Annotated in this window: 97 protein-coding genes (1 of these 97 only partly in view); 61 read left to right on the top strand and 36 right to left on the bottom strand. The window is 74.9% G+C overall.

Translation table 11 applies throughout. The features are described from left to right. The 3 genes from ACFQ8Y_RS00850 to ACFQ8Y_RS00840 form a co-directional block, all read right to left on the bottom strand. Window positions 1-1,323: the 5' portion of a hypothetical protein gene (locus ACFQ8Y_RS00850; protein WP_430584291.1), read on the bottom strand. The gene continues 981 nt to the left of window position 1, outside the view; only the first 1,323 of its 2,304 coding nucleotides appear in the window; it begins with the start codon at window positions 1,321-1,323; its stop codon lies beyond the left edge, outside the window. 162 nt (window positions 1,324-1,485) lie between these two features. Continuing rightward, entirely contained in the window at window positions 1,486-2,427 is a 942-nt protein-coding gene (locus ACFQ8Y_RS00845) for a hypothetical protein (protein WP_430584290.1), read from the bottom strand. 1 nt (window position 2,428) lies between these two features. After that, window positions 2,429-2,887, bottom strand: a complete 459-nt coding sequence (locus ACFQ8Y_RS00840; RefSeq protein WP_430549148.1) for an Lrp/AsnC family transcriptional regulator — start codon at window positions 2,885-2,887, stop codon at window positions 2,429-2,431. Window positions 2,888-3,024: 137 nt separating this feature from the next. Between ACFQ8Y_RS00840 and ddaH the strand changes: the two genes are divergently transcribed. The 4 genes from ddaH to ACFQ8Y_RS00820 all read left to right on the top strand — a co-directional run bounded on the left by ddaH (window position 3,025) and on the right by ACFQ8Y_RS00820 (window position 8,364). Next, window positions 3,025-3,969, top strand: coding sequence for a dimethylargininase (gene ddaH / locus ACFQ8Y_RS00835; protein WP_430584289.1), 945 nt, complete (start codon window positions 3,025-3,027; stop codon window positions 3,967-3,969). Continuing rightward, window positions 3,966-5,156 carry an ornithine cyclodeaminase gene (locus tag ACFQ8Y_RS00830; protein WP_430549146.1) on the top strand — a complete coding sequence of 397 codons (1,191 nt, stop codon included), beginning with the start codon at window positions 3,966-3,968 and terminating at the stop codon, window positions 5,154-5,156. Before ddaH ends, ACFQ8Y_RS00830 begins: the two co-directional genes overlap by 4 nt. 202 nt (window positions 5,157-5,358) lie before the next feature. After that, window positions 5,359-6,633 carry a hypothetical protein gene (locus ACFQ8Y_RS00825; protein ID WP_430584288.1) on the top strand — a complete coding sequence of 425 codons (1,275 nt, stop codon included), beginning with the start codon at window positions 5,359-5,361 and terminating at the stop codon, window positions 6,631-6,633. Between the two features lie 249 nt (window positions 6,634-6,882). After that, complete coding sequence (locus tag ACFQ8Y_RS00820) at window positions 6,883-8,364, top strand: zf-HC2 domain-containing protein (protein ID WP_430584287.1); 1,482 nt, start codon at window positions 6,883-6,885, stop codon at window positions 8,362-8,364. A gap of 101 nt (window positions 8,365-8,465) precedes the next feature. Here ACFQ8Y_RS00820 and ACFQ8Y_RS00815 read toward each other — a convergent pair whose 3' ends face one another. The 4 genes from ACFQ8Y_RS00815 to ACFQ8Y_RS00800 form a co-directional block, all read right to left on the bottom strand. Then, on the bottom strand, window positions 8,466-10,091 hold the full coding sequence (locus ACFQ8Y_RS00815; RefSeq protein ID WP_430584286.1) for a M20/M25/M40 family metallo-hydrolase: 1,626 nt from the start codon (window positions 10,089-10,091) through the stop codon (window positions 8,466-8,468). Between the two features lie 123 nt (window positions 10,092-10,214). After that, window positions 10,215-11,492, bottom strand: coding sequence for a 23S rRNA (uracil(747)-C(5))-methyltransferase RlmC (gene rlmC, locus ACFQ8Y_RS00810; RefSeq protein ID WP_430584285.1), 1,278 nt, complete (start codon window positions 11,490-11,492; stop codon window positions 10,215-10,217). Window positions 11,493-11,526: 34 nt separating this feature from the next. Beyond that, window positions 11,527-11,949: a VOC family protein gene (locus ACFQ8Y_RS00805; protein ID WP_430584284.1), complete on the bottom strand. Its 423-nt coding sequence runs from the start codon at window positions 11,947-11,949 to the stop codon at window positions 11,527-11,529. Further along, window positions 11,946-12,575, bottom strand: a complete 630-nt coding sequence (locus ACFQ8Y_RS00800) for a DinB family protein (RefSeq protein WP_430549140.1) — start codon at window positions 12,573-12,575, stop codon at window positions 11,946-11,948. Before ACFQ8Y_RS00800 ends, ACFQ8Y_RS00805 begins: the two co-directional genes overlap by 4 nt. Window positions 12,576-12,732: 157 nt before the next feature. On the opposite strand from ACFQ8Y_RS00800, the gene ACFQ8Y_RS00795 reads away from it, so the two are divergent. From ACFQ8Y_RS00795 to ACFQ8Y_RS00760, 8 genes are all read left to right on the top strand, one after another. Further along, the gene (locus tag ACFQ8Y_RS00795) at window positions 12,733-13,380 is read left to right on the top strand and encodes a heme oxygenase (biliverdin-producing) (protein ID WP_430584283.1); all 648 of its coding nucleotides are present in this window, start codon (window positions 12,733-12,735) and stop codon (window positions 13,378-13,380) included. Between the two features lie 178 nt (window positions 13,381-13,558). Then, the gene (locus ACFQ8Y_RS00790; protein WP_430584282.1) at window positions 13,559-14,722 is read left to right on the top strand and encodes a hemin ABC transporter substrate-binding protein; all 1,164 of its coding nucleotides are present in this window, start codon (window positions 13,559-13,561) and stop codon (window positions 14,720-14,722) included. Further along, the gene (locus ACFQ8Y_RS00785) at window positions 14,719-15,825 is read left to right on the top strand and encodes a FecCD family ABC transporter permease (protein ID WP_430549137.1); all 1,107 of its coding nucleotides are present in this window, start codon (window positions 14,719-14,721) and stop codon (window positions 15,823-15,825) included. Before ACFQ8Y_RS00790 ends, ACFQ8Y_RS00785 begins: the two co-directional genes overlap by 4 nt. Beyond that, window positions 15,822-16,661, top strand: a complete 840-nt coding sequence (locus ACFQ8Y_RS00780) for a heme ABC transporter ATP-binding protein (RefSeq protein WP_430584281.1) — start codon at window positions 15,822-15,824, stop codon at window positions 16,659-16,661. The genes ACFQ8Y_RS00785 and ACFQ8Y_RS00780 overlap by 4 nt, the downstream gene beginning before the upstream one ends. Beyond that, a complete protein-coding gene (locus tag ACFQ8Y_RS00775; RefSeq protein ID WP_430584280.1) occupies window positions 16,658-17,998 on the top strand; it encodes a hypothetical protein in 1,341 nt (446 codons plus the stop codon). The genes ACFQ8Y_RS00780 and ACFQ8Y_RS00775 overlap by 4 nt, the downstream gene beginning before the upstream one ends. Further along, window positions 17,995-19,380 (top strand): hypothetical protein, encoded by a 1,386-nt coding sequence (locus ACFQ8Y_RS00770; protein ID WP_430584279.1) that lies wholly within the window; start codon window positions 17,995-17,997, stop codon window positions 19,378-19,380. The genes ACFQ8Y_RS00775 and ACFQ8Y_RS00770 overlap by 4 nt, the downstream gene beginning before the upstream one ends. A 79-nt stretch (window positions 19,381-19,459) precedes the next feature. Beyond that, window positions 19,460-21,142, top strand: coding sequence for an HtaA domain-containing protein (locus ACFQ8Y_RS00765; RefSeq protein ID WP_430584278.1), 1,683 nt, complete (start codon window positions 19,460-19,462; stop codon window positions 21,140-21,142). Between the two features lie 7 nt (window positions 21,143-21,149). After that, window positions 21,150-22,214, top strand: a complete 1,065-nt coding sequence (locus ACFQ8Y_RS00760) for a WxL protein peptidoglycan domain-containing protein (protein ID WP_430584277.1) — start codon at window positions 21,150-21,152, stop codon at window positions 22,212-22,214. A 26-nt stretch (window positions 22,215-22,240) separates the two neighbouring features. On the opposite strand, the gene ACFQ8Y_RS00755 is transcribed toward ACFQ8Y_RS00760, so the two are convergent. Next, a complete protein-coding gene (locus ACFQ8Y_RS00755) occupies window positions 22,241-24,028 on the bottom strand; it encodes a SpoIIE family protein phosphatase (RefSeq protein WP_430584276.1) in 1,788 nt (595 codons plus the stop codon). Window positions 24,029-24,120: 92 nt separating this feature from the next. On the opposite strand from ACFQ8Y_RS00755, the gene ACFQ8Y_RS00750 reads away from it, so the two are divergent. The 3 genes from ACFQ8Y_RS00750 (at window position 24,121) to ACFQ8Y_RS00740 (ending at window position 28,511) form a co-directional block, all read left to right on the top strand. After that, on the top strand, window positions 24,121-24,948 hold the full coding sequence (locus ACFQ8Y_RS00750; protein WP_430584275.1) for a type II CAAX prenyl endopeptidase Rce1 family protein: 828 nt from the start codon (window positions 24,121-24,123) through the stop codon (window positions 24,946-24,948). A 121-nt stretch (window positions 24,949-25,069) separates the two neighbouring features. Beyond that, entirely contained in the window at window positions 25,070-27,307 is a 2,238-nt protein-coding gene (locus tag ACFQ8Y_RS00745) for a SpoIIE family protein phosphatase (RefSeq protein ID WP_430584274.1), read from the top strand. A 325-nt stretch (window positions 27,308-27,632) separates the two neighbouring features. Then, a complete protein-coding gene (locus tag ACFQ8Y_RS00740; RefSeq protein ID WP_430564316.1) occupies window positions 27,633-28,511 on the top strand; it encodes a LysR family transcriptional regulator in 879 nt (292 codons plus the stop codon). 11 nt (window positions 28,512-28,522) lie between these two features. Here the strand turns inward: ACFQ8Y_RS00740 and ACFQ8Y_RS00735 are convergent, their stop codons facing one another. Then, window positions 28,523-29,254 carry a DUF305 domain-containing protein gene (locus tag ACFQ8Y_RS00735; protein ID WP_430584273.1) on the bottom strand — a complete coding sequence of 244 codons (732 nt, stop codon included), beginning with the start codon at window positions 29,252-29,254 and terminating at the stop codon, window positions 28,523-28,525. 157 nt (window positions 29,255-29,411) lie between these two features. Here ACFQ8Y_RS00735 and ACFQ8Y_RS00730 point away from each other — a divergent pair, with 157 nt between their 5' ends. From ACFQ8Y_RS00730 to ACFQ8Y_RS00710, 5 genes are all read left to right on the top strand, one after another. Next, window positions 29,412-30,827: an LVIVD repeat-containing protein gene (locus ACFQ8Y_RS00730; RefSeq protein WP_430549126.1), complete on the top strand. Its 1,416-nt coding sequence runs from the start codon at window positions 29,412-29,414 to the stop codon at window positions 30,825-30,827. A gap of 525 nt (window positions 30,828-31,352) precedes the next feature. Continuing rightward, complete coding sequence (locus ACFQ8Y_RS00725; protein WP_430564317.1) at window positions 31,353-32,336, top strand: ABC transporter permease; 984 nt, start codon at window positions 31,353-31,355, stop codon at window positions 32,334-32,336. 15 nt (window positions 32,337-32,351) lie between these two features. After that, window positions 32,352-33,287, top strand: a complete 936-nt coding sequence (locus ACFQ8Y_RS00720) for an ABC transporter permease (protein WP_430549124.1) — start codon at window positions 32,352-32,354, stop codon at window positions 33,285-33,287. After that, window positions 33,284-35,374, top strand: a complete 2,091-nt coding sequence (locus ACFQ8Y_RS00715; RefSeq protein ID WP_430584272.1) for a dipeptide ABC transporter ATP-binding protein — start codon at window positions 33,284-33,286, stop codon at window positions 35,372-35,374. Before ACFQ8Y_RS00720 ends, ACFQ8Y_RS00715 begins: the two co-directional genes overlap by 4 nt. 49 nt (window positions 35,375-35,423) lie before the next feature. After that, window positions 35,424-37,187, top strand: coding sequence for an ABC transporter family substrate-binding protein (locus tag ACFQ8Y_RS00710; RefSeq protein WP_430549122.1), 1,764 nt, complete (start codon window positions 35,424-35,426; stop codon window positions 37,185-37,187). A gap of 92 nt (window positions 37,188-37,279) precedes the next feature. Here ACFQ8Y_RS00710 and ACFQ8Y_RS00705 read toward each other — a convergent pair whose 3' ends face one another. After that, window positions 37,280-38,287 (bottom strand): DMT family transporter, encoded by a 1,008-nt coding sequence (locus ACFQ8Y_RS00705; RefSeq protein ID WP_430563492.1) that lies wholly within the window; start codon window positions 38,285-38,287, stop codon window positions 37,280-37,282. A gap of 96 nt (window positions 38,288-38,383) precedes the next feature. Beyond that, window positions 38,384-39,244, bottom strand: coding sequence for a hydrolase (locus ACFQ8Y_RS00700; RefSeq protein WP_430584271.1), 861 nt, complete (start codon window positions 39,242-39,244; stop codon window positions 38,384-38,386). A 62-nt stretch (window positions 39,245-39,306) separates the two neighbouring features. Here ACFQ8Y_RS00700 and ACFQ8Y_RS00695 point away from each other — a divergent pair, with 62 nt between their 5' ends. From ACFQ8Y_RS00695 to ACFQ8Y_RS00685, 3 genes are all read left to right on the top strand, one after another. Further along, complete coding sequence (locus ACFQ8Y_RS00695) at window positions 39,307-40,713, top strand: sensor histidine kinase (RefSeq protein ID WP_430584270.1); 1,407 nt, start codon at window positions 39,307-39,309, stop codon at window positions 40,711-40,713. Between the two features lie 68 nt (window positions 40,714-40,781). Then, a complete protein-coding gene (locus tag ACFQ8Y_RS00690) occupies window positions 40,782-41,393 on the top strand; it encodes a response regulator (RefSeq protein WP_430584537.1) in 612 nt (203 codons plus the stop codon). 102 nt (window positions 41,394-41,495) lie between these two features. Beyond that, entirely contained in the window at window positions 41,496-41,855 is a 360-nt protein-coding gene (locus tag ACFQ8Y_RS00685; protein ID WP_430584269.1) for a hypothetical protein, read from the top strand. On the opposite strand, the gene ACFQ8Y_RS00680 is transcribed toward ACFQ8Y_RS00685, so the two are convergent. Further along, a complete protein-coding gene (locus tag ACFQ8Y_RS00680; protein WP_430549116.1) occupies window positions 41,830-42,273 on the bottom strand; it encodes a nitroreductase/quinone reductase family protein in 444 nt (147 codons plus the stop codon). The genes ACFQ8Y_RS00685 and ACFQ8Y_RS00680 overlap by 26 nt on opposite strands. A 217-nt stretch (window positions 42,274-42,490) precedes the next feature. Between ACFQ8Y_RS00680 and ACFQ8Y_RS00675 the strand changes: the two genes are divergently transcribed. From ACFQ8Y_RS00675 to ACFQ8Y_RS00645, 7 genes are all read left to right on the top strand, one after another. Then, the gene (locus ACFQ8Y_RS00675; protein WP_430563495.1) at window positions 42,491-43,384 is read left to right on the top strand and encodes an ABC transporter ATP-binding protein; all 894 of its coding nucleotides are present in this window, start codon (window positions 42,491-42,493) and stop codon (window positions 43,382-43,384) included. A gap of 85 nt (window positions 43,385-43,469) precedes the next feature. After that, complete coding sequence (locus ACFQ8Y_RS00670) at window positions 43,470-44,732, top strand: ABC transporter permease (RefSeq protein ID WP_430549114.1); 1,263 nt, start codon at window positions 43,470-43,472, stop codon at window positions 44,730-44,732. An 88-nt stretch (window positions 44,733-44,820) separates the two neighbouring features. Then, window positions 44,821-45,021 (top strand): DUF4177 domain-containing protein, encoded by a 201-nt coding sequence (locus ACFQ8Y_RS00665; protein ID WP_430549113.1) that lies wholly within the window; start codon window positions 44,821-44,823, stop codon window positions 45,019-45,021. A 105-nt stretch (window positions 45,022-45,126) separates the two neighbouring features. Beyond that, window positions 45,127-46,461 carry a cytochrome ubiquinol oxidase subunit I gene (locus ACFQ8Y_RS00660; RefSeq protein ID WP_430584268.1) on the top strand — a complete coding sequence of 445 codons (1,335 nt, stop codon included), beginning with the start codon at window positions 45,127-45,129 and terminating at the stop codon, window positions 46,459-46,461. Further along, complete coding sequence (locus tag ACFQ8Y_RS00655; protein ID WP_430549111.1) at window positions 46,458-47,444, top strand: cytochrome d ubiquinol oxidase subunit II; 987 nt, start codon at window positions 46,458-46,460, stop codon at window positions 47,442-47,444. Before ACFQ8Y_RS00660 ends, ACFQ8Y_RS00655 begins: the two co-directional genes overlap by 4 nt. Before the next feature lie 140 nt (window positions 47,445-47,584). Further along, on the top strand, window positions 47,585-47,797 hold the full coding sequence (locus ACFQ8Y_RS00650; protein WP_430549110.1) for a hypothetical protein: 213 nt from the start codon (window positions 47,585-47,587) through the stop codon (window positions 47,795-47,797). A 90-nt stretch (window positions 47,798-47,887) separates the two neighbouring features. Continuing rightward, window positions 47,888-49,651, top strand: a complete 1,764-nt coding sequence (locus ACFQ8Y_RS00645; protein WP_430584267.1) for a PQQ-binding-like beta-propeller repeat protein — start codon at window positions 47,888-47,890, stop codon at window positions 49,649-49,651. Here the strand turns inward: ACFQ8Y_RS00645 and ACFQ8Y_RS00640 are convergent. After that, complete coding sequence (locus ACFQ8Y_RS00640) at window positions 49,622-50,335, bottom strand: PadR family transcriptional regulator (RefSeq protein WP_430584266.1); 714 nt, start codon at window positions 50,333-50,335, stop codon at window positions 49,622-49,624. The two genes, ACFQ8Y_RS00645 and ACFQ8Y_RS00640, sit on opposite strands and share 30 nt — an antisense overlap. Before the next feature lie 205 nt (window positions 50,336-50,540). On the opposite strand from ACFQ8Y_RS00640, the gene ACFQ8Y_RS00635 reads away from it, so the two are divergent. Next, window positions 50,541-52,454 (top strand): cation:proton antiporter, encoded by a 1,914-nt coding sequence (locus ACFQ8Y_RS00635; protein WP_430584265.1) that lies wholly within the window; start codon window positions 50,541-50,543, stop codon window positions 52,452-52,454. Window positions 52,455-52,498: 44 nt separating this feature from the next. Here ACFQ8Y_RS00635 and ACFQ8Y_RS00630 read toward each other — a convergent pair whose 3' ends face one another. Both ACFQ8Y_RS00630 and ACFQ8Y_RS00625 read right to left on the bottom strand, forming a co-directional pair. After that, window positions 52,499-53,308, bottom strand: a complete 810-nt coding sequence (locus ACFQ8Y_RS00630; RefSeq protein ID WP_430584264.1) for an ABC transporter permease — start codon at window positions 53,306-53,308, stop codon at window positions 52,499-52,501. Next, complete coding sequence (locus ACFQ8Y_RS00625; RefSeq protein ID WP_430549105.1) at window positions 53,305-54,216, bottom strand: ABC transporter ATP-binding protein; 912 nt, start codon at window positions 54,214-54,216, stop codon at window positions 53,305-53,307. The genes ACFQ8Y_RS00630 and ACFQ8Y_RS00625 overlap by 4 nt, the downstream gene beginning before the upstream one ends. Window positions 54,217-54,346: 130 nt before the next feature. Between ACFQ8Y_RS00625 and ACFQ8Y_RS00620 the strand changes: the two genes are divergently transcribed. Next, window positions 54,347-55,582, top strand: a complete 1,236-nt coding sequence (locus tag ACFQ8Y_RS00620; RefSeq protein WP_430584263.1) for a sensor histidine kinase — start codon at window positions 54,347-54,349, stop codon at window positions 55,580-55,582. Window positions 55,583-55,606: 24 nt separating this feature from the next. Further along, window positions 55,607-56,269 carry a response regulator gene (locus tag ACFQ8Y_RS00615; protein ID WP_430563503.1) on the top strand — a complete coding sequence of 221 codons (663 nt, stop codon included), beginning with the start codon at window positions 55,607-55,609 and terminating at the stop codon, window positions 56,267-56,269. A 144-nt stretch (window positions 56,270-56,413) separates the two neighbouring features. Here ACFQ8Y_RS00615 and ACFQ8Y_RS00610 read toward each other — a convergent pair whose 3' ends face one another. Both ACFQ8Y_RS00610 and ACFQ8Y_RS00605 read right to left on the bottom strand, forming a co-directional pair. Beyond that, window positions 56,414-56,839, bottom strand: coding sequence for a helix-turn-helix domain-containing protein (locus ACFQ8Y_RS00610; protein ID WP_430584262.1), 426 nt, complete (start codon window positions 56,837-56,839; stop codon window positions 56,414-56,416). Between the two features lie 53 nt (window positions 56,840-56,892). Continuing rightward, window positions 56,893-57,684 (bottom strand): deoxyribonuclease IV, encoded by a 792-nt coding sequence (locus ACFQ8Y_RS00605; protein ID WP_430549101.1) that lies wholly within the window; start codon window positions 57,682-57,684, stop codon window positions 56,893-56,895. A 76-nt stretch (window positions 57,685-57,760) separates the two neighbouring features. On the opposite strand from ACFQ8Y_RS00605, the gene ACFQ8Y_RS00600 reads away from it, so the two are divergent. Further along, window positions 57,761-58,585, top strand: coding sequence for a hydroxymethylpyrimidine/phosphomethylpyrimidine kinase (locus tag ACFQ8Y_RS00600; protein ID WP_429763109.1), 825 nt, complete (start codon window positions 57,761-57,763; stop codon window positions 58,583-58,585). 21 nt (window positions 58,586-58,606) lie between these two features. Continuing rightward, window positions 58,607-60,289 (top strand): acyl-CoA dehydrogenase family protein, encoded by a 1,683-nt coding sequence (locus ACFQ8Y_RS00595; protein WP_430584261.1) that lies wholly within the window; start codon window positions 58,607-58,609, stop codon window positions 60,287-60,289. 19 nt (window positions 60,290-60,308) lie between these two features. Here the strand turns inward: ACFQ8Y_RS00595 and ACFQ8Y_RS00590 are convergent, their stop codons facing one another. Further along, window positions 60,309-60,875, bottom strand: coding sequence for a hypothetical protein (locus ACFQ8Y_RS00590; RefSeq protein WP_430584260.1), 567 nt, complete (start codon window positions 60,873-60,875; stop codon window positions 60,309-60,311). A 171-nt stretch (window positions 60,876-61,046) separates the two neighbouring features. On the opposite strand from ACFQ8Y_RS00590, the gene ACFQ8Y_RS00585 reads away from it, so the two are divergent. From ACFQ8Y_RS00585 to ACFQ8Y_RS00575, 3 genes are read left to right on the top strand one after another with little or no spacing between them, the layout of a single operon-like run. Further along, window positions 61,047-61,718 (top strand): YceI family protein, encoded by a 672-nt coding sequence (locus tag ACFQ8Y_RS00585; RefSeq protein ID WP_430584259.1) that lies wholly within the window; start codon window positions 61,047-61,049, stop codon window positions 61,716-61,718. Next, window positions 61,715-62,230: a sigma-70 family RNA polymerase sigma factor gene (locus ACFQ8Y_RS00580; RefSeq protein WP_430549097.1), complete on the top strand. Its 516-nt coding sequence runs from the start codon at window positions 61,715-61,717 to the stop codon at window positions 62,228-62,230. The genes ACFQ8Y_RS00585 and ACFQ8Y_RS00580 overlap by 4 nt, the downstream gene beginning before the upstream one ends. Next, complete coding sequence (locus ACFQ8Y_RS00575) at window positions 62,227-62,979, top strand: anti-sigma factor family protein (protein ID WP_430584258.1); 753 nt, start codon at window positions 62,227-62,229, stop codon at window positions 62,977-62,979. The genes ACFQ8Y_RS00580 and ACFQ8Y_RS00575 overlap by 4 nt, the downstream gene beginning before the upstream one ends. A gap of 12 nt (window positions 62,980-62,991) precedes the next feature. Here ACFQ8Y_RS00575 and ACFQ8Y_RS00570 read toward each other — a convergent pair whose 3' ends face one another. Next, the gene (locus ACFQ8Y_RS00570) at window positions 62,992-64,044 is read right to left on the bottom strand and encodes a LacI family DNA-binding transcriptional regulator (protein WP_430549095.1); all 1,053 of its coding nucleotides are present in this window, start codon (window positions 64,042-64,044) and stop codon (window positions 62,992-62,994) included. A 201-nt stretch (window positions 64,045-64,245) separates the two neighbouring features. Here ACFQ8Y_RS00570 and ACFQ8Y_RS00565 point away from each other — a divergent pair, with 201 nt between their 5' ends. The 12 genes from ACFQ8Y_RS00565 (at window position 64,246) to ACFQ8Y_RS00510 (ending at window position 80,618) form a co-directional block, all read left to right on the top strand. Further along, window positions 64,246-65,529 (top strand): ABC transporter substrate-binding protein, encoded by a 1,284-nt coding sequence (locus ACFQ8Y_RS00565; protein WP_430584257.1) that lies wholly within the window; start codon window positions 64,246-64,248, stop codon window positions 65,527-65,529. Between the two features lie 60 nt (window positions 65,530-65,589). Continuing rightward, the gene (locus ACFQ8Y_RS00560; RefSeq protein ID WP_430549093.1) at window positions 65,590-66,540 is read left to right on the top strand and encodes a carbohydrate ABC transporter permease; all 951 of its coding nucleotides are present in this window, start codon (window positions 65,590-65,592) and stop codon (window positions 66,538-66,540) included. Next, window positions 66,527-67,456 carry a carbohydrate ABC transporter permease gene (locus ACFQ8Y_RS00555; protein WP_430584256.1) on the top strand — a complete coding sequence of 310 codons (930 nt, stop codon included), beginning with the start codon at window positions 66,527-66,529 and terminating at the stop codon, window positions 67,454-67,456. Before ACFQ8Y_RS00560 ends, ACFQ8Y_RS00555 begins: the two co-directional genes overlap by 14 nt. Window positions 67,457-67,509: 53 nt before the next feature. Then, a complete protein-coding gene (locus ACFQ8Y_RS00550) occupies window positions 67,510-68,262 on the top strand; it encodes an SDR family NAD(P)-dependent oxidoreductase (RefSeq protein WP_430549091.1) in 753 nt (250 codons plus the stop codon). Next, window positions 68,259-70,208 (top strand): heparinase II/III family protein, encoded by a 1,950-nt coding sequence (locus tag ACFQ8Y_RS00545; protein ID WP_430584255.1) that lies wholly within the window; start codon window positions 68,259-68,261, stop codon window positions 70,206-70,208. The genes ACFQ8Y_RS00550 and ACFQ8Y_RS00545 overlap by 4 nt, the downstream gene beginning before the upstream one ends. Next, window positions 70,201-72,342, top strand: coding sequence for a DUF4962 domain-containing protein (locus ACFQ8Y_RS00540; RefSeq protein ID WP_430584254.1), 2,142 nt, complete (start codon window positions 70,201-70,203; stop codon window positions 72,340-72,342). The genes ACFQ8Y_RS00545 and ACFQ8Y_RS00540 overlap by 8 nt, the downstream gene beginning before the upstream one ends. After that, a complete protein-coding gene (locus tag ACFQ8Y_RS00535) occupies window positions 72,339-72,965 on the top strand; it encodes a DUF624 domain-containing protein (protein ID WP_430584253.1) in 627 nt (208 codons plus the stop codon). The genes ACFQ8Y_RS00540 and ACFQ8Y_RS00535 overlap by 4 nt, the downstream gene beginning before the upstream one ends. Further along, window positions 72,962-74,293: a GDSL-type esterase/lipase family protein gene (locus ACFQ8Y_RS00530; protein WP_430584252.1), complete on the top strand. Its 1,332-nt coding sequence runs from the start codon at window positions 72,962-72,964 to the stop codon at window positions 74,291-74,293. The genes ACFQ8Y_RS00535 and ACFQ8Y_RS00530 overlap by 4 nt, the downstream gene beginning before the upstream one ends. A gap of 99 nt (window positions 74,294-74,392) precedes the next feature. Further along, window positions 74,393-76,855 (top strand): polysaccharide lyase 8 family protein, encoded by a 2,463-nt coding sequence (locus ACFQ8Y_RS00525; protein WP_430584251.1) that lies wholly within the window; start codon window positions 74,393-74,395, stop codon window positions 76,853-76,855. A gap of 25 nt (window positions 76,856-76,880) precedes the next feature. After that, the gene (locus tag ACFQ8Y_RS00520) at window positions 76,881-78,383 is read left to right on the top strand and encodes a polysaccharide lyase 6 family protein (protein ID WP_430584250.1); all 1,503 of its coding nucleotides are present in this window, start codon (window positions 76,881-76,883) and stop codon (window positions 78,381-78,383) included. 67 nt (window positions 78,384-78,450) lie between these two features. Next, a complete protein-coding gene (locus ACFQ8Y_RS00515) occupies window positions 78,451-79,431 on the top strand; it encodes an acetylxylan esterase (RefSeq protein ID WP_430584249.1) in 981 nt (326 codons plus the stop codon). Continuing rightward, window positions 79,428-80,618 (top strand): MFS transporter, encoded by a 1,191-nt coding sequence (locus ACFQ8Y_RS00510; protein WP_430584248.1) that lies wholly within the window; start codon window positions 79,428-79,430, stop codon window positions 80,616-80,618. Before ACFQ8Y_RS00515 ends, ACFQ8Y_RS00510 begins: the two co-directional genes overlap by 4 nt. 34 nt (window positions 80,619-80,652) lie before the next feature. On the opposite strand, the gene ACFQ8Y_RS00505 is transcribed toward ACFQ8Y_RS00510, so the two are convergent. Further along, window positions 80,653-81,594, bottom strand: coding sequence for a DUF1254 domain-containing protein (locus tag ACFQ8Y_RS00505; protein WP_430584247.1), 942 nt, complete (start codon window positions 81,592-81,594; stop codon window positions 80,653-80,655). Between the two features lie 214 nt (window positions 81,595-81,808). Here ACFQ8Y_RS00505 and ACFQ8Y_RS00500 point away from each other — a divergent pair, with 214 nt between their 5' ends. From ACFQ8Y_RS00500 to ACFQ8Y_RS00485, 4 genes are all read left to right on the top strand, one after another. Further along, entirely contained in the window at window positions 81,809-82,798 is a 990-nt protein-coding gene (locus tag ACFQ8Y_RS00500; RefSeq protein ID WP_430584246.1) for an NADP-dependent oxidoreductase, read from the top strand. A gap of 58 nt (window positions 82,799-82,856) precedes the next feature. Further along, window positions 82,857-83,507, top strand: coding sequence for a type A chloramphenicol O-acetyltransferase (gene catA, locus ACFQ8Y_RS00495; RefSeq protein WP_430584245.1), 651 nt, complete (start codon window positions 82,857-82,859; stop codon window positions 83,505-83,507). 128 nt (window positions 83,508-83,635) lie between these two features. Then, entirely contained in the window at window positions 83,636-86,308 is a 2,673-nt protein-coding gene (locus ACFQ8Y_RS00490; RefSeq protein WP_430584536.1) for a phosphoenolpyruvate carboxylase, read from the top strand. Window positions 86,309-86,363: 55 nt separating this feature from the next. Continuing rightward, entirely contained in the window at window positions 86,364-87,053 is a 690-nt protein-coding gene (locus tag ACFQ8Y_RS00485) for a VOC family protein (RefSeq protein ID WP_430584244.1), read from the top strand. On the opposite strand, the gene ACFQ8Y_RS00480 is transcribed toward ACFQ8Y_RS00485, so the two are convergent. From ACFQ8Y_RS00480 to ACFQ8Y_RS00435, 10 genes are all read right to left on the bottom strand, one after another. After that, window positions 87,054-88,028 (bottom strand): 5'-3' exonuclease H3TH domain-containing protein, encoded by a 975-nt coding sequence (locus ACFQ8Y_RS00480; RefSeq protein ID WP_430584535.1) that lies wholly within the window; start codon window positions 88,026-88,028, stop codon window positions 87,054-87,056. It lies immediately after the preceding gene. A 45-nt stretch (window positions 88,029-88,073) separates the two neighbouring features. Beyond that, complete coding sequence (locus ACFQ8Y_RS00475) at window positions 88,074-88,466, bottom strand: fluoride efflux transporter FluC (protein ID WP_430549061.1); 393 nt, start codon at window positions 88,464-88,466, stop codon at window positions 88,074-88,076. Continuing rightward, the gene (locus ACFQ8Y_RS00470; RefSeq protein WP_430584243.1) at window positions 88,463-88,909 is read right to left on the bottom strand and encodes a fluoride efflux transporter FluC; all 447 of its coding nucleotides are present in this window, start codon (window positions 88,907-88,909) and stop codon (window positions 88,463-88,465) included. The genes ACFQ8Y_RS00475 and ACFQ8Y_RS00470 overlap by 4 nt, the downstream gene beginning before the upstream one ends. Then, entirely contained in the window at window positions 88,906-89,358 is a 453-nt protein-coding gene (locus ACFQ8Y_RS00465; protein ID WP_430549059.1) for a universal stress protein, read from the bottom strand. The genes ACFQ8Y_RS00470 and ACFQ8Y_RS00465 overlap by 4 nt, the downstream gene beginning before the upstream one ends. Before the next feature lie 28 nt (window positions 89,359-89,386). Beyond that, the gene (locus tag ACFQ8Y_RS00460; RefSeq protein WP_430549058.1) at window positions 89,387-90,601 is read right to left on the bottom strand and encodes a cation:proton antiporter; all 1,215 of its coding nucleotides are present in this window, start codon (window positions 90,599-90,601) and stop codon (window positions 89,387-89,389) included. A 2-nt stretch (window positions 90,602-90,603) separates the two neighbouring features. Next, the gene (locus ACFQ8Y_RS00455) at window positions 90,604-91,902 is read right to left on the bottom strand and encodes an AI-2E family transporter (protein WP_430584242.1); all 1,299 of its coding nucleotides are present in this window, start codon (window positions 91,900-91,902) and stop codon (window positions 90,604-90,606) included. 48 nt (window positions 91,903-91,950) lie between these two features. Further along, window positions 91,951-93,033 carry a sigma-70 family RNA polymerase sigma factor gene (locus ACFQ8Y_RS00450; RefSeq protein ID WP_430563523.1) on the bottom strand — a complete coding sequence of 361 codons (1,083 nt, stop codon included), beginning with the start codon at window positions 93,031-93,033 and terminating at the stop codon, window positions 91,951-91,953. Window positions 93,034-93,122: 89 nt separating this feature from the next. Further along, complete coding sequence (locus ACFQ8Y_RS00445; protein ID WP_430549055.1) at window positions 93,123-95,522, bottom strand: SpoIIE family protein phosphatase; 2,400 nt, start codon at window positions 95,520-95,522, stop codon at window positions 93,123-93,125. Window positions 95,523-95,546: 24 nt separating this feature from the next. Continuing rightward, window positions 95,547-98,501, bottom strand: a complete 2,955-nt coding sequence (locus tag ACFQ8Y_RS00440; protein ID WP_430584241.1) for an AAA family ATPase — start codon at window positions 98,499-98,501, stop codon at window positions 95,547-95,549. Window positions 98,502-98,596: 95 nt separating this feature from the next. After that, window positions 98,597-98,938 (bottom strand): hypothetical protein, encoded by a 342-nt coding sequence (locus tag ACFQ8Y_RS00435; RefSeq protein WP_430563525.1) that lies wholly within the window; start codon window positions 98,936-98,938, stop codon window positions 98,597-98,599. Between the two features lie 308 nt (window positions 98,939-99,246). On the opposite strand from ACFQ8Y_RS00435, the gene ACFQ8Y_RS00430 reads away from it, so the two are divergent. Then, window positions 99,247-99,951, top strand: coding sequence for a hypothetical protein (locus ACFQ8Y_RS00430; RefSeq protein WP_430563526.1), 705 nt, complete (start codon window positions 99,247-99,249; stop codon window positions 99,949-99,951). 104 nt (window positions 99,952-100,055) lie between these two features. Next, complete coding sequence (locus ACFQ8Y_RS00425) at window positions 100,056-101,267, top strand: MalY/PatB family protein (RefSeq protein ID WP_430584240.1); 1,212 nt, start codon at window positions 100,056-100,058, stop codon at window positions 101,265-101,267. A 49-nt stretch (window positions 101,268-101,316) separates the two neighbouring features. Here ACFQ8Y_RS00425 and ACFQ8Y_RS00420 read toward each other — a convergent pair whose 3' ends face one another. Continuing rightward, a complete protein-coding gene (locus ACFQ8Y_RS00420) occupies window positions 101,317-102,084 on the bottom strand; it encodes a M15 family metallopeptidase (protein WP_430584239.1) in 768 nt (255 codons plus the stop codon). 38 nt (window positions 102,085-102,122) lie between these two features. Here ACFQ8Y_RS00420 and ACFQ8Y_RS00415 point away from each other — a divergent pair, with 38 nt between their 5' ends. Next, window positions 102,123-104,159 (top strand): penicillin-binding transpeptidase domain-containing protein, encoded by a 2,037-nt coding sequence (locus ACFQ8Y_RS00415; RefSeq protein WP_430584238.1) that lies wholly within the window; start codon window positions 102,123-102,125, stop codon window positions 104,157-104,159. A 4-nt stretch (window positions 104,160-104,163) separates the two neighbouring features. Here the strand turns inward: ACFQ8Y_RS00415 and ACFQ8Y_RS00410 are convergent, their stop codons facing one another. After that, window positions 104,164-104,946, bottom strand: coding sequence for a glucose 1-dehydrogenase (locus ACFQ8Y_RS00410; RefSeq protein WP_430549048.1), 783 nt, complete (start codon window positions 104,944-104,946; stop codon window positions 104,164-104,166). Window positions 104,947-105,026: 80 nt separating this feature from the next. Then, window positions 105,027-105,644, bottom strand: coding sequence for a TetR/AcrR family transcriptional regulator (locus ACFQ8Y_RS00405; protein WP_430584237.1), 618 nt, complete (start codon window positions 105,642-105,644; stop codon window positions 105,027-105,029). A 162-nt stretch (window positions 105,645-105,806) separates the two neighbouring features. On the opposite strand from ACFQ8Y_RS00405, the gene ACFQ8Y_RS00400 reads away from it, so the two are divergent. After that, entirely contained in the window at window positions 105,807-107,213 is a 1,407-nt protein-coding gene (locus tag ACFQ8Y_RS00400; RefSeq protein WP_430549046.1) for a glutamate decarboxylase, read from the top strand. Between the two features lie 30 nt (window positions 107,214-107,243). Here the strand turns inward: ACFQ8Y_RS00400 and ACFQ8Y_RS00395 are convergent, their stop codons facing one another. Together ACFQ8Y_RS00395 and ACFQ8Y_RS00390 are read right to left on the bottom strand one after the other, a co-directional pair. Beyond that, entirely contained in the window at window positions 107,244-108,497 is a 1,254-nt protein-coding gene (locus ACFQ8Y_RS00395) for an amidohydrolase (protein ID WP_430563530.1), read from the bottom strand. 109 nt (window positions 108,498-108,606) lie between these two features. Further along, window positions 108,607-109,971 (bottom strand): AAA family ATPase, encoded by a 1,365-nt coding sequence (locus ACFQ8Y_RS00390; protein ID WP_430549044.1) that lies wholly within the window; start codon window positions 109,969-109,971, stop codon window positions 108,607-108,609. Window positions 109,972-110,067: 96 nt separating this feature from the next. Between ACFQ8Y_RS00390 and ACFQ8Y_RS00385 the strand changes: the two genes are divergently transcribed. After that, on the top strand, window positions 110,068-110,655 hold the full coding sequence (locus tag ACFQ8Y_RS00385) for a histidine phosphatase family protein (RefSeq protein WP_430584236.1): 588 nt from the start codon (window positions 110,068-110,070) through the stop codon (window positions 110,653-110,655). Between the two features lie 12 nt (window positions 110,656-110,667). Here the strand turns inward: ACFQ8Y_RS00385 and ACFQ8Y_RS00380 are convergent, their stop codons facing one another. Beyond that, window positions 110,668-112,716, bottom strand: a complete 2,049-nt coding sequence (locus ACFQ8Y_RS00380) for an NAD(+) synthase (RefSeq protein ID WP_430584235.1) — start codon at window positions 112,714-112,716, stop codon at window positions 110,668-110,670. A gap of 130 nt (window positions 112,717-112,846) precedes the next feature. On the opposite strand from ACFQ8Y_RS00380, the gene ACFQ8Y_RS00375 reads away from it, so the two are divergent. Both ACFQ8Y_RS00375 and ACFQ8Y_RS00370 read left to right on the top strand, forming a co-directional pair. Further along, window positions 112,847-113,569, top strand: coding sequence for a copper resistance protein CopC (locus ACFQ8Y_RS00375; protein ID WP_430584234.1), 723 nt, complete (start codon window positions 112,847-112,849; stop codon window positions 113,567-113,569). 230 nt (window positions 113,570-113,799) lie between these two features. After that, a complete protein-coding gene (locus tag ACFQ8Y_RS00370) occupies window positions 113,800-114,081 on the top strand; it encodes an HU family DNA-binding protein (protein WP_430549040.1) in 282 nt (93 codons plus the stop codon). Window positions 114,082-114,204 lie beyond the last annotated feature (123 nt).

The raw sequence follows: 114,204 nt of genomic DNA, 5'->3' as shown, positions 1-114,204 counted from the left end.
CCCACCGGCGAGCTGCGCCGCACCGTCGCGCGCGCCGCGGACACCACCTGCGACCTGGGCGGCGCCGGCCGACAGGCCCTTGGCTTTCTCCGTCAGGGCCGTCAACTTCGCGGTGAGCTCGGGGTCCTCGGTCGAGGCGGCGAGGTCGGCGAGCGCGCTCGCAAGGTCCGAGCTGCCGCCAGCGACCTGTCCGGCACCCGCGTCGACGGACTTGAGCCCCGTGGCGAGCGAACGACTCGCGTCGGCGGCCTTGGCGACTCCCTGGGCCAGGGCCTCGGACCCTCCGGCGAGTGATGAGGCGCCGTCTGCGGCCTGCCGAGCCCCGTCCTTCAGTGCCCCCGTGGGCCCGACGAGGGCGGTCGTGCCCTCGAAAACCTGGGAGGCGCCGCTCGCCACGCTCTTGGCCCCCGTGCCGAGCTCGCCGCCCGACGTCACGAGCTTGTCGATTCCCGCGGACAGCTGGCCGACACCGGACGAGAGGTTGGAGGCGCCCGAGGCGAGGGCGCTCGAGCCGGTGGCAAGCCTCGTGCTTCCCGCGGCGATCAGTTCCGACCCGCCTGCGAGAGCGTTCGCGCCGTCCGCCGCCTTGGCGTTTCCGGCGGCGACCTGGGCTGCGCCGTCGACCAGCTGGGGGAGCTTGCCGGAGAGCTCGGACGCGCCGTCCGCCGCCTTGGCGTTTCCGGCGGCGACCTGGGCTGCGCCGTCGACGAGTTGGGGGAGCTTGCCGGAGAGCTCGGACGCGCCGTCCGCCGCCTTGGCGTTTCCGGCGGCGACCTGGGCTGCGCCATCGACCAGCTGGGGGAGCTTGCCGGAGAGCTCGGACGCGCCGTCGGAGGCCCGGACGCTGCCCGCGGCGACCTTCGCCGCGCCGTCGCTGAGCTCGGAGCCACCGGCCGTGAGCAGCACGGTGCCGTCGTGCAGCTTCTGGATCCCGGCGAACGCCTCGACGGTGCCGGGCTGCAGCTTGGTCACGAGGCCCTCGCGCAGCTCGGCGGTGCCGTCGGCGAGGCGCGTGGTGCCCGCCGTGAGGTCGCCGGTGCCGTCGACGAGTCGGGCGGTGCCGTCGGACAGCTCGCCGGCCCCGTCGGACAGCTCGCCGGCGCCGTCGGCGAGCTGCGTGCTGCCGTCGGACAACCGGCCGGCTCCGTCGTGCACCTGGACGGCACCCGCGTCCAGGCGGGTGGCGCCGTCGGCGACCTTGCCGTTCAGCAGGACGAGCACCACGAGCGCGAGGAGTGCTGCGATCGCGAGGGCGGTGACGGCCGCGGCGGCCGAGACGGCCGGTCCGCGTGATCGTCGTGGCACGGGGGTGGTCGGGTTCATCGGGGCCTCACTCCGGTCCGCGTCGTCGGCGACGCAGGCGTCCGCACGGCTCGTGGCCGCGGCCCGTCGTCGTCGACGGGTCTGGAGGGACCTTACTGATGCACCCTCAATAAGGGGAGCCCGTGCGCAGATTTCACCCGCTCGGGGTGCGCGACGCCGCGGTCAGCCCCAGCCGCAGGCGTCGTGCACCAGGTCGTAGATGGCGGCGCGCTGCTGGTCGGTCATCGGCACGTAGATCACCGGCTGCGGCGCGCCGTCGACCTCGGCGTGCACGGGCAGGAACGTGCCGCGCTTGTCCTCGGCCACGACGTGCGGGTCGCAGCGTGCGGGCACGACGTCGAGCACGACCCGGCCGTCCGCCTGGCCGGCCAGGTCGTCGCCCGTCCAGGCGGTGCCCGCGGCGGGGGAGAGCAGCGTGGTGCCGGAGATCTCCACCAGCCGCACCTCGGGGCCGCCCGCCACGGGCTCGACGGCGAGGGTGATGCGGCCGCCGGGCGCGTCGCCGTCGGGCGTCGGCACGGTCGCCGTGCGCACGTCGGTGACGCGCAGGGTGACGCCCGTGGCGACGAGGCGCTCGGCGCACACCTCCGCGTGCACGGCGGCGAGGCGGGCCAGCGGGTCGGTGACCTCCACCTCGACGGCGGTCCCCGCGCCCGCGCCGTCCACGCCGGGCGACGACCCGCCCGCCGCAACGCGGACGGTCGCCGTCGCGACCGGCGTCGTCTGCGCGTCCGCGCCCGACAGGGCCGCAGGCGGCTCGGCGTCGCAGTCGACCTCTCCGAGCCGCAGCCGCAGGTCGCGGCCGGCGCCGGGCGCGAGGGTGCGCGCACGGACCGCACCGTCCGCGCTGCTCGGGCCGTAGCCGGGCGCGTCGAGGGAGCCGCCGAGCAGCGTCACCGTGCTGTCGGAACCGTTGACGACGTGCACCTTGGCCCGGTGGTCGGCGTACTGCGTGCGGTCCTGCCGCAGCTCGGCGCTCAGGCCCTGCGCGACGCCGCTCGGCAGCGGCGCGACGTCGTCACCCGGGGAGGTGCAGGCCGTCGCCACGACGGCGAGGCCGACGGCGAGGCCCACGGCGAGCGTGACGGCGCGACGGGCGCGCACGTCACGCCCCCTCCGCCGAGGAGGAGCGCGCGGGGCGGTCGATGACGCGCGTCATGACCAGGGACGTGCGCGTCTTGTCCACACGGGCGCTGGCGCGGATGGCCTCCACGGTGCGCTCCACGTCGGCCATGTTCCCGGCCATGATCTGCACCATCGCGTCGGCCTCGCCGGTCACGGTGTCGACCCGCACGATCTCGGGGATGGTCGCCAGGTCGCGGCGCAGGGTGGCGGGGGAGACGTTGCCCCGGCAGAACAGCTCCACGTACGCCTCGACGCCCCAGCCGAGCTCCTCCGGCGCGACCCGCACCGTGAACCCGGTGATCTCGCCGCGCGCGAGCATGACGTCCACCCGCCGCTTCACCGCCGGCGCGGACAGCCCCACGTCGGCGCCGATGTCGGCGTAGGTCGCGCGGCCGTCGCGCAGCAGGTGCCCGACGATCCTGCGGTTCAGGACGTCCATACCGTCTCCACGCGCGTCTCCATGCCGCCACCATGCCCGATTTCTTCCACCGTCGCGCACGATCCGTCGGTTCGGGTCCCGGGACGCGCAACGGATCGCGGGTCCGGCGCAACGTCGGCGGCCCTAGCGTCCCGGTCATGACGGCTCTCACCACGCCGACGACGACGTCGGCCACGGTTCCCCAGCCCGCGAGGCTCGAGCGCACGCCGGAGCGCACGGCCACCCCGCGCCGCTTCCTCATGTGCCCGCCCACCTACTTCGACGTGGTCTACGAGATCAACCCGTGGATGGACCTGGGAGTGCCGGTCGACACCGGCCGCGCCCTCGCGCAGTGGGAGCGCCTGCGCGCCACCTACGAGGCCCACGGCCACCGTGTCGAGGTGATCGACCCGGTGCCCGGCCTGCCCGACATGGTGTACGCCGCGAACGGCGGCGTCGTGCTCGGCGGCCGCGCCCTGGCGGCGCGGTTCACCTACCCGGAGCGGCGGCCCGAGGGCGTCGCCTACGAGCGGTGGTTCGCCGCCGTGGGCGACGGCGTCGTCAGCCTCGGTCAGGCGGCCGAGCAGAACGAGGGCGAGGGCGACCTGCTGCTCGCCGGCGACGTCATGCTGGCGGGCACCGGCTTCCGCACCTCCCGCGCCGCGCACGCCGAGGTCGCCGCGCTGCTCGGCATCGAGGTCGTGACCCTCGAGCTCGTGGACCCGCGCTACTACCACCTCGACACGGCGCTCACGGTGCTCGACGGCGGCCCGTCGCCGGTCGTCGCGTACCTGCCGGAGGCCTTCAGCCCCGCGTCGCAGGCCGTGCTCGCGGAGCGCTACCCCGACGCGATCCTCGCCACCCCCGAGGACGCCGCGGTGCTCGGCCTCAACGCCGTCTCCGACGGGCGGCACGTGTTCCTCAGCGACCGCGCCACCGGGATGCACGCCCGGCTGCGCGAGCGCGGCTTCGAGCCCGTCGGCATCGACCTGTCCGAGCTGCTCAAGGGCGGCGGCTCCGTGAAGTGCTGCACCCTCGAGCTCCGCCCCGCGCCCACGACCGGCACGACCGACGTCCCGACCAGCAAGGAGGCCCACGCATGACGACGGTCCCGTTCCTCGACGTCGCGTCCATGGCGCGCTGGGTGGCGCACCGCGGCCCGGAGGCCGTCATCGGGCGCCTCGTGGACGCCCTGGAGGTCGACTTCGCCCGCTGGCCCGACCTCGACAAGCGGCCGCGGATCGCGTCGCACTCGCGCGACGGCGTCATCGAGCTCATGCCGACGTCCGACGACGCCACGTACGGCTTCAAGTTCGTCAACGGCCACCCCCGCAACCCGGCGCGCGGCTTCCAGACGGTCACGGCGTTCGGCGTCCTCGCCGACGTGCGCAACGGCTATCCCACGTTCCTGGCCGAGATGACGCTGCTCACGGCGCTGCGGACGGCGGCGACGTCGGCCCTCGCCGCCCGCTACCTGGCGCGCGCCGGCTCGCGCACGCTCGCGCTGATCGGCGCGGGCTCGCAGTCGGAGTTCCAGGCGCTCGGCATGCGGGCCGCGCTCGGCGTCACGCACCTGCGCGTCTGGGACACCGACCCGGGTGCGCAGGCCAAGCTCGCCCGGCACGCGCGCGCCCTCGGCTTCGAGGTGCACGAGGCGTCCAGCGGCGAGGACGCCGTCGCCGGCGCCGACGTCATCACCACCTGCACGGCGGACAAGACGAACGCGACGGTGCTCACCCACGACATGGTCACGCGCCTCGCCCACCCGGGCGTGCACGTCAACGCGATCGGCGGCGACTGCCCCGGCAAGACCGAGCTCGACCCCGCGATCCTGCGGGACGCCGAGGTGTTCGTCGAGTACGAGCCGCAGACCCGTATCGAGGGCGAGATCCAGCAGACGCCGGACCTCGTCGTCACCGAGCTGTGGGAGGTCGTGGCCGGGCGGCGCGACGGGCGCCGTGGCGCCCCCGCCACCGCGGGGCCGGGCGAGGCGTTCGCGCGGCACGCGGGCGACCGGCGCACCGCGGACGACACCACCGTGACGGTCTTCGACTCCGTCGGGTTCGCCGTCGAGGACTGGGCCGCGCTGCGGTTCGTGCGCGACGACGTCCCCGCCGCCCTGCTCCAGCACCTGGACCTCGTCGCCGAGCCGCAGGACCCGAAGGACCTGTACTCCCTGGTGCTCGCCGCCCAGGAGGACGACCGCGCCGACGCCCGCCGCGCGCTGGACCGGCTCATGGGGCTCGCCGGGCGCGGGCACGTCGAGGCGCTCGCGACCGCGCGGTCCTGACCGTCGCCCACCCGACTCCGGCTCCGGCCGTGACCTCCCGCTCCCCGGGGGAGGCCACGGCCGGGGCCGGCCTCTCGTCCGCCGTCCCGCCCCCTGAGACGTGGCTGGACGGGGACTTGCCGAAACCCTGGTGCGCGCTGCCATCATGAGCCCCGCGAGCGTGCCGTCGGCGCGCCGCTGGAGACCCAGAGACGGGGGCACCGTGACCGAGACGGGCGGTGACGACGCGCCGGCGCGCGCGGGCTATGTCGACGACGCGATCCGCCGGATGCGGGTGGCCGCCGCGGCCGCGGGCCGTGGGGGAGCGCCCGGCGCGGCCGGGACCGCGGACCCCGAGGTGCTGCGCACCGCCCTCCTGACGCTCCCGCCCGACGACCAGCGGCTGCTGTGGGCCACGCACGTGCAGCGGCAGGAGCCGTCCGCCGTCGCCGCCGCGCTCGGCACCCACCCTCGCGCGGCGGCCCGGCTCGTGCCGCAGGCCGAGCAGGCCCTCGCCGTGGCGCTCGTCGCCGCGCACACGCAGGGCTGCCCGCCGGGCTGCGCCGGCACGCGGCCGGCGCTGCTCGACCTCGACCAGGGGCGCTCCCTGGCCGGCCGGGAGACGGGGGTCGAGGACCATCTCCTCGACTGCGCCGCCTGCCTGCGCGCGTTCGTCGACGTGCGTGAGCCCGCCTGGGCGCTGCGGGACGCCGGGCCTCGGCTGCTCGCGGGCGGTTGGCGCCCGCCCGCGGTCGCGACGGCCTCCGAGGTGCCGACCGGCACCGCGTCCGGCTCCGCGTCCGACACCGGGTCCGGCTCCGCGTCCGACACCGGGTCCGGCACCGCGTCCGACACCGGGTCCGGCTCCGCGTCCGGCACCCTGTCCGCCTCCGCCCCGCGCCCCGCGCGCCGGCAGAGCTGGCTGATCGTCGCGGGCACCGTCGCGTGCGTCGCGGTGGCGGCCGTCGCGATCGCGCTCGGCAGCGGCGACGCGGCGCCGGCAGCCTCCGACCCCGGCTCGTCGCCGGAGGCGACCACCGTGGGGTCGGTGCCTGCCGGTGCCACGTCGCCCGTGGCCTCGCCCTCGTCGGCGCCGCGCGGGGACGAGGGCCCGAGCGCGGGGCCGACGCCGTCCGAGGACCCGTCAGGGACACCGTCGGGCGAGCCCTCGCCGACCGAGTCGTCGGACGACGCCGAGACGTCCGACCCGTCGACGTCGCCCACGTCGTCGCCCGGGCGCGACGACGAGCCGACCTCGTCGTCGACCTCGTCGTCAGGCTCGTCGTCCGGCTCGACGACGACGCCGTCGTCGCCGTCGACGCGGCCCCCGGCGCCGTCGTCACCGACGCCTTCGCCCGCCACCACGTCGACGCCCACGCCGACCGCCACCGCGACACCGACCGACGAACCGACGGACCCGACCGACCCGGACCCGACCGACCCGGACCCGACCGACCCGGACCCGGGCGAGACGCCGCCGACCGAGCCCACGGAATAGCCCACGTCATAGCCCACGGAGCAGCCCGTGGACAGGCCCCGCGAGCGGCCCGCCGCGCCGGTCCGGGACCGGGCCGGGGAGCCGTCCGGCGTCTCGACGGGTGCCGTCGCGGCACACCGCCCCGGGCCCCGGGATTTGCCTTTGCCCCGTGGGCCGCTGCGATCATGGCCCCCGGCGTGCCCGTGCCGCGCGCCGTGAACGGCCCGTGACGACGGGCGCAGACGAGCATCGGCAGGACGGGGGCGTCGCGTGACCGCGATCCACGACGGCGACGCGCCCGCGCGCCGGGGCGCGGTCGACGACGCGATCCGGAAGATGCGTGCCGCGGCCGCCGCGCACGGGCGCGACGACGCTCCGGGGGCCGCCGGCACGGCCGACCCGGCGGTGCTCCGCACGGTGCTCGCGACGCTGCCCCACGACGACCAGCGGCTGCTGTGGGACCGGCACGTCCTGGGCCGCGAGCTCCCGGCGATCGCCACCGAGCTGGGCATGCACGCCCGCGCGGTGCTGCGCCGTCTGCGGCAGGCCGAGGAGCGGCTCGGCGCCGCGTTCGCCGCCGCCCACGCCCGTTCGTGCCCGCCCGGCTGCCTCGACACCCGTCAGTCGCTGCACTCCTACGTGCGCCACCGGCTGTCGCCGCGGCGCCGCACCGTGCTCGAGGCGCACCTCTTCGGCTGCCAGGGCTGCATGCGTGCCTTCATCGACGTGCGCGAGGCCGGCTGGGCCGTGCGCGACGCCGGCCCGCTGCTGCTCGGGGGCATGGCCGCCGGCGCCGCCGCGCCCGTGGTCGTCGGCGCGCTCGGCGCCGGCACGACGGGCCTGGGCGCGATCGCGTGGTCCGGGCCGGTCGGGGCCGCGCTGCTCGCGGCGTGGGAGTGGGTCCGGACGCTCTGGCTGCGGCTGGGCCAGCTCGGCAAGGCCGGGATGATCGGTGCGGGCACGGTGGCGGGGGTCGCGGTCGCGGCCGTCGCGGTGGCCGTGAGCGGTGGGGGCGGGGGGCCCGTCGCCGCGCCGCCCGCGCCCGGCCCGACGTCGTCGGCGGTGGCCCCGGCGCCCGCCCCCGGCGACGCGGCGTCACCCGACGCTCCTCCTGAGCCCGAGCCGAGCGCGACCACCCCGGCCGAGCCGACGCCGTCCGAGGACGCCCCGGCGCCGCCCGCGACCGACGACCCGACGTCGAACCCGACGGCGCCCGGCACCGCTCCGACCACCCCGCCGCCGGTCACGCAGCCCGGCACGACGCCGTCGTCGCCGCTGCCCGGCGACCCGGAGACCAGGCCGACGTCGTCCCCGACACCGCCCGGCTCCTCCGGCCCGCCGCCCCCCTCGCCCAGCCCGTCGCCCACCCCGACCCCGACGTCGTCGCCGTCGGAGGAACCGACGATCCCGGAGGAGCCCGACCCCGAGCTCGTGGTCACCACCGTGACCAGGTCGGTCAGGGCGAGCTGGCACGGGCAACGCTGGTACCGCGTCGTCGCGCCGTCGTCGGCGACCGTCGTCGACGTGCGTGCCGACGACGATCACGTCATGGTGCTCCGCGGGGACGAGGTCGGAGTTCCTCAGCGTCGATGGGGCGAGCCGCGGTCGTACACGATCGAGATCGACGTCGAGGCCCCGGAGGACGTCGACCCCGTGGTGTCGCTCGAGCGGATCTCCGACGGCGCCGACGACGCCGACGACGACGCGGCGGCGCCCAGCGCGACGCCGTCCCCCAGCCCTTCCGCAGGCTGAGCCGCCCCCGGGACAGCGGTCGAGCCTGCCGGGACCGGGGTCCCGACAGGCTCGACCGTGGTTCAGCGCTGCTCAGCGCTGCTCAGCGCTGTTCAGCGAGGTCAGCGCGTGGCGAAGCCGTGCGCCCCGCGGTGGTGACCGCCGCCGTTCCCGTGACCGTGGCCGTGGCCGTGGCCGTTCCCGTGCCCGTTGCCGTGGCCGTTGCCGTGCCCGTGACCCGGCCGACCGGGCTCGACGCCGTTGACGGCCTCGGTGCTCCACGCCAGCTGCTGCGCGGCGTGCCCGATCGCGCGGGACATGATGTCCAGCGCCTCGAGGTTCACGTTCGACAGGTCGTCGCCCGCGGAGTGGTAGTTCTGGTCGAGGGCCTCGCCGGCGACGCCGCCGAAGATGGCGGCCTCCTCCTCCGTCTTGATCGCGTCCGCGCCGGTGAACAGGCCGGAGGCCGGGATGCCGTTGCTGATGAACGCGTCGTAGTCGGAGCGGCCGGAGAACTCCGAGTCCACCCACGCCTGGTCGATGCCGTCGAAGTAGTCCGTGAAGACGGCCTCGGTCGCGACGGAGCCCTCGGGCACCGTGACGGGGGCGGGGAACGTCGACTCGTTCGCGTCGTACACACCGATCGTGTAGTTCGGCGAGCCGACCATGTCGAAGTTGAGGTAGGTCGCGATGTCGTCGAGGGCCTCGGGGTCGTTCGTCACGAGGTCGTCCACGTAGTGCGCGGAGCCCACGAGCCCCAGCTCCTCGGCGCCCCACCACGCGAACCGCACGGCGTTGTTGAGCTTGGCGCTCTTCTTGTTGAGCTGGACGGCGGTCTCCAGGATCGCCGCGGAGCCGGTGCCGTTGTCGTTGATGCCCGGGCCCTCCGGCACGCCGTCGAGGTGGGCGCCCAGCATCACGACGTTGTCGTGCCGGCCGCGCTTCGTCTCGGCGATGACGTTGAACGTCTCGTCGGTGCCGCTCTCGGCCTGCAGGTCGAACGAGACCTGCAGCGCGGGGTCGGCCTCCAGGGCCGCGACGATGGCCGCGCCCTCCGCCTGGGTGACACCGACCGTGGGGGCGTAGCCGTCGTTCGTCTCGCCCAGCGTCCCGTTGAGGGCGCCGTCGGTGTTGTTGTAGATGATGAGCCCGGCGGCGCCGGCCTCGCCGGCGGCGAGCGCCTTCGCACCGAAGGTGCACGACCCGCGCTGGACGACGGCGATCTTGCCCGTCGCGTCGACGCCGGCCCACGAGTCGTCGTGGGGCGCCTCGGGGTCGTCGCTGGCGGGGCAGCCGTCCGCGATCGCGGGCCGCACCGCGGCCGCGGTGACGCCGTCGTCGGGCGTGGACGTCGAGTACGTCATCGCGACCGGGGTGAGGTCGACGCCGGGCACGGTGACGGACAGGTCGAGCACGTCGAAGGTGTCGAACTCGAAGTACTGCCGCTCGGGCTGGTACCCGGCCTTGCGCAGGGTCTTCTCGACGTACCGCGCGGACGCCTCGTAGCCGGGGCTGCCGGCGGCACGGTTGCCGTCGTTGTCGTCCGCGATCTCCTGGAACGCCTCGAGGTGACGGAAGACGCGCTCGCCGGTGACCTTCTTCGACAGGTCGGGGCCCGGCACGTGGGTGCCGTGCCGGCCGGTGGCGACGGCGGGTGCCGCCGTCGCGGTGGGGGTGAGGGACGCCGCGAGGACGAGCCCGGCGAGGGCTGTGGTCGCGACGACCGCGGGGAACTTGCGAACTCTCACGGTCGACCTCCAGATGGGTGACTCGGCGGGGCCCGGGTAGGGGCCCACGACGCACCACGCGACGCTGCGGGGTGCGGTTGGCGCGAGCGTAGGCCTCAGCGCGTGTTCAGGAAACCCCTGGGCTCAGGCGGTGAGGGTCGTCCGTTCGAGCAGCACCAGCACCTCGTAGTGGCTGGTCTGCGGGAACATGTCGAGCAGGCGGGCGCGGGTCGGCCGCAGGGACGGCATGCGCGCGAGGTCCTCGGCGAGGGTCACGGCGTTGCAGCTGGAGTAGAGCACGTGCCCGACGGCGGACTCCTCGAGCCGGCGGGACAGGTCGGCGCCGATGCCGCGCCGCGGCGGGTTGACGACCACCAGCTCGGGGGCGGCGCCGTCGCGCGGGGACCCGAGCACGGACCCGAGCACGGACTCGGTGGCGTCGCCGGCGGCGAAGCGGACGTCGGCCACGGCGTCGGCCCACCACGCGGCGTCGCGCCCGGCGACGACGGCGTCCGCGGGCAGCGCGGCGAGCCCGTCGCGGGTCGCGCCCGCGCTCGCGACGGCCTCCGCGGAGATCTCGATGCCGGTGACGGCCCGCCCGGGGGCGGCGCAGTGCAGCGCGAAGCCGCCGACGCCGCAGTACAGGTCCCACAGGGACGCGGGCGCCACCTCGTCCACCCACGCCCGGGCCTGCGCGTACAGGGCGGCGGCGACCGCGGTGTTGGTCTGGAAGAAGCTCTGCGGGCGCAGGTGCAGGGTGATGCCGTCGGCGCCGACGCGCATCGGCAGCGCCTGCCGCTCGGTGAGCACGACCTCCAGGTCGCCCTCGAGGACGGCGGCGTGCGCGGGCTGCACGTTGACGCTCACCACGGCGACCTGGGGCAGCTCCTCGAGCAGCCAGGGCAGGTGCTTGCGGAGGCGCGCGACGGGCTCCTGGCTGCGCAGCACGAACCGCACCATGAGCTCGCCGTCCGGGGAGAGGGTCACGAGCACGTGCTTGAGCTCGCCCCGCCACGCGGACTCGCGCGGGGTCTCGCGGCGGCGTGCCCCGCGCGACGGCGACGTCGCGTCGTAGGGCTGCAGCCGCGCCCGCGTGATCAGCGCGGCCAGGACGGGGAACGACTCCTGCAGCGCGGGCGGGTACAGGCCGCAGTCGGTGAGGTCGATGCCCTGCCCGGCGAACGGACCCGCCGCCGACCCGAGGATGCCGAGCACCGGCTCCTCGACCGTGCCGCTGACCACCATCTTCGCCTTGTTGCGGAACCCGGACTCCGGGCCCGTGACGGCGGGGAGCCAGTCGACGCGGTCGTCGGCGAGCAGCGCCCGCACGTGCGCCACCTTCTCGTCCACCTGCGTGGGGTACGGCGTCGCAAGAAGGGTGCACGAGTGGCAGCGGCCGGCGTCGAAGTGAGGGCACTGCACCGGCCCATTGTCCCCCGTGAGCGGCGAGGTGCCGTCAGCCCACGAACAGGCAGAACGGGTGCCCGGAGGGATCGGCGTAGACCCGCAGCGGCTCCTCCGGGTCGTCGGACCGGTCGTGCAGCAGCCGCGCGCCGAGCGCGAGGGCGCGCTCGTGCTGGCGGTCCAGCGCGGCGACGTCGGGCACGGTCGCGTCGAGGTGCAGCTGCTGCGGCACGCCGTCCTCGGGCCACGTGCTCGGCGGCAGCGACGGCACCTGCTGGAACGCGAGGGGGACGCCGCCGGGGTGGCGCAGCACGAGCCAGTCCTCGCCGCGCGGGTCGGGCGCGCCGGGCGGCGGCGCCTCGTCGCCGGCCCGGTACGCGAGGCCGAACAGCTCGCGGTAGAACTCCGCGAGCCGCCGCGCGTCGGTGGTGTCGAGCACGACCTGTCGGATCGTCGGGACGTCGTGGTCGGTCATCGTGCCTCCTCGGGGAACCGCTCGGCGATGCCGCGCAGCCGGGTGGTGAACGCGGTGTAGTCGAACCCGTCGGCGAGGTTGTCGTTGTCGGCCCGCATCCCGACGGCGCCGTCGGCCTCCTCCCGCAGGATGTCGGCGTGCCCGGCGTGCCGGCTCAGCTCCGTGGACACGTGCACGAGGATCTGGTGCAGCGTGACGTCGCGGTTCCCCTCGCGCCACCACCAGACGCGCCCGGGAGCGTCCAGCGGCAGGGCGTCGATGGTGGCGTCGGCGAAGTCCCACACCTGCCGGTACAGGCCGAGGATCCGGTCGGCCGGCTCGTCGGCGGTGGCGAAGAACTCCGCCTGGAGGGCCTCCGCGTCCGCGTCGGGGGAGTCGGCCGCGGCCAGCCACGGCGCGTCCTCGGGCCGCGGCCACGGACGGCCGAAGACGTCTCCGAAGTAGCCGATCTCCACCGTGGCCGCGTGCTTGACCAGCCCGAGGAGGTTGGTGCCGGTGGGGGTGCGGGGCATCCGCGCCTCCCGTTCCGACAGTCCCTCCACCTTCCACACGAGCGCCTGACGCGCCTCGCGCAGGTAGCGGTGCAGCACGGCCTTGGCGTCCGGGGGGAGCTCGCTCGTCGTCATCGGCCCAGCCTGCCGGGTGGCACCGACAGCCCGCACGCCCGCGGCGCAAGATCAGGGTAGGCAACCCTTACTCCGACTGTTATGGTGACGCCAGGTCGTGACAACCCGTCATGACCTCAGGTGCCGGACGCCGGCCGACCACGACCCTGGAGGTCCCATGACGGTGCTCGCGGAGATCGCCCCGCTCTCGACCCGGCTGCGCGAGGGGACGCGTGCCGAGCACTCGCAGGCGGAGTCCGAGGGGTTCGTCGAGCGGCTCCTCTCGGGGCGGCTCGACGTCGCCGCGTACGCCGACCTCGCCGCGCAGCAGCTCGCCGTCTACACGGCCCTGGAGCAGGCGAGCGAGCGGATGCGGGCGGACGAGCGCGGCCGCGCCCTGGTCTTCGACGAGCTCACCCGCGTGCCCGCCATCGAGCGCGACCTCGCGCACCTGTACGGCGCCGGGTGGCGCGACGTCGTGCGCGTGCTGCCCGCGACCGAGCGCTACGTCGCGCGGCTGCACGCGGTCGGGGGCGACGTCGCCTGCTACGCGGCGCACGCCTACACGCGCTACCTCGGCGACCTCTCGGGCGGCCAGGTCATCCAGCGGATGATGCAGCGGCACTACGGCATGGGCGCCGCGGGCCTGGAGTTCTACGACTTCCCCGAGATCCGCAAGGCCAAGCCGTTCAAGGACCTGTACCGCGAGCGCCTCGACGGGCTCGAGCTCGACGACACCGAGGTGGACCTCGCCGTCTCCGAGGCGCAGGAGGCGTTCCGGCTCAACCGTGCGATGTTCGTCGAGCTGGGCGTCGCGCACGCCTGACCCGTCCCTGACCGCCCCCGGCCCGGGTGACGCGGATCACCCGGGCCGACGTCTGTCCCAGGCGTGACAACTAAGGTCAGCCTCGCCTAAGTTAGGCATGCCTCAGCAGGACTCCGGCGCGAGGTCGCGTCCGGCCCGGCCCCGTCCCGGCGGCCGTCCCACCAAGGAGAGAACCCGCATGTCCTCCCGCCCGGTCCGGCGCGCCCGCCGTGCCCTCGCCGCCCCGCTCGCGCTGCTGGTCGCGCCGCTGGTCGCGCTGGTCCTCACCGGCTGCACCGCGCTCGCCCCGGGCGGCGTCGTCGAGCAGGGCGCGGCCGCCGTGGACACGACGCCGCTGACCGAGCTGGACGTGCTCGACGACCCTCGGGAGTGGACCGGGGAGACCGTCGCGCGCACCGCCGAGACGCCCGTCGCCCCCGTCGCGGACGACCCGCAGCCGCAGCTCCCGGTGACCGTCACCGACGCCCAGGGGACCGAGGTCACCGTCACCGACACGAGCCGGATCCTGGCGCTCGACCTGTACGGCACGCTGTCGCGCACCGTCTTCGAGCTGGGCCTGGGCGACCGGGTCGTGGGGCGTGACACCTCCTCGACCTTCCCCGAGATCGCCGACCTCCCGCTCGTCACGGCCAACGGCCACGAGCTGACCGGCGAGGCGGTCCTGGAGCTGGCGCCCACCGTGATCCTCACCGACACGACCCTCGGGCCGTGGGACGTGCTGATGCAGATGCGCGACGCCGGCATCCCCGTCGTCGTGCTCGACCCGCACCGCAGCGTGGAGACGTCGGGCGACCTCGTGCGGTCGGTGGCGGAGGCGCTCGGGGTCCCCGGCGAGGGGGCCGAGCTGGCCGAGCGCACCCAGGCCGAGGTCGACGACGTCGTCGCGCAGGTCGCGGAGCTCGCGCCGCAGGAGAAGTCCGACCGGTTGCGCGTCGCCTTCCTCTACGTGCGCGGCCAGGCCGGCGTCTACTACCTGTTCGGCGAGGGCTCCGGCGCGGACTCGCTGGTCGAGTCGGTCGGCGCCGTCGACGTCGCGTCCGAGATCGGCTGGGAGGGCATGCGGCCCGTCAACGACGAGGGCATCGTCGCCGCGCAGCCCGACGTGCTCCTCATGATGTCCAAGGGCCTCGAGTCCGCAGGCGGGGTCGACGGGCTGCTGGAGCGTCTGCCCGCCCTCGCGCAGACGCCCGCGGGGGAGAACCGCCGCATCGTCGCCATGGACGACTCGCAGATCCTCGCCTTCGGCCCGGAGACGGCCGCCGTGCTCGACGCGCTCGCCCGCGCGCTGTACGCCCCCGGGAGCCTACCGTCCGGGAGCTCGTCCTCCGGGAGCGAGGGGTGACCGCCACCGCACCGCGCGCCACGCGCGCGGCCGTCCCCGACGCCGACCCGTCGCCGCTGCCCCCGGCGGTCCCCGCCCGCGTGGCCTGGCTCTTCGGCGGCCTGACGGCGGCGCTGCTGGCGCTCGCCGTCGTCGCGGCGGGCTCGGGGCACCTGCACATCCCGCCGGCCGAGGTGCTGGGCGGCCTCGCGCGGGGCCTGGGGCTCGACCTCGGGCCGGAGCCGTCGCACCCGAACGGGTACGCCGCCCTGTGGACCATCCGCTTCCCGCGCGTGGTCATGGCGATCCTGGTGGGCGCGGCCCTCGCCGCCGCGGGCGCGCTCATGCAGGGCGTGTTCGGCAACCCGCTCGCCGAGCCCGGCGTCGTCGGCGTCTCGTCCGGCGCGGCCGTCGCGGCGTCGGCGACCATCGTGCTCGGCGTGAGCGTCGCCGGGCCGTGGACCACGGCCGGCGCGGCGTTCCTCGGCGGCCTCGTCGCGACCTTCGCGGTCTACGCGCTCGCCCGGTCCGGCGGGCGCACGGAGGTCGTGACGCTGGTCCTCACGGGCGTGGCGATCAACGCCGTGTGCGGGGCGGTGCTGGCCCTGTTCACCTTCCTGGGCGACACCCAGGAGCGCGAGCAGATCATCTTCTGGCAGCTCGGGTCCCTCAACGGCACCCGCTGGGCGTACGTCGCGATCGTCGCGCCGCTGGTGGTCGTCGGGCTCGTCGCCGCGGGCGCGATGGCGCGCCGGCTCGACCTGCTCGCCCTCGGCGAGCGCTCGGCCCGGCACCTCGGGGTCGACGTCGAGCGGCTGCGCGTCGTCGCCGTCGTCGTGGTCGCGCTGCTCACCGCCGCCGCCGTCGCGTTCTGCGGGATCATCTCGTTCGTCGGGCTGGTCGTGCCGCACCTGGTGCGCATGGCGGTCGGCCCCGGGCACCGCGTCCTCGTGCCCGCCAGCGCGCTGGGCGGCGCGGTGCTGCTGCTCGCCGCGGACCTCGTCGCCCGCACCGCCGTGCCCTACGCGGACCTGCCGATCGGCATGCTCACCGCGCTCGTCGGCGGGCCCTTCTTCCTCTGGCTCGTGCGGCGCACGCGCCGCCAGGCGGGGGGCTGGGCATGACGGGGCACGGCACCGGCGCGCTGCTCCAGGTCCGCGCCGCCACGGTGCGCGTCGAGGGGGCGACGCTGCTCGACGCCGTCGAGGTGGACGTGCCCGTCGGCGAGGTGCTCGTCGTCGTCGGCCCGAACGGCGCGGGCAAGTCGACGCTGCTGTCCGTGCTCGCCGGGGACCGGCGGCCCGACGAGGGCGCCGTGACGCTCGACGGCGCCCCGGTGGCGGCCGTGCGCCCGGCGGAGCTCGCCCGCCACCGCGGCGTGCTGCTGCAGGAGAACCAGGTCAGCTTCCCGTTCCGCGTCGTCGACGTCGTGCGCATGGGCCGCGCATCCTGGCGCGGCACCGACGCGGAGGACCGCGACGACCTCGTCGTGGCGGACGCCCTCGACGACGCCGACGTCACGCACCTCGCGGCGCGCCGCTACCCGACGCTGTCCGGGGGCGAGAAGTCGCGCGCGTCGTACGCCCGCGTGCTCGCCCAGGAGCCGCGGCTGCTGCTGCTCGACGAGCCCACCGCCGCCCTCGACGTCCGGCACCAGGAGCGCGTGCTCGCCCGGGCCCGCGAGCATGCCCGGGCCGGCGGCGCGGTCGTCGTCGTGCTGCACGACCTGGCGCTCGCCGCCGCGTGGGCCGACCGCGTGCTGGTGCTCGCGGGCGGCCGTGTCGCCGCGCACGGCGCACCCGCCGACGTGCTCACCACGGCCCTGCTCACCGACGTCTACGACCACCCCGTCGACGTGCTGCCCCACCCCGTGACCGGGGCTCTGCTCGTGCTGCCCCGGCACGGCGCCGCACCCGAGCACGACCCGACGCTCCCCACGCTCGCCGAGGACCCCGCATGAACCCGACCCGTCCCGCAGGCCGCCCGGCCGGCCGCACCACGACGACCCTCGCGCTGCTGCTCGCCGCGCTGCTCGGCACGGCGCTCGGCGTCGGCACGCTCGTCGCGACCGCCCCGGCGGCGCAGGCCGCGGCGCGCGTGTCCGTCGCGGGCCTGGACGGCGCCGCGCGCGCGGCCGCCGACGGCCCCACGACGCTGACGCTGCGCGGCAGCGGGTTCCAGTCGGTGAAGAACGCCTTCGGCGGCGTCTACGTGCTGTTCGGCTGGGTGTCCGACCCGTCCGGCGGGTCGTGGCGGCCCAGCGCCGGCGGGGCGACCGGCGAGACGTTGCGGTACGTGCCCGACTCGGAGGCCGCAGACAACGCGGGCTACCAGCGGTTCGTGGCGTTCCCCGGGTCGAGCACCGCGGCCGAGGCGAACGGCGGCACCATCGCGGCCGACGGCACCTGGTCCGCGAGGCTCGTCGTGCCCGGGGCGCGCTTCAGCACCGTCGACCGCTCCGGCAGCGCCGTGGACGTGGACTGCACCCAGGTGCGGTGCGGCGTCATCACCATCGGGGCGCACGGGGTCGCGAACGCCGCCAACGAGTCGTTCACGCCCGTGTCGTTCGACGGCGCCGCCGCCGCGGGCACCGGCACCGACGACGCCGGGACGGGCGGCGGCTCGGGCGGCGGGACGTCCGGCGGCTCCGGCGGCGGGGACGGCGCCGCGGCCGAGGCCGCCCCCGGGGCCACGGGTGACGCGGGCGACGCGGGAGCGGGCGACGACACGGCGGGCTCCGGCGCCCTGGGTGAGGGCGCGACCGCCGAGCTGCCCGGCAAGGCCACCGTGGGCGTCGACAGGGCGACGGCCGTCGCAGGCCGCGTGCTCAGCTTCGCCGGTCAGGGCTTCGAGCCGGGGGAGCAGGTGGTCGCGACCCTCGACGACGGGCTGCTCGCCGTCGGCCCCCTCGGCGCGGGCAACCACGGCGAGGTGGCGGGCCTGCTCGAGCTGCCGTCCGACCTGCGGCTCGGCACCCACGTGCTCCGGCTGACCGGCGCGTCGTCCGGGCGGGAGCCGGAGGTCGAGGTGATCGTCACGCGCGACCCCGCCGACGCCGAGGCCGCCGACGCCCTGGTCGCGGCCGCGAGCGCGGACGGCGGTGCGGCCGGCGCCGGGCCGCTCGGCCTGGCCTACAGCCCCGCGGAGCTCGCGGTGGGCGCCGCCGCCCTGCTGCTCCTGCTGCTCGTCGTGACGTCCGCGGTCACCGCCGCGCGCCGGCGCCGTGCGGCCCGCGCCGCGGCGGCCCCGGGTGCCGACGACACGCCGACCGACCCGGCCACGGAGGTGGAGCCGTGAGCGCGCTCCGCGCCCGCGCGGCCCTCGCCGCCGCGGCGGTGCTCGCGCTCCTCGCCCTCCCCGCCGCCCCGGCGCTCGCGGCGGACGACCCGGACGACGTCATCCCGCTCACCGTCACCGTGCCCCCGCGGGACGGCGCGGGGGACGGCGACGGCGGCGCCGCGACCCTGACCGACGCCGAGCTGCGGTGGGCCGTGAACACCGAGGCGGGCTCCGGCAACTACGTGGGCTGCAACTTCCTCATGGCCGGCACGCCGGGCACGGACGGGGACACCGGCGGCAGCCGGGTCTGGGACGACGGCGACGCCGGGCTCTACCACGGGCGGGCCGGGAACGTGCGCGTGCTGCGCACGGTCGGCACGGGCGCCGCCGCGACCCAGCGGCAGGCCACGTTCGGCACCCGGTGCACCGGCCCGACCGGCGAGAAGGTCACGCTCTCCACGACGTCCGGCGCCGAGGTGGTGATGACCGGCGGTCGCGGCACGCGGGATGCCGACGGTTCCGTGGAGATCCGCTGGACCGGCTCGTTCACGGTCGTGTTCTACGGCGGCATGACGTACTGGTGGGCCGGCGACCCCGTGCTGCGGCTCGACGCGGACGGCGACGGCACGCTCACCGCGACCGCCGGCGGGTACGCCGCCGACCGCGAGGACGTCACCCGGTGGGGCAGGCTGCCCGCGACGCGGGTGACGCTCGCGACCTTCGACGGCGAGAAGCTCACGGGCAGCAAGGGCGGCTTCCTCCAGCCCGCCTACTGCGGCGTGCGGGTCGACGCCGGCGACAGCGCCCCGCAGGTGCGCCAGGACCCGGCCGGGTCGTGCTGGGGGTCGTTCCCGCAGAACCTCGTCGACTTCCAGCAGCGCACCGGGCAGGCCTCCTACTGGTACTCCTCCGGGCACCGGGACGCCGCGAAGCCGCCCGCCGTCGTCGGCGTGAGCTTCGACGCCGCGCAGAGCATCGGCAGCACGCCGCCGGTGAGCGGCGTCGGCACGGGCGGCGGTGCGAACACGCCCGGCGGCGCCGACCAGCCGGGCGGCGGCACGTCCGGGACGGCCGACGCCGCCGGGACGACCGGCGGCGCGGCCGGGCCGGGGGCCGCCACGCGCGGCGGACCCGGCGGCGGGCTCGGAGCCGCCGGCCTCGCGACTCCCCGCTCGCCCGGTGCGGCGACGCTCGCCGCCGCCCCGCTCACCGCGTTCCCCGCCGTGCAGGCGGCGACGCTCGGCGGCGGCGCGACCCCGCTCGTGCCCGACCTCCTCCGCACCGCCGACGGCGCCGGCACCGACCGCCTCGCCGTCGCCACGACCGGGCTGCTGCTCGCCGCCTCGGGGGCCGTCGTCGGCTTCCGCCGGCGCTGGCTCGTGCTGCCCTTCCGGCCCTAGCTGGCAGGACGCCCAGCGGCCGCCCAGACCCCCGCCCCACCCCATCTCCTCTCCCTTCACGAACGAACGGACAACTGACATGTCGAAGACCTTCGGTCCGGCCGGGTACGGCCGGCTGGTCGCGGGCGCCGGGGCGCTCGCCGTGGGCCTCGGGGCCGCGCTCGTCGCGGCACCCGCCGCCCAGGCCGCCGCGCCGCGGGACGTCGTCGCGGACAGCGGCAGCGCCTCGTGGGGCTTCCGCGAGAGCTTCCGCCGCTACGTCGGCCTCCAGACCGCCGCGCTGCCGCCCGTCGGCGCGGTGCCGGTGGGCGAGCGCATCACCCTGGTCGACCCGGCCACGTTCGACGTCGACGGCACGCCCGCCGCCACCGTCGACACGACGCCGCCGAACGAGACCCTGCCCTACCTGCTGCCCGTCACCGGCGGCAGCGTCACCGACGCCGACGACCTCGCGGTCACCACGTCCGGCGGGGCGGTGTTCCACTTCCCGTCGCACGCGTTCACGGTCACGGTCGAGAACGTCGGCATCGAGGTCGCCGGCGGGGTCGGGAAGGTCGTGGGCGACCTGAGCGTCGAGATCCCGGAGAACAACCTCGGGTACGAGCAGGGCACCTACGGCGGCGACGACGTCGTCCTCGGCGACGTCGCGACCACGACCGTGGACGTGTCGGGCGACCAGGTCTCCGTCACCGCCGACGGCGTGACGCTCACCGCGGCCGGCGCGTCCGCGCTGCAGGACTTCCTCCAGGCCGGCGCCGAGCTCGACGACCTCACGGTCACGGCCGACCTCGCCGCCCCCGCCCAGACGTGGAACCCGTCGGTGTCGCTCTCGAAGAGCGCGGGCTTCGACCCCGCCGCGACCGGCACGCTCACCGTGACCGGCAGCGGCTTCGACCCGGCCGCGAACACGGCCACCCGCCCGCCGATCACCACCGGCCAGCCGACCGGCGTGTACGTGGTCTTCGGGAAGTTCGCGCAGGACTGGCGCCCGTCGGACGGCGTCGCGTCGTCGGCCCGCAAGGTCGTCAGCCAGAAGTGGGCGCTGCCGGAGCCGTCGTACTCGCAGCTCAAGGCCTCCAACCCGAGCGTCGCGGAGCAGCTCGTGCTGCTGAAGGAGGACGGCACGTTCAGCGCCGACCTCGACGTGAAGACCGACGACTCCGTGGACGGCGTCTACGGCGTGTACACCTACGCCGCGGGCGGCGCGGCCGCCAACGCCGCGCAGGAGCTCGCCGTGCCCGTCGCGTTCACGCCCGCGGGCGGCGACGGCGAGAACGTCGACGTCGAGGTCACCGTGCCCGAGAGCGACGGCGGCGGCCCGGTCGAGCCGGAGCCGGGCGAGTTCACCTGGACCGTCGCGTCGGGCGGCGCCGTGAACCTCGGCACCGCGACGCAGGGTGACGCGGCGTTCACCGCGACCGGCGACCTGCGCCGCGTCACCGTCACCGACACGCGCGCCGGCAGCCCGGCGTGGAGCGTCACCGGCACGGTGACGGACTTCTTCGCCGGCAGCCGGTCGTTCAGCGGCTCCGCCCTCGGCTGGACGCCGGCGCTCGGCGCCAACACCGGCGGTGCCGTCGCGGGCACCGCGGTCGTGGCGGGCTCCGGCTCCGGGCTCAAGGGCGGGGCGACGCTCGTCTCCGCGCCCGAGGGGCACGCGGCCGGCTCGGTCGCGGTGGACGCCGGGCTCGACCTGAGCATCCCGCTGTCCACGCCGGCCGGCGACTACACCGGCGTGCTGACCCTCACCGCGGTGGGCTGACCCTCCCGTGAGCACGCACCACCGCCCGTCGTCGCGGCGCGCCCCGTCCCGGGTGCGCGCCGCGGCGGCGGCCGTCCTCGCCACCGCCGCGGTCGCCGTCGTCCTGCCCGCCCCGGCGACGGCGCACGCCGCGTCCGACGACCTGACCTGGTCCCTCGCCCCGAAGGACGGGACGCTGGGCGCCGGGCGCGCCAACTTCGCCTACGACGTCGAGCCGGGGGAGCGGGTCCGCGACGTCCTGGTCGTCACCAACCGCTCGGCCGCGCCGCTCGAGCTGTCCGTCTACGGGACGGACGCCGTCACGACGCCGAGCGGGCACCTCGACCTGCTGCCCGCCGACCAGGAGCCGACCGGTCTCGGGGCGTGGCTCACGCTCGACGCAGGCGGCGACGGCGGCGACGGCGGCGACGGCACCGTGACGATCGAGCCGGGGGACGCGGCCGAGGTGCCGTTCAGCCTCAGCGTGCCCGACGACGCGACGCCGGGCGACCACGCGGGCGGCGTCGTCACCTCGCTGCGCCAGCAGGTCGGCGACGGCGCGCTCAGCGTGGACCGGCGCCTCGCCCTGCGCGTGCACGCCCGCGTCGGCGGCGCGCTCGCGCCGGGGCTCGCGGTGTCCGACGTCGGCGTCGTCGTCCACCCCACCGCCAACCCGGTGGGCGCGTCGCGCGCGACCGTCACCTACACGCTGACCAACACCGGCAACGCGCGCCTGGTGCCCACCGAGAGCGTGCGCCTCACCGGGCCCGGCGCGAGCGCGGGCGCCGGCGGCGAGCCGGCCGAGGAGCTGCTGCCGGGCGCCGTCGTGCGGCGGACCGTGCAGGTCCTCGGAGTGCGCCCGACGTTCCGGGTCGCGGCGGACGTGCGCGCGGACGGGCTCGTCGTCGGCGTCGGCGGGGGCGGGGCGACCACGGCGACGGCCACCGCCGCGGGCTGGGCCGTGCCCTGGGCCCTGCTCGGCGTCGTCGTGCTCGTCGTGGCGGGCGCGGCCGCCTGGCCGCTGTGGCGGACCCGCCGCGCCCACCGAGGTAGCTCCGGATCCCGCGAGGTAGCTCGGGCTCCCGCGAGGTAGCTCCGGGATGCCGACGACCTCGGCGGTCAGCGCACCCGGGCGGCGAGCACGGCCACGTCGTCGCGCTGCTGCCCGCGCACCATCCGGTCGACGAGCCGCTGCGGCAGCTCCGCCGTCGGGCCGCCGTGCAGGTCCGCCAGCACGCCGCGCAGCTCCTCGGCGCGGGCGGCGAACGTCGTGTTGCGCGACTCCACCAGCCCGTCCGTGTACAGCAGCAGGGTGTCGCCGGGGCCGAGCTCGGCCGCGTGGTCCCGGCGGGAGACCGACGGGTCGACGCCCAGCATGAGGTCGGGACGGCCGTCGAGCTCGTGCACGCTCCCGTCGGCGCGCAGCACCACCGGCCGCGGGTGCCCGGCGCTGGCCCACCACAGCCGGCACCGGTCGTCGCCGCTGCCGGGCTCGCCGCGGCCCGTGCGGTCCAGGCGCGCGACGACGGCGGTGCCGCTGGCGGTCAGCGCGAGGCCGCGGTTGGCGCGGTCCAGCTCGCGCAGCAGCCGTGCCGGCGGGGCGTCCTGGCACCACGCGAGGGTGCGCAGCATGGCGCGCAGCTGACCCATGCGGGCGGCGGCCTGCATGTCGTGCCCGGTGACGTCGCCGATCATCAGCACCGTGGAGCGCGGGTCGAGCTCGACGGCGTCGTACCAGTCCCCGCCCACCTTGTCCGTGCGGGTCGCGGACGCGTACGTCGAGGCCAGCTCCAGGTACGGCACGCGGGGCAGGTCGGTGAGCATCGCGGCCTGCAGCGTGGTGGCCACGCGGTGCCGGTCCTCCAGCACCCGGATGCGCACCAGGGCCTGCGCCACGCACGACGCGAGCGTGGCGGCCGTGCGGCGGCTCTCGTCGTCGTGCTCGTGCGGGCCGCGCCACAGCAGGACGACGACGCCGAGCAGCCGGTCGTCCACCACCATCGGGACCAGCGCGAGCCCGCCGAGGGACGGGTCGATCCACGGCTCCCACGTCGGCTGGGCGCGCAGCGCGGCCGCGCCGTCCCGGTAGAACGCGGCCCGGCGGGCGCGCGCGACGGACGCCACCGCGGGGTCGTCGAAGCGCCAGTGCCGCGGCAGGTAGGGGTAGGCGCCGTCGCGCTCCACGAGCGTGAGGCCGGCCCCGCCGGGTTCCGCGAGCGCCAGCGCGGCCCACACGGTGCCGAGCCCCGGGCCCGAGGCGCGCAGCGCGTCCACGATCTCGTCGAGGGTGGTCGCGGCGGCGAACCGGTCCGTGAGGTCGAGCAGCATGCGGGTGCGGCGCGTGGCGTGCACCGCCACCTGCTGGATGCGGTGCGCGCGCTGCCGCTCGAGCCGCAGCCGCAGCTCGGCGGTGCAGGCCGCGGCCAGGTCGGCCAGGGTGGCGAGGTCGGTCGCGCTCCACGCGTGCGCCTCGGTGTCCAGCGCGCACACCGTGCCGACGGCGGTGCCGTGCCGGTCGAAGATCGGGAAACCCGCGTACGACCCCATGCCGAGCTCGGTGACCGTCTCCCGGCTCGCGAAGCGCGGGTCGGCGCGCAGGTCCTCGACGACGAGGGGCGCGCCGGAGCGGATGGTCTCGCCGCACAGCGGCTCGCTCAGGGTGGTGCGCCGGGTGGCCTGGAACGGGTCCGGCAGCCCGAGCGCGCCGGGGTACACCTGGGAGTCCGGGAGCACGAGCGTCACGAGGGCGGTGGGGACGCCGAGCTGGCGCTGCACCAGCCGGGCGAAGCGGTCGAACGACTCGTCGGCGACCGGCCGGGCGAGCCCGGCGGCGACCAGCGCCTGCACCGCGCCGGCGGTCGGGGCGTCCTGGGACGGCGCCGTCGGGCCGGAGGATCGGGACGTCACAGGCGCGCACCCCCGTCACGGCTCTGCGCTCCGCGACCCGCGACCATGCCCCGGATTCTTCCACGCAGGCGCCCGGATATCCTCGCCGGACGATGGACGTCACCCGCCGTGCCCCCGCCGCGCTGCCGCGGATCCTGGCCGCCTCGCTCGTGTCCGCGTCGGCCGTGCTGCTGTTCGCGGTGCACGTACGGCCCCTCGCCTACGTGCCGCTCGTGGCCGGCGTCGCGCTCGGCCTGCTCGTCGACCGGCGCCTCGGGCGCGACCTCGCGCTGATCGCCGTCGCGCTCGGCATCATCTCGACGATCTCCCTCGAGGCCGACCTGTCCGACGCCGGCATCGCCCGGTTCGCGGTCGTGCTGTCCCTCGCGGTGCTGGTGCCCTGGGCGGCGTCGCGGTTCTGGTTCCGCGACGACGACGGGGCAGGCGCGGTGCGGTTCCCCGTCGCGACCGGCCGGCGCTGGTCGCGCGGTCAGTACGTGTACCTCGTGGTGGTGGTGGCGGTCGGCTACCTCGTGCTGCCCTGGTACTTCCTGGGCTCCGGTGCCTACCTCAACTGGCCCGAGCTCGACAGCGGGCAGGACGTCGCCCGGCTGTTCGTCGGCGTCAACGCCGTCGGCATCTGGGACGAGCTGTTCTTCGTGTGCACGGTGTTCGCGCTGCTGCGCCGGCACTTCGGCCTGTGGACGGCGAACGTGCTGCAGGCGGCGATCTTCGTGTCGTTCCTGTGGGAGCTCGGCTACCGCGAGTGGGGTCCGCTGCTCACCGTGCCGTTCGCCCTCGTGCAGGGGTGGATCTTCAGCCGCTACAAGAGCCTCACCTACGTGGTGGCCGTGCACCTGCTGTTCGACCTCGTCGTCTTCGCCGTGCTGGTGCACGGGCACCACCCGGAGCTCTTCGACGTCTTCGTCACGGCGCCCTGAGTCGTCCGGCGGCCCTGCCGGTGCGTTTGGAGCCGGTGCGAGCGGCGTGGGAGGGTTCCCCCGCGCGCGCCAAGAAGCGGCTGCCGTGCACGAACGAGCCCGAGGATGAGGCTGATCGTCGATGCAGAGCTCCGTCCGCGGCAGTGGGGACGACACCGACCTCGAGGTCTGTGCGGCCGAACCCATCCACGTCCCGGGCTCGGTCCAGCCCCGTGGCGTGCTGCTGGTGCTCGCCGAGGGCGTCGTCGTCCAGGCGTCGGCCACCACCGAGGACCTCCTGGGGGTGGCGGCCGAGGACGTGCTCGGGCGCACGCTCCCGGCCCTGCTGGGCGAGGACGCGGCGGCGGCGCTCCGGCTCGAGGACGTCGCCGACGGCGGGCCGCTCGCGGACGGCCTGCGGCGCGTCGTGCTCGACGGCCGCACCTGGGTGGCGTCCACCCACCGCAACCCGCAGGCCGTCGTGGTCGTCGAGCTCGAGCCGCTCGCGGACCAGGGCGCCGACCCGGCCGAGCCGTACCGCGCCGCGTACACGGTGCTCGGCCAGGCGGCGACGGCCGGCTCCCTCGAGGAGCTGTACGAGCTCGCGGCGCGCGGCGTGCGGGAGGTGACGGGCTTCGACCGGGTGATGGTCTACCGGTTCGACGAGGACCACCACGGCCAGGTCGTGGGCGAGGCGCGCCGCGCCGACCTCGAGCCGTTCCTCGGCCACCGCTACCCGGCCGGCGACATCCCCCCGCAGGCCCGCGCCCTGTACGAGAAGAGCTGGTTGCGGCTCATCTCCGACGTCGAGTCCGTGCCGCGGCACCTGGTGCCCGCGCTGCTGCCCGGCACCGGCGAGCCGACCGACCTCTCGTTCGCGAGCCTGCGGGCGGTGTCTCCCGTGCACGTCGAGTACCTGCGGAACATGGGGGTCCGCTCCTCGATGTCGATCTCCCTGCTGCGGGGCGGCCGGCTGTGGGGGATGGTCGCGTGCCACCACGTCGACGGCCCGCACACGCCGTCGCTCGAGGTCCGTGCGGCGGCCGAGGCGCTCGCCTCGGGGTTGTCCCTGCAGATGGTGGTGCGCGCCGCCGCGGACGACGCGCAGCACGCCCGCGACGTCTCGCGGGCGCTCGAGGCGCTGGTACGGGTGGAGGACGACCCGGTGTCCGACGCCGTCGCCCAGCCGGAGCTGCTGCGGATCCTCGGCGTCGACGGCGCGGTGGTCCGCACCGGCGACGCGACGGCGACGGTCGGGCTGGTCCCCGACGTGCCCGACCTGGTGGTCGACGCCGTCCGGCGGACGTCCCGGCCGCGCCGGGACGGCGGGACGGCGCCGGTGTACGCGTCGCACGACCTGCGGACCGAGCACCCGGAGCTGGCGGACCGGCTGGGCGAGGTCGCGGGCGCGCTCGTCGCCCCGCTGCCGGACGGCGACCTGCTCGCCCTGTTCCGCCGTGAGGTCGCGCGCGAGGTGACGTGGGGCGGCGACCCGCGCGCGAAGACGGTCGACCGGGACGAGAGCGGCACGGTCGTCCGGGTGGGCCCCCGGCAGTCGTTCGCGGCGTGGCGGGAGGCCGTGCACGGCACCTGCGAGCCCTGGTCGGACCACGACGTCCGCGCCGCCCTCGTGGCGCGTCGGACCGTCGTCGAGCTCCTGTACCGGCGCTCGCGGCCCGACCTCGGCGCCGCGCTCGTGCTGCAGCACTCCTCGCTGCCGGCGGTGCTGCCCACCCTGCCCGGGTGGCGGCTCGAGGCCCGCTACCGCCCCGCGGACGGCGGCCGGGTCGGGGGCGACTGGTACGACGCGTTCGAGCTGCCCGACGGCCGCACCGCCCTCGTGATCGGCGACGTCGCCGGCCACGGGCTGCCCGCCGCGTCGGCGATGAACCAGCTGCGCAACGGCCTGCGCACCCTGCTGCTCGAGCACCGCGACGTCGCGACGGCGGCGGGCGGCCTGGACCGCCTCGCGCGGACGCTCCTGACCGACGACATGGCCACGCTGCTGGTCGGCATCCTCGAGGTCGACCCCGGCACCGGGGCGGGCGCCGTCGACTACGTCTGCGCCGGCCACCTGCCGCCGGTGGTCGCGGACGCGCAGGGCGCCCGGTTCGTCGAGGTGGTCCGCAACCCCCCGGTCGGGGCGATGCGCGAGACCGTGCGCGCGGGCCGGGTCGACCTCGCGCCGGGAGAGTCCCTGCTGCTCTACACCGACGGGCTCGTGGAACGTCGCGGCACGCGGATCCTGGAGCGGCTGGAGGACCTCCGCTCCACCGTGGGGCTCACCCGCGACCTCGAGGTGATCGAGCACAAGCTCGCCGGGCTCGAGTCCGACGACGACTCCACGATGCTCATGGTGACGGCCCTGGGCCGCGGCTGACGCCGGGCGCACCCGCGTCCCGGTGACGCCGCCGGACCGACGCCGGCGGCAGCCGGCGCGCGGGGGCGGGCCGGTGCAGCGGGCGCTCGTGCCGGCGTGGACCCCCGGCGGCCCGGGCGCTCGGGGAGCCGTGCTCGGCGACGAAGGGTGGGCGCATGGTGGTCCTCCTGGGTGCGGTGCGGTCGGTCCCGCCCTCGCGGGCGCTCTCCCAGGCTTGCCGCGCCCGCGAGACGGATCAACGGCCGATCCGGCTACGCTCGTTCACCCCGGGTCAACGATCGGTCGCCCGGGCGGAGGGTGCAGGCGGCGAGGGGTGCGACGGGGCGTGGAGCTGCGTGAGATCGAGATCTTCCTGACCCTCGCGGAGGAGCTGCACTTCGGCCGGACGGCGGAGCGGCTGCACGTGTCGGTGTCGCGCGTGAGCCAGTCGATCCGCAAGCAGGAGCGGGCGGTCGGGGCGCCGCTGTTCGCGCGCACCAGCCGCAAGGTCGAGCTCACCGCGGTGGGGGAGGTGCTCCGCGCGGGCCTGCGCCCCGCCTACGAGGGCATCGGCACCGCCGTCGCCGCCGCCACGGCCGCGGCGCGACGCGTGGCCGGCACGCTGACGCTCGGCTTCATGGGCGGGCAGGCGCACGAGCTGGAGCCCGACCTCGCCCGGTTCCGTGCGCGGCACCCCGACGTCGAGCTGCGCTTCCACGAGGTCGTCTTCAGCGACCCGTTCGCCGCGCTGCGGCGCGGCGACGTCGACGTCCTGACCACGTGGCTCCCCGTCGAGGAGCCGGACCTCACCGTGGGCCCCGTGCTGCGGTCCGAGCCGCTGCGGCTCCTGGTGGCGACGGGCCACCCGCTCGCCGCGGCGGGGCGGGCGGACGTCGAGGCGCTCGCCGAGCACGCCGTGCCGGCGATCCGCGGGGCGGCGCCGCCGTCGTGGCTGGCCGGCGTCCTGCCCGAGCGGACGCCGTCCGGGCGGGAGGTGCCCCGCGGACCAGGTGCCGCCACCTACCAGGAGATCCTCGCCCTCGTCGCGGCGGGAAAGGTCGTGTGCCCGGTGCCCGACGAGGGTCGCCGCTACTTCCCGTGGCCGGGCGTCACGTACCTCCCGCTCGACGGCGCGCCCGCGGTGCGCTGGGCGCTGGTGTGGCGCTCGTCCGACGCGACCCCGCTGCTGCGGGTCTTCGCCGCGGAGGTCGCCCGCGGCGGGTGAGCGGGGAGCGCTCAGTCGGGGAGCTCGTCGAGCAGCCGGGACATCCGGTCGATCTCCGCGATCTGGTCCGCCGCCACGTTCGCGGCGAACTCCTGGACCGTCTCGTCCCGCCCCGTGGAGCTGAGGTCGTCGACCATCTCCAGCGCGCCCGCGTGGTGCTTGATCATGCCCTCGAGGAACAGCCGCTCGAAGTCGGTGCCGTCGGCGTCCGCCAGGGCCGTCATCTCGGCGTCCGTCAGCATGCCGGGCATGGAGCCGTGGTCGTGGGCCTGCGGGGCGCGCGGCCCGCTCCCGTCCGACGAGGCGCTCGGCGACGCCGTCGCCACCGCGGGCACCGGGAGGCCCTGGTCCTCGAGCCAGCGGCTCATGTAGTCGATCTCGCCGTCCTGCGTCAGGCGGATGCGGTCGGCGAACTTCGCGAGCGGCGCCGACGTCGACCGCTCGGGGACCAGCTGCGCCATCTCCACGGCCTGCGCGTGGTGGCCGATCATCTTCGTCATGAAGTCGGCGTCGGCGTCGGTGACCACGTCGGCGTCGTCCATCCCCTCGTAGTCCTCGGGGGCGATGGTCTCGGCGGGTTCGCCGGGCTTCCCCGGCACCAGCACGGCCGACGACGGCGTCGGCGCCGGCTCGGGTTCCTCGGCGGTGCACCCCGCGACCGCGAGCCCCGCGCCGAGCACGGCGGCACAGGCCAGGGCGGTGCGTCGGCCGCTCGTGCGACGGAGCCGGAGGTCTGTGATCACCGGAAGATCCTCTCCTGAGGGTGTTGCCACCACGTAAAAAGATGCCCGGACGGCTGGTGGGGAGGATGCTTCCAGACAACACTCAGGGTGACCAACACAACGAGGTGTGGCGCTTGCGCGTCGTCCAACCCTGAGTTCACCGATGAGGAGTGCACGGATGCGGAGTTCACGGACGAGAAGTTCACGGACGAGAGGCGTCGTCGGCGTCGCCCTCTCGTTGACCCTGGTCGCGGGCGCGCTGGGTCTCGCGACCCCCGCATCGGCCGCCGACGCCGCCGAGCCCGACGTCCCGCCCGGCGAGGTGGCGTCGTCGAAGATCGAGCACCTCAGCAACAACCCGAAGAACGGGGCCCTCCAGGGCACCGGCTCGGACATCGCGTTCCAGGGCAAGTACGCCTTCGCGGGCAACTACGACGGGTTCACCGTGTACGACCTCTCCGACCCGGAGGAGCCCGTCCAGGCGCTGCAGGTGTACTGCCCGGGCTCGCAGAACGACATCTCCGTCTACGGCGACGTCCTGGTGCTCTCGACCGACTCGTCGCGCAGCGACGACTCGTGCGCCTCGACGACCCGCCCCGCGACGGAGAAGGACGCCTGGGAGGGCATCAAGGTCTGGGACATCTCCGACCCGCTGGAGCCCGAGTACGTCAAGTCCGTGGAGACGGCCTGCGGCTCCCACACCCACTCCCTGGCGCCGAGCAAGAACGGCAAGGACCTGTACGTCTACGTCTCGTCGTACAGCCCGAGCTCGTCCTACCCGGACTGCCAGCCGCCGCACGACATCATCTCGGTCGTGAAGATCCCGGTGAAGAACCCGGCCGCCGCCACGCTGGTGGGGACGCCGAACCTCTTCCCCGAGGGCGGCTACGAGGGCGACCCGGACCGTCGTGCCTCGGCGACGTCGGGCTGCCACGACATCACCACGTACGTGCAGAAGGACCTCGCCGCCGGCGCGTGCATGGGCGACGGCATCCTCATGGACATCAAGGACCGCGCCCACCCGAAGGTGATCAGCACGGTCCGGGACACCGAGAACTTCGCGTTCTGGCACTCGGCCACCTTCAACAACGACGCGACCAAGGTCGTGTTCACCGACGAGCTCGGCGGCGGCGGGCTGGCGACCTGCACCGGCGAGTACGCCCCGGAGCTCGGTGCCAACGGCATCTACGACATCGAGAAGGACCGGAAGAAGGGCGGGAAGAACGGCACGAAGCTCGTGTTCCAGAGCTACTACAAGATCCCGCGCATCAACGACGCCACGGAGAACTGCGTGGCGCACAACGGCTCGCTGATCCCCGTCAAGGGCAAGGACATCATGGTCCAGTCCTGGTACCAGGGCGGCGTCTCGGTGTTCGACTTCACCAACTCGAAGAAGCCGAAGGAGCTCGCCTGGTTCGACCGCGGCGCGGGCATCTCCAGCGGTGGCACCTGGTCCACCTACTGGTACAACGGCTACGCCTACTCGAACGACCTGGGGATCGGTTTCGACACGTTCGACATCGACGACCGGATCGACGGGAAGGCGAAGACGAACCTCAGGTCGCTGAACCCGCAGATGCAGCAGAAGTTCTGAGTCGCTGAGCCCGGCAGCACTGCCGGGAGCACGACGGCGGCCGGTCCACCCTCGCGTGGGCCGGCCGCCGTCGTGCGCGCACCGGGACCCGTGCCGCTCGGCGCATGGGTGGCCGGGGCGACGATCGTGATCGAATCGATATGTTCACCGGCGCAGAACGCGCCTACCTGCAATTTTATCGGCCTTAGGGTGTGTTCTGCGTCTCATCTCCGGTGCGCTGAAGGCCCGGGTGACAAGACGTGAACCGCGGCGAAACACAGCGCGAGTAAGGTCGGCGACTGTTGCACAGGTCCATCGTGAGGCGCCCTGCCAAACCAGCTCGGCCTGCGCTTTCGTCATCATGCGCGCGGCGCGGCCCCTCGGGCACGGCCGCGCGCGTCGTCGGGCCACGAGCCCCCAGTGCACAGGGAAGTCCATGCGCGTCGCTCCTCTCGCCATGCTGACCGGGACCAAGCAACCCGGACGAGGGGGCACACCCGTGCCCGTGCCCGTGCCCGTGCCGACGCGCACCGTCGGTCGCGACTGATGGGCAGGTTCCTCCTGCGACGTTCGGCCAACTACGTCGCGATGCTCTTCGTCGCCGTCTCGGCGACGTACCTGCTGGCCTCGGTCTTCATGGACCCCCGGTCCAACTACCTGTCGCGCAACCCGCGGCCGCCGATGGACTCGATCAACGCGTCCCTCACCGCGGCGAACATCAACGACGAGGACCCGCTGCTGCTGCGGTACTGGCGCTGGCTGACGGACATCGTCCTGCACTGGAACTGGGGCCTGAGCCCAGACCAGGAGCCGGTCGCCAGCGCGGTCGCCACCCGGATCGGTGCGTCGACGCAGCTCGTCACGCTCGCCACCGTGCTCGCGATCGTCATCGGCGTCGCGATCGGCGTGTACACCGCGATCCGCCAGTACAAGTGGCAGGACCGCGTGCTCGGCGGCTTCGCGACCTTCTTCCTCGTGATCCCGACGGCGGTGCTCGCGCTGTTCGTCGTCATCGGCGCGATCTACATCAACGAGGCGGTCGGGTTCCGGCTCTTCTACGTCACCGGGCTGCACAGCTACGAGGGCGACAGTCCATGGCTGTGGCTCCTCGACTTCGCGCAGCACCTCATCCTGCCCACCGTCGTGCTGACGATCATCGGCGCCGTGAGCTACCACCTCACGCAGCGCACCTACCTGCTCGACACGATGAAGGCGGACTACGTGCGGACGGCGCGCGCCAAGGGGCTGCCGCTGAACCTCGCGATCCGCAAGCACGCGCTGCGCACGTCGCTCATCCCGACGGCCGTGAACGTCGCGTTCTCGATCGCGACGGTGTTCACCGGCGCGGTGATCACCGAGACGATCTTCGCGATCAACGGCCTGGGCCGGTACTTCGTCACCACGATCGTCAACAACGACATCAACGGCGCGACCTGCATCGCGGCGTTCGCCGGCGTGTGCACCCTCGTGGGCGCGCTGCTGGCCGACCTCGTCGTCGCGTGGCTCGACCCGCGCATCCGGATCAGCTGAGAAGGGCTGGACACCATGGCTGACTCCGAGCTGACCGTCACGGCCGCCGCCGTCCTCACGGCGGAGGACGAGCAGAGCACCGGGCTGCGGCGCACCGGCCGCTTCACCCTCATCGCCAGGCGCTTCGCGCGCCGGCCGTCCGCCGTCGTCGGGCTGGTCCTGCTGGTGCTGCTCGTCGTGTTCGCGTTCGTGGGCCCGCGCATCGCGCAGTGGGGCTACGACGAGCCCGACTTCCTCGCCCTCGCGCAGGCGCCGTCCGCCGAGCACTGGTTCGGCACGACGACGGGCGGGTCCGACGTCTTCGCGCTCGTCGCCCGCGGCCTCGGCCGCTCGCTCGCCATCGGCATCCTGTCGTCCGTGGCGATCACGGTGATCGCCGCGATCGTCGGCACCACCATCGCCTTCTTCGAGGGCTGGGTGGAGCGCGTCGGCATGTGGGTCCTCGACATGCTGCTCGTGATCCCGTCGTTCCTGCTCATCGCGATGATCGTGCGCTCGTCCTCGGGTGCCAACGGGTGGATCTGGCTCGCGTTCGGCATCACCGTGTTCGGCTGGATCGGGTACGCCCGCGTGCTGCGCACCCTGACGCTGTCGCTGCGCGAGCTCGACTACGTGCACGCGGCGAAGTACATGGGCGTGCGGTCGTTCACGATCATCCGCCGGCACCTCATCCCGAACCTCGGGTCGGTGCTCATCATCCAGACGGTGCTCGGCGTGGTCGCCGCCGTGAACGCCGAGACGGCGCTGTCGTTCCTCGGCCTCGGCATCAAGGCCCCCGACACCTCGCTCGGCACCATCCTCCAGGCCGGGCAGAGCGTCATCCTCACCGCGCCGTGGGTGCTCATCGCGCCGTCGGTCGCGCTGGTGCTGCTCACGTTCTCCGTGCAGCTCATCGGCGACGGGCTGCGCGACGCCATCGATCCGAACTCCCGGTCGGGAGGCCGAGCATGAACCCCGTCCTGAGCGTGCGCGACCTGCAGGTGAGCTTCGCCTCGGAGGCCGGCACCGTCCGCGCCGTCCGCGGCGTGAGCTTCGACCTCCTGCCCGGGCGCACCCTCGGCATCGTGGGCGAGTCCGGGTCGGGCAAGTCCGTGACGTCCCTGTCGGTCATGGGGCTGCTCGACGAGAACGCCCGTGTCGAGGGCTCCATCCGGCTCAAGGGCACCGAGCTGCTCGGCCTGAGCGAGCTCGAGCTCTCGAAGTACCGCGGCAACGACATGGCGATGGTCTTCCAGGACCCGCTGTCGGCCCTGACCCCGGTGTTCTCCATCGGCGACCAGCTCGCCGAGGCGCTCGACCTGCACCAGGACCTGAACCGCAAGCAGGTGCGCGAGCGGTCGGTCGAGCTGCTGGACCTGGTCGGCATCCCCAACCCGGCCGAGCGGCTCAAGGCCTACCCGCACCAGTTCTCGGGCGGCATGCGCCAGCGCGTGATGATCGCGATCGCGATCGCGAACGACCCCGACGTGATCATCGCGGACGAGCCCACCACGGCCCTCGACGTGACGATCCAGGCCCAGGTGCTCGAGGTCCTCAAGAAGGCGCAGCGCGAGACCGGCGCGGCGGTCGTGATGATCACCCACGACCTCGGTGTGGTCGCGGGCGTGGCCGACGACGTCCTCGTCATGTACGCGGGCCGTCCCGTGGAGCAGGCGCCGGTCGACGAGCTGTTCGCCCGTCCCGCCATGCCGTACACGATGGGGCTGCTCGGCGCCGTGCCGCGCCCCGACCGCGGCGAGAACCGTCGGCTCGTGCCGATCCAGGGCAACCCGCCGTCGCTGGTCGACCTGCCCGTCGGCTGCCCGTTCGCCGCGCGCTGCCCGCTGGCGGAGGACCGCTGCCGCACGGCCGAGCCGGACCTGCTGCCCGTGGCCGGCCGGCCCGAGACGCTCGCCGCGTGCGTGCGCGCCGACGAGCTCGCCGAGCAGGGCGTCACGTTCGAGGACGTGTACGAGGTGGCCGAGGCCGCCGAGTCGACGCTCGAGATGGTGCCGCGCTCCGAGCGCGAGGTCGTGCTCGAGGTCGAGGGCCTCAAGCGGCACTTCCCGCTCACCAAGGGCGGCTTCCTGCGCCGCCGCGTCGGCACCGTCAAGGCGGTGGACGGCGTGACCTTCGACGTGCGCGCCGGCGAGACCGTCGCGCTGGTCGGCGAGTCGGGCTCCGGCAAGACGACGACGCTGCTCGAGATCATGAAGCTCGAGGCGCCGCAGGGCGGACGGGTGGCCGTGCTCGGCAAGAACCTCGAAGAGCTCTCGCGGTCCGAGCGGTCCGCGCTGCGGCGCGACCTGCAGATCGTGTTCCAGGACCCGATGAGCTCGCTGGACCCGCGCATGCCGGTCTACGACGTGCTCGCGGAGCCGCTCAAGGTGCACGGCTGGTCGCGGCAGAAGGTCAACGCCCGCATCGACGAGCTCATGAAGCTGGTGGGCCTCAACCCCGACCACGTCGACCGGTTCCCGTCGCAGTTCTCCGGCGGCCAGCGCCAGCGCATCGCCATCGCGCGCGCCCTGGCCGTGAGCCCGCGGCTCATCGTGCTCGACGAGCCGGTGTCCGCCCTCGACGTGTCGATCCAGGCCGGCGTCATCAACCTGCTCGAGGACCTGCAGGCCCAGCTCGGCGTCGCGTTCCTCTTCGTCGCGCACGACCTGTCCGTGATCCGGCACATCTCGAGCCGCGTGGCCGTGATGTACCTCGGGCAGGTCGTCGAGTCGGGGGACACGGAGGCGGTCTTCACCGCGCCGCGCCACCCGTACACGCAGGCCCTGCTGTCGGCGGTACCGCTGCCCGACCCGCAGCTCGAGCGCGGGCGCAAGCGGGTGGTGCTCGAGGGCGACCTGCCCAGCCCGGTCGAGGAGATCCCGGGCTGCCGCTTCGCCAGCCGCTGCCCCGTGCGCGCCACGCTGTCGGCCGACGACCAGCACCGCTGCGACACCGTGCTGCCGGTGCTCACCGGCGGCGACGACCAGCTCGCGGCCTGCCACTTCCCGCTGACCATGTCGGCGGGCACCCCAGACGTGCGGGAGACCACCCGCGCCTGACCCGTCCGGGTCATCTACCCGACCGGGTAGACGCTTCTCAAGGAGAATCATGACAACGATCCGCAAGAAGGGCGTCGGTGCGGTCGCTGCTGCCGCGGTGCTCGCGCTCACCCTGGCCGCGTGCGGCTCCGGCGGTGGCGACGACGAGGGCACGGCCCAGGGCAACGGCGACACGTCGATGACGACGCAGCCCGCCGACGGCGTCCCCTCGTCGTACCAGGGCGCGCTGCCCATGCCCGAGGCCGGCAAGGCGTACAACAACCCGCAGGACCGCGAGAACGTCAAGGACGGCGGCACGCTGACGCTGCCGATCGAAGAGGTCACGCCGAACTGGAACGCGTTCTCGGTCGACGGCAACACCCGGTACATGGGCGACTTCTGGAAGCTCTACCAGGCGTCCCTGTGGGACTACGACGTCGCGGGCAACCCGACGCCGAACCCCGACTACCTGTCCAAGGTCGAGGTCACCTCGAAGGACCCGCTGGTCGTCACCTACGACGTCAACCCCAAGGCCACCTGGAACGACGGCACGCCGATCGACTGGACGGCCTTCGAGGCCACCTGGAAGGCGCAGTCGGGCAAGACCAAGGGCTACAACCCGGTCTCGACCACCGGCTACGACCAGGTCAAGTCGGTGGAGAAGGGCAAGGACGACAAGCAGGTCGTCGTCACCTTCGACGCGCCGTTCTTCCCGTACCAGTTCCTGTTCCTGAACCTGATGCACCCGGACAGCCTGGACGTCAAGACCTACACCGAGGGCTGGGTGAACGAGCCGCACAACGAGTGGGCCGCCGGTCCGTTCATCGTGGACTCGCAGGACGAGACGCAGGCCACCTTCGTGCCGAACCCCAAGTGGTGGGGCGAGACGCCGAAGCTGGAGAAGATCGTCTTCAAGCAGATGGAGGAGGCCGCCTCCATCAACGCGTTCCAGAACGGCGAAATCGACTCCACCGGCGTGGCCGCGGCCGACCGCCTCAAGGTGGCGCGCGGCATGGACGACGTGCAGATCCTCATCAACTACGCCCTGTCGACCGGCGTGTTCACGCTGAACACCAAGGCCGAGGCGCTGCAGGACATCGCGGTGCGCAAGGCCGTCACGCAGGCGACCGACGTCACCAAGCTCGCCGAGATCGACTTCCAGGGTCTCGGCTGGGAGGAGGACCCGGCCGGGTCCGAGGTGATGTCGCCGATCCAGGACGGCTACGAGAACAACATGCCGGCCGACGCCGCCTACTCGGTGGAGAACGCCAAGGCCACGCTCGAGGGCGCCGGCTACACCCTCAACGAGGGGTCGGGCTACTACGAGAAGGACGGCAAGCCGGTCCACCTCAAGTACACCTTCTTCGGTGACAGCCCGACGCAGACCGCCATGGCGAACGCCGTGCAGGCCATGCTCAAGGCGGCCGGCATCGAGGTCGAGCTCGACAACCAGGACTCGTCGAAGTTCTCGGACACGGTGCTGGGGGGCAAGTACGAGATGCTCATCATGGCCTGGTCGTCCTCCGACCCGTACGGCTACAGCACCTCGGGCTACCAGCTCTACGGCTCCGACTCCGACTCGAACTTCACCTACATCGGGTCGAAGGAGATCGACGAGCTGATGAAGAAGCCGGGCACCATCGAGGACATCCCGCAGGCGGTCGCCGCGTTCAACGAGGCCGAGAAGAAGGCGCTGGAGCAGTACGGCACCTTCCCGATCGACTTCGGTCCGGAGATGACCGCGGTGAAGAAGGGCCTGGCCAACTTCGGCTGGCGCACCTCCGGCTTCCAGGGCCTCGCCCCGCACCCGGAGAACTGGGGCTGGCAGAAGTGACGCACCGCGTCACCCGCTGAGCACCACGCACGCCGGCGCCGCCGCGACCGCCCTGGTCGTGGCGGCGTCGTCGCGTCCCGGGCCGCGGGCGGTCAGCGTCGGCGCAGCGCGCCCTCGAGGAGGGGGACGGCGACGGCGACGAGGGTGAGCGCCGCGCCGACGTACGTCGCGGCGCCGGGCGGCGCGACGGCGGGGGAGAGCACGTCGAGCACGAGCGCGCCCACCACCTGGCCCGCGATCATGCCGAGCCCGAGCAGCAGCACGCCGATGCGCTGCACGACGGCCGCCTGCAGGGCGATGAACGTGACGCCCAGCAGGCCGCCGGAGTAGAGCAGGAGGTCCGGCGGCAGGCCTCCCGCCGGGGCACCGCCGACGGCGAGCGCGACGCCCATGACCACGAGCAGGGCCGCCGTGCCCACGACGAAGCTGACGACGGTCGCCGCGATCACCCCGCCGTCCCCGCCGAGCCGGGCCCGGGCGCCCGCCGGGGTCGTGACGCGCACCGCCGACCGCACCCTGCCGTTGAGGGCCTGCTGGAACGACTGCAGCACCCCCGCCACCAGCGGGAACAGCGCGAGGGCGAGCGCCGCCGTGGACGCCCCCGCGCCGGAGACGACCACCACCGCGACGACGGTCAGCGCCGGGCCGAGCACGCGCCCGAGGGTGACCAGGCGGACGCCGCCGGGGGCGATGCCGACCCGGTCGATGACGAGCGAGCTCACCGACTGCCCGGCCACCAGGGCGACGGTGAAGACGGCCACGCCGAGGACGTCGACGGTCAGGCCCTGCGACATCACGAAGAAGGCCCCGCCGAGACCGCCGAGGCACTCCCACGGGCGCAGGCCGCCGGTGCGCAGCCCCGTCCCGACGCGGCGCACCGCGGCGCGCCCCGTCGGCGAGAACGCCAGAGCGACCAGCAGCAGCACCAGGCCGGAGCTGAACGAGAAGAACGCCGCGACGAAAGGGCTGTCCATCGCGGTGGCGAGCGAGCCGTTGACCCGGCTCTGCAGCGCGGCGGCGAGACCGGCGACGATCGCGAGCGCCACCCCGGCCGCCCGTCCCGAGCCGGTGCTGGGCGGGGACGTGGACGGCTGGCTCACCCCGGGAGTGTACGTCCGGGTCACGGCTCGCCCGCGCCCGCCGTCGAGCCTGCGGCGGACCCGGCCGGCGGCGCCGTCGAGCCGGCGGCGCGGTGATCAGGTGAGGTGGTCGAAGTCGCCGCGCGCCCAGGCCGCGTGCCGCTCGGCGGAGCGCAGCACGACGTCGCGCGCGTCGGCCGGGATCACCCCGTCGAAGTTGTTGTAGAGCCGGTCGAACGGTCGGCGGGCCACGTGCTCGGCGACGCGCGTCACGACCGCGCCCGACAGCGGGATGCGGTTGGGGTAGCTGCGCATGAAGCTCGCCGTGCGGTCCGGGTTGGCGAAGATCGTGTCGCCCGACAGGAGCACGCCGCGCCCGTCGGCACCGGTCCAGTGCACCACCGCCGAGCCGGGGAAGTGCCCGCCCGGCTGGCTGAGCACGACGCCGGGCAGCACCTCGCGCTCGCCGGACGCGTCCGGCGACCACGTCTCGATCACGGCGTCCGGGCGGGCCACCCAGCCGGCGTCGGCCTCGCTCACCAGGACAGGCACGTCGCGGCCGGTGGCCGCGGCCAGGCGGCGGCTCCACTCCACCTGCACGCCGAACATGTGCGGATGGCTGGCGGCGATCACGACGTCGCCGCCCGCGGCGGCCGACACGACCGCCGCGACGCCCACGTCGTCCACGAAGCCGAGCGGGTCCCACAGCAGCGCGCCCGCGTCGGTGCGCACCACCTTCGCCTGCTGCCCGATGCCCACGTGCGGCGTCGCGTGCAGGGCGAGCAGGTCGGGCTCGAGCTCGGCGACCTCGACGGCGAGGCCCTCGGCCGCGAGCTCGTCCAGGGTGGTCCACGCCTGGCCGGTCACGGGCACCCACTGGCGCTCGTCCGCGCAGATCGCGCAGACCTCCGGTCGGGTGGAGTGCTCGACGGCGCAGGTGCGGCAGATCCAGAAGTCCGCCGACGTGGGGAGGCTCATGGGCCCACACTTCCACCTCCTGGGGGAGGCGCCCACCGCATTCCCCTCTCTAGGCTGACCGGATGCCCCAGCACCGCGCCTCGTGGACCGCGCGCCTCGCCGACTGGTGGGGGATCGACTCGGGGTGGGAGCGCGTGCCCGCCGACCCCGCCCGCGCCTACCGCAACGACCTGTGGCTGGGCGCGGCGTTCGTCGTCGTCTCCCTCGTGGGCGCCGAGCTCGCCCGCAGCTTCGGGTACTTCGAGGACGAGCAGGCCCCGACCTGGCTGCTCTACCTGCTCGCCGCCCTGGGCGCCGCGCCCCTCATGTGGCGCCGGCGGTTCCCCCTGGTCGTGCTCTCCGTGGTGTACCTGCACTTCCTCGTGGTCGGGCTGACCGTCCCGATGGTGACGATCCTCGTGCCGCTGCAGGTCGTCTACTTCGTCGCGCTGTTCAGCGCGGTCGCGTGGGCGCGCGACCGGCAGGCGATGGCCCTCGTCGTGGGCGCCGCCCTGCTGGCGATGTTCGGGTGGCTGGCCTGGCAGTTCGCCGTCGGGGCCGGCATCGACGGCATCGTCGAGCAGATGGGGCTCGCCGACGAGCGGCCCGGCCTGGTCGACCCGGGGGTGGCGTTCACCGCGTACAACCTGCTCATCAACCTCGCCTACTTCTACGGGGCGGTCGTGGGCGGCCAGCTCATGTGGCACGGCGCGCGCCGGCGCGAGCAGCTCCAGGACCAGGCCGCGACCATCGAGCGCCAGACGGCGGAGCTGCAGCGGCAGGCGGTCGTCACCGAGCGGCTGCGCATCGCCCGCGAGCTGCACGACGTCGTCGCCCACCACGTGTCCGTCATCGGCATCCAGGCCGCCGCCGCCCGGCGGATGCTCGCTGGCGACCCGGCCTCGGCCGCCGCGCCGCTGGCCACCATCGAGGGCGAGTCGCGCGAGGCCGTGGCCCAGATGCGCGGGCTGCTCGGCACGCTGCGCGGGGTCGAGGACGGCGACGGCCCGGGCGACGCGGGCTCGGGCGGCGGGCGCGCGCCGGAGCCCGGGCTGGCCGACGTCCCGTCCCTCGCGGACGACGCCGGGCTCGACGTCGAGGTGCGGGTCGTCGCCGAGCCGGGCGCCGTCGACGCCGTGCCCGCGCCCGTCGGCCTCAGCCTGTACCGCACCGCGCAGGAGGCGCTGAGCAACGTGCGCAAGCACTCCACGGCGCGGTCCGCGCGCGTCGTCGTGCGCGTGGACCGCCGTCCGGCGCGGCGCGACGACCCGTCCGCGGACCGGTTCCCGCACGGCTTCGCCGAGGTGGAGGTGCTCGACGACGGCCGCCCGCGCCCCGGCTCCACGGGGACCGGGCTCGGCCTGGTCGGCGTGCGCGAGCGCGTCGCGACGCACGGCGGGATCGCCGACGTCGGCCCGCGGGCCACCGGCGGCTACCGTGTGCGGGTGCGCCTGCCCTTGCCTCGCTCGACGTCCCCAGACCGCCCGTGACCGGCGCCGACGCGCCCGTGCGGGTGCTGCTCGTCGACGACCAGAAGCTGGTGCGGTCCGGCTTCGCGATGATCCTGGGCGTCGAGGCCGACCTCGAGGTGGTGGGCGAGGCCGCCGACGGCGCGCAGGCGCTGGAGCAGGTGCGCGCGCTGCGCCCCGACGTCGTGCTCATGGACGTCCAGATGCCGGTGATGGACGGCATCGAGGCGACCCGCCGCATCGTCGCCGACGACCTCGCCAAGGTGCTCGTGCTCACGACGTTCGACGACGACGCCTACGTGGACGACGCCCTGCGCGCCGGCGCGTCCGGCTTCCTGCTGAAGAACTCCGACGCCGACCGGCTGGTGGACGCCGTCCGCACCGTCGCCGCCGGGCACGCGCTGCTCGCGCCGGAGGTCACGAAGCGCGTCATCGCCCGGATGGTCGCGGGGACGGGCGGCGGACGGGTGCGCCCGCCGGCCGTCGGGTCGTCGCGGCCGGACGCCGCCCTGGACCTCCTCACCCCGCGGGAGCGGGAGGTCCTGGTGCTCGTCGGCCAGGGGCTGTCGAACGCCGAGATCGCGGGCGAGCTGTTCCTCGGCGAGGCCACCGTCAAGACCCACGTCTCCAACGTGCTGGCCAAGCTGCACCTGCGCGACCGCGTGCAGGCCGTCGTCTACTACCACCGCGCCCTGACGTAGTACCTGGTGACGGTTCCCGCTGCCGAACCGTCACCGGGTGCTACGTCGAGGAACTGTGGATGACGCCGCCGGCCTGCCGCCCGGCTCGGCTTGGCTGGTGCGATGCCCAGCCGGATCGTGGTCCCCTCGTCGCTCGGCCGGCTCGCCGCGCTCCAGGAGGGCCTGGTGTCCGTCGCACGGTGCCGCGAGCACGGTCTGACGGACCAGCAGGTCGCTGCGCTCGTCCGGCAGGGGCGATGGCGGCGCGCGATGCTCGGCGTCCTCGACACCGGCATCCCCTCGGCGCGGGGCGTCGTGGTCACGGACGTCGGGCAGCTGCTCGAGCACGAAGGGTGGAGGCCTCGACCGTGGCCTGCCAGCACCTCCTTGGTGCTGTCGACGTCGTACCTGGTGACGGTCCGCGGTGCGGAACCGTCACCAGGTACGACGTCGAGGGTCACCCGCGCGGGGTCAGCCGGATGACGGGCAGCTCGCGGTCCGTCCGGGCCTGGTACCCGGCGAAACCGGGGGACGTGGTCGTGACGGTCCGCCAGGCGGCGGCACGCTCGGCCCCGTGCAGCTCCTCGGCGACGACGGGCACGGTCCGGCCGCCGGTCGTGACGGTCGCGCGGTCGGGGTGGGCCGCGAGGTTGAGGTACCAGGCGGGGTTCGCGCGGGCGCCGGCGGCGGACGCGACGACGATCCAGCTGCCGTCTCCGCCCGGGAAGCCGCCGACGGGGGTGGACCGCTCCTGGCCGGTCCTCCGGCCGATCGTCGTCAGGGCGAGCAGGTCGCCGGTGGCCCGGCCCGCGCGCCGCGCCGCCCGCCGGTTCCTGCCGGCGAGGAAGCGGCCGCGGGGCTGACGGGCGCCGCGGGTGCCCTGCGGGTTCGTGAACGTCATCGTGCTCTCCTTCGTCGGGGCGCCGGGTGCTCGCCGGTGGATCGTGCGTCCCGCTGCACGGTGCCAGGGCCCCGCGCCGACCGGTACCGACCGCCGTCGACCGCCGCGCGACGAAAGTCGGGGGTGCGCGGACGCGCCGGTCCGCCCCGCGGGGGAGGCGCGGATCTCCGCCGCCGGGCGGATCACACGGGCCCGCCCGTTCCGTAGCGTCGTCGTCATGGACAACGACTTCCTCGAGGTCCGGGGCCTGACCCGGACGTTCGGCGACCTCACGGCCGTCGACGACGTCTCGTTCGCGGCCCCGGCTGGGCTGCTCACCGGGTTCGTCGGCGGCAACGGCGCCGGCAAGACGACGACCATGCGGATGATCATGGGCGTCCTGGCGCCCACGGCCGGCGAGGTGCGGTTCGGCGGCGACCCGGTCACGCGCGCGGACCGCCGCGCGTTCGGGTACATGCCGGAGGAGCGCGGCCTCTACCCGAAGCAGCCGGTGCTCGACCAGCTCGTCTACCTGGCCCGCCTGCGGGGCATCGCGGCCCCGCGGGCCCGCGCGGAGGTGCTCGACATGCTCGACCGGCTCGGCCTGGCCGGCCGGTCCAAGGAGCACGTCGAGAAGCTGTCGCTCGGCAACCAGCAGCGGGTGCAGATCGTCGCCGCGCTGATGGGCACGCCGCGGCTGCTGGTGCTCGACGAGCCGTTCAGCGGCCTCGACCCGGCCGCCGTCGACGGCATGGTCGACCTGCTCGCCGAGCACACCGCCCGGGGCGTGCCCGTGCTGTTCAGCTCGCACCAGCTCGACCTCGTGGAGCGGCTGTGCGAGCGGCTCGTCATCCTCAAGTCCGGTCGCGTCATGGCGGACGGCGCGCCGGCGGACCTGCAGCGGACCGGTGCGCTGCGCCACCGGCTCGTCTCGGGCGGCGACGCCGGCTGGGTGCGCGGCGTCCCCGGCGTGCACGCGGTCGACGTCGACGGGTCCGTCGCGCTCCTCGAGGTGGCCGACGACGCGGCGCTGCAGCGCCTGCTCGCCACCGGCCTCGAGCGCGGTGGCGTCCGCGAGCTCACCCCTGTCCGGCCCACGCTGGCCCAGATCTACCGCGAGGTGACCGCGTGAACGCGCGGAGCCCCCGCGGAGGTACGCCGAGGAACGAGGCGTGCCGGAGTGAGGCACCGCAGCGTTCGCGCGAAAGGAGCAACGCATGACCACCACCACCCCCACCCGCCCGGACACGCAGGGCACCCTCGACCGGACCGGCGAGGAGAGCACGCGCGGTGCGTGGCTCGTCGTGATGAAGCGCGAGATCGTGGTGCGCGCGCTCAACAAGACGTTCCTCGTGGGGCTGCTCGTCTCGGTCGCGATCATCGCCGCGCTGGCGGGGTTCATGGCCTGGCAGGGCAGCAAGACGGAGAGCTTCACTGTGGCCGTCGTGGCCGGGGACGCCGCCGCGACGGCGTCCGTCGAGTCCGCGGCCGCGATCCCCGAGGAGCAGGGCGGGGGCGCCGAGCTCACGACCCTCGAGGTGCCCGACGACGAGGCCGCCCGCGCGGCGCTCGCGGACGGCGACGCGGACGCCTGGCTGCACCCCGCCGACGGGAGCGACGCCGGGTCGACGGACGACGGCTGGGTGCTCACCGGCCAGGCGGCCCCCGACAGCACGCTGACCCGCCTGCTCACGGCCGGAGTGGCCGCCCAGGCGCTCGACGCCAACGCGCAGGCGGCCGGCACCACCGCCGCCGAGCTCACCGCGGGCGGCACCCTGACCACCGACCGGGTCGACGGCGACGCCGTGGACTCGCAGACGCTGTTCTTCGCGTCGTTCGCCCTCGCCCTGCTGTTCTTCATCGGGGCGCTCGGCTCCGGGCAGATGATCGCGGGCAGCGTGGTGGAGGAGAAGCAGTCGCGCCTGGTGGAGATCATGGCCACCGCCGTGCCGCTGCGGCACCTGCTGGCCGGCAAGATCCTCGGCAGCTCGGTCGTGGCCCTGGCGCAGAACGTCGTGTTCGCGGCCGTCGGCCTCGCCGCGCTGTCGTTCACGCCGACGGCGTCGATCCTGCCGTCGCTGTCGACGTCGCTCGTCTGGTTCGTGCTCTTCTTCGCCGTCGGCTTCCTCGGCCTCGCGGCCCTGTACGCGGTGGCGGGTGCGCTCGCGTCGCGCACCGAGGACCTGCAGCACACCACCACCCCGATGACGATGGCGATCATGGGCGTGTACTTCCTGACGTTCTCCGCCAGCGGCACCTTCGAGACGGTCCTGTCGTACGTCCCGGTGGCGAACGTCGTCTCGATGCCCGTGCGCGTGCTGTCCGGCGACGCCGCCTGGTGGGAGCCGGTCGTGTCGCTGCTGATCCTCGCCGCGTTCGCCGTCGTCGCCCTGCTCGTGAGCGAGCGGGCCTACCGCGGGGCGCTGCTGCAGACCGGCGGCCGCATCGGGTGGCGGAGCGCCCTGGCGGCGCGCGCCTGACCGGACGGGCGCACCGTCCCACCGGAGCACCGACAGCACCGACAGCACCGACAGCACCGACAGCACCGATCAGCGAGGGAGACCGACCATGACCGCACCGACCACCGCGTGGGAGCACAAGGTGCTCACCTACAAGCTCGCGATGCGCGGCTTCGACTACGCCCAGATGGAGCGTGACCTCAACGACCTCGGCCGGGACGGCTGGGAGGCCGTGGGGACCCTGTCGCCGAGCTACGGGGCCGGCCAGGCCATCGAGGTCGTGGTCGTCGTCAAGCGCCCTGCCGCCTGACGCCGCCCGCGGGGTAGGGGAGTCCCCCGAAATCGCTCAGGGTTGTCCCCCGAAGGTCCCGAAAACCCTGGGACCGCGGGGTTCGGGCGCCCTAGCGTCAGCCGCATGACCGCCGTCGACGCCGCCCGCCTGCAGTTCGCGCTGCTCGCCGGGACGCACTTCCTCTTCGTCCTGGTGACGCTGGGGCTCGGGCCCGTCGTGGCGATCCTGCAGACCCGGTGGGCGGCGGCCCGCGACGCCGGGCGGGCGGCGACGCTCGAGACCGCCACGCGGTTCTGGGGGCAGCTCTACCTGGTCAACTACGCGCTGGGCATCGCCGCCGGCATCGTCATGGAGCTGCAGCTCGGCCTGCACTTTCCGGGCCTGCTCGACGTGGCCGGCGGCGTGTTCGGCGCCCCGCTGGTGATCGAGACGATGGCGGCGTTCTTCCTGGAGTCCACGTTCCTCGGGCTGTGGGTGTTCGGGTGGCACGTGCTGCCGCGCCGGGCGCACACCGCGGCGTTCTGGGCGGTGGTGGTCACCGGCTACCTCTCGGCGTTCACCGTGATGGTGGCGAACGGCTTCCTGCGGAACCCGGTCGGCTTCGAGCTGGTGGACGGCGTGGCCCGCGTCACCGACGCGGCGGCCCTGGTCACCAACCCGGCGGCGCTGCTGTCGGCGCTGCACGTGGTGGGGGCGTGCCTCATGGCGGGGGCGTTCCTGCTGGTCGGGGTCAGTGCGTGGCACCTGCGCCGGGCGCCGTCGCGGCTGCCCGGCGTGGTCGCGGCCGGCCTCCCGGGCGCCGTGATGTCGCCGGAGAACGACGTGTGGCGTCGCTCGATGCGGATCGGGCTGGTCACCGGCACGGTCGGCGCGTTCGTCGCGACCTCCTTCGGGTATGCGCAGTTCGAGTACCTGCAGGACGTGCCGGGCGGCGACCCGCCGGTCGTGGGCATCGCGTACGCGGTGATGCAGGGCGTCGCCGGCCTGGCGTTCGTCGTCGGGTGCGTGCTGCTGCTCCTGCTGCCCGGCAACGTGCTGTTCCGCCTGTGGCGGCCGCTGCGCAGCGGCCTCTACGGGACGCTCACCGTGCTGCTGCCGGTGCCGTTCCTCACGGCGCTGCTGGGCTGGGCGGCCCGCGAGATCGGCCGCCAGCCCTGGGCGATCGCGGGCGTGCTGCGCACCGAGGACGCCGTGTCCGACGCGTCCGCGGCGGCGGTGATCACGTCCCTCGTGGTCCTCGTCGGCGTGATGGTCACCCTCGCCGTCGTGGACTGGTCCGTCATGGCGCGCCTCGCCCGCCGCGGCACGACGCGCCTCGCCCTCGGCGCCCCGCCGGCCGACGTCCTGCGCGACGCCGACGACGAGCCCGACGGCGATCCCGGCGGCGGGCCCGGCGCCCGGGCCGAGGACCGTACCGAGGACCGCACCGAGCTCCTCACCTTCGGAGGCACGCGATGAACGCCCTCGGCTGGGGCCTCCTGCTCGCCGCCCTGCTCGCCGGCTGGGCCGCGCTCGACGGCGCCGTCCAGGGCGGCGTGCCATTGGTGCGCGCGCTCGGCGGCCGCGACGACGCCCGCCGCCGCACGGTGCTGGCCACGGTCGCGCCGTTCCTCCTGCTGGGAGAGGTGTGGCTCGTCGCCGCGGCGGGCGTGCTGCTCGCCGCGTTCGGGCACGTCGAGGCCGCGCTCTGGGCCGCCGGATACCCCGTCGTGGTGGCGCTGCTGGTGGCCTGGGTGGTGCGCGACGCCGCGCTCTGGCTGCGCAGCCGCCTGCCGTCGCCGGGCTGGCGGCGGGGGTGGGACGTCGTCGGCCAGGCCGCGAGCCTCGCGCTCCCGGCGGCGTTCGGCGCGCTGGCGGGGGTCGCCTGGGTGCGGTTCTCGGTGGTCGGGGCGCAGGCCGACGGCGGCTCCGGCGCGGCGCAGGCGCTCGCGCTCGGGCTGCCGGTGCTCACGGCGGGGCTCGCCGTCGCGACGACGCGGGTGCACGGCGCGCTCGTCGTCGCGGGCCGGGCGCCCGAGGCGGTGGCGCGGGAGGCGCGCCGCCGCGTGCGCCGCGCCCTCGTGCCGGCGGCCGCGCTCGCCACGCTGGCGGCGCTCGGCGCGCTCGCGGTCGCCGCCCTCGGGACGGCGTCGGCCCTGGTGGCGGCCGTGCTGCTCGTCGCGGTGGCAGGCGTGGCGCTCGCGGCCCGGTTCGACCTGGACCGCGGCGTGCACCGGACCGGCGTCGTGCGCGCCTCCGGCCCGCTGCTCGCCGTCGCGCCGGTCGCGGCGACGGCAGCCGTCGTCGGGCCCGCGGCGCTCGCGCTCGCCGCGCCCGCGGCGGTGCTGCACGGGCTGACCTGGCCCGTCCTCGGGGCGTTCGCCGCTGTCCTCGCGGCGCAGGCCGTGAGCTGGCGCGTGCTGGTGCGCCCGCTCGGGCCGCGCACCGCGGTCTTCCTCTGAGCGTCTCCGCCGAGCACTTCCTCCGAGCGCTTCCTCCGAGCGCAGTCCTGACGCGGTCGTGACGCCGGGGCAACACCGCGGAAACGGGCGGCGCGCAGCATGAGAGGAGCGGCCGCCCGGGCCGCGCGAAGGAGGCCCCCATGGCTGTCACGATGCCCGTCCCCACGCCCGTCCCGGCCCCGTCGCGGGCGGTCCTGCCCTCGCCGCACTCCGCGACCGCCCCCGGAGCGGGCCGTCGCGCCAACCCCGGCGACCGCCTCACGGTCGACCCCGACGACCGCCGTCGGCGCGCCCGCACCGCGCTGCTGGAGCTGGCCGTCGCACGCTCCGTCGAACGTCGCCGGACGGTCTGAACGGTGGTCCGGGCGCGGGCCTGAGCAGGGCCTGCGCAGCGGGGTCGCGCACGGGTCGCCGGGCGCGGGGGCCAGGCTTAGGTTCGAGAGGTGGCCCGACGACGCGGCGCCCGCCCGGACGCCTACACGTTCGACCTCGACGTGGACGGCGTGGCGCCGGACGACGCCGAGGACGGCGCAGCCGCGCCGGTCGTCCGAGCCACCCGGAGCGCCGGGCCCAGGAGCCCGCTCCTCATCGACCTCGACCCCGACGACGTCGACGACGGTCTCGACGAGCCCCCACCGCCGTCCGACGCCGGCGCGGAGCCGCTCACGTGGCGCCGTGCGCTGGGCCGCGCGCGCGACGCCCTGCGTGGCCGCCGGCTGGTGGTCGCGGTGGTGGTCGTCGCGGCGGTGCTCGCGGTGATGGTCGTCGACACGGTGGGCGACCGGGGCCGTCTCGCCGCGCTGCGCGCCGCGCCCGGCGGCGTGCTGGACCTGAGCGCCGAGCCGCGCGAGGTGTGGCGGGTCGAGGCGGAGGGCAGCGTGCCGGGCGGGCTCATGGCGGTGGCCGGCGGGCTGGTGGTGGCGCAGCACCGCGACGCGCTCTTCGGCCTGGACGTCGAGACGGGCGAGCGGCGCTGGCGGGTGGGGCTCCCGTCCGGCGCGAGCTCGTGCGGGCCGGGGATGCAGGTGTGGTCGGGCGGCGCCGAGACGGACACCGCGGACCGGATCGTGTGCGTGACGGCGACGCTCTCCGACGGCGGTGCCTCGGAGGGCGACATGGTGCGGCGCAGCACGGTGACCGTGATCGCCGCCGACGGCACCGTGGAGGGCACGCGGGAGGTGGAGGGGTCCCCGGCCGAGCTGTACCCGGGCGGCGACGGCTCGCTGGTCTCCGTCGAGTGGGTGGGCGACGCGTCGCCCGTGGACCCGCGGGTCGCCGACGACGTCGTGGCCGGCACCGCCGACGCGGGGGACATCGCGGACGGCTACGACCTGCGGGTCCGGGTCGAGGACGCGGTCACGGGGGAGCGACGCTGGCAGCAGACGGTCCCGTTCGACGGGACGGTGGACCCGTCGCTGTGCGTGCGGTGGTCGGACGACGGCACGACGTCCGGGGTGGACCTGCGCGGCGGCGTCCAGACGGTGGTCACCGACCGCCTGCTGTGGCTCGGCGGATGCGGCATCGACGCGTGGTTCACTCCCGACGGCGCCCGCCTGGACCGGTCCGCGGACCCCGGGACGTTCGAGGGGTTCTCCGTGGAGTCGCTGACCGGCGGCGGCTACGTGGTGCGGACGGACGCCGACGCCCTGCGCGCCGACAGCCCCACCGCGACCGACCGCATCCTGCGCGACGACGGCAGCGAGGTGCGCGAGGTGCGCGGGCGGTACCTCGTGCCGCTGAGCACGGACGGCGGCGGCGACGGCGTGCACCTCGCGCGGCGCGGCGAGGCGACCGTGGCGACCTCCGACGACGGGACGGAGCTCTGGCGGACCGACGTCCGCAGCACCACGGTGCTGGTGCGGACCGCGCAGGTGGCGGTGGTGGTCGACGAGGGCCGGCGCGTGTACGGCGTGGACCTCGGCACGGGGGACGTGCTGTGGGTGCGGCCCGACCTCGTGGACGGGCTCGACGCGATGGGGGCGTACGGGCCGCGGTTCGTCGACGCGGCGTTCACCGACGGACGGCTGGCCGCGTTCGTGGTGCCGGACTACGCCCGAGGCGACGTCGTGCACTGGGTAGCGCTCGACGCCACCTCGGGTCGTCAGCTGTGGCAGGTCGAGCTCGGCGGCGACGGCTGGGGGGTCCAGCTCGCGGTCGCCGGCCGGCTCGTCCGCTGGTCACCGACCGAGATCGTCGGCCTCGGCTGACGGGTCGTCGTCGGCGTCGACGTCGGGGGCGGTGTCGTCCGCGAGCACGAGGTAGACCTCGCGCCGCGCCTTGTCGAGCACCGCGGCCGCGGCCTCGGCCTGCGCCCGGGTGCCCGCGCGGGCGACCTGCTCGACGGCGCCGCCCAGGGCGCGCATCGCGTGGTGCAGCTCGTGGCCCTGGCGCCGCGGGTCCTCCGCGACCTTCTGCCACGGGGTGCCGAGCTCCTCGCGGTGCTCCTCGACGTAGGCGCGGCCGGTGTCGGTGAGCGACGCGAGACGGCGCCCGCCGTCGTCCGCCACCGCGACGAGGCCCTCGTCCTGGAGCTGGGAGATGGCCGGGTAGACGGCGCCCGGGCTGGGGCGCCAGCGGCCGTCGGTGCGCTCGGCGAGCTCGGTGATCACCTGGTAGCCGTGCATGGGCTGCTCGGCGAGCAGCAGCAGCAGGGCGGCGCGGATCTCACCGCGTCCGGCCCGGCGGCCGCCGCCCCGGTGGCCGCGCGGGCCGAAGCCGGGGCCGAAGCCCGGGCCGGGAGGGAACCCGGGGCCGAAGCCCCCGGGGCCGGGGAAGTCGCCCCGCCGGCGGCGGTCGCCGCGCGGGCCGGGCTGACGGTCGAAGGGGTGCCGGTCGAAGGACCGGGGCTCGTAGGTGCGGGGGTCGAAAGAACTGTCTCGGGGGGTACGCATGAGCGGTGTCCTCACTGGTTCGGGATTCTGAGGTGGGTGTCGGCCGGGGAGCGCCTGCGGCGTCTCTACCTCAACTGGCGACGTATCTAAGATAGGACGCGATATATCGTTACGCAAGACCGGAAGAGTGTGACCTGGGTCACTCTGATTCCGGTTCGGTGACGGCCGCGGGAGAACGTTCGGGCGGGCGCATACGTTGTTCGGCATGGACGTCCTCCTCTTCGGCGTGCTCGCGGCGGTCGTGGTCATCGCCGTCACCGCGCTGGCACCCCGGGCCGGGGTCGCCGCACCGCTGGTCCTGGTGCTGATCGGCGTCGCCGTGAGCTTCCTGCCCGTCGTGCCGGCCATCCCGATCAACCCCGAGGTGATCCTGGTCGGGGTGCTGCCCGCGCTGCTCTACGCCTCGGCGGCCTCGTTCCCGTCCATGGACTTCCGGCGCGACTTCACGGCGATCGGCGGGATGGCCGTGCTGCTCGTGGTCATCTCCGCGGTGCTGCTCGGGTTCGTCTTCTCGTGGGTGATCCCCGGGATCGACCTCGCCGCCGGCATCGCGCTCGGCGCCATCGTCAGCCCCACGGACGCCGTCGCGACGTCGATCATCAAGAAGCTCGGGGCGCCGCAGCGCGTCGTCGTCATGCTCGAGGGCGAGGGGCTGCTCAACGACGCCACGTCGCTGGTGCTGCTGCGCTCCGCCATCGCCGCGACGGCGGCCAGCGTCAGCCTCTGGGGCGTGGTCGGCAGCTTCCTCAAGGCCGTGCTGCTCGCCGTGCTCATCGGCGTGATCGTCGGCCGCCTGGGCCTGTGGGTGCGCGAGCGACTGGGGAACGCGGCGCTCGCCACGGCGGTGTCGTTCGTGGTGCCGTTCGCGGCCTACCTGCCCGCAGAGGAGCTGGACGCGTCGGGCATCGTGGCGGCCGTGGCGGCCGGCCTCGTCACCAGCACGCTCTCCGCGCGCCACCTCAGTCCCCAGGACCGGGTGGCGGAACGCATGAACTGGCGGACGATCGAGACCCTGCTCGAGGGCGGCCTGTTCCTCGCCATGGGGCTCGAGGTGTTCGGGCTGGTCCAGGACGTGCGGGAGGCGCACGGGTCGCTCTGGACGGCGGTCGGCGTCGCTGCCCTCGCCGCCGTGGGCGTCATCGCGCTGCGGGCGCTGTTCGTGCTCCCGCTGCTGCGCTACCTCGCCGCGCGGCGCCGCCGGGCCGAGCAGGTCCGCGAGACGCTCGACCGGATGGAGCGGAAGGTCTCCGCGAGGCTCGACGAGTTCACCGACCCGAACGGGATCATCACGCCCGACGCCGCGAAGGCGCTGTCGGCCGTGTGGACGCAGGGCGACCAGCGCGTGTGGGAGGCCGGCAACCCGCGCCGCCAGGTCCGGCGGGTGCAGCGGCGGGTGCAGCTCGAGGCCGAGAAGCGGCGGGCCGCGGCCGCGGGCGGGCTGTCCGACGACCAGAAGGAGCGGATCCGGCAGCGCCGGTCGGACCGGATCGCGGAGTTCCGCCGCCGGTTCACGCGCCGCATCGCCGACGTCGACTACCTGCTCGCCGCGCCCCTCGGGCCCAAGGAGGGCGTGGTCATCGTGTGGGCGGGGATGCGGGGCGTCGTCACGCTGGCGGCCGCGCAGACGCTCCCGGCGGACTTCCCGCAGCGGTCCCTGCTGGTCCTCATCGCGTTCGGCGTCGCCGCCGGCACCCTGCTGGTGCAGGGCGGCACGCTGCCCTGGGTGGTGCGCCGGCTGGGGCTGTCGGGCGTCACGTCGTCGCGGTTCGACGAGGGCACGCAGGGGCTGCGCGAGATCGTCGACGGCACCGCCCGCGACATGCTCGACGACCCCGAGCTGCGCCGCAAGGACGGGACCCCGTACGCGCCGTACGTCGTGGAGCGCGTGCGGACCGTCGTCGTGCGCGAGCAGGCCGACCAGGACGAGGAGGAGGCGACGCCCGAGGAGCTGTCCACCCAGTTCTTCGAGCTGCGCCTCGCGACCATCGCCGCGCAGCGCAAGGCCCTGCTCGAGGCCCGAGCCCTGGGCACGTTCGACTCGGACCTGCTGAGCAGGGCCCTGGACCAGCTCGACGCCGACCAGATCGCCGTCGAGATGCGCGGGCACCTCGACGGCTGACCCGGCCGGCTGATCCGGCCGGCTGATCCGGCCGGCTGATCCGGTCAGGACGACGAGATCTCGCTGCGCGCCGTCCGCCACAGGCCGCCGGCCAGGGGCGCGACCACCCAGATGAGCGTCGCGGTGGCGAGGTGTGCCCACCCCGCGCCGTCCGGCCAGGAGGTGCTGGTCAGCGGCATCGCCGCGGTGGTCAGGTCGATCCACGGCAGCACGTCCACCATCCCGGGGACGAGGCCGCCGAGGAGGCTGAAGAGGGTGGGCGCGAGGAACAGGGTCACGATCGCGCCCGGGGTGCTGCGCAGCACCAGGCCGAAGCCGACGCCCTGCGCCATGTAGAGCACCGTCGTGATCGCCAGGCCGCCGACCAGTGCTCCGTTGGCGTCCCAGGCGGGCGTGGCGTCGCGGAACGCGACCACCAGGACGTGGGCGAGCGCGGCGAGCCCGACGGCGAGGACGAGGAGCGCGACGCCGGAGCCGATCGCGCCGACCACCTTGGCCAGCCCGACGCGCGTGCGGCGGGGTTCGAGCGTGAACGTCACCAGGGCGGTCCGCTGGGACCACTCCGACGTCGCGGCGAGCACGCCGACGATGGGCAGGAGCATCGCCATCGGCGTGGTCGTGCCGACGATGAAGGCGGCGAACGAGTGGTTGCCGCCGTTCACGGCCATCATCACGGCGAGCACGCCGGCGGTGACGATCGCGATGACGGCGAGCATCCAGCGGCCCGCGCGGGTGTCGAGCTGCTTGCGCCACTCGACGAGCGTGAGGGTCGCGAAGGACACGGGGCGGAGATCGGCGCCCGGACGGTTCGTGCGGTTCGCGCGGGTGGCGCGGGTCGGGGTCGCGGTGGTCATGCCGACACCTCCATACGGGTCTGCTCGCGGGCGTCGTCGGCGGTCAGCTCGAGGAAGAGGTCCTCGAGGCCGCGGGAGTCGGCGGCGCGCAGCTCGGCGAGCACGACGCCCGCGGCGGCGGCCGCGCGGCCGACGTCGATGGGCTCGGCCTCGACGGACAGCCCGCCGGTGGCGAGCTCCTCGACACCCGCACCGCCCTGGCGCAGGGCGAGGGCGAGCGCGCCGTCGTCGGTGGAGCGGACGAACGTGCCCGCCTGGCGCAGCAGGTCGTCCTTGTGGCCCTCGGCGACCACGCGGCCGCGGCCGATGACGACGATCCGGTCGGCGACCGCCTCCATCTCGCGCAGCAGGTGCGACGAGAGCAGCACGGTGCCGCCCCGGGAGGCGAAGTCGTCCAGCAGGTCGCGCATCCAGCGGATGCCGGCGGGGTCGAGCCCGTTGGCCGGCTCGTCGAGGATCAGCACCTCGGGGTCGCCGAGCAGCGCGGACGCGAGCCCGAGCCGCTGCCGCATGCCGAGGGAGTACTGGCCCACGCGGCGGGCGGCCTCCCGCCCGGTGAGGCCCACGAGGTCGAGCGTGGTGTCGATGCGGCGGCGGTCGACGCCGGTCATGAGCGCGGCGAGGGTGAGGACCTCGCGCCCGGTGCGGCCGGAGTGCTGGGCGGCGGCGTCGAGCAGCACGCCCACGCGCCGGCCGGGGTTGGCGAGCGCCGTGAACGGCTTGCCGAGCACGCGGGCGGAGCCCGACGTGGCGGGCGTGAGGCCGCAGATCATGCGCATCGTCGTGGACTTTCCGGCGCCGTTGGGGCCGAGGAAGCCCGTCACGTGACCGGGCTCGACGGTGAACGACACGTCGTCCACGGCCACGGCCGGCCCATATCTCTTGGTCAGGTGCTCCACGGTGATCATGGCTCCACCCTGCCCGGGCGCGGGCGGGCGCCGCGTCCGGCGAGGGGATGGTTCGTGTCCTCCTTCCGGAGGATGCGGCGGCGACCACCGGCGGATGCCCGCGGCCCCGCGGCTGCCTAGGCTCGACGTCGTGCCGACCGCCCCTGCCCGTCCGTCCCGAGCCCGCCGCGTCTGGGGCGAGACGTGGCGCGTGCTGGTGGCCCTCCTGGCCGGCCTGACGGTGATGGTCCTCGTCGCGTGGGAGGTGGACACCGGGCAGCGGGAGATGACCGACGGGCAGTGGGCGCTGGACTTCGTCGTCGGCCTGGTGGGTCTGGCGCTGCTGCCCCTGCGCCGCAGGGCACCCCTGACGATCGCCCTGGTGCTGAGCGCCGCCGCGACGGTCTCGTCCCTGGTGGTCGGCGCCGAGACCATCGCGGTGATCTCCCTGGCCACGACCCGGCGCTGGTGGAAGGTCGCCGTGGTCGGCGTGGTGTTCGTGGCCGCGGGTCGCGTGCACAGCTCGCTGCACCCCTACGTCACGCCGGAGTCGTACGACCGGTGGATCGAGATCGTCGGCGGCGCGGTCATGTACGCCCTGTTCGTCTGGATCGGCGCGTACATCGGCCTGCGCCGGGAGCACCTCGCGTCGTTGCAGGAGCGGGCCGAGACGGCCGAGCGGGAGCAGGTGAGCCGGGTGGCGCAGGCGAGGACGGCGGAGCGGACCCGCATCGCGCGCGAGATGCACGACGTGCTGGCCCACCGCATCTCGCTCGTCGCGATGCACGCGGGCGCCCTGGCCTACCGCACCGACCTGCCGCCGGAGAAGGTCGCGGAGACCGCGGGCGTGGTCCGGGACAACGCGCACGCCGCCCTGGCCGAGCTGCGGGAGGTGCTGGGCGTGCTGCGCGACCCGCTCGCCGGGGACGCGCCGCCGGAGCCGCCGCAGCCGTCGCTGGCCGACCTCGCCGACCTCTTCGCCGAGGCCCGCGCGAACGGGGCCGACGTCCGGGTCGACGGGCCGGTCGACGACCTGGCGGAGCGCACGGGCGGGCTCGGGGAGGCGGTCAGCCGGCACGCGTACCGGATCGTGCAGGAGGGGCTGACGAACGCGCGCAAGCACGCCCCCTGGGCGCCGGTGTCCGTGTCGGTGACGGGCGCGCCGGGCGAGGGGCTGGCGATCGTCGTGCGCAACCCGGTGCGCAGCGTCGGGCCGATGCCCGAGGCGCCCGCGCCGCCGCCGTCGGGCCTCGGCCTGGTGGGGCTCACGGAACGCGTGGAGCTCGTCGGCGGTCGCCTGACGTACGGCACGACGGCGGACCCGGCGTCGCGCGACGGGCGCGCCGCGGCGTTCGTGCTGGAGGCCTGGCTACCGTGGGCGGCATGAGGTGGACGGCATGAGGTGGACGGCATGAGCGAGAAGACGCGCGTGGTGCTGGTCGACGACGACGCGCTGGTGCGCTCCGGGCTCACGCTCATCCTGGGCGGCGACGCGGACCTGGAGGTCGTCGCGACGGCGTCGGACGGGCTCGAGGCGCTGGACGTCGTGGCGCGCGAGCGGCCCGACGTCGTCCTCATGGACATCCGCATGCCGCGCCTGGACGGCATCGAGGCGACGCGCCGGCTCCGGTCGGTCCCCGACGCCCGGGTCATCGTGCTCACCACGTTCGACGCGGACGACATGATCGTCGAGGCCCTGCGCGCGGGCGCGGCGGGGTTCCTGCTCAAGGACACCCCTCCCGATCGCCTGGTCGCCGCCGTCCGGGCGGCCGCGGCGGGGGAACCGACGCTCTCGCCGCGCGTCGCGGAGCAGCTCATCGCCCAGGTCACCGACCGCTCCGCCCCCGACGGTCGCCGGGCCGCCGCCGCGCGGCTGGAGACGCTGACCGGCCGCGAGCGCGACGTCGCCCTCGCCGTCGCGCGCGGGCTGTCCAACGCCGAGGTCGCCGCCGAGCTCTACATGAGCGTCCCGACCGTGAAGACGCACGTGTCGCGCATCCTCACCAAGCTGGACGCCGCCAACCGCGTGCAGGCCGCGATCGTCGTGCACGACGCCGGGCTCGCCGCCGGCTGAGCGGCTCCCGCCCGACCTGCGTCAGCGTGTCGCACGTCGGCGCGTCGTCACGCCGTGACCCTGGCGTGGCGTGGTCGTGGTCGTGGTCGAGGTCGAGGTCGAGGCCGGGGTCCGGGTGAGGTGGGAGGTGGCGTGGTGGTGCTGTCACCAGGGCGAGCGGGACAGAGGAGCCCCCGTGAGCAGGTCGGAGACCCGGCACCCGTAGAGGACGGCGATCCGCCCGATCTCGTCGAGCGACCACGCCACCTGCCCCGTGTACCGGGCGGAGATCGCCGAGCGTGAGCGCCCGAGCGCCATCGCGAGATCCTGCTGCAGCATCCCTCGCCGCGCGGTCTCGTACCGGACCGCCCCGGCCGCGACGGCGGCGAGCCCGTCCGGTGACACCCGCGGCGCGCGGGCCTTGCGGGGTCTCGGGGCGCCCGGCCCGCCTTCGGCGTCGTCGATGTCGGGGTCGACGTCCGGGTCCGTGGGCGGGCTCCAGTAGGGGTCCACGGCGCGCCGTTGCGCGATCCCCCGTTCGTCCGCAGGCTCGGTACTCCAGGACATGATGCTGTTCCCGTAGGTGCTCACGTCACCGATGCTGGCGGACCCCGGCGTCCGTGATCGCCCGTCGTCCACAGGCCTCAGGCGGCCAGGCGCTCCCGCAGCCACGCGATGTCGGGGCCCATGTCGCCGTGCGTCTCGCACACGACGGGCGCGCCGGCCGCGGCGACCACGCCGACGAGCAGCTCGGGCGGGATGTTCCCGTCACCGAAGTGCGCGTGGCGGTCGGCGCCGGAGCCCGCCGTGTCGCGGGAGTCGTTGGCGTGCACCAGGTCGATGCGGCCGGTGATCGCGCGGATGTCGTCGACCGCCGTGGCGAGGTCGATGCCGCCCGCCCACGCGTGGCAGGTGTCGAGGGTGAAGCCGACGTTCTCGGCGCCGTTCGCCCGCATCACCGCGGCCCAGAGCATCTCCAGCCGGTCGAGGCGGCGGGCCATGGAGAAGTCGCCGCCGGCGGTGTTCTCGATGAGCACGGGCACGTCGGTCTCGAGCGCGTCGATCGCCTTGCGCCAGTTGTCGAAGCCGACGTCCGGGTCGTCCTTCGCGGTGACGTGCCCGCCGTGCACGACGACGCCCTTCGCCCCGATCTCGCCGGCACCGGTCATGATCTGCTGGAGCAGCTTGCGGCTGGGGATGCGGATGCGGTTGTTGGTGGACGCCACGTTGATCACGTAGGGCGCGTGCACGAAGACGTCGATCCCCGCGGCCGCCGTCTCCTCGCGGAAGGCCTCGGCGCCGCCGGGATGGTCGAGCGGCGGCACCTTCCACGCCTGCGGGTCGGAGAGGAACACCTGCGCCACCTCGGCCCCGATCTCCTTCGCCTGCGCGACGGCGTCGGACAGGTCGACGTGGGCCCCGATCTTCACGCTCATGCGCCCACCCTACGGATCGCGCCCGACAACGCCCGCTCGACAACGCCCGTCCGCCGCCGTCGTAGGCTGGCCCACCATGAGCACCACGCCGCCGCTCGCGTACGTCATCGCCGGGTCCGAGGCCACGGGAGGGGCCGGGATCCAGGCCGACCTCAAGACCTTCCAGCAGCTCGGCACCTACGGGGTGGGCACGCTGACCTGCATCGTCTCGTTCGACCCGAAGCACGACTGGGGCCACCGGTTCGTGCCCGTGGAGCCGCAGGTCATCGCGGACCAGTTCGAGGCCGCGACGTCCACCCACGCGCTGGACGTCGTGAAGATCGGGATGCTCGGCACGCCCGCGACCATCGACGTCGTGGCCCGCTCGCTGGAGACGCAGCCGTGGCGGCACGTCGTCCTCGACCCGGTGCTGATCTGCAAGGGGCAGGAGCCCGGCGCCGCGCTCGACACCGACACGGCGCTGCGCGAGCGCGTGCTGCCGCTGGCCACGGTCGTGACGCCCAACCTGTTCGAGGCCAAGACGCTCGCCGGCATGGACGACATCACGTCCGTCGAGGAGCTGACCGAGGCCGCGCGTCGCATCCACGCCCGCCTGGGCGACGGCCACGGCCGCCGGTACGTGGTCGCGAAGGGCGGCGTCGAGCTGGCCGGCCCGGACGCCGTCGACGTCCTGTTCGACGGCGACGAGGTCACCGTCTTCGCCACCCCCAAGGTGGGCGAGGAGCGCGTCTCCGGCGCCGGCTGCACGTTCGCCGCCGCCATCACCGCGGAGCTGGCCAAGGGCGCCGACGTGCCCGAGGCGGTCCGCGTCGCGAAGGACATGGTGACGCAGGGCATCGAGGCGCGGGTCGAGGCCCGCACGCCGTTCGACACCGTGTGGCAGGGCGCTTACGCCTCCTGAGGGCCTGAGGAAGGAGCCGCCGTGACCGTCGACGAGGACGTGCACGCGGGCGGGCACCGCACGCACGAGGTCACGAACCAGCCGCCGGAACGGGCGGACGTCAACGAGTACCTCGACTTCCCGGTGCTGCGCGACGCCGTGCACGCCTTCGGCGGCGGCTGGGGCGAGGAGCGGCTCGTCGAGGCGGGCGCGCACGTCGGGAGCGTGACCTTCCAGCGGTCCGCGGAGCTCGCGAACACCCACGAGCCGGTGCTGCGCACCCACGACCGCCGCGGGCGCCGGATCGACGAGGTCGAGTACCACCCCGCGTACCACGAGGTGATCGCCGCGGCCGTGGCGCGCGGAGCCCACACGAGCGCGTGGGCCGACCCCCGGCCGGGGGCGAACGTCGTCCGCGGCGCCCTGTTCTCCCTGTTCGGGCAGGTGGAGCCCGGGCACGCGTGCCCGGTGTCGATGACGCACGCGGCCGTGGCCAGCCTGCGGCACGCCCCCGACCTGGCGGCCCTGTGGGAGCCGCGGCTGCTCGCCACCGGGTACGACGGCGCGCTCGCCGCGCCCGGCACCAAGCCCGGCGCGCTCGTGGGCATGGCGATGACGGAGAAGCAGGGCGGCAGCGACGTGCGGGCGAACACGACCCGCGCGACGCCGGCCGGTGACGGCACGTACGTGCTCACCGGTCACAAGTGGTTCTGCTCGGCGCCGATGTCGGACGCGTTCCTCGTGCTCGCGCAGGCGCCGGACGGCCAGTCCTGCTTCCTCGTGCCGCGCGTCCTCGAGGACGGCACCCGCAACGTGCTCCGCCTCCAGCGGCTCAAGGACAAGCTCGGCAACCGGTCCAACGCGTCGGCCGAGATCGAGCTGGACGGCACCGTCGGCCACCTGGTGGGGGAGCCCGGCCGCGGCGTGCGCACCATCATCGAGATGGTGCAGCGCACCCGCCTCGACTGCGTGCACGGCAGCGCGGCCGGGATGCGCCAGGGCGTCGCGGAGGCGCTGTGGCACGCGCGGCACCGGACGGCGTTCGGCGCTCGCCTCGTCGACCAGCCGGCGATGACGGCGGTGCTCGCCGACCTCGCGCTCGAGTCCGAGGCCGCGACGCTCACCTCGATGCGGCTCGCGGCCGCGTACGACGCCGGGGCGGGGGACGAGGGCGACGACGGCGAGCGTGCGTTCCGTCGCCTGGCCACCGCCGTCGCGAAGTACTGGGTGTGCAAGCGCGGCCCGCAGCACGCCTACGAGGCGATGGAGTGCCTCGGCGGCAACGGCTACACCGAGGCGTTCCCGCTGGCCCGGCGCTATCGCGAGCAGCCGGTCATGGCGATCTGGGAGGGCTCGGGCAACGTCGTCGCGCTCGACGTGCTGCGCGCCATGACCCGCGAGCCCGGGTCGCTGGCCGCCGTCGACGCCGAGCTCGCGCTCGCGGCCGGCGCCCACCGGGACCTCGACGCCCACCTCGCCGCCACCCGCGACCTGCTCGCTCGGCTCGCCGGCGCGGACCCCGCCGAGCAGCAGGCCTCCGCGCGCCGCGTCGTCGAGGCCCTCGCCGTCGGGCTGCAGGTGTCGCTCATGGTGCGGTACGCGCCGAGCACGGCGGCCGACGCGTTCGTCGCGGCCCGGCTCGGCGACGGCCGCGGCCACGGGTACGGCGTCCTGCCGCGCGGCACCGACGCCGCCGCGATCCTCCGGCGTCACGCCGCCCCGTGACGCGCGTCGCGGCGGCGGGTCAGTAGCCCCCGCCGTCCGAGCCGGCCATCGTGGTGATCTCGGAGCCGTCCGGCGCCACCACCCACCAGATGTCCTGCAGGCCCTGGCCGTCGACGTCGCCCGGCGCCGCGTCTCCCGCGTAGAGGTAGACGGGGCGGCCGTCGAGGGTCACCTGGGGCTCGCCGTCGTTGCCGGGGATCGTGCCGACCTCGGCCGTCACGCCCTGCACCTGCGGGGTGCCCTTGCCGGCGTGCACCGGCGGCCACGCGGCCAGGCACTCGCCCGTGCACGCGCTCTCGCCCGAGCCGGCCTTGTCCGGGGTGTAGTAGTAGACGGTCATGCCCTGGCCGTCGACGACGACCGTGCCCAGGCTGGTCTCGGCCGTGCTCAGCGCGGCGGTGCCCGCCGACCCGCCGTCGGACGACGAGCTCGGCGAGCTGCCCGGCGTGCCGCCCGTCGAGGTGTCGGTGGGGGTGCTCGCCCCGCCGCCGTTGCTGCCGCCCCCGCCGCCGCCGCACGCGGCCAGGGTGGTGGCGAGCGCCGCCGCCGCGGCGAGGGCGGCCAGTCGTGACCTCGTGGTGCGCATGATGACTCCTTCGGCTCGGACGCTCCGCTCTGGTGCTGCTGTGAGGGACGACGAGATCGCGGCGCCGCGGGTTCATCGGGGCGGCACGGGACGTGAACCTCGCGGGGGCCTGCCTCGTCGTGCGGGGTGGAGCCGCGCGGGCGGGCGCGGCCCGGGGCGGAGGGAGCGGTCGTGCGCCGACGGACGAAGGTGCTGGTGGGGGCGGGAGCCGGGCTGGTCCTGCTCGGCGGCGCCGCCGTGCTCGTCGGGCCCGGTCTGTACGCCGACCACGCCAACCGCGCCGCGGCGGAGCCCCCGACGCTCTCCACGTCGGGGGCTCCGCTCGCCGACCCGGCCGGCCTCGACGGCACCTGGGTCGTGGCGTCCGGCTCGGAGGCCGGCTACCGGGTGCACGAGGTGCTGCGGGGCGAGGACGTGACCGTCACCGGACGGACGGACCAGGTGAGCGGCAGCGTGACGGTGGAGGGCGGGGAGCTGACGTCGGGCGACGTGACGGTCGACGTCGCGAGCATCCACACCGACGAGCCGCCGCGGGACGCGTACTTCCGTGGCAGCGTGATGGAGGTGGGGACGTTCCCGACCGCGGGCTTCACGGTCACCGAGCCGGTGCCGCTGGCCGCCGGCCCCACCGAGGTGGAGCTGCCGGGCGAGCTGACGGTGCACGGGGTGACGCGCGACGTCGTGGCCACGGCCCAGGTCGCGGCCGTCGGCGACGGCGTGCAGGTCGCAGCCAGCGTGCCGGTGACGTTCGCCGACTTCGACGTCGCGGCGCCGTCCCTCGGCTTCGTCCGCGTGGACCACGAGGGCGCCGTCGAGATCTCGCTGGTGCTGGAGCGGTCGTGAGGCCGCGCTCCCGCGCCGAGGAGGAGCTCCTCGAGGCCATCCACGCCGCGCACGCCCCGGACCTGCAGCGCTTCGTCGCGCGGCTGGTGCCCGACGGCGCCGACGCGCAGGACGTCGTGCAGGAGTCGCTGCTGCGCCTGTGGCGGCACCCGGAGGTGCTGGAACGGCCGGAGGAGTCCGTGCGCGCCTGGCTGTTCACCGTGGCGCGCCACCTCGTGGTCGACCAGCTCCGCAGCGCGCGGCACGCCCGCGAGCGCGCCACCGGGCACCTGCCCGAGCAGCCCGAGCCCGACCGCACGCAGGCCGTCCTGGACGCCTGGCTCGTCGCGGACGCGCTCGCGGACCTGTCGGCCGAGCACCGCGCCGTCGTCGTGGGCGCCTACTACCGCGGGCGGTCGGTCGCCGAGCTGGCCGACGAGCTCGACGTCCCGCCCGGGACCGTGAAGTCCCGCATGCACTACGCCCTGCGCGCCCTGCGGCTCGCCCTGCAGGAGAAGGGAGTGACGCCATGACCGCGCCGACCGACCCGTACCGCGAGTGGGACGCCGCGTACGTGCTGGGCTCGCTGAGCCCGGCCGACCGGCGCGCCTACGAGGAGCACCTGGCCGGCTGCGACGCGTGCCGGGCGGCGGTCGCGGAGCTGGCCGGCGTGCCCGGGCTGCTCGCGTCCGTGCCCGCGGAGCACGCGCTCGCGACGGACCCGCGGGACACGGTCGCGGGCGGGGCCGTGGGCGGGGACGGGAGCCACGGCGACCGGGCGGACGTCGTGCTCCTCGCGGCCCTGGCCGACGCGGCCCGGCGCTCGCGTCGGCGCAGGCGGTCGCTGGTCGCGGTCGCCGCGTCGGCGCTGCTGGTGAGCGGGGTCGGCGCGGGGCTGGCCCTCGGCGGCCCGGGGGAGGCCCCCGGCCCCGGCCCGGCCCCGTCGTCGCCGGTCGCGCAGTCCACGGCGGTGGAGCTCGAGCCGGTCGGTGCAGTCGACGTGCGGGCGTCGCTCAGCGCGACGGCCCGGCCGTGGGGTACGAGCCTGGAGTGGAGCTGCACCTACCCGCCGAGCTCGGGCGGCTACGACCCGGCGGGCGCGCCGACCTACGAGCTCGTCCTGGTGGACGACGACGGCGGCCGCACCGTCGCCGCGACCTGGACCGGGTCGGGGACGTCCTCCGCCGGCCTCGGCGCGGCGTCGTCCGTGCCGCTGGACCGCATCGCCCGCGTCGAGATCGCGCACGCGGGCGGCGAGACGCTGGCCGCCGCCGTGCTCTGACGGGCGCCGGCGTCAGGCGACGGGCGCGGCCGTCGAGTCGCGCACCACGAGCTCCGGCCGGAACAGCAGCGAGGAGCCCTGCGACGCCGCCCCCTCGTCGGAGCCGTGCAGGGCCCGGAACGCGGCGGCAGCCATCTCCTTCATCGGCTGGCGCACGGTGGTGAGGCGCGGGGAGTAGAGCTCCGCGAGCACGATGTCGTCGAACCCGGCCACGGACACCTCCCGCCCCACCTCCATGCCGGCGTCGCGCACGGCCCGGCAGACGCCGATGGCGGTCATGTCGTTGACGGCGAAGATCGCGGTGGGCGGGTTCGGCCCGGCGAGCAGCTCGGTGGCGGCGACGCGGCCGAGCTCGGCGGCCTCGACGTCGCCGAACGTGCCGTCGGCGGCGATGCTTCCGGGCCAGGTGACGACGTCGGGCCGCGCGATGCCGGCCCGCTCGAGCGCGCGCAGGAAGCCCTCGAACCGCTCGGTGCGGTTGACGGAACGGATCGCGCCGGAGACGAACGCGATCCGCCGGTGGCCGAGGGACACCAGGTGCTCGCCCATCAGCTCCGCGCCGATGGTGTTGTCGACGCTGACGTTCACGAGGCCGACCGGGTCGTCGGCCTGCGCGGTGCGGTCGAACGCGACGAGCCGCAGGCCGTCGTCGAGCAGGCTCGAGACGTGCTCCAGGGAGGGGAGCGAGGAGCAGAGCACGATGCCGCGGATGCCGTCGGAGACCAGCTCGTCGACGTACTGGCGCTCGCGGGCGGGGTCGCGCTCGGAGTTGCACAGCAGCACGTGGTAGCCCTCGGTGAGGGCGGCGGCCTCGAGGTACCGGGCGAGCGCGCCCCAGTACGGGTTGCCCACGGACGGCACGACGAGGCCGATCACCTGCGGCTTGCCCGTGCGCAGCTGGCGCGCGGCGCGGTTGGGGCGGTAGCCGAGCTCCTTGATGGTGCTCTCCACGCGCTCGCGGGTCTCGGGCAGCATGCGGCCGGTGCGCCCGTTGAGCAGGTTCGAGACGGTGCTCGTGGACACGCCTGCCGCACGCGCGACGTCCAGGATCGTGATGCCAGCCATGTGCTCGTGCGGCCTCCTCGGTTCCGGGCTCTGCCCACCTCGCCAGTGCATCGATGGACTGTCTGGCGCCGATCATAGGGCATCAAAGGACCGCTTGACGGAGGTGAAGTCCCACTCTATGGTCAGTGCATCGTTACACCGGGAGCCGCCGTCGGCTCCTCCTCGCCTTCGTGAGATCAACGCCGATCGAAAGGGCTTGTCATGGAATTCAGCCGTCGCAGCTTCCTCACGGCCATGGGCCTCGGGACCGCGGCCGCCGTGGCGGGCTGCGCCACGACGAGCCCCAGCGGCTCGTCCGCCGCCGACCCCACCGGCCCGGTGGAGGGCGACATCACCTTCCTGTGCGCGCTCTTCGAGGGCGCCACGGGCAAGGAGACGCTCGAGGGCAAGCTGATCAAGCAGTTCAACGAGAAGTACCCGGACGTCAACGTCACCGTCGACTACACCGACTACGGCTCGCTGAACGAGAAGATCACCACGGGCCTGGCGAGCGGCCTGATGCCCGACGTCGTCACGCTCGGCGTCGGCTGGATCCCGCCGTTCGCCTTCAAGAACGCGATCGCGCCGCTGCCCGAGTCGCTCGCCACGCGCTACACGTACGAGGAGCGGGTGCTGGAGCCGTCGCGGTTCGACGGCAAGCTCTACGCCCTCCCGATGGTGCTCGACACGCGCATCGTGGCGTACCGCAAGGACTTCTTCGAGGAGGCCGGCCTCACGGGCACCCCGAAGAACTGGGACGAGCTGCGCGACTACGCGAAGCAGCTCACCGTCAAGGACGGCACCAAGGTCACGCGCGTCGGCTTCGACCCGTTCTCGATCGACCTGCGCCAGTGCTGGGAGACGTTCCTGTTCGGCAACTCGGGCGAGCTCTTCTCCCCGGACGGCCGCGAGGTGCTCTTCGACAGCCCCGAGGGCGTCGCGTCGCTGCAGCTCTTCCTCGACATGATGGCGGACGGCTCGGCCGACTTCGCCCTCACCACCGAGGCGGGCCAGCCGACCACCCTCCAGCAGGGCACCTCGGCGATCATGATGACGAACAACTCGCTGTACGTGCAGCTCCAGCAGCAGTCGCCCGAGCTGGTCGACAAGATCGGCACGTTCGTGCTGGGCAACACGAACCCCGCGATGCTGCAGGGCGGCACGATGGTGTCGCAGTCGGCCACCTCGAAGTACCCCGCTGCCGCGCGCGCCTTCGTCGAGTACATGGGCTCGCCCGACGCCGTCCTGGTCGCGAGCGAGCAGCGCGGCTCGGTCCCCGCGATCTCGGACCTCAAGGACAGCGACTACGTCAAGGGCAACCCGATGGTCGAGTTCGCCATCAACAACCTCGACAAGGCGCGGTCCGAGGGCGGCACCCCGGCCTGGATGGAGATCCGGGAGAAGATCAAGCCCACCCTCGAGACGGCGATCGTCGGGCAGCAGTCCGCCCAGGCGGCCATCGACCAGCTCACCGGCATCGCGAACGACGCGATCGCCCGGCTGTGACCCGGTCCGTCCCATGACCTGGCATGACCCGACACACCGATCGATGAAGAGGGGGTCGTCGTGGCCGTCGTCTCCGCGCCGCGCGACGTGAGCGCACCACCCGTCGTCCCGCCCCGCTCGCCCGCGCCCCGGCGCCGGCGGGCGGGGGCGGCCCGCCGCCGCGCCGGCATGCTCATGGTCGCGCCGGCGTTCCTGCACGCGCTGGTCTGGATCGGCATCCCGGTGATCGCGGCGTTCGTGCTGTCGTTCACCAACTACGACGTGCTCACGCAGCCGCGCTTCAACGGGATCCAGAACTACGTGGACGCGCTGACCGACCCGGTGTTCCGCCGGGGCATGGTCAACACGCTGGTCTACGCGTTCTTCACCGTCCCGGTGGCGATGGGCATCGCGCTGCTCATCGCGCTGATGCTCGACACGCAGCTGCGCGCCCGGGCGCTGTTCCGCACCGCGGTGTTCATCCCGCAGGTGACGGCGACCATCGCCGTCGCGCTGGTGTGGCTGTGGATCTACGACCCGCGCAACGGGCTGCTCAACGCCGTGCTCGGCTTCTTCGGGATCCCGGCGCAGAACTGGCTGTCGTCGACCACGTGGGCGATGCCGTCCGTGATCGTCGTCGGCATCTGGCAGGGCATCGGCCTGAAGATGCTCATCTACCTGGCGGCGCTGCAGTCCCTGCCGAAGGACGTCTACGAGGCGGCGTCGGTGGACGGGGCGTCGAAGACCCGGCAGTTCTTCAGCATCACGCTGCCGCTGCTCAAGCCCGCCACGTTCTTCGTCTTCGTCACCTCGGTGATCTCCGCCTTCCAGGCGTTCGACCTCATCTACATCCTCACGGACGGCGGGCCGGCGAACACGACCACGATGATGACGTACGAGATCTACAAGTCGGCGTTCCGGGAGTTCCGCGTCGGCTACGCGTGCGCCCAGTCGATCATCCTGTTCGTCTTCCTGCTGCTCCTGACCCTCGCGAACCGACGGCTCAACGGAGGCGACAGTGGCCGGCATTGATCTCGCGGCGACCTCGCCGCGCACGACGCTCGACGTCGTCGGGCGCTCCCCGGCGTCGCGCCGCCGGCTCTCGCGGGCCGCCCTCTACGTGGCGCTGGGCGTCATCGCCGTCGTCATGGTGGTGCCGTTCGTGTGGATGGTGCTGACGTCCCTCAAGACGCCGGCGGACATCGCGGCGAGCCCGCCCACGTTCCTGCCCACCGAGTGGGCGTGGGGCAACTACGCGGACGCGCTGGCCGCGGCGCCGTTCCTCACCTACGCGCGCAACAGCCTGATCATCGCCGTGAGCCACACGACCATCAACCTGCTGGTCGCGTCGATGGCGGGCTACGCGCTGGCCCGGCTGCGCTTCCGCGGCTCGGAGCTGGTGTTCCTCGGGTTCGTCGCGGCGCTGATGATCCCCACCTACACGAAGATCATCCCCGAGTTCCTCATCGTGCGGTTCATGCCGCTGTTCGGGGGCAACGACATCCTCGGGCAGGGCGGCACCGGCTGGCTCGACACCTGGTGGGCGCTCATCGTCCCCGGCGCCGTGACGCCGTTCGCCGTCTTCCTGTTCCGGCAGTTCTACCTGGACCTGCCGGTGGAGCTGGAGGAGGCCGCCCGGCTCGACGGCGTGAGCGAGCTCGGCATCTGGGCGCGGATCATGACGCCGCTGGTCAAGCCGGCGTTCATCACCGTGGCGCTGCTGACGTTCGAGAGCTCGTGGAACAACTTCCTGTGGCCGCTGCTCGTGACGCGCACCGACTCGATGCGCGTGATCCAGGTGGGCCTGTCGGTGTTCCGCACCGAGAACGACACCCAGTGGGCGTTCCTCATGGCCGGCACCACGCTGGCCACGCTGCCGATGGTGGCGCTCTTCCTGCTGGGGCAGAAGTACTTCGTCCGCGGCTTCGCGAACGCGGGCGTCAAGTGACGGGCGGCGAGCGGTCGCCCGTGGGACAGAGAGGCAAGCGAATGGCGATGGACATGACGGACGCGAAGGTGCTCGTCACGGGCGCGGGGCACGGGATCGGGCGCGGGGTCGCGCTCGGGCTGGCCGCCGCGGGGGCGGACGTCGTGGTGCACTACGGCAGCTCGGCCGACGCGGCCGCGCGGACCGTGGCGGACATCGAGGCGCTGGGACGCAAGGCGGTCGCCCTGCAGGCCGACGTCACCTCGACGCAGGACGTGGACCGGCTCGTCGCCGACGCCGTCGCCTTCCTCGGCGGGCTCGACGTCGTGGTCTGCAACGCGGGGCACCTCGTGGGCCGCGTGCCCGTGGCCGAGATGAGCGACGACCACTACGAGTCCGTGGTCGACGTCAACCTCGGCGCGACCTTCCGCACGACGCGGGCCGCGATCCCGCACCTGCTGGAGTCGGACCGTCCGCGCATCGTGGCGATGTCGTCGCTCGCCGCGCACAACGGCGGCGGGCCGGGGTCGGTCGTCTACGCGGCGGCGAAGGCGGCCGTGCGCGGCTTCGTCAAGGGCCTCGCCAAGGAGCTCGGGCCGCAGGGCGTCACCGTCAACGCCGTGGCCCCGGGGTACATCGCCGACACGGCGTTCCACGGCACGTTCAGCACCGACGAGGCGCAGCAGAAGATGGTCGCGGGCACGCCGGTCGGGCGGGCCGGCACCGTGGAGGACGTCGCGGCGGCGGTGCAGTACCTGGCCTCGCGCGAGGCGTCGTACATCACGGGCACCACCCTCGACATCGACGGGGGGACCTGGCCGCGATGACCTCCCTCGCCCCCGTCACCTCGGACCCCGCCTCGGACGACGTCGACGTCGCGGCCGGCCTCCCGCGCGAGCGCGGCGGCTGGTGGCACGACCTCGTCTGCCCGGCGCACGGCACGGAGCTCTCCCACGCGGGGATCCCCGGGCCGGTGCCGCCCGCGGGCGGCGTGCGCTGCCCGCACGGCTGCGTCGTCGACACGGAGCTGGTGCGCGGCGCCTGGCTGGTGCTCAGCCACCAGGCGTGGGCACGGCGGGCCCGGGTGCTCGCGCACCGGGCGGCCCGCACGGGGGACGAGGGGACGCGGGCGCAGGCGGTGGCGCTGCTCGTGGCCTACGCCGACGTCTACGCCGAGGTGGCGGGCGGGGGCGAGCACGAGCGCGCGCAGGACTGGATGCTGTGGGGGCGGCTGTTCCACCAGGCGCTCACCGACGCCATCTGGGCCGTGTCGGTCGGGCACGCGGTGTGGTCGCTCGCGGAGGCGGACCCGGACCGGGCGGGCGACCTGGCCCCCGTGCTGGGGATGCTCGACGCGACGGCCGAGGCCGCCCGCGCCGCGCGCGGCCGACTGGTGGCCGACGGGAGGTTCACCTCCAACTACACGGCCTGGCTCAACGCCGCCGGCCGGGTGTGCAGCCGGGCCGCCGCGCTGGTGCGCGGGGACCGGGAGGCGCCCGCCGTCGCCGACGACGAGTGGCTCGCCGGGGAGCACGGGCAGCTCGCCCACGCGCTCGCGGCCAGCACCCGCGGCGGCTGGGAGTGGGAGGCCAGCACGTACTACCACGGCTTCGTGGTGCGGGCCTACCTGCTGTCCCTGCGCGGCACCGACCCGGCGGCGCTGCCCGCCGAGGCCCGCGACCGGCTGGTCGCGATGGTCGACGTGCTCGCCGGCCTCGCGACCGACGGCGGCGTGCTGCCGTCCGTGCACGACGGGCCGTACGTGCGCCCGGCCCTCGCGCTGGAGTGGACGGAGCTGGCCGCGCTGGCGGACGGCTTCGTCGCCGACCCCGGGCTGGCCGCCGTCGCCGCGCACGCCCGCACGGAGGCCGCCGCCGGGGACGGCGACGACGAGCCCACGGACGGCCTCGAGGACGAGCTGCGCCGGACGACGTGGTTCGCCGGGCCGCCGCTGGCCGTGGCGCGCGCGCCGCGCCCGGCCGTGACCGTGGACGAGGAGGTGGGGATCGCCGTCCTGCGCGGGGCGGGGATCCACGCCGTGCTCGACCACGGCCCGCACGGCGCGGGGCACGGCCACCACGACAAGCTCGCGCTCGCCCTGTTCGGGCGCACCGCGCCGTGGCAACCCGACCCGGGCCAGGTGCCGTACGGGCACCCGGCCTGGCGGGCGCACTACGCGTCGGCGGCCGCGCACCCGGTGGTCCGGGTCGACGACGTCGACCCCGCGGAGGCGACCGGCCGCCTGCTGGCCCGCACCGAGCGGTCGCTGACCGTGGAGGTCCGCGGCGACGCCACGGCCTGGTACGACGGCGCCCGCGCCGTGCGGCACGTCGTCCTCGGCGACGGCTACCTGCTCGACGTCGCGCACGCCCGCGCCGACCGCCCCCGGCGGCTCACGCTCGGGCTGCGGCCGGACGTGCCGCTCGGGGTGCGCGTCGACGGCGACGTGGTGCGCACCGCCTGGCGCGGCGCCGAGGCGCTCGACGGCGTGCACGTCGCCCGCGCGGGCGGACCGGGCGGGACGGTGCCCGTGCGCGCCGTCGTCGCCCCCGGACCCGGCCCGGCGGACGACCCGCAGCGCGAGCGGTCGCACGTCGACTGGGCCGCCGTGGCCGCGACGTCGGCGACGTGGGTCTCGGTGTACCAGGCGGAGGACGACGCTCGGGGCGCCGAGGTGACGGGCGTCGAGCTCGACGCGACCGAGGTGCGCGTGCACCGCGCCGACGGCGCCGTCGACGTCCACCCGCTGCCGACGGAGACGACGGATGACTGAGACGATCGCCCCCGCCCGGATGCTGCTGCTCGACGAGGCCCGGCTGGCCGACCTGCGGTCCCGGCTGGACGGCGACCTCGCGCAGCAGTGGCGCCGGCTGGCGGAGCAGTGCGACCTGTACCGCCGCACGGCGCCCCCGGCGGAGCACCCGCTGGCGAGCATCACGTACCTGGGGCCGGCGGCCGCGAACCTCGCGCTCGCGTACCGGCTCACGGGCCAGCGGCACTACCTCGAGGAGGCGTGGCGCTGGATCTCGGCGGCCGTGTCCTTCGACCACTGGGGCCGCGCGCACCTGCCCGACCACGACCTCGACGCGGGGTGGATCCTGCACGGGCTGTCGCTGGCCTACTCCTGGCTGGGCGACGACCTCGAGCCGCTGCGGCGCGAGGCGCTGCGCGCCAAGCTCGAGCTCCAGGGGCAGCGGCTGTTCGACTTCGCCGTCGCGAGCGAGGGCGGCTGGTGGTCCAGCTCGTTCTGGCAGAACCACCACTGGATCTGCCACACCGGGCTCGCGACCGTCGGCTACGCGCTCGGCGTCCGGGCCTGGACGGAGCGCGCCAAGGCGGCGATGTCGACCGTCGTCGACGTGCTGCCGGCGGACGGCTCCGACATGGAGGGCGTCGTCTACTGGCGCTACGGCGTGCCGTGGCTCGCGACCTACCTCGACCTGCTCCAGGACGCCGAGGGCGTGGACTGGTGGGACCGGTGCCGGTTCCTGGCGCGCACCTTCTTCTACCGGCTGCACCAGGCCGCGCCCGGCTACGAGGAGATCGTCGACCACGGCGACTGCCACGACCGGCGCAGCGGGCACAGCGTGGCCCTGTACCGGATCCTGGCCGCGCGGTACGGGATCGGCGAGGCGCAGTGGCTGGCCGACACGGTGGCGGACCGGTTCTTCTGGCGCGAGGCGTACGAGAGCGGCGTGAGGCCCGGCGTGCTGCCCGAGGCCTGGGCCGAGCTGCTCTGGTACGACGCGTCCGTGGCGCCCGTCGACCCGGCCACGTCCGTCCCCGCGCAGGCGGCGTTCGAGGACCTGGGCCTGCTGGTGCACCGCACGTCGTGGGACGACGACGCCACGCTCGTGTCGTTCAAGTCGTCGCCCGGCGGCGGGCACACCGCCTGGGACACGTCGCGCCGGATCGACGCCGAGCGCGGCTGGGACACCCTCAGCGCCGGGCACCACCACCCCGACGCCGGGTCGTTCGTGCTCGCGTCGCGCGGCGCGTGGCTGCTGGTCGACGAGGGCTACTCCAACCAGAAGCGCGCCGGGCACCACAACCTCGTGCTCGTCGACGGGCACGGCTTCGCGGGCGAGGGGCGGTACCACGTCTACGCCGACGCCCCGCCGGACCGCACCGCCGACATGGTGGACGTGCTCGCCGAGGGCGGGTTCCTGCACGGCCGCGCCCGCACCGGGCGGATGTACCCGGCCGAGCTGGGCGTCGAGTCGCTGGAGCGCACGCTGGTCGTCATGCCGTCCGGGCGCACCGTCGTCGTCGACCGCGGGCACGCCGCCGAGGAGCGCGGGTGGACCGTGCTGCTGCACGCCGACCACCCGAGCGAGCCCGTCGACCTCGGCGTGCCGCACGACGGCATCGGCGACGGGGAGGACGGCGGCGGCGCTCGTGAGAGGGCCGTGCGGCGGGTGCTGCGGAACGGCCGCGCCGGCGCGTGGCTCACCACCCACGCCGCGGGCGGCGCGCACGCCGAGCAGGTCGTCACCGACGTGGCGGCCAACCCGACGTCGAGCACACCGTCGCTGGTCGTGACGCGGCGGCTGCACACGCTGCGTGTCACGCCGCCCGCGTCGCGCGACCTGCTCGCCGTCACGACGATCGAGCCGTTCGACGCCTTCCGCCCGACGCCGTCCACCGCCCGCCTCCTCCCCCCGCTCGCCGCGGAGGTCGGGGTGGAGCTGGGCGGGGGCGAGCGGGTGCACCTCGCCGGGCCGGACGGCGCGATCGAGGCCGACGGCGTGTCGGCGCTGGCGCGCGCGGTGCTGGTCGCGGGCGACCGGGTCGCCGTGGTCGGGGCACGGCGCGTCGAGCTCGACGGCCGGGTGCTCCTCGACCGCACCGGGCTCGACGGCGACGCCGAGGTCACCGCCGTCCTCCCGCTCGCGGGGCAGCGGTGACGGCCGCTCCGGCGCCCGCGCGGCAGGACCGCTCGCGCCGGTGGTCGCAGACGTTCCTGGGCTGGTTGGAGTGGCTGGCGCACCCGGTGGCGGCAGGCGCGGCGTTCGCGATCCTCTGCCTCGGGGTCGTCACGTGGCTCCCGGCGCTCGCCGCCGTCGGACACACCCTCCGCGCCTGGCGCACCGAGGGCGACGGCCGGTCGTTCACGGGCGTCTTCCGGGCGTTCGGCGCCTACTGGCGGCCGCTGCTCGGGCACGCGGTGGCGTCGACGGCGGCGCTCGCGCTGCTGGTGGTCGACGTCGTGTTCCTCGTCGGGCGCTCCGGCCCGGCCGCCGTCGTCCTCGTGATGCTGGCGCTCGGCCTGCTCGTGGCGTCCGTGCCGTACCACCTGGCGCTCGCGGTGGTCGCGGCGGCCCGCCCGGAGGGCAGCGTCCGCACCTGGGTGCCCGGCGCGCTGTGGTTCGCGTTCGCCTCGGTGCCGCGCGGCACCGCCCTGCTGGGCGCCGCCGTCGCGACGCCCGTGTTCTCGCTCGTGGTCCCCGCGGGCCCCCTGCTGCTGTGCGCGAGCGTCCCCGTCCTGGTGGGGCTCGTGATCCTCGACCAGACGGAGGACGACGCATGACCGGCACCACCGCCCAGGCCGTTCCTCGCCCCGGCGCCGTCGCCCGGCGCTCGCTGCTCGCCGGCGCGCTCGCCACCACCGGCGCGCTGCTCCTCGCGCCGCGCGCCACGGCGCTCGACGGCGTCGCCGCGCTCGCGGACACCGCCGCGGCCCGGTCGCGCACGACGACGTGGGTGCCGTCGTGGACCACCGCGCACACCCGCCCCACGGCGACCGACCCGCTCGTGCTGGGCGGCGTCACCGACCGCACCGTGCGGCACGTGCTGCGGCTCAGCGCCGGCACCCGCCGGACGGGTGCGCTGCGCGTGCGCCTCGCCGGCACCTTCTCCACGGCGCCGGTGCGGATCGGGGCGGTGACCGTCGCGCGTCGTGCGGCGGGCCTCACGGGCCCGGGCGCCGCCGTCGACCCGGCCACCGTCACCACGCTCACCTTCGGCGGAGAGCCCGGCGCGCTGCTCGCCGCGGGCGCGACGCTCGTCAGCGACCCGGCGCGGATCGCCGTCCCGGACGGCGGCGACCTGGTCGTCAGCGTGCACCTGCCCGGCCCCACCGGCCCGCTCAGCTTCCACCGCAACACGCACGCGACGGGGTACGTCGGCGCGGGCGACCTCACGGGCGACGCGGGCCCGGGCTACGACGGCGCGGAGACGACGCGGTCGGCCGTGCTGCTGGTCGGCGTGGACGTCGAGCGGCCCGGCGTGCCCGGCGTCGCCGTGCTGGGCGACTCGATCACGGAGGGCGTGGGTACGCCCGACGACGCCGACCAGCGCTTCACCGACCACCTCGCCCGCCGGCTCGCGGAGCGCGGCGGCCCGGTGGGCGTCGCGAACCTCGGCATCAGCGGCAACCGCGTGCTGCTCGACGACGAGCGGTTCGGCCCGAGCGGGCAGGCCCGCCTGGACCGCGACGCCCTGGCCCTGCCCGGGGTCGACACGCTGCTCGTGGTGCTCGGCGTCAACGACCTGCAGCAGCCGCCCAGCCAGACCGACCCCGCGGTGCTGCTCGCCGGGTACCGCCAGCTCGTGCTGCGCGCCCGCGACCGGGGGCTGCGCGTGGTCGGCACGACCATCACGCCGTTCGGCGGCTGGCAGCGCTGGACCCCGGCGCTCGAGGACGAGCGCCGGGTCGTCAACGCGACCCTCCTCGCCGAGGCGGGCCGCGGAGCGGGCGCCTTCGACGCCGTCGCCGACCTGGCCTCCGCGCTCGCCGACCCGGCCGACGCGGCGCGCCTCGCGCCCGCCTTCGACAGCGGCGACGGGCTGCACCCCACCTCCGCGGGTGCCGCGGCGATGGCCGCCGCCGTCACCCGCCGCGCCCTCCTGGGCTGACGCCCGACCTGACGCCCGACCTTCTCTGCACCACCCACCCGCACCGCCGTTCCACCCACCTGCTCGACGACGAGAGGGACCGTGATGGAGAACGACACCGTGACCACGCCTGCCCACCGGGCGCCCGCACCCAGCCGCCGGTCGGTGCTGCGCGGCTTCGGCGCCCTCGCCGGGGCCGCCGCGCTGGCCCCCGCGCTGCCCCTGCCCGCCCGCGCCGTGCCCGCCTCGACCGCCACGGAGCTCGTCGAGCGCTGGGCGGCGCTGCAGACCGGCGGCCCGGGCCTCGACCTGGCGGACGCGCACGTCAAGGCCGCCGTACGCCGCGTCGACCGGGCGGCCACGACCGTCCTCGCGACGCTCGACCGCTCCGCCGGCCGCGCGTCCCTGTGGCCCGACCTGGCGGACTGGACGAGGTCCAACACCGTCACCACGACGTTCAAGCGGCTGCGATCGATCGCGGTCGCGTGGGCGACGCCGGGGACGTCGGTCGCGGGCGACGCCGCCGTGGCGGACGCCGTCGCCGACGGCATCACCTGGATGCACGACCACGTCTACGGGCCCGGCATCCCGCGCTTCGACAACGACTGGGACTGGGAGATCGGCTCGGCGTCGGCCCTCGCGGACGCGCTCGTCGTGCTGCGCGGGCACCTGGGCGACGCCCTCGCCCGCAGCACCGCCGCCATCGACCACTACACGCCCGACCCGAACCTGTGGCGCGCGGACCGGCAGATCGCGACCGGCGCCAACCGGGTGTGGATCGCGACCGTCGTCGCCGTCCGGGCGAGCCTCGACGGCGACCAGGCCGCGCTGGGCCGCGTGCGCGACGCGCTCAGCGACGTCGAGGGCGGCGGCGCCAACAGCGTGCTGGCGTTCGTTGACGGCGGCACCGCCGAGGGCGAGGGCACGGGGGAGGGCTTCTTCCGCGACGGCTCGTTCCTCCAGCACTGGAAGCATCCGTACAACGGCGGCTACGGGAAGGAGCTGCTGGGCACGCTGTCGTCGCTGCTGCACCTGCTGGGCGACTCGCCCTGGCAGGTCACCGACCCGGCGCTGGACAACGTCTACGCGTGGGTCACCGACGCCTTCGACCCGCTGATGGTGCGCGGCGACATGGTCGCGTCGGTGTGCGGGCGCGAGATCGCGCGGCCCAGCAAGCAGGGGCACGCGGCCACGCAGACCGTCGTCGAGGGCACGCTGCGGCTCATCCCCTCCGCGCCCGCGGCGCAGGCCGCGACCCTCACGTCGCTGGTGGCGCAGTGGATCGCCGAGGACACCTACCGCGACTTCCTCGCCGCCACGACGCCCGCGTCCGTCGTCGCCGCGAACGCGTTGCTCGCCGCGGCCCCCACACCGCGGGGCGCGCTGGTGGCGCACCGGCAGTACCCCGCGATGGACAAGGCGGTGCACCACCGGCCGGGCTTCGCGCTGAGCGTCAGCGCGTACTCGGCCCGCGTGTACAACTACGAGTCCATCCAGAACGAGAACCTGCACGGCTGGCACCTGTCCGACGGCATGGTGCTGCTGTACACCGACGACCTCGGCCACTACAGCGAGGACTACTGGCCCACCGTCGACCCGTACCGCCTGCCCGGCACCACCGTCGACACCGCGCGCCTCGCGAACAGCGCGAACTTCCGGGAGACGAGCGAGGCCACCTGGGTGGGCGGGGCCGCCGTGCCGGGCGCCACGGTCGGCGCGTACGGGCAGGACCTGCGCGCCCGCGGCTCCGACCTGCGGGCCCTCAAGAGCTGGTTCCTCATCGACGACGTCGTGGTCTGCGTCGGCTCCGGCATCACGGCGCCCGCGGCGGGCGGCGTCGAGACGGTCGTCGAGAACCGCAAGGTCCGCGACGGGGCCGCGCTGGTGATCGACGGCGCGGCCCAGCCGATCGGGAACGGGTGGTCGGTGGCGCTCGACGACGTGCGCTGGTGCCACCTGTCCGGCACGGCGGGCTACGTGTTCCCCGGCGGCGCCCGGCTGCACGCCCTGCGCGAGGGCCGCACGCACACCTGGCGCGAGATCAACATCAAGTACGGCACGGACACCCCGGTGACCCGCCCGTACGTCACGGCGTGGCTCGACCACGGCGCCGCGCCCGCGGACGCCTCGTACGCCTACGCCATGCTCCCCGCGGCCGACGCCGACGGCACCCGCGCGTTCGCGGAGGCCTGCGGCACCGCCCCAGGGCTGCGGATCATCGGGCAGGACGCCGACGTGCACGCGGTCGCCCTCGGCGGCACGATCGCGGCCAACTTCTGGGCGCCCGCGTCGGTGCCGGTCGGCGCGGGAGTGCCGGGGGAGGGCGGGTCGCTGCACGCCGACGGCCCGGCGTCCGTCGTCGTGCACGAGTCCGACGCCACGGAGTGGACCCGGCCCACCACGGTCGCGCTGAGCGACCCCACGCAGACCCGCGAGCAGGTGGTCGTCGACCTCAACCGCGGCGGGCTGCGGTTCGTGTCCGCCGACCCGGGCGTGACCGTCACCCGGCGCGGCGCGGGATGGCGGATCGCCGCCGCCACCGCCGGCCTGGCCGGCGCCACCGTCACCGCCTCGTTCGTCTGACCGTCCCGAGACTCCTGGAGGAACCATGAAGAAGCACCTCGCGCTGCCTCTCGCCCTCGCGCTCGGGCTCTCCCTCGGCTGCGCGGCGCCCGCGCTCGCCGAGACCCCGGCCCCCGCCGTCGGCGCGGGCTCCTCGCCCGCAGCCGCGGACGACGCCGACCCCGCGCCGCTGCGCACCGTCCGCGTGGGCACCAGCGCCGAGCTGGCGGCCGCGTTCAAGGCGGCCCTGCCCGGCGACCGCATCGTGCTGGCCGACGGCGAGTACACGATGGTCAAGCTGGCCGACAAGGCGGGCACCGCCGACGCGCCGGTCGTCGTGGAGGCCGCCGCCCTCGGCGGCGCGGTCGTCACGAGCGGCCAGCTGGAGGTCGCGCGGTCCAGCCACGTCGTGGTGCGCGGGCTGACCTTCCGGAACGCCACCACGCTGAAGATCACGGCGTCCACCCACGTGCGGTTCACGCGCAACGACGTCGCGCTGACGTTCGAGCCGCCGGCCGACCCGACGTCGTCGCGGCACTGGCTGCAGATCTCGGGGGAGGGCAGCGGCTACCACCGCATCGACCACAACTCCTTCCACGACAAGACGCTGATGGGCAACTACGTCACCGTGTACGGCGGGGCCACGCAGATCTCCCAGCACGACCGCATCGACCACAACTGGTTCGGGGACAGCCCCGCGCAGCCGGTCAACGGCGGCGAGGCGATCCGGCTCGGCGTCTCCGCGCTGTCGGACTCCAGCTCGTTCGCCGTCGTCGAGCACAACCTGTTCGAGAACACCGACTCCGACCCGGAGATCGTCTCGATCAAGAGCGACGACAACACCGTGCGGTTCAACACGGTGCGCCGGTCGGCCGGCGCGTTCGTCGCCCGGCGCGGCGACCGCAACGTCATCCAGGGCAACGTCTTCCTCGGCGAGGGCAAGCCCGGCACCGGCGGTGTGCGGCTGTACGGCGACGACCAGCTCGTGTTCGACAACTACTTCGAGGGCCTCCGCGGGTCCGGGTACACGGCCGCCCTCCAGATCGACGGCGGCGACGTGGACGGCTCCGGCGCGACGTCGGCGCACTGGCGGGTGCACCGCGCGACCGTCGTCCACAACACCTTCGTGGACAACGCCGCGACCATCGAGGTCGGCGCGAACTACCTCTACCCGCCGGTCGACTCCGTCGTGGCCGACAACCTCGTCGTCGGCTCGGCCGGCCCGCTCTTCGTGGAGCACAAGCAGCCCGCGGGGATCACGTACTCCGGGAACCTCGCGTACCCGACCGGTGCCGCGACCGTCGGGCTCGACGTCGGGCCGCGCGAGGTCCGCGTCGCCGACCCTCGGCTCGTCCGCGCCGACGGGCTGTGGCGGCTGCGCCCCGGCCCGGCCACGAACGCCGCGGTCGGCTCGTACCCGTTCCTCGTCGACGACATGGACGGGCAGCCGCGCGACCGGCGGCCCGACGTCGGCGCCGACGAGGTGTCCGACGCGCCCGTGAGCCGGACGCCCCTCGAGCGGTCCGACGTCGGCCCCGCCGCGCCCTGACGCCGGAACCGCCGCGCCGACCCGCACCAGCCACGACCCGCACCAGCCACGACCCAGGAGCACCCGCATGGCCTTCTTCGACAAGCCCCTCGACGACCTGCGTGCCTACCGCCCGGAGCCCGAGGAGCCCGCGGACTTCGACGCGTTCTGGAAGCAGACGCTCGATACCGCGGCGGCCGCCGCCACCGCGCCGGAGCAGGTGCCGTTCGACGCCGGGCTCGCCACCGTCGAGGTGCGCGACGTGACGTTCTCCGGCTGGGCGGGCCAGCCGGTCAAGGCGTGGCTGCTGCTCCCGCGCGAGCGCTCCGGGCCGCTGCCCGCCGTCGTGCAGTACATCGGGTACAACGGCGGGCGCGGCGTCCCGTGGGAGTGGCTCACGTGGTCCGCGGTCGGGTACGCGCACCTGGTCATGGACAACCGGGGCCAGGGGGGCGGCGGCAAGACGACCGCCGACACCGCGGACGTCGCGCCCGAGGGGCACGGGTCGTCGTCGCCCGGCTTCCTCACCCGCGGCATCGAGGACCCGGCCAAGCACTTCTACCGGCGCCTCATCACCGACGCCGTGCGCGCCGTCGACGCCGTCAAGGCGCTGCCCGAGGTCGATCCCACCCGGGTCGCGGTGCTCGGCGGCAGCCAGGGCGGCGGGCTCGCGCTCGCCGTCGCCGGCCTGCGCGACGACCTCGCCGGGGTGATCGCCGACGTCCCCTTCCTCAGCCACTACCGGCGGGCGTCGCAGATCACCGACGAGGGCCCGTACTCCGAGATCGCCCGCTACCTCAAGGGGCACCGGTTCGAGGTCGAGGACGTGATGCGCACGCTCTCGTACTTCGACGCCACCAACTTCGCCGCGCGCGCCCGCTGCCCCGGCTGGTTCTCCGTCGCGCTCATGGACAAGATCTGCCCGCCGTCCACCGTGTTCGCGGCCTACCACCGGTACGGCGGGCCCGCGCAGATCGAGGTCTTCCCGTACAACGGGCACGAGGGCGGGGCGGCGTACGACATGCCGCGCAAGCTTGCGGCGCTCGCGGGGGTGCTCGGCCCGCGGTGACACCTCCCCGGGGCGCGATGCTCGCCCTGTACGGCAACACGTTCGTCATGGCGACGGGCTTCTACGTGCTCGTGCCGCTGCTCGCCGTGCACCTGGCCGACGGGCTGGGTTTCGGCCTGGCCCTCGTCGGGCTGCTCGCCGGGATCCGCGCCGGTGCGCAGCAGGGGCTCCAGCTCCCGGCCGGGATCCTCGCGGACCGGTGGGGCGTGCGCCGCACCATCGTGGCGGGCGTGCTCGTGCGGGCCGCCGGCTTCGGCGCGCTGGCCCTCGCGACGACGCCGCTCGCGGTGGGCGCCGCGGGGGTCGCCGTCGGCCTCGGAGGGGCCCTCTTCCATCCCGCGTCGTACGCCGCGTACGCGCGGCTCGGCGGCGCCCGGCCCGACGTCTTCGCCCGGCGCGAGGCGTTGAGCAACGCGGGGTTCGTCGTCGGGCCGCTGCTCGGCGGGCTGCTCGTGGCCACCGGGTTCGACGTCGTGTGCTGGGTCGCGGCGGGCCTGTTCCTCGCCGCCGCGCCGCTCACCTGGTTCGGGCTCGGGCGGGCCGCCGAGCCCGACGCCGCCCCTGCCGGTACCGGCGAGCCCGGGGTGCCCGCCGACGCCGCCCCCGCACCGGCCACCGGCGGGATGCGCCGCGAGGCGCGGCGTGCGCTCGTCGCGCTGTGCCTGCTCAACGCCGCCGCGTGGGCGGTCTTCACGCAGCTCCAGCTCGTCGTGCCGCTGCGGCTGGACGCCGTGCTCGGCAGCAGCGTCGGGGTCGGCGCGGTCTACGCGGCGGCGGCCGTCCTCGTCCTGGTCCTCACCGTGCCCGTCACGCGATGGCTGCAGGCGCGGCTGCGGCTGCCCCTGGTGCTCGCGCTCGGGGTCGCGACGATGGGGACGGGCATCGCCGTGCTCGGCGGCGGCCCGGGCGTCGCGTCGCTCGTCGCGGGGATGGTCGTGTTCACGCTCGGGCAGATGGTGTTCCAGCCCGCGATGAGCGCGGTCGTCGCCGCGGGCGCGCCCTCCGCGTCCGTCGCCACCCGGTTCGGCGTCAACGGCCTGGCGCTCGCCGTGGGCGGCGTCGTCGGGTCGTCCGTCGTGGGTGCGCTGCTCGCCGGGCCGCTCGCCCACGGTGGGTGGGCGTGGGCGGGCTTCGCGCTCGCCGGCGCCGCTGTCGCCGTCGGCTACGGCCGCGTCCGGGTCGGCTGAGCGGCCGACCCCGGACCGCGGGCCTCGGCGGGAGTCAGGCGGGCACGACGGGCGGGACCGTCCAGGTGGCGAGCTCGTCGAGCCGCGGTCGGTACAGGCGGACGGTGAAGTTCCACCCCTCGGGCAGCGGGATGCGGTGGGGCGTGTCGTCGGGCCAGTCGCCGAGGTGGATCGTGACACGGCCGTCCGGGTCCGGCGTCGCGAAGACGGAGTTCACGTTGGTCAGGCCGCTCGGGCCGGGCTCGAAGTAGCCGTCGGCGTTGTAGACGCTGAGGGACCAGAACGCGTCGGCGGGGACGTCGTCGAACGTGATCGTGTACCGGCCCACCGGGAGCCGCGGCTCGACGTTCAGGTACGACGCCTCGGCGTCGGGCAGGCCGCCCCACCCGAGCGCCGTGCCGACGAGGTGCCGCACCGGGTCGACGTCCTCCGCCCGGCCGAAGCAGTGCTCGAGGCCGCCCATCGTGCGGCCGAGGGTGAGCAGGGCCCCGCGCACCTCCTGATGGCTGGCCGGGTCGTAGTCGGGGCGCACGAACTCGCGCTGCTCGGCGGTGGCGAGGGCGAGCCCGTCCTGGAGGCGGTGCACCTCCTCGACGTCGGCGGGGCTCGTCGGGTCGAAGAGCGTCCGCGCCGCCACGACCACGTAGTCCGTGCCGAACTCGTCACGGGAGAGGACGGACGAGCCAGCCTTGTGAAAAACCCGGTTGATGTAGTGGTCCTGGTTGATCACCATCACCGACAGGTACCGGTCGCCGACCTCGGGCACCGTCAGCGTCGCGTCTCCCGCGCCCAGGTCGACGACCGCCACCGAGTACAGCGTGTCCCGGTTCTGCCGGATCACCGGCTGCTCGTCGAGCGGAGCGAGGGCGCGGTCGTGGTGGAAGATGCCGAGGCCGCCCACCATCGGCAGCATCCTCGCGATCATCGTGTCCGTCTCCGCGCGGGCGAAGTTGTCGATGCTGACCTGGACGGCCATGGCCGTACCTCCTCGGGGGTGCGGGCGACGTCCCGCGGGGAGCTGCGGGACGTGGGGTGCGTCACGACGGCCGGGCCCCGCCGCAGGTGGCGCTGCCTGGTCGCGGTGTCACGCTATGGGGGCGCGGCCCGCGGCGCGCGCCGGACGCCGGGGGCGGTCGCCCGGTGGCGAGGGCCGGGCCACCGACGGAGGGGGACGAAGGATGCAGGGGTACGTGCTGAGGCGCTACGGCCACCCGGGCGTGATGGAGCTGCGCGAGGTGCCGCGCCCGGTCGCAGGGCCCGGCGAGGTGCTGGTCCGGGTGCGCGCCGCGGGCCTGAACCCGATCGACTTCAAGACGCGCGACGGCGGCCTGCGGGTCATCACCCGGCTCCGCCTGCCTCTGGTGGCGGGCAGCGAGCTGGCCGGTGAGGTGGCGGCCGTGGGCGCCAGGGTCACCCGGTTCGCGGTGGGGGACCGGGTCTTCGCGCGGGTCGACAAGCGGCGGCTGGGCGCGTTCGCCGAGTACGCCGCCGTGCACGAGAGCCTGGTGGCGGCGATGCCCGCGTCGCTCGGGTTCGTCGAGGCCGCGTCGCTGCCCCTCGCGGGGCTGACCGCGTTGCAGGCCCTGCGTGACGAGCTGAAGGTGGCGCCCGGCGACCGGGTGCTCGTCACCGGCGGGGCGGGCGGCGTCGGCACCCTCGCGATCCAGCTCGCGGTATGGCTCGGCGCCGAGGTGACGACGACGGCGTCCGCCCGCGGCGCGGCCCTCGTGCGCTCGCTCGGCGCCGCACGGGTGGTGGACTACCGCGCCGAGCGGTTCGCCGACGTCCTGCACGACTACGACGGCGTGCTCGACCTCACCGGCGGCCAGGACCTCACCGACGCCTTCACCATCCTCCGGCCGGGCCGCACGGTCGTCTCGGTCGCCGGCCTCCCGGACGCCACGACGGCGCGCGTCGACCTGGACGCCGGACCCCTCAAGGCGGCCCTCCTGTGGGCGGCCAGCACCGCGATCCGCCGCCGGGCCCGGCACGCGGGCGTGCGCTACCGCTATCTCTTCATGCACCCGAGCGGTGCGGACCTCGCCACCCTGGCCGACCTGGTCGACGGCGGCCACGTGCGCCCCGTCGTCGACCGGACCTTCCCGTTCGCCGACATCGCCCGCGCGTTCGCCTACCTGGAGCGCGGGCGTGCCAAGGGCAAGGTCGTCGTCGAGCTGTAGGCCGGGCGCCCGCGAAAAGACCTGCGCCGCAGGGCGGCCCCGCTGAGACGCTGGGCGCATGGAGACCCCCGCGCCGATCGACCTGGACACCTGGCCGCGCCGACAGCACTTCGAGCACTACCGGGCGTCGCCGTGCACGTACGCGATGACGGTGGAGCTGGACGTGACGGCGTTCGCGGCGGCGCTGCGCGCGTCGTCGCGCCGGACGTACCTCGCTCAGGTGTGGGCGCTGGCGACGGTCGTGAACCGGCACGACGAGTTCCGCCTGGTCCTCACGGACGACGGCGCGCCCGCGGTCTGGCCGATGGTGCACCCGGCGTTCACGGTGTTCCACGTGGAACGGGAGACGTTCTCGTGCGTCTGGGCGCCCTACGACGCCGACTTCGGCGCGTTCCACGACACGGCGGCCGCGGTGCTGGCCGAGCACGGGGACTCGACGGAGCTCTTCCCGCAGGGCGCGCCGCCGCCGAACGCGTTCGACGTGTCCAGCCTGCCGTGGGCGTCGTTCACCGGCTTCACCCTGAACATCCGGGACGCCTGGAACCACCTCGCGCCGATCGTCACCCTGGGCCGGTACGTCGAGCGGGACGGCCGGCTGCTGCTGCCCGTCGCGGTGCAGGTCCACCATGCGGCCGCCGACGGCTTCCACACGGCGCGCCTGGTGAACGAGCTGCAGGACCTCCTCGGCGACCCGTCGTGGGTGGGCTGAGCCACACTCCAGGGGGTCACCTGCCGGACGGCCGGGCGCCCGGTCGGCGAGACGGCTTACCCTCTAGTCCCGTGAGCGAGAACCTGGGATCCACCGGCTCGATCGAACGCGTGGTGGCGCGCCACGAGATGCCCGACCCGCTGCGGGACGACATCCGCCTCCTGGGCGGGCTGCTCGGTTCCGTGCTGAAGGAGGCGGGCGGGCAGAGCCTGCTCGACGACGTCGAGCGTCTCCGCGGCCTGACCATCCGCGCCTACGGGGCGGACGACGGCGGCGCGACGCTGGCGGAGGCGGCCGAGGTCGTGGCCGGCTTCACGCCGGAGCGCGCCGAGCAGGTGGCGCGTGCCTTCACCTGCTACTTCCACCTGGCGAACCTCGCGGAGGAGTACCACCGGGTGCGCGTGCTGCGGGCGCGGGAGTCGGACGCCGCATCGGGCGTCGTCATCGAGGACTCCCTGCCGCAGGCGTTCACCCAGCTCGCGGAGGAGGTCGGCCGCGACGAGGCGCTGCGCCGCCTGGGCGAGATCGAGTTCCGCCCCGTGCTGACCGCGCACCCCACCGAGGCGCGCCGCCGCGCCGTCTCGGGCGCCGTCCGCCGCATCTCCGCGCTGGTCGCGGACCGCGACACGATGCGCCCCGGCGGCACCACGCTCGCCGAGAACGAGCGCCGCCTGCTCGCCGAGATCGACACCATGTGGCGCACGTCGCCGATCCGCGCCCACAAGCCGTCCGTGCTGGACGAGGTGAAGACCGCGATGGGCGTCTTCGACGCCACGATGTTCTCCACCTTCCCCGAGGTGTACCGCCGCCTCGACGACTGGCTGCTCGACGGCGAGGCCGGCAGCGTCCCGCCCGTCGCCCGCCCGTTCGTCCACCTCGGTTCCTGGATCGGCGGCGACCGCGACGGCAACCCGAACGTCACCGCCGAGGTCACCCGCCAGGCCGCGACCCTCGCCGCCGAGCACGCGCTCGGCGCGCTCGAGAAGGCGGCGGTCGAGACGGGGCGCAAGCTCACGCTCGACGAGGAGGGCACGCCGGCGTCGGCCGAGCTCAGGTCGCTGTGGCAGCGGATGCGGCAGCTCTCCGACGAGCTCGTCACCCGCGCGGCCGCCGACTCGCCCAACGAGCCGCACCGGGCCGCCGTCCTCGCGATCGCCGGTCGGGTCGCCGCGACCCGCCGCCGCGACGCCGACCTCGGGTACCGGGAGCCGGAGGAGCTCGTCGCCGACCTGGAGGTCGTGCAGCGCTCGCTCGTCGAGGCCGGCGCCCCGCGCGCCGCGTACGGCGACCTGCAGAAGCTCGTGTGGCAGGTGCAGACCTTCGGGTTCCACCTCGCCGAGCTGGAGGTGCGCCAGCACTCGCAGGTGCACGCCGCCGCCCTCGCCGAGATCGACGAGAAGGGCATCCACGGCGACCTCTCCGAGCGCACGGTCGAGGTGCTCGACACCTACCGCGCCCTCGGCGCCGTGCAGAAGCGGTTCGGCATCCGCGCCGCGCGCCGCTACATCGTGTCCTTCACCCAGGCGCCCGAGCACCTGGCCGCCGTCTACCGGCTCGCCGCGCTCGCGTTCGAGGGCTCCGACGACGCCCCCGTCGTCGACGCCGTCCCGCTGTTCGAGACCTTCGACGACCTGGAGAACTCGGTCGACATCCTCGAGGCGATGCTGGAGTTCCCCGAGGTGCAGCGTCGCCTCGCGGAGAACGGCCGCCGCGTCGAGGTCATGCTCGGCTACTCCGACTCGTCGAAGGACGTCGGCCCGGTCGCGGCGACCCTCGCCCTGCACAAGGCGCAGTCGCGGATCGCCGAGTGGGCGCAGCGCCACGACATCACGCTCACCCAGTTCCACGGCCGCGGCGGCTCGCTCGGCCGCGGCGGCGGCCCCGCCAACCGCGCGGTGCTCGCACAGCCGCCGCACTCGGTGGACGGCCGGTTCAAGCTCACCGAGCAGGGCGAGGTCATCCTCGCCCGCTACGGCGACCCGACCATCGCCGCGCGCCACATCGAGCAGGTCGCCGCGGCGACGCTGCTCGCCTCGGCGCCGACGGTGGAGAAGCGCAACGCCGACGCCCGGGAGCGGTTCGCGCCTCTGGCGGCCACCCTCGACGAGACGTCGCGCGCCGCGTTCCACGGTCTCGTGAAGTCCGAGGGCTTCCCGCAGTGGTTCTCGCAGGTCACGCCGCTGGAGGAGGTCGGCCTGCTGCCGATCGGCTCCCGTCCCGCCAAGCGCGGCCTGTCGGTCAACTCGCTCGACGACCTGCGCGCCATCCCGTGGGTGTTCTCCTGGTCGCAGGCGCGCATCAACCTCGCGGGCTGGTTCGGCCTCGGCACCGCGCTGCGCTCGGCCGGCGAACAGCCGGGCGGGCTGGAGGAGCTCCAGGCCGCGTACCGCGAGTGGCCCCTGTTCACCACGCTGCTCGACACCGTGGAGATGGGCCTCGCCAAGACGCAGGAGGACATCGCCGCGCAGTACCTGGGCCTCGGCGACCGCGACGACCTCGCGGAGCTCGTGCTCGGCGAGCTGCGGCTCACCCGCGAGTGGGTGCTGCGCGTCACCGGCAACGAGTGGCCGCTCGCCAACCGCCGCGTCCTGGGCCGCGCGGTGCAGCTGCGCTCGCCGTACGTCGACGCGCTGTCGCTGCTCCAGGTCCGCGCCCTGCGCGCGCTGCGCAGCCAGGGCGTCAGCGAGGGCCTCACGGTGGACGACGGCGAGTGGGTGGACGGCGGCCACAAGGACCGCTGGCAGCACCTGCTGCTGCTCACCGTGAACGGCGTCTCCGCCGGCCTGCAGAACACCGGCTGATCTCGGCGACCGATCGGCGACACGAGGCTCATGGCCCCGGGCTACGCTCCCGGCCATGAGCCTCGTGACGTTCAAGGACCTGTGCGTCGACGCCGTCGACGCGGCCGCGCTGGGAGAGTTCTGGGCCCGCACGCTGGGCCTGCGGGTGGAGCCGCTGGACGTCGGTGACGTCGTGCTGCGCGACCCGGGCGCCGAGCCGGTGGCGGAGCGGACGATCTGGGTGAACACCGTGCCGGAGGCGCAGACGGTGAAGCACCGCGTGCACCCCGACGTGCGCGCCCTGTCGCTCGACGAGTTCCCCGACCGGCCCCGCCTGACCGAGCCCGGTCAGTACCACTACACGACGTTGGCCGACCCCGAGGGCGGCGAGCTCTGCGTCTTCACGGCCGACGAGGTGCCGGACTACCGGCTCAAGGACGTCGTCGTCGACTGCGCGGACTACCGGAGGGTCGCGGCGTTCTGGCACGAGCTGCTGGGCGGCACGCTCACGCAGGACGACGACATGGACTACGCCTACCTCGACGAGGGCGCCGGCGTCCCGTTCGAGTCGTTCGACTTCGTCCCCGTGCCCGAGCCCAAGACGGTCAAGAACCGCTGGCACTGGGACGTCACACTGGACGACGGGGCCACCCTCGACGACCTCGTCGCCCGCGGCGCGCGCGTGCTGCGCGCGCAGGACGACGAGATCGGCTGGACCGTCATGGCCGACCCCGAGGGCAACGAGTTCTGCGTCTTCCAGCCCTGATCAGGCGCGGGCGGCGAGGGCCGTGAGCACGCGGTCCACGCTGGACCGGATGCCCCAGCGCTCGGCGAGGGCGTCGAGCGCCTCGGGGTCCTTCGGCGCACGCGGCAGGGCGTCGTCGACCTCGCCGACGGGGGCGTCGTGCGCGACCTGCACCACCGTGGGGGCGACGTCGAGGTAGGCGGCGGCGTCGAGCAGCTTCTGCCGCTGGGTGGGGCTGATCCCCTTCGCGCCGTGCTCGGCGGCCGCGCGGAGGCCGGCCAGGTCGCCGAACGCGGCGAGCAGCTTGGCGGCCGTCTTCTCCCCGATGCCCGGCACGCCGGGCAGGCCGTCGGACGGGTCGCCGCGCAGCGTCGCCATGTCGGCGTACGCCTGCCCGCTCGGCACGCCGTACTTCTCGGCGAGCCTCGCCTGGTCGACGACGTCGGGGTCGCGCACGCCCCGCGCCGGGTACAGCACGCGCACGCCGGCCGCGTCGTCGACGAGCTGGAACAGGTCGCGGTCGCCGGTGACGATGTCGACGCTGGCGGGCATCACCATCCCGACGGCGCCCGCCACGGGAAGCGCGGTCGCGGCGCTGCGGGCCACCTCGCGGGTGACCAGGGTGCCGATGACGTCGTCGGCCTCGAAGCCCGGCGCGCCCACGCGGGCGATGCCGAGCGCGGCCAGCACGTCGACGATCACGGGGACCTGCGGGGTGAGCGCGTCGGGCACCTCCTCGACGTCCGGCTCGCCGGCGGGCGTGACCGCGGCGACCCGGTGCTCCTTGTAGGACCCGATCGCGTCGACGCGGAACGCCGGCCGCCAGTCCTCGTCCCAGCACGCCACGAGCCGGTCCGGCCCGTGCTCCGTGACGAGGAACGCGATCATGTCGAGCAGGCCGCGCACCGCGTTGACGGGCTTGCCGTCGGGGGAGCGCAGCGAGTCGGGCAGGCCGTAGAAGGCACGGAAGTACAGGCTCGCGGAGTCCAGCAGCATGAGGCTCACCGGGTCAGCGTGCCACAGGCCCCCGACCGCGACGCCTCAGAGCAGGAGGCCGAGGCCGATGCCGACGACGACGGCGGCGAGCGTGAGCGCCATGGTGCCGAGCGCGTTGGCCACGGCCAGCCGACGCCGGCCGGAGCGGGCGAGGCGGACGGTCTCGACCATCGCCGTCGAGAAGGTGGTGTAGCCGCCGCAGAACCCGGTCGCGACGCCGAGGCGCCAGGGTTCGAGGTGCTCCGGGTCGCCGGCGCCGAGCAGCACGCCGGTGACCAGTCCGATGAGCAGCGAGCCGGACACGTTCACCACCACCGTGGCCCACGGGAACGCGGCACCGGGGGTCCGGGCTCGCACCGCGCCGTCGACGACGAACCGGGCGGCGGCGCCCAGCCCGCCCGCCACGGCGACGAGCAGCAGGGTCACGGCGGCGCTCATCGCGAGCTCCGACCCGAGCGCCGGCCCGAGCCGAGCAGCACGCCGCCGAGGCAGGCGAGGTACCCGAGCACGAGCGTGCCGCCCGCGTACGCGAACCCCTGGGCGACGTCGCCGGCGGCGAGCAGACGCTCCGTCTCGAGCGCGAGCGACGAGAAGGTCGTGAACCCGCCCAGCACGCCGGTGCCCACGGCCAGGCGGACCCGCTGCACGGCGGGCGTCTCCGGCCCGCGGGCGGCGAGGGACTCCAGCAGCCAGCCCAGCACGAAGGCGCCGAGCACGTTGGCGGCGAAGGTCGCGACCGGCCACCCGTCGACGGCGGGCCACGCCCGCGACAGGCCGAACCGGGCCGCGGTGCCGACGGCGCCTCCGGCCGCGACCAGCGCGACCAGCCCGGGCCGCCGGTGCGCGGGCCGGGTGCGGGCGGGCGGGCTGCCCGCCGTCACGACGCGTCGCCCGCGTGCTGGTCGGGCAGCACGACCACCGGCCGCGGCTGGTCGTGGACGAGGTGCCCCGCGACGGTGCCGCCGACCAGGTGCGTGGCCCAGCCGCGCACGCCGGGCCGCCGGGCGCCCACGACGATCAGGACGGCGTCGTGGGCGGCCGCGAGCCGGGCCAGCTCGGCAGCGGGGTCGCCGGCGGTGCGCTCGAGCCGCCAGCGCACGGGGCTGTCGGCCAGCGCGGCGGCGACGGCGGCGCTCAGCTCGCCGTCGTCGGCGGGGGAGCCGGCGTCGGGGTCCACCGGCACGACGGCGCCGGACGGCTGGCGCACCGACGCCTCGTCCACGGCCACGCACACCAGCTCCGTGCCGAGCGCGGCGGCCAGGTCGGCGGCGCGCCGGGGCACGCTCGGATGGTGGTCGTGGGGCACCCCCACCAGCACCGGACCGGTCATGCCGCCATCGTAGGCAGCGTGCGGGCGGTCAGCCCGACCGGTCCAGGACCGGCAGCCCGTCGTCGTCCAGCCGCTCCAGGTCGTCGGAGCGCACGCCGAGGAGCTTCGCCACGGGCGTGCCGGTGAACCCGTAGACGATCGCGGTGAGCAGCACGACGCCGAAGATCACGGGCACGAGCTGGGGGAACGGCTCGTCGGCGTCCTCGAACCGCAGCGCGAACACGGAGGCGGTGGACGCGGCGACGATGCCGCGCGGCGCCATCCAGCCGATCATCGCGCGCTGCGACCAGGGGAGGCTGGTGCCCAGCGTGGACACCGATGCCACGAGCGGTCGCAGCACCAGCACCAGCAGCGCGACGATCCCGATGGTCGGCAGCGCGTACCGCGCCAGGGCGTCCAGGTCGATCCGTGCCGACAGCACCACGAACAACGAGCCGATGAGCAGCAGCCCGACGTGGGTGCCGAACTCGTGCAGCGGCTCGGTGCGCGCCACCCGCTGGTTCGCCAGCGCGGCGCCGAGGGCGGTGGTGGCGAACAGCCCCGCCTCGTCCTGCCCGGCCTCGGCGAGCGCGTAGGCCCCGAGCGCGAACGCGACCGCGAGCACCACCTCGGTCTCCTTCGGGACCCTGCCGAAGCGGATGAGCAGCACGAGCAGCGCTGCCGCGACGCCGCCGACGACGAGCCCCCACGCGGACGTCAGCAGCAGGCTGGTGGTCTCGGCGTGCAGGACGACGTTCGCCACGGCGAGCGCGACGGTCGCCCCGATGGGGTCGATGAAGATGCCCTCGAACGCGAGCACCGACTCCGCGGGCTGCTTGGGGCGGATGATCGCGAGCAGCGGCCCGACGACGGTGGGCCCGGAGACGATGAGGATGGCACCGATCACCGCGGACCGTCCCCACGACAGGTCGAGGAACAGGTGGGCGATCACCGTCGCGCCCAGGCCGGTGAGCAGCGCGCCGGTGGTGACGAGCCCGAGGACGGGGCGGCGCGCGCCGCCCCGCAGACGGGCGAAGTCGAGCTTGAGCGACTCCTCGAAGAGCAGCAGTCCCACGGCCATCGAGACCAGGGGGAAGAGGGAGTCGCCGAAGACCTCGTCCGGGTCGAGCCACCCGAGCACGGGTCCCACGAGGAGGCCCAGCACGAGCAGCAGCAGGATGGACGGCACCCGCAGGCGCTTGGCCGCGACCTGGCCGGCCACGCCCACGGCGACGACCAGCGCGATCCCTCCGACGAGGTCCATGCTCACTCCTCCGCGCCGTCGCGCCGGCGGGCCTCGGCCTCGCGGGCGGCGCGCTCGCCGGCCTCGAGGTTGCGTCGACGCCGCGACGACCACACGCCCTCGCCGCGGCCGGACGGTTCGTCAGGGTCGTGCAGCAGCGTCGAGTCCACGAGCTCGTGCCGCTGCAGGTAGGTGTTCCCGAGGGCCTGCACGGTCGCGAGGATCGGCAGGGCGAGGAAGGCGCCGAGGGCGCCGAAGACGGCGCCGAACCCGAGGACGCCGACGAACGACACGGCCGGGTTCATCTCCAGCGCCCGGGCGCTGACCTTCGGGGAGAAGATGAGGTTCTCCACCTGCTGGTACGCGACGATGAAGACCAGCACGGCGATCGCCTGCGGCAGCCCCTGCGCGGCGAGCGCGACCGCCACGGGCAGCGCGCCGCCGATGTACGTGCCGATGGTGGGCACGAACTGCGACACGACGCCCGTGAAGACGGCCAGCGGCAGCGCGTACGGCGTCTGCACGATCAGCAGGAAGACGAACGTGAAGACGCTCGACAGGGCGGCGAGCACGACGCGGGAGCTGATGAAGTCGGAGACCTTCACCTGCGTGATCTCCCACAGGGTCAGCACCTCCTGCTGCCGGTCGGGCCGCAGCCACGCGCAGATCGCGGCGCGGAACTTGGGGCCCGCCGCCATGACGTAGTACGTGATCAGCAGGATCGTGGTGATCGCGAACAGGACCCCCACGATCGACGCCCCGATGCTGAGGGCACCCGTGGCGACGTCCTGCCCCCACTGGTCGAGAGCCTGCGCGACGAGGTCGTCCGAGTCGGGGACCGTGACGTCCCAGCGCGCCTCGATGCCCTGCTGGATGCTCGTGTAGAGGTCGGGCAGCGACGCGACGAGCTGGATCAGCTGCTGCACGAACAGGTTGCCGAACAGCGCGAACACCCCGAGCACGACGACGATCGCCCCGCCCAGCGACACGCCCGCGGCCGCGCCGCGGCGCCACCCGTGCCGCACCAGCCACACGACGATCGGCTCGAGCGCGAGCGCGACGAAGAAGGAGATGAGTACGTTGACGGCCAGCCCGCCGAGCTGGCCGAACGCGTACGAGAGGAAGGTGGCGACGAACACGGCCACCACGACCATCGCCAGCGCCCGCGGCAGCCACCGCGGCGGGTTCTTGCTGTCGTGCTGGACGGGACGGACGGAGTCGTCGACCTCGTCGTCGACCTCGTGGTCGACGCGATCGTCCGGCGGGGGCGCGGGCGTCCCGGTGGGGGGCACGCCCTCGGGGTGCGGGGCGTCCGTGGTCATGCGGGCAACGTAGCCCAGCGCGGCCCGCAGGGCGCGCTGGGCCGCAGGTCAGAGGGCGGGCAGCCGGTCGGGCAGGCCGAACCGGGGGAACCAGGTGGCGGTGTCGAGGAACGTCGTGATGCCGGTGATGCGGCCGCTGCCGTCGTCCTCCAGCACGGCGAGCCCCCACGGCGACCAGCCGCCGGTCGGGTCGCGCCGGTACTGGCCGTACGCCATCGAGCCGTTCGCCTGCACGGGCACGCAGCGGGACCCCCGGCAGCCGGCGCCGGGGCCCGTCATCCAGCGGATCACCTCGGAGCGCCCGTGCACCCACATCGTGTACGGCGGCATGTTGAGGACGGCGTCCTCGTGCAGCAGCGCCACCAGGGCGTCCATGTCGTAGCGCTCGAACGCGTCCAGGTACCGCTCGAGCAGCTGCTGGTCGATCTCGGCCCACTGCGGCTCCGGGAGGTCCGCACCCTCGCCGTGGCCGCCCGCCCGGCGCAGGCCCTTGCTGCCGAGGGTGGCACGGGCCCGCTGCAGGGCGCTGTTCACGGACGCGACCGTGGTGTCGAGGAGCGCGGCGACCTCCGCCGCCGACCAGCGCAGCACCTCGCGCAGCACCAGGACGGCGCGCTGCCTGGCCGGCAGGTGCTGGAGCGCGGCCACGAACGCCAGGCGGATCGACTCGCGGCCCACCGCGACGTCGGCCGGGTCGCCCTCGCGCGGCAGGACGGCGTCGTCCGGCACGGGCTCGAGCCACCGGTCCTCGGCGAGCACGTCGCCGAAGTACTGCTCCTCCGCGGGCTGCGGCCCGCCCAGCCCCATCGGGCGCTCCCGCCGCTTGGACGACCCGAGGTGGTCGAAGCACACGTTGGTCGCGATGCGGTACAGCCACGACCGCAGCGACGACCGGCCCTCGAACCGGTCGTACGAGCGCCAGGCGCGCAGCAGCGTCTCCTGCACCGCGTCGTCGGCCTCGAACGCGCCGCCGAGCATGCGGTAGCAGTAGCCGGTGAGCTCGCGCCGGTACGGCTCGAGCAGGGCGCCGACGTCCTCGCCCTCGCCGCCGGACGTGGACGGGGTGGGGGCACCGGTCGCCGTCGCCCGGGGTCGGGGCGGCGCGTCGGGGCGCTGGGCGGTGTGTGTCACGTCTCACACCGTACGACGGACCGCCGACACCCGGGAGGGGTGTCGCCCGGGGCGACCGAGCCGCCCAGGGACGGCGGGCGGGGGCTCGCTCAGCGCCGGTCGTCGCGCAGCACGCGCTCGACCAGGGGGACGGCGCCGGTGGCGGGTGTCGGCGGACGCACGCGCGACACCGTGCCGGTGAGCGGCCGGGCCTCGCGGTCGATCTCGAACCACACCGTCTTGCCCTCGACGACGCCCGAGTGCCGCCCCACGGCGTCGGAGCCGTCGTGCAGCTGCACGCCCCACCGGGACGCGAGGCGGTCCAGGAAGAGCACGCCCCGGCCCGACAGGTCCTGCGGCCGGGGGGACTGCAGCTCCGGCTCGGCGATGCTGCCGTCGCGGACGCCCACGCGCAGGCGGCGGCCGTCCACCTCGACCGTCGCCGTGATCGGCCCGTCGCCGTGCTCCAGCGCGTTGGTCAGCACCTCGCTGGTCAGGAGCATCGCGGTCCGCCGCTGCTCGTCCGACACGTCGCAAGACTCGAGCACGTCGTCCACCCACCGGCGCGCCGGGCCGAGGTCGCTGAGGTCGTCGTCGGCGACGCGCCGCTCCGCCTTCGCGGGCCCGGCCGACGACGGCGGCCCGGACGGGGCGGGGACGCGCACGCGCAGGGCCAGCACCGCGACGTCGTCGCGCTGCGCGTCGCCCACGAGGCCGCGCACCAGAGCGCGGGGGACGGCGGACGTCGCCTCGCCGTGCGCGGAGCGCAGCACCGTCTCCAGGTCGGACAGCCGCTCGTCGCTCGGGACGCCGCGGCGCTCCACCAGCCCGTCCGTGTAGAGCACGAGGGTGTCGCCCGGCAGGAGGCGGGAGGTGCGGTCCACGCGGGGCGTCGTGGGCACCACGCCCAGCAGCAGGTCGGGGGTCTCGGACAGGCGCTCGACCCGGCCGTCGCGGCGCAGCACCATCGGCGGCGGGTGCCCCGCCACCGACCACGTGAGCGTGTAGGCGCGCTCGGGCCGCTCGGCCGGCGGGGAACCCTCGAGGGCCTCCTTCGGGCACGGCGCCGGGTCGCGGTCCAGGCGCGCGACGACGGCGGTCGCCATCGCCCGCGGGCCGAGCCGCGCGTTCGCCTTGTCGAGGCGGGTCAGCAGCCCGGCCGGCGACTCGTCGTGGCTCCACGCGAGCGCCCGCAGCATGGAGCGCAGCTGGCCCATCTGGGCGGCGGCGTGCACGTCGTGGCCCGCGACGTCGCCGATCATGACGATCGCGGTGCCGTCGTCGCGCACCACCGCGTCGTACCAGTCGCCGCCCACCTGGTCGGTGCGCGCGGCGGGGGAGTAGGTGGTCGCGATGTCGAGGTGCGCCACCGTGGGCGGCGCGGTGAGCATCGACTCCTGCAGCGTGGTCGCGACCCGCCGCCGCGCCTCCAGCAGCGCCACCCGCTCCAGCGCGAGCGCCACGTACCGGCTGATCGTCGACTCGAGGGCCGCCGTCTCGGCGTCGTGCTCGCGGGCCTGGTCCCACACGCAGGCGATGACGCCCACGACCATGCCGTTCGACATCACGGGCAGGAACGACCGCGCGCCCTCCGACACGGAGCCCACGGGACCCATCTCGGGGTACGTCGCGACCATCTCCGCGTGGTCGCGGAACCGCAGGGCGGCGCGGCTGCGCACGACGTGCGTGTCGGGCCGGGGCGCGTCGAGACGCGTGCTGCGCAGGGCCGGCTCGCCGGGGTGGTGGTGCCCCACGGTGAAGAACGACAGGTGCCGCCGGTCGGCGTCGACCAGCGCCAGCGACACCCAGCGGGCGCCCGTGCCGGTGCCGATGACGTGCGCGATGGCGTCCTCGACCTCGTCCAGAGTCGTGACGCGCGCGAACCGCTCCGACAGCCCGAGCAGGAACCGCGACCGGCGGTGCGCGCGGAACGCCACCTGCTCGGCCAGCCGTGCGCGCTCCCGCTCCGCGCGCAGCCGCAGCTCGCCCGACGCCGCGGCGGACAGGTCGGCGAGGGTGGCGAGATCCGTCTCGGTCCAGGTCCGCGGCACGGACGACACCGCCCAGAGAGCGCCCACCACGTGTCCGCGGGCGTCCTCGATCGGGTAGCCCGCGTACGCGGCGAGCACCAGGTCGCCGATCGTGTGCCGGCCGGCCACGCGCGGGTCGTCGTCGGCGTCGCCCACGACGAGGGGGGTGCGGGTGCGCGCGACGGTCGCCGTCAGGGGCCGGGGGAGCTCGAGTCGGCGGCTGCGCTGCGCGTCCGCGGGGAACCCGACGGCGCCGGGGAGCGTCTTGACGTCGCCGTCGTCGGTGAGCATGACGACGGCGGCCGCGGGCACGCCGAGCTGTCGGTGCACGAGCCGCGCGATGCGGTCGAACACCTCGTCTGCGACGGGCTCACCGTTGGCCGGGCCGGGCGACGGGCCGGGCACGCGGTCGGAGGCGGGACCGGGCACGGGGCCGGGCGACGGGCCGGACAGGGAGCCGACAGCCTGGGCTTCCGGCACGGGCCCAGTATGGACCTCGAACGGTCAGACGCCGATCAGCCCGCGCCGGTGCGCGACCGCGACCGCCTCCGCCCGCCCGGACACGCCCAGCTTCGCGAGCAGGTTCGACACGTGCACGCTGACCGTCTTCGTGGAGATGTACAGCCGTTCTCCGATCTGCCGGTTGCTCAGCCCCTGCGCCACCAGCACCAGCACCTCCTCCTCGCGCTCCGTGAGGACCGAGGACGTGCGGCGGCCGCCGGGCAGCGGCACGCGGGCGCGGCGGCCCCACGCGTGGATCGCGTCGGCGAGGGGTGCGGCGCCCATGTCGACGGCCTCGCCGAGCGCCTCGGCGGCCTCGACCTCGGCCGCCGGCACGTCGCCGGACGCCCGCAGCGCCTGCGCCCAGCGGAACCGGGACCGCGCCACCTCGTAGCGGTACCCGAAGTCGAACTCCTTGACCGTCGCCTCCCACAGCCCGGGGTCGGCGGGGGCGTCGGTGAGCGCGGCCCGCAGCCGGGAGTGCTCCGCCGCCGCGCGGCTCAGCCACGCCCGGCCCTCGGGGCCGAGACGGCCACCGCGGGGGCGCCCGCGCCGGGCGGTCTCCTGCGCGACGGCGAGGAGGGCGTCGCCGCGGTCGAGCAGCTCCTGCGCGGCGTCGGCGGCGTGGGGGCCGCCCTCCGCGTCCTCCGCGAGCGCCGCCAGCGCCAGCGCGGACAGCCAGATGCGGCCGAGGAAGAACTCGGACCAGGTGGCGCCCAGGTGGGTGGCGACCTCCTCGGCCGTCGTGACCGCCTCGTCGTAGCGGCCGGCCCACGTGAGCGCGTCGGCGTGGGTGCCCCCGGCGATGAGGGCGATCTGCCCGTCGTTCCCCCAGTGCACGCGCATGTCCTGCGCCGCGCCGATCGCGTCGCCGCCCTCGCGGGCGACCTGCGCGTACAGCCCGCCCGCGGCGAGGTACGGCACCACGCTCGCGGGGGCGCCCTCGGGCACCGGCCAGCGGGACAGGTCACCCGTGAGGTAGGCGCGGATCTGCGCGAGGTCGACCATCTCCAGGCCGTACGCGCCCCACGTGACGCCGGTCGAGCGGGCGCGCGCCATGCCGGCGTCGAGCACCTGGGCGGACAGGTCGAGGTGGCCCGCGTAGAAGTGGGTGGCGGCCAGGTTGTACCAGCAGCGCATCTCGGTGCGCAGGTCGCCCGCCACGACGGCGCGCTCCCGGGCACGTTCGAGCAGGTCGGCCGCGGTGTCCGGCGTGCCGACCTCCAGCATGGCGAGCGTCGTGAGGGCGTCGGCCTCGGCGTCGGGGGCGTCGGCCCGGCGGGCGACGTCGACCGCCTGCCGGGCGAACGCGCCCGCCTCGTCGTCGCGGTCGTTGTTGAGCAGCACGCGGGAGTGCACGGCGAGCGTCCACGCGAGCTCGGGGGTCGCGACGTCGTCGGGCACCTCGACGTCGAGGGCGGAGGCGGCGTCGGTCGCGCCGGGCAGCAGCACGTCGAGCGCGCGGGTGGACTGGGTCAGGGCGTCGACGAGGTCCTCCATGTCCAGCACGTACCGCACCAGCACGTGCCGCAGGCGGGCCTGCCGCTCGGGGTCGGCGTCGAGCCCCTCGACGGCACGCCGGGCCAGCTGCTCCGCCCGCGTCGCCTGGCCCGCGGAGCTCGCGGCGGCCGCGGTGTCGAGGGCGACGGTGACCCGGTCGGTGCCGAGCAGCTCCGCGGCGTCCGGCACGGACTCCCACAGGGAGAGCACCTGCTCCAGGTGCCGCACCTCCTCCGCCGGGGCGAGCATCGTGGCCGCGCTGCGGGCGGCGTCGCGGGACGCGACGAGCGCGGCGGGCAGGTCGTGGCCCTCCAGGGCGTGGTGGGCGCGCTTCGCCGCCTTCCCGAGGGCGGGGTCCGCCGTCAGGGCGTCGAGGTAGGCGCGGTGCATGGTGGTGCGCTCGCCCGGCAGCAGGTCGAGGACGAGCGCCTCGGCGACGAGGGCGTGCCGGAACGCGACGTGCTGGCCCTCGACGCGCAGCACCTGCTGTGCCACGGCCTCGCGCAGGGCGGCGTCGGTGGCGCCGGGCGCGTCGAGTCCGGGCAGGCGGGGCGCGGTGGCGCGCAGCAGCGCCTCGTCCACCTGCCGCCCGGCGACGGCGGCGAGGCGCACGAGCTGCTGCACGGCCGGGTCGAGGCGCTGCAGGCGGGCGTGCAGCACGTCGGCCAGGGACCACGGCAGGCCGGTCGAGGACTGGCCCGCGTCGAGCAGCTCCTCGGCGAAGAAGGCGTTGCCGTCCGACCGGCTGCGCACGGCGTCGAACTCGGCCTCGCCGAGGGGCTCGCCGCGGGTGGCGGTGGTGAACTCGCGCAGCTCGTCGGGGGTGAAGGGCGACAGCTCGACGTGCGTCACCGGGCGCTGGCGGTACAGCTCCGCGAGGACGGGGCGCAGGGGGTGGCGGCGGTGCAGGTCGTCGCTGCGGTACGTGGCGACGAGCAGCAGGTGCTCGGACCGCAGCCGGGCGACGACGAACCGCAGCACGTCGCGCGTGGACTCGTCCGCCCAGTGCACGTCCTCGACGATCAGCACGAGCGGTGAGCCCGCCCGGCCGGCGGCGGCGAGGCTGCCCGCGACGCCGTCGAGGAGCTGGAGCCGCTCCGCGTGGTCCGCACCGCCGTCGGCGCCGCCCGCCGGGTCGAGCAGGCGGGCGAGGGCCGGGCGCTCGGCGACCACCTGGGCCACCGCGGGCACGCCGCGCAGCTCGGTCAGCGCCTCCGTGAACGGCAGGTACGGGATGCCGACGTCACCCAGGTCCACGCAGTGCGCGACGACGACGCGCGCCCCGGCGTCGCGCGCGGCGTCCGCGAGGTGCGTGACCAGGCGCGTCTTGCCCACCCCGGCGTCGCCGCCGAGCAGGAGGACGCCGGGCTCGCCCTCCGCGGCGCGCTCCAGCGCGCCGCGGAAGGCGGTGACCTCCTCCTGGCGGGCGATCAGGGGCACCTCGCTGGAACGTCGCACGAGGTGATCGTCCCACCGGCCGCCCACACCCGCCGCCGGTTTTCCGTGCTCGCGGACCCGCTCCGTCGCCGTGCCCACCGCCGTGCCGCGCACGGTCAGGCGGCCCGGCGTCCGGCGCCGTCCTGGGGACGCAGCGCGTCCAGCCCGTGGGCGATCTGGTCGGCCCGGCGGGTCACCTGGAGGTCCCACGCGCGGGCGTCGGTCCGCGCGGCGACGGCGTCGAGCGTCGAGCCGAGCCGCTGCACGGCCTCGCGGTCCGCGGCCCGGGACCGCGCACGGCGGGCCAGGTCCCGGACCCCGCGACCGGCCGCGCCGGCCGCGCGGCCCACCGTGCGCACCCACGCCGGCGTCCCGCGCTGGTAGGTCTCGGCCATCCGCTCGCGCCGGTAGTCCAGCTCGGCCAGGACGGCCAGGTCCCGCGACGTCATCTCGTTCATGTCCTCGTCCCCTCACCGGCCGGGGTCCCCGGCCTTGCGTGCCGGCCACCGCCGGCTCCTCGATCTCGTGGTGACCACGCTCGTCCTGAGGCCCCCGGGCGGGCATCGGGCAACTGCCCCGTCTTCCGGGACGGGGGTACCTCAGGCGACGTCGCGACCTGGGCCTCCGCCGGTCTGAGGTACCCCCGCGGCGGGGCTGAGGGGTACCGAGGCCGGGGCTGGACGGGCCTTCGCCCGCGCCAGCCGTTGCGACCTGGGTCACAGCGGTCGCACACTGGGGAAGACCGGACCTATACGGGGGTGGACTCGTGGCTGGATCTGTTGCAGGCGCCTTCGACGCGCTGCCGATGCTCGGGCGTGGCAAGCACCGCAACCCCAAGAAGGGCGCGTGCTTCATGGAGCTGGCGTCGTTCCTGGCCGGTGAACGCTGGAGCGATCATCCGCAGTGCACGCACCCGCTGCTCGCGATGCTGGCCCGTGCCGTGAACGACCTGACCTCCGACGGGAACCGGCCGCAGCTCGCGCCGCTCATCCCCTCGGTCATCGGGCTGACCAGCAGCGACCCGCGGTGGGACGTGCAGATCGCGCTGCGCGCCGCGCAGACGGCGCTGCCCGTCGCGCCCGCCGACCGGCAGCAGACGCTGGCCGTGGCGATCATCGGTGCGGAGCGCATGCTCGACGCCCTGGACGGGCGCCCCGAGGGCACGCTCGACCCGGCCAGCGCCGACGCGCTCGCCGCGTCGCCGAAGACAGCCGAGTGGGCGTACCGGTTCTGCGAGGGCACGCGCGTGCGGCCCAAGCGGTTCGTGCGCGACGCCGCGCCGTCCGTCGTGTCCACGGCGGTGCAGGGCATCAGCGAGGCGTTCGTGCCCGACACGGACGCCCGGCTGCGCACCCTGCTCGCCGCCACCATCGAGGACGCCCGGCGCTGGGCCGGCCACACCGACGAGGACCGCCCGGCGCTCGTCGAGGAGCAGTGGGCCCCGGTGGTGAAGACGGTCCCGTCCGCCTGACCCACGCCGAGGTAGCACCCCTCGCGCCGAGGTAGCACCCCGCGCGCCGAGGTAGCACCCCGCGCGCCGAGGTAGCACGCGGGCGCCTCTGGTAGACCGGAGCCGTGACCGACAACCCGCTGGAGCAGCTCACCCTCGACGACCTGCGCCGTCGCACGTCCGTGAAGTGGCGGGCCTACCCGCCGGACGTGCTGCCGCTGTTCGTCGCCGAGATGGACACGCCCGTCGCGCCCGCCGTCGTCGACGCGGTGCAGGGGGCGCTGGCCCTCGGGGACACCGGGTACGACGTCGGCACGGCCTATGCCGAGGCGCTCGCACCGTTCGCGCGGGAGCGCTGGGGGTGGGCGCCGGACGTCGCGTCCAGCCGCACGATGCCGGACGTCATGGTGGCGATCGTCGAGGTGCTGCGCGTGCTCACCGCCCCCGGCGACGCCGTCGTCGTCACGCCGCCCGTGTACCCGCCGTTCTACGGCTTTCCGGGCAACGAGGGGCGACACGTCGTGGAGGCGCCCCTGGGCGCCGACCTGCGGCTCGACCTCGGCGCGCTCGAGGCCGCGTTCGCGCGGGTCACGGGCGCCGCCGCCCACGGCGCCGGGCCCGGCGCCGGCCGGCGCGCCGTCCTGCTGCTGTGCAACCCGCACAACCCCACCGGCACTGTGCACACCCGCGCGGAGCTCGAGGCGGTGCTGACGCTCGCCGACCGGTACGGGGTACGGGTGGTGGCCGACGAGGTGCACGCCCCGTTCACGTTCGAGAGCGTGGCCGACGGCGCGCCCGCGTTCGTGCCGCTGCTGTCGGTGGCGGGCGCGGAGCGGGCGGTCGTCGTGCAGTCGGCGTCCAAGGCGTTCCACCTCGCGGGGCTGCGTGCCGCGGTCGCGCTCGGCGGGCCGGGCGCGGCCGACGACCTGCGCCGGATCCCCGAGGAGGCGGGCCACGCCGTCAACCACCTCGCGGTGCTGGCGCACGCGGCGGCCTACCGCGACGGCGGTCCGTGGCTGGACGCCCTGCTCGCGGGCGTGCACGCGAACCGAGGGCTGCTCGCGCGCCTGCTGGCGGCGCACGCCCCCGCCGTGCGGCTCCAGCCCTCCGACGCCACCTACCTGGCCTGGCTCGACCTGCGCGGTGCCCTGCCCGGTGGCGTCCCCGCGGCCGACGCCGCCGCGCTCGTGCTGGAGCGCGGCCGCCTCGCCCTCGAGGACGGCGTGCGGTTCGGCGCCGGCGGGGCCGGGTGGCTGCGGCTCAACCTCGCGACGTCCACGGCCGTGCTCACCGAGGCCGCGGAGCGCCTCGGCCGCGCGCTCGCCGTGCCGAGGTAGCACCGGACCGTGCCGAGGTAGCACGGACCGTGCCGAGGTAGTACCCGTGCTACTTCGGCGGGGCGTAGTCCGGCGCCGGGGCGGCGCCGAAGGCCTCCTCCAGGGTGGTGGTGCCGGCGAGGTGCATCGGGACGGTCAGTCCGGTGCCCACGTAGCGCAGGTGCCAGGGCTCGGACGAGTAGCCCGTGACGGACTGCCGGCCCTCCGGGTACCGCACGACGAACCCGTACCGCCACGCGTGCGCGTCCACCCAGCGCCCGGTCCTGGTGCGCCCGAAGTCGGTGTACGGGGTGCCGGCCTCGGCGACGTCGGCGGCGAGGCCCGTCTGGTGCTCGGAGTACCCCGGGCGGGCGGAGAACGTGTCGGCGGCGCGGCGGCCGTGCGCGTCGACGTACCGGGCGTACAGCTGCCGCTGGTAGTCCGCGGACCGGAAGCCGGAGGCGAGGACGAGCTCGTGGCCGGTGGCGTCCTGGGCGTCGGCGGCGAGGCGCTCCAGGGCCCGCGCCGCCTCGGCCCGCAGCCGGTCGTGCTCGCCGAGGGCGGGCACGTCGGGGCGCACGAGGTCGTCCGGCGCCCAGCGCTCCGGGGTGACGGGGTGGGCCTTGTTCACCAGCACGGTCAGGTCCGCGGGGTCGTGGCCCGGGGTCCACGTGCGGCCCAGGATCGACGTGCCGCCCGGCCGCGGGTCGGGGAGCGCGGCAGTCGCCGCACCCGCCGGCACGACGGTCCCCGCGACGGTCAGGACGCCCGCCAGGGTGCCCGCGACGACGGCGCCACGAAATCTATGCAGGACCGTGACCACGACACGGGGGGACATGCCGACCAGGTTGCCAGGAAGCCGATAATCTCGCCAAGGTGCGCCGACGCTACCGCCTCGCCCTCGCCGTCCTGCTGACCCCGGTCGCCGGGGTGACCCTGGTGGCGTGCACCGGGCCCGACGTGCCGTCCGCCGACCCGGCCGCCGAGGCGCTCGCGGCCGCGCTCCGGGCGGGCGACGTGAGCGACCTGGCGCTGCAGGCGCCCGGCTCGGTCGACGTGCAGACGCAGCTCACCGAGGTGCTCGAGCCGCTCGTCGACGCCTCGGGCGAGCGCGAGCGCACGGTGACGGTGGCCGACGTCGGCAAGCCGGTCACCCAGGACGGCACGACGTCGGCGGTGGCCACGCTGGACTGGTCGTGGCCGGTGGGCCGCGACGTCACGTGGAAGTACAGCACCGACGTCGACCTCGCCTATGCGCCGCCGGAGAGCGGCGACGGCGAGGGCGCCTGGCGCGCCGTGTGGCGGCCGGACGTGCTGGTGCCCGACCTGGAGCCGGGCGAGCGGCTGAAGGTCAGGACCCTCGACGCGGACCGCGGCGACCTGCTGGACGGCGACGGCGAGCCGATGGTGACCGAGCGGGGCGTGTGGCACATCGGGGTGGACAAGACGGCGGTCGAGGGGCTCGGGCAGGAGTCCGCGGCGCGCGACCTCGCGCAGCTCGTGGGCCTCGAGCCGAACGAGTTCTTCGCGCGCGTCGACGCGGCCGGGGAGAAGGCGTTCGTCGAGGCGATCACGATCCGCAAGAAGAACCCGGGCGTGGACTTCACGGTGGACGACGCGCGGGACATCATCGGCGTGCGTGCGGTCGAGGACTCCCTCGAGCTCGGACCGACGAGCACCTTCGCCGCGCCGATCCTGGGCCGGGTCGGGGAGGCGACCAAGGAGGTCGTCGAGGAGTCCGACGGCGCGGTGCAGGCCGGCGACGTGGTGGGGCTGTCGGGGGTGCAGCGCGCCTACGACGACCAGCTCACCGGCTCGCCGGGCGTCCTGGTCAGCGTGGTCCCGGCCGGTGACGGTGACGTGGGCCTGGACGGCGAGCCCGAGGAGGACGGGGACGAGGGGCGTGAGCTGTACCGCGTCGACGCCGTCGACGGCGTCGCGGTGGCCACCACCCTCGACCAGCACCTCCAGAAGCAGGCGGAGAACGTGCTCGAGGACGTCGACCCGGCCAGCGCGATCGTCGCGATCCGGCCGTCGGACGGCGCGGTGCTCGCCGCGGCGAGCGGGCCAGGCGGCGAGGGCTGGTCCACCGCGACGCTGGGGCAGTACCCCCCGGGGTCGACGTTCAAGGTGGTGGACGCGCTGGCGATGCAGCGGGCGGGGATCACCCCGGACACGAAGGTCGCCTGCACGGACAGCATCACCGTGGACGGCCGCAGGTTCGGCAACGTCCCCGGCTACCCGTCGTCGGCCACCGGCGAGGTGCCGCTGCGCACGGCGTTCGCGCACTCGTGCAACACGGCGATGATCGCGCAGCGCGACAAGGTGGCGCAGGCGGACCTGGCGACCGCGGCGTCCGACCTCGGGCTCGTGGACGACGAGGTGGCGGCGCCCGTGCTGGGCGTGCCCGCCTTCCTCGGCGCCGTGCCCGCGAAGGCGGACGGCACGGAGCACGCGGCGTCGATGATCGGCCAGGCCAAGGTGCAGGCGTCGCCGCTGGGGATGGCGACGGTCGCGGCGAGCGTCGCCGCCGGCCACCGGGTGCAGCCCGTGCTGGTGCGCGACGAGCCGGCGGGGGGCGACGAGGGCGACGCGTCCGCCTCGCCGTCGGCCGAGGAGTCGGCGCAGGCGCCGAAGAAGCCGTCGACGCCCGGGGTGACGGACGACGAGGCGGCGGTGGTGCGCGACCTGATGCACGGCGTCGTCACCGAGGGCAGCGCGGACATGCTGCAGGGCGTGCCCGGAATCGTCGGTGCCAAGACCGGCACGGCGCAGTACGGCGACGGGTCGAAGCAGCACGTGTGGATGCTCGCGATCGTCGACGACCTCGCGGTGGCCGTCTTCGTGGAGGACGGCCACCGCGGGTCGGACACCGCGGGCCCGCTCATGAAGGACTTCCTGGCGGGCCTGTGACCGGTCAGGCGCCGTGCTTGTGCGGCACGCCCGCCACGAGCCCGCCGTCGACGACGAACTCGGCGCCGGTGGAGTAGCTGGACTCGTCGCTCGCGAGGAAGACGATGGTCTGGGAGACCTCTTCCGGCCGCGCGCCGCGGCCGAGCGGGATGAGCAGGTCGCCCGCGTCGATGCCCGCGGTCATCGGCGTCTCGATGAACCCGGGGTGCACGGAGTTGACCCGCACGCCGTGCGGCCCGAGCTCCAGCGCGACCGACTTCGTGAGCCCGCGGACGCCGAACTTGGAGGCCACGTAGCCGTGCAGGCCGCGGCTCCCGCGGAGCCCCTCGACGGACGAGATGTTGATGATCGACCCGGAGCCGGCCTTCACCATGACCGGCGCGACGGCCCGGATCCCCAGGAACACCCCGGTGAGGTTGATGTCGATGATCCGGCGCCAGGCGTCGGTGTCGTACTCGGTGATCGGGCCGCCGTTCGCGATGCCCGCGTTGTTCACGAGCACGTCGATCCGTCCGAACTCCTCGAGCGTGAACGCGACGGCCTTCGCCCAGTCGTCCTCGTTCGTGACGTCGAGATGGACGTAGCGGGCGACGTCGGTGCGGTCGGCGCCCAGCTCGGCGACGAGGGCCTCGCCCTTCGCGTCGTCGAGGTCGGCGACGACGACCTTGGCGCCCTCGGCGGCCAGCGCGCGGGCGTGGGTGACGCCCATCCCGCCGGTCCCGCCGGTGACGATCGCGACCTTGTTGAAGACTCGGTTCCCGGTGCTGACGGCCGTGCTGGCGGTCATGCTGGCCTCCTTCGTGGTTCTGCTGTGAGTGGGTGCACCTGCCCGCCCGGGACCGTGGTCGTCCCGGGACGGAGGGGACGTCAGGGGGACGGTGTGGTCCACCAGGCGGGCAGGGCGTCGTGGGCGACCCGGGCGAAGAACGCGGGGTCGCGGGGCGGGGGAGCGGCGAGCCAGACCTCGAGCGCGCCGACGGTGCCGAGCCCGACGTACGTCGCGAACGCGCGGGCGTAGCGGTCGACCTGGTCGGCGGGGGTGCCCGGGTCCAGGGGTATGAGGCCGGGGTGGGCGCGCAGGTGGTCGGTGAGGGTGCCGGCCACGTGGTCGGCGAGCAGCCGGGCCAGCGGGGCGCTGAGGCCGCCCTCGAGGGCCCGCTCGTACACGGGCAGGTGCGCCTCGACGTGGGCCTGCAGCGCACCGGTGTACCGGGCGACGACCTGCTCGGCGTCGCCGTGGGTGGCGTGCCCGGCGACCTCCCGCACGGCGGCGTCGAACTCCGCGCGGATGCGGTCGAGCTCGGTGCCGAGGACCCGTGCCAGCAGCTCGGCCGGGCCAGCGGCGTGGTCGTAGAACGTGGCCCGGTTGATGCCGGCGCGGGCGGCGACGGCGGACGCGGTGAGGTCGGCGACGTCCTGCTCCGCGGCCAGCTCCAGGACGGCGGTGCGCAGGGCCTCCGCGGTTCGCTCGACCCGCTTGTCCATGCCCTGTCACCTCCGCCGTCCGGTGCTCTCGACGCTACGCCGGGGCGACGAGTTAGGCAACACCTGTCGCCTAATTCACTTCACCCGGGCCGGCCGGGTGAGGGGCGACGGGCCGACCTACGCTCGAAAGTGCCGCACCCGCCACCGACGAGGGGAACCGCCATGGTCAGCAGGACCCGAGGGAGCGGCCGCCGCCGCGTCCGCCACGGGGACGTCGAGCTCAACCCCGTCTTCGTCCGCCCGGGAGAGACGCGCTCCGTGCCGCGCGACCGCCTCCCGGCCGGGCAGTCACTTCCGGAGACGGCGTTCCAGATCGTCCACGACGAGGCGATGCTCGACGGCAACGCCCGGCTCAACCTCGCCACGTTCGTCGGCACGTGGATGGACGACCACGCCAGCCGCCTCTACCTCGAGGCGGCGGACAAGAACATGGTCGACAAGGACGAGTACCCGGCCACGGCCGCCGTCGAGGACCGGTGCTGGCGCATGCTCGCCGACCTGTGGCACGCGCCCGACCCGCACCACGCGATGGGCACCTCGACGATCGGCTCGTCCGAGGCGTGCATGCTCGCCGGGCTCGCGCTCAAGCGGCGGTGGCAGCAGGCCCGGCGCGACGCCGGCAAGCCTGTCGGCACCCCCAACCTCGTGATGTCCAGCGCGGTGCAGGTGTGCTGGGAGAAGTTCTGCAACTACTTCGAGGTCGAGCCCCGCTACGTGCCCATCAGCGAGGAGCACCGGGTGCTCGACGGCCACGACCTGGAGAGCTACGTCGACGAGGACACGATCGGCGTCGTCGCCATCCTCGGCGTGACGTACACCGGGATGTACGAGCCGGTCACCGAGATCGCCGCCGCCCTCGACCGCATCCAGGCGACCACCGGGCTCGACGTGCCCATCCACGTGGACGGCGCGTCGGGGGCGATGGTCGCGCCGTTCGTGCAGCCCGACCTGGTGTGGGACTTCCAGGTGGAGCGGGTCGCGTCGATCAACACCTCCGGCCACAAGTACGGCCTCGTGTACCCGGGCCTCGGCTGGGTGGTCTGGCGCGACGAGGAGGCCCTGCCCGAGAGCCTCGTGTTCCGCGTGAGCTATCTCGGCGGCGACATGCCCACCCTCGCGCTGAACTTCTCCCGACCGGGGTCGCAGGTGCTGCTGCAGTACTACATGTTCCTGCGGCTGGGGCGGGCGGGGTACGAGGCGGTGCAGAACGCCTCGTCCGACGTCGCGCGGTACCTCGCCGACGGCGTCGGGAGGCTGCCCGCGTTCGAGCTGTGGAACGACGGCTCCGACATCCCCGTCTTCGCGTGGCGCCTGAAGCCGGGGCACACGGAGAACTGGAACCTCTACCACCTGTCCGACCGGCTGCGCACGCGCGGCTGGCTCGTGCCGGCGTACCCCATGCCCGACGACCTCACCGACGTCACCGTGCAGCGCGTCGTCGTGCGCAGCGGGCTCAGCCGGGACCTCGCGGCGTCGTTCCTCGCCGACCTCGAGGAGGAGACCCGCTACCTCGACGCCCTCTCCGGACCGATGCCCTCGGAGGGCCAGCGCACCGGCTTCATCCACTGACCCGCGCTCCGGCGACGGCGGGCGGGCCGGTCAGCGGGCGAAGCGCTCCGAGCGCTCGACGACGCGGCCCGCGCCGCGCCCGCCGTCGGCGGCGCGGTCCCACGTGTACACCTCGACGCCGGTGACGAAGACGTGCTCGGCGCGCGAGCCGACGTCGAGCGGGTCGCCGGACCAGACGACGACGTCGCCGTCGAGGCCGGGCGCCAGCGCGCCGACGCGGTCGTCGAGGCCGAGGAACGACGCCGGGTTGACGGTGAGCGCCTCGAGCGCGACCTGCGGGTCCAGGCCCTCCTTCACGGCGAACGACGCCTGGTGCACGAGGAAGTTGATCGGCACCACCGGGTGGTCGGTCGTGATGGCGACGCGCACGCCCGCCTCGGCGAGCCGGGCGAGGTTCGCGACGTCGCGGTCGCGCAGCTCCACCTTGGAGCGGGACGTGAGCATCGGGCCGTAGATGACCGGCACGTCGCGCTCGGCGAGGACGTCGGCGATCGCGACGCCGTCCGTGCCGTGGTTGACGACGAGCCGGTAGCCGAACTCGTCGGCCAGCCGCAGCGCGGTGGCGATGTCGTCGGCCCGGTGGGTGTGCTGATCCCAGGCGAGCTCGCCGGCCAGCACCCGCGCGAGGGTCTCCTTGCCGAGGTCGCGGGCGAACGGCTCGCCCTTCTCCTCGGCGGCGTCGCGCTGGGCCGCGTAGTGCTGCGCGTCGAGGAACGCCTGCCGGATGACGGCGGCCACGCCGAGGCGGGTGGACGGCTGCTTCTTCTGCTCGCCGTACACGCGCTTGGGGTTCTCGCCGAGCGCGGACTTCACGGAGACCGCGTCGCTGATCACCTGCTCGTCGACGGTGCGCCCGCCCCACGTCTTGATCGCGACCGTCTGGCCGCCGATCGGGTTCGCCGAGCCCGGCTTCACGACGACGGACGTCACGCCGCCCGCGAGCGCGTCGCGGAAGCCCTCGTCCTCGACGTTGATCGCGTCCAGCGCGCGCAGGTGCGACCCGTCGGGCCCGGTCTTCTCGTTGGTGTCGTCGCCGGCCCAGCCCTCGGCCTCCTCGTGCACGCCCACGTGCCCGTGCGACTCCACGAAGCCCGGCAGCACCCACCGGCCCCCCGCGTCCACCGTGCGCACGCCGTCGGGTACCTCGACGTCCGCGCCCACGGCGGTGATCACGCCGTCCGTGACGAGGACGGTGCCGTTCTCGATCGGCAGCCCGTCGACCGGGACGACGTAGCCGTTCGTGATCGCGACGGACGAGCGGGCGGTGCGGATCGGAGAGGTCATGCCCGCCATCATGCCGCCGCCCGGGGATGCCGAACAGGCACCTGACACCGGTATGGCGGCCTGGCGGGCGTCATACCGGGGTCAACTGCCTGTGGGGCGGGGCCGGGTGCTACAGGTAGTGCCCGACGGAGGGGGACGGCTTCCAGCGGCCGGTCGACGTGATGTCGAGGATGCGGCGCGTCGTCATGCCCTCGATGCCGTGCTCGAGGACGGCGCGGCGCGCGACCTCGCGGATCTCGGCGCCCGTCGCGCCGTCGAGGCTGCCGGCGATGGCGGCGAGGTCGAGGCCGTCACCCTGGCGCGGCAGGTAGATCTTGAGGATGGCGACGCGGCCCTCGTGGCTCGGCAGCGGCACCTCGAGGATGGTGTCGAACCGCCCGGGCCGCTTCACCGCCGGGTCCAGGGAGCCGGGGTCGTTGGTGGTCGCGAGGGTGAGGACGTCGTTGCGCACCCGTGCGCCGTCGAGGGCGTTGAGGAACTCTGAGAAGCCCGACGAGCTGCGCATCTCCGCGTTCGCGACGCCGTCGATGTCCTCCATGACGACGAGGGTGGGGCCGAGCCGCTCGACCTCCTTGTAGAGGTTCTCCGACGCCTGCCGCAGCACGTCCGGCTCCACGATCATCACCGTCATCGCGCCCGCGACCTCCGCCGCGAGGATCCGGCCCAGCTTCGTCTTGCCGACGCCGGGCTTGCCCGCGAGCAGCAGCCCGCGCGTGGTCGGGAGCCCGAGGGAGAGCAGGTCGTCGCGGCGCGTGGTGCCCGACGACAGGAACAGGTCCACCTCGCCCCAGACGGCGTCGGCGAGGACGAGGTCGGCGCGCGTCTCGTGGGTCGCTGGCACGGGCTCGAAGCCGACCTGGTTGCCGTAGCTGGTCACCGACACCTGCAGGATGCGGCCGCGGTACGGGTTCCCCTCGCCCTTGAGGGAGGTGAGGAAGTCGTCGAGCACCGACTCGGCGAGGTCGCGGCGGCCCTCGCCAGTGTAGACGGTGACGTCCGCGGGGTGCCCGCCGCACAGGTGGATCGCGACCGGCTCGTCGCGCAGGGTGCCGGCGGGGAAGAACGCCGACAGGTGGTAGGGCACGGAGAGTGTGTGGTCCTCGCCCAGGCTCAGCGGCCGCCACTCGGGCGTGCGGCCCTGCGGCCCGAGGATCTGGTAGCTGCCCTCGTGCTCGGCCATCCACCGGGCCAGGACGTGCCCGTGCAGCAGCAGCTGCGTGTCGGAGACGGCGCGCTTCACCTCAGACATCCGGGACTTCTTCACGCCGAGCTTGCGCGCCGCCCAGCCCGAGCTCGACGTCGGGGTGCCCTTCTTCTTCTTGCGCGGGGCGCCGAGGATCTCCGCGAGCACGCGGATCGTCTGGCGGACCTCCGTCGGGTACGGGCCGAGCTTCGGCCACAGGAGCCTGCCCTGCTGCTCCTCGGGCGTCGCGACGCCGTCCGTCGTCGTCCCCGAAGGCTGTCGCTCGCTCATGGTGCTCCCCGTGCTTCCCGCCGCCGTCCCCGGCGGAACGGCCCGCAGCACCCTATCTGCCTGCATCGACGCCGGCCGAGCCGATAACGTCGGCGGATGCCGACCCGACACCTGCACGTGCTCCGCCACGGTCTTGCGGACCCGTTCGGCGAGCTGACGGAGGTCGGGGAGCGGCAGATGGAGCTGGCCGGCCGACGCCTGGCTGCCGTGCCGGTCGACACCGTCTGGCACTCGCCGCTGTCGCGCGCGGTGCGGTCGGCGCAGGTCCTGGGCGCGCAGCTGCCGGGCGTGCGGGTGCGCGAGGCGGCCGAGCTGATCGACCACGTGCCCTACCTGCCCGACCCGATGCCCGCCGCGTGGGTCGGGTTCTTCGACGGGTACGACGTCGCCCACGCGGCCGAGGGCGAGCGGCTCGCCACCGCGCTCACCACCCGCTTCGCCCGCGCCGTCGATGTCGAGACCCACGACGTGCTGATCACCCACGCGTTCCAGGTCGCGTGGCTGGTGCGCGACGCCCTCGCCGCGCCGCCCGCGAGCTGGCTGGGACTGCCCTACGGCAACGCCGCACTCACGACGATCGAGTACCGCGACGACCGCAGCGCCTCCCTGATCGTCTACAACGACATGGGCCACCTGACGCCCGAGCTGCGCTGGACCGGGTTCGGCCCCGCCGCCCGCCCCTGACTCGCACGGGACTCAGACCGTCGTCGGGACGTTCTCCTCCAGCTCGGCGAGCCAGGCGGCGGCGGACGCGTCGGACGGCATCCGCCAGTCCCCGCGGGGCGAGAGCGAGCCGCCGGCGGCGACCTTGGGGCCGTTCGGGATGGCGGAGCGCTTGAACTGCGACGAGAAGTACCGCCGGAAGAAGACGACCTCCCATTTCCGGATGGTCGCCAGGTCGTAGGCGGACCGCTCGTCGTGGGGGAAGTTCGGCGGCCAGGCGCCGGAGTCCGGGTCGCGCCAGGCGTGCCACGCGAGGAACGCGATCTTCGACGGCCGCAGGCCGTGTCGCAGCGTCCAGAACAGGGTGAAGTCCTGCAGCGCGTACGGGCCGATCGCCGCCTCGGTGGACTGGGGAGCCTCGCCCTCGCCGGCCGGCACCAGCTCGGGGGAGATTTCCTGCCCCAGGATCTCCAGGAGCAGGGCGTTCGTGTCCGCCTCGAACTGGCCGGAATCCGCGACCCAGCGGATGAGGTGCTGGATGAGCGTCTTCGGCACGCCGGTGTTCACCGCGTAGTGCGACATCTGGTCGCCCACGCCGTACGTGCACCAGCCCAGCGCCAGCTCGGACAGGTCGCCCGTGCCCAGCACGATGCCGCCGCGGTGGTTCGCGAGCCGGAACAGGTAGTCGGTGCGCAGCCCGGCCTGCACGTTCTCGAACGTGACGTCGTAGACCTTCTCGCCCGCGCCGTACGGGTGGCCGAGGTCGCGCAGCATCTGCTCCGCGGCGGGCCGGATGTCGAGCTCCTCGAAGTGCACGCCGAGCGACGTCGCGAGCCGCGTGGCGCGGTCCTTCGTCTCCGACGACGTCGCGAAGCCGGGCATCGTGATCGCGTGGATGTCGGTGCGGGGCCGGCCGAGCCGGTCCATCGCGCGGGCCGCGACGATCAGCGCGTGCGTCGAGTCCAGGCCGCCCGAGACGCCGATGACGATCTTCGGCTGCCCGATCGACCGCAGCCGCTGCTCCAGCCCGGCCACCTGGATCGAGTACGCCTCGTAGCAGTCCTGCGCCAGGCGCTCCGGGTCGTCCGGGACGAACGGGAAGCGGTCCACCTTGCGCCGCAGGCCGACGTCGCCCGACGGCGGGTCGGCGGTCCAGCCGACGGTGCGGAACCCCTCGACACGCGCGCCGAGCGCGCGCCGGTTGTCGTCGAACGACCCCTGCCGCAGCCGCTCCTGGCGCATCCGGTCCAGGTCGACGTCGGCCACGGAGCGTCGCGCGCCGTCGGGGAAGCGCTCCGTCTCGGCGAGCAGGTCGCCCACCTCGTAGACCATCGTCTGGCCGTCCCAGGACAGGTCCGTGCTCGACTCGCCCTGCGCCGCCGCGTACGCGTAGGCCGCGAGCCCGCGGTGCGACGCGGAGCGGACCATGAGCCGCCGGTCCTCCGCGCGCGCCACCGTGATGGGGCTCGCGGACAGGTTGAGCAGCACCGTCGCGCCCGCCAGCGCGGCCTCGGCCGACGGGGGCACCGGCACCCACAGGTCCTCGCACACCTCGACGTGCACCACGAGCCCGGCGACGTCGTCGGCGGCGAACAGCAGGTCCGGCCCGAACGGCACGGGCCCGTCGGCGAACGGCAGCGTCACCGTGGCGCCGCGGCGGTCGTCGCCGGGGGCGAACCAGCGCTTCTCGTAGAACTCGCGGTAGTTCGGCAGGTACGACTTGGGCGCGACGCCGAGCACCCGGCCGCCCTGCACCACGACGGCGCAGTTCAGCAGCCGGTTCCCGACCTCGAGCGGGGCGCCGACGACGAGCAGCGGGCGCAGGTCGGTGCTGGCCTCCACGATCGTCGCGAGCGCGTCGGAGGTCGCCTCCAGCAGGGTGTCCGCCAGGTGCAGGTCGTCGATCGCGTAGCCGGACACGCACAGCTCCGGGAAGACGGCGACCGCGACGCCGTCGTCGTGGCACGCGCGCGCCTCGGCGAGGATCGCGGCGGCGTTCGCGCGGGGGTCGGCGACGGTGACGGGGACGGTGCAGGCCGCCACGCGGGCGAAGCCGTGGGCATAGGCCGAGGTGAAGTCCACCCCCCGAGTGTAGGAACGCCGCCCGCCCCCGCGAGACTTGTCAGGACCAGCGCCACGTCTACCTCGCGCTCGCCCTGACAGCTCGCCAGGCTCCTGACAGCTCGGGCGGGCGGGTCGCTAGGGTCGGGCCGTGCACCTTCGACCCGCGCGCCGTCGTCGCGCCCTCGCCGTCCTGCTCGCCGCCGCGGCGGTCCCCGTGCTCGGCCTCGCCCTCGCGCAGCCCGCCAGCGCGCACGACCGGCTCCTCTCGTCGGACCCCGCGGACGGAGCCACCGTGGACGAGGCGCCCGCCGAGCTCACCCTCGTGTTCAGCGCCGACGTCCTCGCGGCGGGGGCCCAGGTGGCGGTCACGACTGCGGACGGCACGGTCCCGGCGGAGGTCACCGTCGACGGTGACGAGGCCGTCGCCGCGCTGCCCGACGACCTGCCCGGCGGCGACTGGGACGTGTCGTGGCGCGTCGTCTCCTCCGACGGCCACCCGATCGAGGGCGAGCTGGCGTTCACGGTGGCGGGCGCCGCGACACCGTCGCCGAGCGCGAGCCCGTCGTCCAGCCCGACGATGCCCAGCGCCTCCCCGAGCCCGACGGCGTCGCCGGACGCCACGACGACGGCCGGGCACGCGCACGGCGGCGGCACGCCCGGCGTGGACCTGAACGCCGACGGCGAGGCGGGGTGGGCGACGGCGTGGCTGTTCCCCGTCGCCGTGCTCGCGGTGGTCGGCGTGGCGGCCGCCGTCCTGCTGCAGCGACGCCGGCGCGCCGACGACGGCGCGCGCGACGCCGACGGCGGGGACGAGACGGGCGAACGGCACGGACCGGGCGCGGGCCCCGAGGGCGACGGCCCGACGTCCTGAGACGTGCCGCCGCGGACGCGGTCTGTCCCGTCATGAGGGCAGATACCGGGACAGATCGTGTGCTCGAAAGGTTCCCGTTTCGAGGTGTCCGGCACGCCACGCGCGGAAAAGTCGCAGGAATCCGCGGATGTTCCCTAGTGTGTTCCCCGTCCTCCCGGCGCGAGCCGGGGTGGCGTACGAACGTGACGACGCGCGGGTCGCGCGCGTCGTGAACCGGAGAAGGGATGCACATGTCGCTGAACAAGTCCGAGCTGGTCTCGGCCATCGCCGGCAAGGCTGAGCTCAGCAAGGCGGACGCGGACAAGTTCCTCAGCGCCTTCCAGGAGGTGCTCGAGGAGTCGCTCGCCAAGGGTGAGGCGGTCAAGGTCACCGGTCTGCTCTCGGTCGAGCGCGTCGAGCGCGCGGCCCGTACCGGCCGCAACCCGCGCACGGGCGAGGAGATCCAGATCCCGGCCGGCTTCGGTGTGAAGATCAGCGCCGGCTCGCTGCTGAAGAAGGCCGTCGCGAAGTGATCCTTCGCTGACACGACGCGTCGTGTCAGCGCTCCGGAGGCCCGCCGCTCGCATCGTGCGAGGGGCGGGGCTCCGGCGGGGCCGGGCCGGTGTCGGGGCGTTGCCGGGGCGGGGCCCGGGAGG

The sequence above is a fragment of the Isoptericola sp. NPDC056605 genome (assembly GCF_042792795.1).
Taxonomy (GTDB): Bacteria; Actinomycetota; Actinomycetes; order Actinomycetales; family Cellulomonadaceae; genus Isoptericola.
The sequence above is the reverse complement of the archived record's forward strand: the minus strand, read 5'-3'. Positions and strand labels throughout refer to the sequence as shown.

Coding starts and splice junctions, on each gene's coding strand:
- ACFQ8Y_RS00840 (WP_430549148.1), bottom strand. CDS start 2,887: ATGGACGTCCTGAACCGCAGGATCGTCGGGCACCTGCTGCGCGACGGC.
- ddaH (WP_430584289.1), top strand. CDS start 3,025: ATGACGGCTCTCACCACGCCGACGACGACGTCGGCCACGGTTCCCCAG.
- ACFQ8Y_RS00830 (WP_430549146.1), top strand. CDS start 3,966: ATGACGACGGTCCCGTTCCTCGACGTCGCGTCCATGGCGCGCTGGGTG.
- ACFQ8Y_RS00805 (WP_430584284.1), bottom strand. CDS start 11,949: ATGACCGACCACGACGTCCCGACGATCCGACAGGTCGTGCTCGACACC.
- ACFQ8Y_RS00800 (WP_430549140.1), bottom strand. CDS start 12,575: ATGACGACGAGCGAGCTCCCCCCGGACGCCAAGGCCGTGCTGCACCGC.
- ACFQ8Y_RS00795 (WP_430584283.1), top strand. CDS start 12,733: ATGACGGTGCTCGCGGAGATCGCCCCGCTCTCGACCCGGCTGCGCGAG.
- ACFQ8Y_RS00790 (WP_430584282.1), top strand. CDS start 13,559: ATGTCCTCCCGCCCGGTCCGGCGCGCCCGCCGTGCCCTCGCCGCCCCG.
- ACFQ8Y_RS00780 (WP_430584281.1), top strand. CDS start 15,822: ATGACGGGGCACGGCACCGGCGCGCTGCTCCAGGTCCGCGCCGCCACG.
- ACFQ8Y_RS00775 (WP_430584280.1), top strand. CDS start 16,658: ATGAACCCGACCCGTCCCGCAGGCCGCCCGGCCGGCCGCACCACGACG.
- ACFQ8Y_RS00765 (WP_430584278.1), top strand. CDS start 19,460: ATGTCGAAGACCTTCGGTCCGGCCGGGTACGGCCGGCTGGTCGCGGGC.
- ACFQ8Y_RS00750 (WP_430584275.1), top strand. CDS start 24,121: ATGGACGTCACCCGCCGTGCCCCCGCCGCGCTGCCGCGGATCCTGGCC.
- ACFQ8Y_RS00745 (WP_430584274.1), top strand. CDS start 25,070: ATGCAGAGCTCCGTCCGCGGCAGTGGGGACGACACCGACCTCGAGGTC.
- ACFQ8Y_RS00730 (WP_430549126.1), top strand. CDS start 29,412: ATGCGGAGTTCACGGACGAGAAGTTCACGGACGAGAGGCGTCGTCGGC.
- ACFQ8Y_RS00725 (WP_430564317.1), top strand. CDS start 31,353: ATGGGCAGGTTCCTCCTGCGACGTTCGGCCAACTACGTCGCGATGCTC.
- ACFQ8Y_RS00720 (WP_430549124.1), top strand. CDS start 32,352: ATGGCTGACTCCGAGCTGACCGTCACGGCCGCCGCCGTCCTCACGGCG.
- ACFQ8Y_RS00715 (WP_430584272.1), top strand. CDS start 33,284: ATGAACCCCGTCCTGAGCGTGCGCGACCTGCAGGTGAGCTTCGCCTCG.
- ACFQ8Y_RS00710 (WP_430549122.1), top strand. CDS start 35,424: ATGACAACGATCCGCAAGAAGGGCGTCGGTGCGGTCGCTGCTGCCGCG.
- ACFQ8Y_RS00700 (WP_430584271.1), bottom strand. CDS start 39,244: ATGAGCCTCCCCACGTCGGCGGACTTCTGGATCTGCCGCACCTGCGCC.
- ACFQ8Y_RS00695 (WP_430584270.1), top strand. CDS start 39,307: ATGCCCCAGCACCGCGCCTCGTGGACCGCGCGCCTCGCCGACTGGTGG.
- ACFQ8Y_RS00690 (WP_430584537.1), top strand. CDS start 40,782: ATGATCCTGGGCGTCGAGGCCGACCTCGAGGTGGTGGGCGAGGCCGCC.
- ACFQ8Y_RS00685 (WP_430584269.1), top strand. CDS start 41,496: ATGCCCAGCCGGATCGTGGTCCCCTCGTCGCTCGGCCGGCTCGCCGCG.
- ACFQ8Y_RS00680 (WP_430549116.1), bottom strand. CDS start 42,273: ATGACGTTCACGAACCCGCAGGGCACCCGCGGCGCCCGTCAGCCCCGC.
- ACFQ8Y_RS00675 (WP_430563495.1), top strand. CDS start 42,491: ATGGACAACGACTTCCTCGAGGTCCGGGGCCTGACCCGGACGTTCGGC.
- ACFQ8Y_RS00670 (WP_430549114.1), top strand. CDS start 43,470: ATGACCACCACCACCCCCACCCGCCCGGACACGCAGGGCACCCTCGAC.
- ACFQ8Y_RS00665 (WP_430549113.1), top strand. CDS start 44,821: ATGACCGCACCGACCACCGCGTGGGAGCACAAGGTGCTCACCTACAAG.
- ACFQ8Y_RS00660 (WP_430584268.1), top strand. CDS start 45,127: ATGACCGCCGTCGACGCCGCCCGCCTGCAGTTCGCGCTGCTCGCCGGG.
- ACFQ8Y_RS00655 (WP_430549111.1), top strand. CDS start 46,458: ATGAACGCCCTCGGCTGGGGCCTCCTGCTCGCCGCCCTGCTCGCCGGC.
- ACFQ8Y_RS00650 (WP_430549110.1), top strand. CDS start 47,585: ATGGCTGTCACGATGCCCGTCCCCACGCCCGTCCCGGCCCCGTCGCGG.
- ACFQ8Y_RS00640 (WP_430584266.1), bottom strand. CDS start 50,335: ATGCGTACCCCCCGAGACAGTTCTTTCGACCCCCGCACCTACGAGCCC.
- ACFQ8Y_RS00635 (WP_430584265.1), top strand. CDS start 50,541: ATGGACGTCCTCCTCTTCGGCGTGCTCGCGGCGGTCGTGGTCATCGCC.
- ACFQ8Y_RS00630 (WP_430584264.1), bottom strand. CDS start 53,308: ATGACCACCGCGACCCCGACCCGCGCCACCCGCGCGAACCGCACGAAC.
- ACFQ8Y_RS00625 (WP_430549105.1), bottom strand. CDS start 54,216: ATGATCACCGTGGAGCACCTGACCAAGAGATATGGGCCGGCCGTGGCC.
- ACFQ8Y_RS00615 (WP_430563503.1), top strand. CDS start 55,607: ATGAGCGAGAAGACGCGCGTGGTGCTGGTCGACGACGACGCGCTGGTG.
- ACFQ8Y_RS00605 (WP_430549101.1), bottom strand. CDS start 57,684: ATGAGCGTGAAGATCGGGGCCCACGTCGACCTGTCCGACGCCGTCGCG.
- ACFQ8Y_RS00600 (WP_429763109.1), top strand. CDS start 57,761: ATGAGCACCACGCCGCCGCTCGCGTACGTCATCGCCGGGTCCGAGGCC.
- ACFQ8Y_RS00590 (WP_430584260.1), bottom strand. CDS start 60,875: ATGCGCACCACGAGGTCACGACTGGCCGCCCTCGCCGCGGCGGCGGCG.
- ACFQ8Y_RS00575 (WP_430584258.1), top strand. CDS start 62,227: ATGACCGCGCCGACCGACCCGTACCGCGAGTGGGACGCCGCGTACGTG.
- ACFQ8Y_RS00570 (WP_430549095.1), bottom strand. CDS start 64,044: ATGGCTGGCATCACGATCCTGGACGTCGCGCGTGCGGCAGGCGTGTCC.
- ACFQ8Y_RS00565 (WP_430584257.1), top strand. CDS start 64,246: ATGGAATTCAGCCGTCGCAGCTTCCTCACGGCCATGGGCCTCGGGACC.
- ACFQ8Y_RS00550 (WP_430549091.1), top strand. CDS start 67,510: ATGACGGACGCGAAGGTGCTCGTCACGGGCGCGGGGCACGGGATCGGG.
- ACFQ8Y_RS00545 (WP_430584255.1), top strand. CDS start 68,259: ATGACCTCCCTCGCCCCCGTCACCTCGGACCCCGCCTCGGACGACGTC.
- ACFQ8Y_RS00540 (WP_430584254.1), top strand. CDS start 70,201: ATGACTGAGACGATCGCCCCCGCCCGGATGCTGCTGCTCGACGAGGCC.
- ACFQ8Y_RS00530 (WP_430584252.1), top strand. CDS start 72,962: ATGACCGGCACCACCGCCCAGGCCGTTCCTCGCCCCGGCGCCGTCGCC.
- ACFQ8Y_RS00520 (WP_430584250.1), top strand. CDS start 76,881: ATGAAGAAGCACCTCGCGCTGCCTCTCGCCCTCGCGCTCGGGCTCTCC.
- ACFQ8Y_RS00515 (WP_430584249.1), top strand. CDS start 78,451: ATGGCCTTCTTCGACAAGCCCCTCGACGACCTGCGTGCCTACCGCCCG.
- ACFQ8Y_RS00505 (WP_430584247.1), bottom strand. CDS start 81,594: ATGGCCGTCCAGGTCAGCATCGACAACTTCGCCCGCGCGGAGACGGAC.
- catA (WP_430584245.1), top strand. CDS start 82,857: ATGGAGACCCCCGCGCCGATCGACCTGGACACCTGGCCGCGCCGACAG.
- ACFQ8Y_RS00490 (WP_430584536.1), top strand. CDS start 83,636: ATGCCCGACCCGCTGCGGGACGACATCCGCCTCCTGGGCGGGCTGCTC.
- ACFQ8Y_RS00485 (WP_430584244.1), top strand. CDS start 86,364: ATGAGCCTCGTGACGTTCAAGGACCTGTGCGTCGACGCCGTCGACGCG.
- ACFQ8Y_RS00480 (WP_430584535.1), bottom strand. CDS start 88,028: ATGCTGCTGGACTCCGCGAGCCTGTACTTCCGTGCCTTCTACGGCCTG.
- ACFQ8Y_RS00475 (WP_430549061.1), bottom strand. CDS start 88,466: ATGAGCGCCGCCGTGACCCTGCTGCTCGTCGCCGTGGCGGGCGGGCTG.
- ACFQ8Y_RS00465 (WP_430549059.1), bottom strand. CDS start 89,358: ATGACCGGTCCGGTGCTGGTGGGGGTGCCCCACGACCACCATCCGAGC.
- ACFQ8Y_RS00460 (WP_430549058.1), bottom strand. CDS start 90,601: ATGGACCTCGTCGGAGGGATCGCGCTGGTCGTCGCCGTGGGCGTGGCC.
- ACFQ8Y_RS00455 (WP_430584242.1), bottom strand. CDS start 91,902: ATGACCACGGACGCCCCGCACCCCGAGGGCGTGCCCCCCACCGGGACG.
- ACFQ8Y_RS00435 (WP_430563525.1), bottom strand. CDS start 98,938: ATGAACGAGATGACGTCGCGGGACCTGGCCGTCCTGGCCGAGCTGGAC.
- ACFQ8Y_RS00420 (WP_430584239.1), bottom strand. CDS start 102,084: ATGTCCCCCCGTGTCGTGGTCACGGTCCTGCATAGATTTCGTGGCGCC.
- ACFQ8Y_RS00410 (WP_430549048.1), bottom strand. CDS start 104,946: ATGACCGCCAGCACGGCCGTCAGCACCGGGAACCGAGTCTTCAACAAG.
- ACFQ8Y_RS00405 (WP_430584237.1), bottom strand. CDS start 105,644: ATGGACAAGCGGGTCGAGCGAACCGCGGAGGCCCTGCGCACCGCCGTC.
- ACFQ8Y_RS00400 (WP_430549046.1), top strand. CDS start 105,807: ATGGTCAGCAGGACCCGAGGGAGCGGCCGCCGCCGCGTCCGCCACGGG.
- ACFQ8Y_RS00395 (WP_430563530.1), bottom strand. CDS start 108,497: ATGACCTCTCCGATCCGCACCGCCCGCTCGTCCGTCGCGATCACGAAC.
- ACFQ8Y_RS00390 (WP_430549044.1), bottom strand. CDS start 109,971: ATGAGCGAGCGACAGCCTTCGGGGACGACGACGGACGGCGTCGCGACG.
- ACFQ8Y_RS00385 (WP_430584236.1), top strand. CDS start 110,068: ATGCCGACCCGACACCTGCACGTGCTCCGCCACGGTCTTGCGGACCCG.
- ACFQ8Y_RS00370 (WP_430549040.1), top strand. CDS start 113,800: ATGTCGCTGAACAAGTCCGAGCTGGTCTCGGCCATCGCCGGCAAGGCT.